Consider the following 95077-nt stretch of genomic DNA (forward strand, 5'->3'; position numbering starts at 1 on the left):
TCTCTTTGCCGGCAACAAGCATCAAATCTGCCATTTCATCTACAATCACTACAATATATGAGAATGTTTCCATTTTAATCGGAAGCTTTTCAAACAAAGGTTTGCCTGTTGTTGAATTAAAGCCAATCTGCACAACACGCTCCAATTCTATTCCACCATTCATCGCTTCTGTGATTTTTTGATTATAGTTTATAACATTGCGTACATTCAAATACGACATCATGCGATAGCGGTTTTCCATTTCTTTCACTATCCACTTAAGAGCGACTACAGCCTTTTTTGGCTCTGTTACCACTGGCGTTATTAGATGCGGTATTGCATCATATATTGAAAGCTCAAGCATTTTTGGGTCGATCATTATCATCTTACATTCATCAGGACTTAATCGATAAACGAGTGAAAGAATCATAGTGTTAATCGCAACTGATTTACCAGACCCTGTGGTTCCAGCAACGAGCAAGTGGGGCATTTTAGTTAGATCTGCAATAACTGGTTTTCCACTTATTTCTTTGCCAAGCGCAATTGGGAGATTTAAGTTTGCATTTTGGTATTCTGGGGATTCAAGCAAATCACGCAGCATTACAATTTCCCGTTCCTTGTTCGGCAACTCTATTCCCATAGCATTTTGCCCACGAATTATTGAAATACGTGCAGAGAGTGCACTCATCGAACGTGCAATGTCATCTGCAAGGCCAATTACTCTTGCAGATTTCGTACCAGCTTGTGGTTCAAGTTTGTATAAAGTCACAACCGGCCCATAGCATACACTGATAATTTTTCCTTGCACGCCAAAATCACTCAGGACTTGTTCCAGCAGAGATAAATTTTTATTGCTCTCCATTTCATTCAGCTGTTTTCTCTGCAAAGACTCCTCTGCTTTGGAAAGTAAATGAATGCTTGGAAATTCGAACTCACTGAAAATTTCTTCGGTAGCTTTTTTCTGTCTTTCTTTTGGTTGTTGTTTAGTAGTGATTTTAGTTCTATGTTTTTCTTCTACTACTAATGGTGCAATTGAATACTTAGTAGTTTTATGTGATCTGAAGAATGGAACATTTACAAATAAGCAAGCTATTTTTTTACATAAGAAGAATAGAGAGTAAATTGCTCTCTTCCAACCAACAGATCCTACAAGACCTATTAATGTTACTATCACAAATACATAAAACGGGCAGTTATTAACGAGTGCATTCCCTATTATTCCACTGTGTCTGTACCTTGCTGTGATGCCTAGCGAAAGTTGTGGTAATATAGCACATACCCCTAAATTGATTAATATTAAATAGAGAATTTTCAGCAGTATTTTTGCTGGCCTGAAGATCAACAAGTAAACTATGGTTGTAGCTATTGTAACACTAGTTAATCCAAGAAATTGAACCAATATATCAGCTAAATATGAACCTACTATTCCACCTAAATTTGTCACTTCCTCATTTGTAGCCGTGTTTAAGGAAGGATCTTTATAGTTATAGCTAAAAACTGATATATATATATATATTAAAAGGGATAGATATATTGCTGATTTTAGATATTTTTTTAACATCTACCTAAAGTAGTAAGCTACTGTATATTTTACAAAGTGAATTGTTATTAGCAATATCATTATAGATAAATCTAATCCGTTGAACGGTGGTATATATCTTCTAATAATCTTTAGTGGTGGATATGTCAATTGGTTCAAGATGTGCATTATGCTACTGACAGTTTCATTATATATGTTCACCATATTAAGTTTAACCAGCCAGTTTAGGACAACCCAACATATTAGAATGAAGCTATAAAGATCAAGTAACGTATTGAGTAGATATATGATTGGATGCATACATATCTATTACACGAAAGTTATATAAAAGACAAGTATTTAGCCTTTTCAAACTCAAAATGTTGTTTTTGCTGAACCAAAAAAAACTTCATTTTTTGAGCTGCGCAAAGCCACCTAAAGTAGAGAATGGACAAGGAAGGAGGGGTGTATAATATATATTAATGTTGATATTTATTTCTTATAAATATCATCTCTATGTCCTATCTCTGTGATAGTTACTATATGATCTAATTGATTTACTCTGTAAATTACACGATAGTCACCAACTCTTAGCCTTCTACATCCTTTTAAGTTATGATGTAGTGGTTCACCAAAATTTATTGGGTCAACTGTAAGACGTTCTTTTATAGCCTTTTGAACTCTTAGCCTTATTATCTTTGGAAGGTTTGGTAAATCTTTTTCAACAACACTCTTTAGAGACTTAACCTTGTAACGCTCTAATCCCACTTAATATCTTCAAAATCAACTGTTTCTGCACCTTCAACATCACGCTCATCAGAAATTTTAGATACTAAAAAATCCTCCATTTCAAGCTCAACTGCTTCTCTAAATAGTTTTCCTGCTAATTCTTGAACGGGCTGTTTAGTAAATTCAGATAATTCAGCAAGATGCTTTAAAGTTTCTTCGCTAAGAGCTATGTTAATGCCTGAATTTGCCATATGTTTTACCAAAGTCCACTAATAATTATACAACATTTTTTTTAATTTTTCAATAAAGAAAGGAGTGGTGTATAAAAATATATTTAATGTTTCAGTAGGTCCAATATTGCCTGCTTGTAAATATTGTCCCTGTGTCCTATTGAAACAATAATTACTATACGTTTTACAGTATTTACACGGTAGACAATACGATAATCATCAGCAACTTTTATTCTTCTATGTTCCTTTAATCTCTTGCGTAGCAACACACCGTTACCAATAGGATCAGTCTCAAGATACTCTTTTATTGCATCTTTAATACTTGGCTTTACATCTTCCGGCAAGGAAGGCAAATTTCTTTTAAGAACATGCTTTAGATATTTAATGGTGTATTGCTTATTTCCAGATGTCTTCACTATCCTCTACTTCTTCTGCATCATCAGAATTTAACTCCCTAATAATTTTGGAAAATGCAATATCTTCCGCTTCAAGTTCGATTGCTTCCTTGACTAGCTTTTCTGTTAATTTTTGAACAGACTGCTTGGTGGCTCTAGCTAGTTCAACAAGATGCTGCGAAGTTTCTGGGTTGAAAGTTACACTAACTTTTGAATTTACCATAAGTTTTACCAAAGTCTACTACTATAGCTATTTTACAACATTTTTTTTAATTTTTCAATAAAGGAAGGAAGGAGGGCTGTATAAAAATATATTTAATGTTTATCAAGTAGCCTTCTCATAAATGGTGTCTCTATGTCCTGCTGTAGCAACAAATACCTTATGTTTTGCAATATTTACAGTATAAATAATTCGATAATCACTCACCCTTATTCTTCTATACCCTTTTAGCCTGCCACGTAATGGTTTACCAAATTTAATTGGATCAGTTGTAAGCCGCTCGTTTATCGCTTTTGTAATCCTTGATCTTATTGTTTTTGGAAGATTTAGAAAATCTCTTTCAGTAAAGTTTTTTGAGTAGACAATATCGTATTTCAGTTTATGTCCTCTCCCTTTCAGATAGTACTGTATTCCAGTCTACATCCTCACATTCCTTAATAGTTTTATATAACGCAATATCTTCTACTTCGCACTCGATTCCTTCGATGACTAACCTTTTTGCTAGTTCTTGAACGGATTCCTTGGTGATTTCAGCTAACTTAGTAAGGTTATGTGAAGTTTTTGGGTCAAAAGTTATACTAATTCCTGAATCTGTCATATGTTTTACCAAAGTCTACTAATAATTATACAACATTTTTCTGAATTTTTCAATAAAGGAAGTTGATGATATGTAAGAAAAATTTTGCCACCTGCGTTAATAAATAATTAAAGATTTAGCATATTTATCTACCCTCTATTCTATTACTTAAGTTAGACCACTTTTTTCTATTAATATTTTTTGTTTATAAAGATGAGCAGTTACTCATCACGCAGTTGATCTATGGATATAATACTACCGTTTGATAGTTTTTCAGTACATTTTTCACTTTTGTATTCTTTATCAGAGTCGATACTGATTTTGTCAAATATTAAAACATCTCCTGAAATTTTATCACGAAACTCACTAATAGCAAAAAACGGTATAGTAATTCGCTCTTGTTTTCCTTGAAAACTCAAACTGACGCTAAATTTATCCTCAGAAACTTTTAAATCATAGAATTGATGCTGTAATATAATAAGCATTTGAGTAGGGTATGACTTTTTCAAACGATCTGGCATGGTCACACCATTAAAATATGTGAAAAATAATATTTCTAAGTGAGGGATAAAACCATTACCTGATATAACATCTAAAGTCTTTTTGATAACTTGAAACTTAGCAGAATTAAGCAGTTTTTTGTAATCTGTTTGCTCCATATAACTTTCACATACGTAAATTTTGGGGGAACTTCTGTTACCCGGCGTTCCCTAAACCGTGCTTTAGTAATAAACCGGTTGTGCTAAATTAAGCAGCAACACGATATTCTTCAGCAGCAAAATTATCGTTTGCATTTAAATTATGAACTCTTAGCGGTGGTGTCTAACCGAGCAAAGCTACCATCTTTACTATGCATGTCGATCCTTAATCGCCCCCGTATAATTAAAAAACATGGTGGAGGCGCCGAGTACTGCCCTCGGGTCCAATACACCTATTACAAGGTAATTTTATTGCTATAGTACACAAAATGTACATAGCTATTATATAGCAACATTAAATAAATGTCAAGATATTATGACCTTAAGTTGATTTATTGCTAAAACAAAATTAATATTTCCAGTAAAAAATTCTGTGCTCTTAACCTGACACATATGGCTTTTTGAATACTCCCAATGAAAATATTTATAAATAAATATTTACTCTTCTTTTTTATTATTTTTAGATTTTTCTTGATCAACCATTTCTCCACCGATCTCTTTTATTTTTAGTATCAACGACTCTGGTACATATATGTCAATTACTTCTTCTGCTGTCACAAATAGAGTCTGATAAGAGTGTGAATTTATTATCCAATTAGGCAATATGTCTTCTGCTTCTATTTTAGACTCTCCCTCTTTTTTGTCATATACTGTGTAGCAATATAAGTGCACAGCAAAAAATAATACATAAGAGAGCAATATTCCTTTAAGCACTCCGAGAAAGATTCCAGTAACTCTATCGATAAACCCCAATCTTATGGGCGATAATATGTACATTAGCCAGTTATTTATTATCATCAATATAATATTAAGTATAATAAATACAGAGATTGTAGAAAGTATGTTTAATGTAACTTTAGAATCAAAATATTTACTATAATTTAGAGTGAAAAAATCATAGTGATTAGCTGTCAGAAAAACTGATAAAAATAGAAACATTAGTGCGCATAGCTCTTTTATGAAGCCTCTAGTTACCGAGATTATTACACATAGAACAACAATGAAGATAATTAGACTATCGAAAAGCATATTTTATATCTATATGGTTTTCAAGATATAATAGTTATAAATAACGAGGTTGTAAAATTAATTGTATTTATGCTGCATCAGTTGATCTAAATACCTAGCGATCATGTCAATTTCTAAATTCAGATAATCATTTACTTTGTTGTACTGAAAAGTTGTATTTTCCCATGTGTAGGGAATTATATTTACTGTAAATTCCTGATTAATAACTGAGTTCACTGTGAGAGAAACCCCATCTAGTGTAACGGAGCCTTTTTTTGCAACAAATTTAATTAATTCTTGTGAGCACGATAGCTCGATTTCATGAGAATCTAAATTTCGCTCAATTGTTAAAATTTTTACTATCCCGTTAACATGACCCTGAACTAGGTGGCCATCGATCTTATCACTTAATCTCATTGCTTGTTCTAGGTTTATTTTTTCCCCTATTTTCCACGTATTTAAGTTAGAAACCTTCATAGTTTCTTGAGATGCTTGGACTGTAAATATATCGCTCATTATATCAACAACAGTTAAACACACACCAGAGCAAGCTATTGAATCTCCTTTATTTATAGAGGATAAATTTTGTGTCTTGATATGGAAAATTTGATCAGAGTTGGAGTGAGTGGTAGTATCAGTTATAGTCCCGATATCCGTGATAATTCCTTTAAACATATGGTGAAAATAAATAATTTTACCATGAAAGATCTCTTAGGACAACTTGTTTACATTTTGGGTAAGTTTAAATGCGAGAAGGAGATTTGTTCTGTTCAATAGATTCTATAGAATATTCAGAATATATAAAGCGAGCTAAATTCAAAATACACAGCGCGATTAATATTGGCAACCCTATGTTCAATGCTAACCCAATACTTTCCCTTTTTTCTGGTGGCACTAATCCTTTTAACATTGACACTTTTCCTAATGGAAAATGCCATAAGCAAAGTGTTGATGCAGATGCTACTATTATAAATAGACAAAAATAAGCCTTTTTTGAGGAAAATACAGTTTTTAACGGTGATTTGAGTGTAATGTTAGTAGGTGGTAGAGTTTTAGCTTCATTTGTTGCTGGTGAAAGATCTTTAATTGGTAAAGGGTTTGTAGATTTATGAGGAGTATTTTCATGTTGTGGAGAAGGTTGTTGTATATAAACACCTGAAACTAATTTAAGCAATTGCTCTTTTTTTCTATATACTTGTTTTTGTAAATATTCTTTACCTAAAAGTGAGTTACTAAGAGGTTGTGGCCTTTCGAGTATCTGTAATACTTCTGATATTTCGCCTGGCTCTAATATTGCATGTAATTGTTTATCTTGAAAGTAAACAATATTGAATACTGAGCTGAAAATATTGCAAAATGTTTCTGGATCTTGATTTTTGTATCCACTCATCACTTCAATAAATATTTTATCGAGTTTTTTCCCCCTGTGCTCAATTTGGTTATCTATCATAGCTACTCTAGCATCATTTCGTGCTTGTTTTATGGTAGATTGTTTTTCTTCTTCTGGTAGTTCTTGAGATTGCTTTTTCGATTTTTTTCTATTAGCTTTAAAATACTCTGTGTGCGAAGTAGTTTGACCTACATTCTGTTCTGCTTCTTGAGGTATTGGATTTTCTATACTACCCCCTGTCATCCGAGTAGCTTGACTACTTGGATCCATGTTTCTTTTTTCCTGGTCAAGCGCTGGAATGACACCAAATAGTATATTGTTGCTCTGTATAGAAAATTTTGGCAATTGTTGGGAAAAGAATTGTGACGTATTAAAAAGATTGGGCAGACAGAAAAAAGATCTAAACCAGAAAACGTTTTCATGCATTACAGCAACTGCTATCGAAGCGCGTGTAACTTGTTTTCCATTATTTGTTACATCGAAGCCAAATGAGCCTGTAACTGGTACGATTTGTCTATTTTGTGCATTTTTTTGGTTAGCTTCACTCTGTTCTTTTTTGTCTTCATTTTCAGTTTTTTCTGCATGTTGTAGCTTTTCATTTAGAAATAACTCGATTTGGTGCAAGTTGTCCAGGTTAATGTTTTCAACGTCTGTTTGTAGCGTTATCGTTGTGCCCTGCAGAAGGATTTGAGGCGGAGCATTATTTACGAATTCTTCTACAGTTTTATAACTGTTAGTTTTACAGTAGTTATTATATAGTTCACTGCTTTCTTTGGGCACTTTTATGTTTGCTGTAAAATTTTTTTCCCGGGAAAGGCAGATTTTGAAAAAATTAATTAAAGAGTTTATTCTAAATAGTCTTATATTAAAGGTGTCTTTATCTGTTGCTGTTAGCTCAAATGAAAATTCTTGTATATTACTTTCAATACTTCTCGAGCGAATAGTACTGATCTTAATTGTTTCGCTAGAAAATGCTTTACTTATGTTTCTGGATTTTTCCTTAAAGAGCTTAGGTAAATCCTCTATTTTATACTTATTCTTAGTTTCAGTATTACTGTTGTGCATAGTTGATACAGCAAATTCATCAACGCAAAGGTAAATAAAAAAGATTAATCAGTCAATAAATTAATAATCAGAATAGGGCAATTTTTCGGATTGTTGATGATATTTAAAATTTCACTATAATGAAAGTTTAAGCCAGCGTTTTTAAGATGAATAAAGAGTTATTAGATGACATACTTTCACTTGAAGATAAAGCAGTTTCCGAAATTGAGAATGCTTCTTTTTTGCAAGATTTAGAAAAAGTTAGACTATTATATTTGGGAAAAAAGGGTGTAGTTAGAGCGTATTTTGATAACTTAAAAAAGATAGAAAATGCAGAGAAAAAGCGTGATTTAGGCGCAGTTATTAACGCTTTACGTGATAAGATAGATCATCTTATCATGAATAGGGAAAATGTGCTAAAAACAGAAGAAGTTAACTTTAAATTGCAGAACGAGGCAGTTGATATTACGTTGCCTGTTAGACCAGAAAAAATGGGCAAGGTCCATCCACTCAGTAAGGTTATAAATGAAGTAAAGCTTATTTTTGCACATATGGGTTTTAAAGCAGTTGATGGCCCTGATATTGAAGATGAATTTCATGTATTTGATGCACTGAATACTCCAAGTCATCATCCTGCGCGAGAGGAGCAAGATACCTTCTACTTAAAGAATAAAATAAACGATAAAAGAATGGTACTGCGCACTCACACTTCATCTGTACAGATTAGAACCATGGAAAAAACAAAAAAATTCCCAATTAAAATAGTAGCCCCTGGTAGGGTATACAGAAATGACTTTGATGCAACTCATACTCCTATGTTTCACCAGATAGAAGGGTTATATGTCGATGAAAACGTCAATATGGGCCAGTTAAAATTTACTATTCATCACTTCCTTAATAAGTTTTTTGGAGATAAAGGGCTGAAGATACGTTTTCGTAATAGTTTTTTTCCTTTTACTGAACCCTCTGCGGAAGTGGACATAAGTTATAAAGGTAGTAAATGGATAGAAGTGCTTGGATGTGGTATGGTGCATCCAAATGTCTTTCAAAATGTTGGAATAGACCATACTAAATACAACGGTTTTGCGTTTGGCATTGGTATAGAAAGGCTTGCGATGCTAAAATATCAAATCAGCGACCTAAGAAGCTTTTACGATAACAAAATCAGTTGGCTTGATCATTATGGTTTTCATTTTTCATCTTTAAGATAAGTGATAAATAAAGCTCATACTTTTATCATACTTGCTGCCGGGCATGGCAGGCGGATGAATTCAGATTTGCCTAAGGTTCTGCACGAAATAGGCAATTTTTCCATGCTTCAGCATGTCATTTACAATGCAAAACAGTTAAATCCTGAAAATATTGCTGTTGTAGTTGATCAGCCTTTAATTGAAAGACTAAAGTGCTTTGAGGATATACAGTTAATTACACAAGAATCAACACTCGGCACGGGAGATGCAGTCAAAACTGCGATGAGAAACCTGAAAGAATTGCCAGATTCGAACATAGTTGTTGTGCAGTATGGAGATACTCCGCTCATAAAAAGCAGCACAATAACTAAAATGGTTAGTTATTTAGAAGGCAAGACTCTAGTTTGCCTAGGTTTTAGGGCAAGCAATAAAGAATATGGTAGGTTAATCATTGAGAATGGTTCCTTAAGAGAAATCGTAGAAGCAAAGAGTGATAAAAATAATCATGAAGAGTTTCTTGCCAATGCTGGAATAATGGTTGCATGTGCAAAGAATTTACGTGAATTGGTGGAGAAAATAGAGTGCAATAGCTCAACTCATGAATATTACTTGACCGATATAGTTTCCATTGCAGTGAAGAGTAATTTAAATGTCGGTTACGTTATTACGGGTGGAGAAGAAGCAACGGGAATAAATAACAGAAATGACCTTATAAAAGCTGAATTTTACTTTCAAGAAAATAAAAGAAAAATTTTTACCGACGCCGGAGTAACGCTTGTTGCGCCGGAAACTGTTTTCTTTTCTCTTGATACGCAAATTGCCAGAGATTCAGTTATTTACCCATATGTTTTTTTCGGCCCTGGAGTACAAATAGAGTCTAGTGCAAGAATACTGTCATTTTCGCATTTGGAGAACTGCTTAATTAAAGGTGGTGCTGAGGTCGGTCCATTTACCAGAATACGCGGAAACACAACAATTGGTAATAAGGCAAAAATAGGAAATTTTGTGGAAGTGAAAACAAGTGAAGTTGGTCAAAACACTAGAATAAAACACTTAAGTTATATAGGAAATGCTAAAGTAGGGCAGGAGAGTAATATAGGAGCAGGCACTATTGTTTGTAATTATGATGGGAAAAATAAACATGAAACGAATATAGGGAGCAATTGCTTTGTTGGCGCCAATAGCTCACTAATTGCGCCGCTTAATATTCATGATGAATCTGTAATTGCAGCAGGTAGTGTTATAGTTGAGGATGTACCAGAAAAAAGCCTTGCAATAGCAAGAGAAAAGCAAGTAACTAAGAGAATAAAGTAGTCTAATTTAATTATGTTGTTGTGTCATTTTTAATATTAGACTTCTTGCATAACCATATAACAAACTTTTATTGGGAATAGAAACAAAAAAACTTCCTTGACAAACTCCGCCAGCCCCCTTATCATAACAGTGAAGCTATTGTATTTGCTTTCGCCAATCTGCAGATTAAAAGGTAAGGATTACTTAATGTATCGGCGTCTTATGTTCAATTTTTTGCAGTATATAGATACTGTATGTCTTTACAAAACTTCATCTACATCTAGATTTTTATCTAAATAAGCTGAACGCGCTTATAAAGCGTTACAAGACATCAAAAAATGCCAATACTCGACAGAGATAGTAAAAGACTAGCTAACTCGGGGATTCTTTGTCTTTTTTTCTACTTGGTAAATTTCTTAAACATTTGCAGCGTAGGTTAGTTGCAATTAAAAGCAGCTGAATTTCGCTTGTCAAGCGTTTAAAACATAAAAAACGCCAATATTTTAAAGCGGACAATAACCACGGGGCTTCTTTTGCCTTTTTTTTCGCTTGGTAAATTTCTTAATATTTATAGCAACATGAATTGGGCAGGAAGGTGTCATTCCAGTGCTCCTTTTTTTGTCACCCGAGCCCCTATGATGTCATTCCAGTGCCTCTATGATGTCATTCCAGTGCTTGACACTGGGATCCAGTTTTCCATATAATCTCATCGAAAATATTGTAACCACTTTCTATGCTAGTTTGCTTGCTCACAAGCAAACTTTCCTGGATCCCAGTGTCTGGGCACTGGGATGACAGAAGAAGGAGGCGCTGCCGTCTTGGATGAAAAGGCTGGATTCCAGTGTCAGCTACTTTCATGACATCATCATAAGGTAAACCAGTGTCAGCTACTCGGATGACAGGAGAAGGGGCTACTTGCATGACGGTGTCGGTAAACTTAGAGCTATAATAACTATTTGCCTTTTTTCTGCTTAGGTTATGCAAGAAGTCTACTGTCTGAGAAAAGGTAGATAAAAGATGAAAACAGATAGAAGTATTTAAGTAGCTCAAAAAGAACGTTAAGTCGTGCTTTTTATTTATATTGACAGTATATATGACATCGTTTACGATTAAAGTTAATAACAATAATTTATATTTATCATGTTTGCAGTAATTGAGACTGGTGGAAAGCAATATTTAGTAAAAGAAGGCAGTATAATAAAGGTAGAGAAGTTAGAAGCTGAAGAAAAAAAAGAGGTGGAAATCAATAAGGTGATTTGTATTTCAAATAATGGCTTATCTTATTCATCTAATGCTACTGTTAAAGCTGAAGTATTGGAGCAGTGTAGAGGAGAAAAAATTATAATCTTTAAGAAGAAAAGAAGAAAAAATTACCGTAGGAAAACTGGTCATAGGCAGTATATAACTGTTCTTCGTATCAATGAAATTAATCTTCAAAAGTAAGAGGTAAAATATGGCAACTAAAAAATCAGGTGGTAGTTCCTGTAATGGTAGAGATTCAGCAGGTCGTAGGTTAGGAATAAAGAAGAATGGGAAGGTTATTCCTGGTAACATAATTGTGCGCCAAAGAGGCACAAAATTCCATCCTGGAAAGAATGTTGGTATAGGTAAAGATCATACGATTTTTGCTAAAATAGAAGGCTGGGTCAGCTTTAGAAGGTCAGCAAATAAAAAGACTTTTATTGATATCGTGCCTACAGATAATATGAAAGCTTCAGCTTGAATAAATCATGGGTCTGTAGCTCAGGTGGTTAGAGCGCACGCCTGATAAGCGTGAGGTCGGAGGTTCAACTCTTCCCAGACCCACCATTTAGTAGTTACTAACTGTGTTTTCTATAGCGGTTTTGATATTGTATAAGCAAAAACATGAGTTTATATAAAAATTTAGTAACCAGTGAATCAGTGGCGGCTGGTCATCCAGATAAAGTAGCAGATCAAATTTCAGATGCAATACTTGATGAGTACCTTTTTACTGATCCTTTTGCGCGAGCTGCAATAGAGACTTTAGTCACCAAAGATAACGTTATTATAGCTGGGGAAGTGTTTGGGCCTAACATCAAAAATAGCAGGATTGAAAGTATTGTACGGAATACAATAAAAGATATTGGTTACAAGCACGATGGGTTCCACTGGAGAAAAGTGAAAGTAAATATATTGCTGCATGAGCAATCAAATGACATTGCAATAGGGTTGGATCAAGGTGCTGGAGATCAGGGCATAATGTATGGCTATGCAACAACAGAGACAGAAAACCTTATGCCGGCACCCATTTTTTATGCACACTCGACTCTGAAAAATATCATGAGCGCAGTTAAAGAAGCAAAACTTGGTCCAGATGCAAAGTCACAAATCACTTTGGCATATGAGAATAACCTCCCGGTACGTGCTGAAAGTATTATTGTCTCAATACAGCACCCTGAGGATTTGGATCAATCAAAAGTAAAAGAAATAATTTACCCTTACATAGTTTCATCTTTACCTGAAGGATGGATGTGTCCTGAGGAAAATCTCTTAGTCAATCCAACTGGTAGATTTGTTATTGGTGGACCGGTTAGTGATTGTGGATTAACCGGACGAAAAATTATGGTTGATACTTATGGAGGTTATATTCCACACGGTGGAGGAGCGTTTTCCGGAAAAGATGCAACCAAAGTTGATAGATCTGCGGCTTATATGGCAAGATATCTTGCTAAAAATATTGTCTTTGCAGGTTTGGCTGAACGTTGTCTTGTGCAGCTTTCTTATGCAATTGGTGTATCAAAACCTACTTCATTCTATATTGATACATTTGGTGCGAATAAGGTAGAGGAAAGAGTAATTAAAAAGTTTATCGAGAATAATATAGATTTATCAACAAAAGGCATAATCAAGCATTTATCGCTTAATCATCCTATATATAAACGTACAGCCTGTTATGGACATTTTGGTAAACAGTCGGAAAGGGACGGTGGATTTTCTTGGGAAAACATGGACTTATCTGCTGATCTTTGTAGAGAATTCAATATAGAAGGTAATAGTAAAATTTCTTTAGATTGCTAAAATTTTTGATTTACAGCCCCATATTTATATACTAGCTTATTGTTAAAGCATAGCACGCTTTTTCATAATAATTATACCACATTAGTAATAATTTTTATATTCAATTTTTATTGTGAGGCTTATAAAGTGTATAACGAAATAGAAGGAGAACTGTACAACGTAATTGTAAAAGAGTTTTCTGATCTTATTGATAAAATAAAAGAACACCCTTTTAATGTTGAATTGATAAATAATACATTAGATTATGAAAAATTCAAATTCTACCTTCAGCAGGATTTTCTGTATTGTATAGATTGCGCTCGTGCTTTTTTAATTGTTGCAGCTAGAGTTGATGATATTGAAATGATGAGTAGTTTAATCAATTTGGCACAAGGAGCATTTTATGTTCGAGAACAGTATAAAAAATATTTTGAAGATTGTGATCTATCTGATGATCACAAAAAGTCAAGAGCTTGTTCTGCCTTTACTGACTTTTTCATGAGTGCCGCATATCACAATTCTGTTAATGAAGCTTTAGTAGCATCTTATTCTTGCTTTAACATATACCAAATCGTTATACGCCATATGGTAAATGAGATAACAACTAAAGGGGTTAAAAATAACAAATACAAAGAGTGGATCAACATTTATAGTAGCGAAACAGTAAATGCTGTAATTGATGAGGTTACTGATATTACAAATAAGCTATATAAAAAAGCTAGTGACTGTGAAAAAAAGAGGATGTATGAGTTTTTTAAGAAAGGGCTGGAATTAGAAATAATGTTTTGGGATGAGGCATATTACTCTAATATATCTAGCAAAGAATATTAGCAGCGGATTATTTACGTTAACTTGATCTTTTATCGGTAACTACAGTGTTCAGTGGCATAATTAGGAGCTGTTACGGGTCAAATCTTTTAAAGGATATAATTGAGCATCCTTTTAATGTTGAGTTAGCGAATAACACCCTAAATATAGAGAACTTCAAATTCTATGCTCAACAAAAGACGTTGTTCTTAGGTGATTATATTCGTACCACCTTAATTACTGCATCCAAAATGGAAGATTATAGTAGTATTATCTCGCTTGCTGAAGTAGCCCAAAGAGTAGTGACTGTTAATAGAATGCTATATGACTACTACTTTACTATGTACGGTATAAGTCGCGAAAAGAAATCTCTTGAGTGTTTTAATTTCACTAATTTTCTTTTATCCATCTCGCATAGTAATACCTATGAGGCTATGACGGTTTTGTATTCTTGCATGTTTATATACGAGACTGTCGTTGATAGCATGAAAAATAGATTCAAGAAAAATAATAGATATAGGGATTGGTTTAATTTTTGTTACAGTGATTCAGTAAAGTCTGGATGCATTATTTTGGAAAATATTGTTGATGGATATTGCAGCAGAGCAAGAGAAAACGAAAAGAGCAGAATGCTTGAGTTGTTTAGAATAACTGCACAATTTGTGTTAGATTTTTTGAACGGTGCATATAATTTTTCAAGATTCAATCAATTTCCTAAGGAACATTGACAATTTTAAGCTAATTTGTATCCTTAATAAGTATTTTTTAAAATGCTATGAAAAGTAAAGAACATGATTTTCATTTAGTGGATCCAAGCCCTTGGCCAATTGCTGTATCAGCAGCAATTCTTATTCTTGCACTTGGATTAGTTGGCGCGCTTCATAAACAAATTGTCGGAATGTTTTGTTTAGTTTTGGGAATCTCCGCAGTATCAGGGGTGCTGTTTTATTGGTGGAGAGATGTAATAAGGGAGGCCATTTATGACAAATGTCACACTGCCATTGTAAAACATGGACTCAAATTTGCAATGTACTTATTTATTCTCTCGGAGGTCGTATTTTTTATAGTGTTCTTTTGTTCATTCTTTAAAGCCTGGCTTGATCCAGTTTTTTTATTTGAGGCGTTTTCTCCTGCAAAAAAAGTTGAATGGCCCCCTGAGGGAATTTTGCCGCCTGATCCGTGGTCACTACCATTCATGAATACGTTAATATTATTGCTTTCTGGTACAACAATTACTTGGGCAAATCACTCTTTACTCGAAAACGATAAAAAGAGCATGATTAAAATGCTGTCCATAACTATATTGCTTGGGGTTTTTTTTATAATAGTGCAAGCAATAGAGTATCATGAAGCGAGTTTTTCTCTACAAGAAACAGGAGAAAAGCTTATTTATACATCCAATTTTTATATGATTACCGGTTTTCACTGCGCACACGTTATAATAGGAATAATATTTTTATCAGTGTGTTTATTTAGAGCACGGAAAGGCCAATTTACACTTCAGGACCATTTGTGCTTTGAGTTTGCCTCCTGGTATTGGCACTTTGTAGATGTAGTCTGGATATTTTTATTTTTGTTTGTCTATTGGTTAAGCGTTTATTAAGTGGTTAAAATAATAGGTCTAGATCCAGGAATAAGCAAGACTGGGTGGGCCATTATCAGCCTGAACGAAAAAAATAATATTGAATTTTTGGGCGGCGGTACCATATCAACTGATGGTAAATTGGGTACAGGTGAACGCCTACATACAATTTTTGAACAATTAAAGAAAGTAATTTCCCTATACTCTCCGAATGAAGCTGCGGTGGAGAAAATTTTTGTTAATAAAAATCCTAAATCTTCACTAACTTTAGGATATGCAAGAGGGGTTGTAATTTTAGCGTTAAAAATAACAAAGCTAACTATGAATGAATATGATGCAAACTATGTAAAAAAAAGCATTACCGGAAATGGCCATGCTGATAAGGATCAGATGATATTTATGGTGAAGCAAATAGTTAAAAATTTGAGTATAAAATGCCACCATGCTGCTGACGCTCTTGCTGTAGCAATTTGTCATGCTTATACGAAAGGTTCTTGTTTTGTTGAGTAACTTTTATATGGGATTCAGTTTGAAGATTTCCAGATCTGGAAAAACTATTTGATTGTATTTATCTTGTCTAACGTTCGTTGCAAAATAATACATGCGGAGATTTTATCATCTATTTTTTTCGATTTTGTGATTGATATTCCAGTAATTTTTAGTGTATGAGTTGCGATAGATGTTGAGAAGCTTTCGTCTTGTAAGTATATATTTACTTTATATTTTTTTATTATTTTATTTGCGAATTGGATTATAGTTTTACACCATTTAGTTTCTTGCTCGTCCATTTTTAATGGTAGTCCTATTACCATTGATCCAGATTCATTTTCTTTGAATATTCTATGCAGATAACCTAAATCTTTGCTCATATTTTTCCTGTAATATATACTATGAGCTGTGGCTATAAGCTGTGTTTTATCACTGAATGCTATGCCTATTTGCTTTTCTCCCATGTCAAGGCACATTATGCGCTTATCTTTTGGAATAGACTTTAGAAACTCATCTGGATTTCTATGTAGCATCTATTAGACTTCCTTTAAAGTGACCTTACCAAAAAAGTGGAGAGAAAGTTAAGAAAATTTTTTACAAAAAGAATAATGAATCAAATTGCTCAGGAATGCAATAGACTTCTTGCATAACCCAAACTAAGTAGAAAAAAGGTATCATCTAAGTAGCTGACACTGGTTTCCATCCAAAAGGGCAGTGCCCCTATGATGTCATTCCAGTGCTTGACACTGGAATCCAGACTTTAATTGTTATACTTGTAAATAAGTCTGGAACGTTCATCTCAAAATGTAGTATTTTTGTTGAAATAGCTCAACTGGATTCCAGCGTCACGCGCTGGAATGACACCTTTGTGTTTGCATAGCTGTACGAACATTGTGATTTGAGAGCAATCTCCACAAGGGAGGATGTCATTCCAGTGCCCAGACACTGGAATCCAGGAAAAAGAATGGTGTCATCCAAGTAGCTGACACTGGGATCCAGAAGACTTAATTTCAACCAAATAATAAAGGCTGGATCCCAGTGCTTGGCACTGGAATGACAGCAATCCTACGTCATACCGCGATTCATTCGCGGTATCTCGGCCGCTAACAAGTAGCGGGATGACGGTTATCGTTTAGCTACAAACATTAAGAAATTTACCAAACGAAAAAAAAGGCAAAAGAAGCCCCGTGGTTGGCTAATTACTTACATTATACTTTCAAGTATGGCGTTTTTTTATTCTAAACACTTAATAACCGCGATTCAGTTGCTTTTAAACCGCAACTAATCTAAATTATAAACGTTAAGAAATTTACTAAACAGAAAAAAAGGCAAAAGAAACCCTAGGGTAGCTAGTTATTCACTATCCATTTTTTAAGTTGGCGTTTTTTTATGTTTTAAACGCTTTATAAGCGCGTTTCAGCTTATGTAGGTAGAAGTTTTATAAAGACATAAGGTGCACATAGTGCAAAAAATTAAACATGAGACGCCAGATACGTGAGTTTTTTTGTCATTTAATCTGTACAGAGAAGATAAATAAATAGCTTCAATTTTATGATAAGAGGGCTGGCGAAGCTTGTCAAGTAATCTTTTGCATTTAACCCGTTTCTATGGGTAAAACAATCTGCATACCACTTAGCTAACATGAGTTTTGTTTTGACTTTTTGTGCTAATTTTGCAGAATATTAAGATTATCATTTAAATAAAATACATGACGAAAGAGGATTGGGAAGCGGTAATTGGGCTTGAGGTGCATGCTCAAGTTTCTTCTAATACGAAGCTATTTTCTAGCTCATCAACGGAATTTGGTGCTGAGCATAACACTCAAGTTTCTCTAGTTGATGCGGCAATGCCAGGTACGCTGCCAATACTAAATTATTACTGCATAGAGCAAGCAATACGCACTGGTCTTGCACTTTCTGCAGAAATTAATAAGTATTCTTACTTTGATCGGAAAAATTATTTTTATCCTGATTTACCGCAAGGTTACCAGATAACTCAGTTTTTTGAGCCAATAGTTAAAAACGGTAGAGTATTTATCAACGACAATGAAAAAGAAATAAGAATTGCGAGAATTCATTTAGAGCAAGATGCAGGAAAGAGCGTTCATGAGGAAAGCAAAACTTATGTAGATTTAAATCGTGCAGGGGTTGCTTTAATGGAAATTGTTTCAGAACCAGATCTCCGTTCATCTGCGGAAGCTGCAGAATGCATGAAAAAATTGAGGCAGATTTTGCGTTACATTGGTTCGTGTGATGGTGATATGGAAAAGGGATCACTTCGTTGTGATGCAAATGTTTCTGTCCGCCTAAAAGGCAGTAGCGCACTTGGCACTCGTTGTGAGATAAAAAATCTGAACTCGATACGTTATATTGTGCAAGCTATAGACTATGAAATACAAAGACAAATTGAAATTTTAGAAAGTGGGGAAGAAATAAGTCAAGATACCTTATTGTTTGATGTTGCTTCGGGAAAAACAAAAGTGATGCGAAACAAAGAAGATGCAAGCGACTATAGATACTTCCCTGAGCCTGATTTATTACCTGTTGAGGTAAGCCAGGATAAAATCGATTCTATTAAATCATCTTTGCCTGAGTTGCCAGATCAAAAAAAGCTGCGATACATTGAGGAATTGGGTATCAACGAATACGATGCAAACGTCATTACTTCCGATAAGGCGATTGCTGATTACTTTGAGGAATTGATAAAAAAACATGATTCAAAGCTCGCGGTCACCTGGTTAACTGTAGAGCTTTTCGGTCGTTTAAATAAAGCAAATATTGATATTGTGAGCTCCCCAATCAAAGCAAATGCTTTGTCCGAACTCTTAGATTTTATCGTTGATGGAACAATCTCTGCTAAACTTGGCAAGCAGGTATTCGATAGTATGTTTGAAACTGGCAAACCTGCATCTCTCATCATAGAAGAGCAGGACCTAAAGCAAATAACCGATAGAGGTCAAATATCGGAAATTATCGACACAATCATCAATAGCAACCAAGATAAAGTTCAAGAATACAAAAGCGGTAAAACAAGATTATACGGATTCTTTGTCGGCGAAGTTATGAAACTTACCAAAGGAAAAGCCAGCCCTGATGTGGTGAATTCAATTTTGAGTAAGAGATTAAGTAATTAGTCACATTTTTTTATTTACATAACAGCACATCTCGTAGATATTCTCAGATTTACGCTACGATATCTGTATATCATGACATATAACTTTTTTACCATTTGTTGGTACTATTTTTAAAATTATGTGAGGTTGAGGATGCCTGAAACTTATCCTACTGGAGGGGCGAAAAACTTTATTCATGGTATTGACTATCAAAAATTGTGGCTAATGCTGTTTTTTAGACGTGCAGTGAATAGAAAGTACTTTTTCCGCTTAGCCACGGAAATGAGTTCAGCTGCAGGTTTTGACGATATTGTTTTCCGGTATGAGCAAAATGGGACAACAGTATGTATGCTTATACAAGTTAAACATAAACAAGATGGCAGCAAGAAGATCTGTGTAGGCGACTTATTGACAAAAAGTGGTGAACTTAACTTAGTAAAACATTTTGCTGCCTTTTTAGAAATTCAAGGTAATGAAGAATTCAAGGATAAAATAAAGGATTTTTTTATTGTTATAAATGTTGATTTTGACTATGAAAGTCTAGCAAGCAAGGGAATTACAGTCGAAAAAATAGAAACACAGGATGAGTTTCTGAATATAGGCGATAGTGCAAAATATAAGCTTAGAGACTTACGTAATAATATTGCTCAATACTTAAAGCAAAGGATGAGTGCTGAAGATAGGGAAGTAAGCGATGAAGAAATAAAAGGCTTTTTAAATGAGCTAGTGTTTGTAGTGAATTTGCCTAGTGATGTTGAGCTAGAAAAGTTAATCAGAAATGAGATAAATGATGACTTGGCCAGAAGGTTCAAATACTTTGGTGATAATGACTCCGTTCTCAATGCCCTTTCCACAATGATATCAAATTGGATGAAGGATAAAAGAGGGCGTTTTCTCACACCAGAAGAAGGAAAAGAATTTTTCCAAAAAGTGGAGCTATGGGCCAGCACTCTATGTGGGATAGAACGAGGGGTAAAGAAAGGGAATAAAGGAATTGATAAAATAGCAAAACAACAGCGTAAGGATAGTAAAACACTGAATGAAATACATGCAGCTGTAACAGCGCAAAATAACAAGCAGAGGCCCCATAAGAAACCTTATGGTCCTCGTGACAAAAAATCGAAAGCGAGAGAAGAAGGAGATATAGAAGAATTAGATGAATTTGATGAAATAGAAGCTTTAGAATTTGTTAAAAGGGCTTTGAATATAGAAAACAATTTACAGAATAAGGAAATAAAAAAGCTGGCACAGGAACTACAATATTCCCAATTGGCTTTAAAACTAGCGGTTACATATATTAGTGAAGAAAATATTGTATTTAGTCATAGGGGTAGAAAAAGGATTAGAGTTGGTGGCTATCTGAAAAAGTGTGAAAAGATAGCAGAGAAGCTACTTGACTTTAAGTCCGAATATAAAAGTGATCGTTATGCTAAGGCAACTTTCATAACTTGGAAAATTACAATTGATGCTATAGTGCAAAAAAAATTTGGGCCGGAAGCATTGAGCATTCTCGAGATAATGGCCTATTTTTCTCCTAATGAGATTTATATAGAAGAAATCTTTTCACAGCAAGTAGCTAATGATAAAGAAGCGTTGTGGAATGCTGTTGAGTTACTTAATCGATATTCAATGATTAAATTAAGGAAAGGAGTAGTAAATATTTACAGACTAGTGCAAAAGGTGACTAGATTAAAATTACAAGAGAAAGGCCGAGAAGAAGAGGTCTTAAGGAAAGCTCTAGAATTGATAAACAGTTATGATGTATTAATAGATAATTCTATTGTTGCATCTGTTTGGGGATATGTGAGTAAGTATGGTGAGTTAATTGACGAATTTTACTTTAATCCTATTTATGGTAGATGGAAATATACGCCGTTGCATTCACTTGCCGAAAGTGGCAGTTATGAGGCAGTTAGGTGCGTATTAACACATATGGAAGAAAAACACCCAGATAAATTTAATTGTGTTGTTAATGCTAGGGATGGATCTGACAGCACTCCATTGTGTTCAGCTGTTGAGAGTGGAGGATTGGACATAGTGCAATATTTTATCAATAAGGGTGCAGACGTCAATGCTAAGAGCAGATATGGTATCACTCCGTTACATCAGGCTGTTTATGATGGAAGGGTTGATATAGTAGAATACCTTATAGGCAAAGGGGCGGACATTAACGCTAAAGATGAAAGTGGCTTCACTGCGTTACACTGGGCTACTATGATGTATAGGGTTGACGTGGCTAAGGTACTATTAAAACATAATGCAGATGTTAATGCTAAGGATAAAGATGGCGATACTTCGCTACATCTTGCTACTAAGATGGGTAGGGTTGCCGTAGCTAAGGTACTATTAGAACATAATGTAGATGTTAATGTTAAGAACGAACAAAATAGAATTTCGCTGCACTATGTTGCTAGAAGTGGAAGTATAGAAACGATAGAATGCCTCATTGAAAAAGGTGCCGATGTTAACGCTAAAGATGAAAATGGCAACACTCCGCTACACTTTGCTGCTATTATGGGAAATTTTGACACGGCTAGAGTGCTACTAAAACACAATGCAGATGTTGATACTAAGAATAATAGGGGAATGACAGCATTGCATTATGCCACTGATTTTGATCACCAAGAACTTGTGGAGTTACTTTCAGCTCGTGATACAAATTCTATTGACGATGGGATGTGTATGGTTGCTTTAGCTAAGACACTATTGAAACACACCACAAATGTTAGTGTTAAGAACGAATGCAATAAAACTCCACTGCACCATGCTGCTAAAATTGGAAGTGAAAAATTAACAAAATACTTCATTAAAGAAGGGGATGATGTTAACGCTAAAGATGAAAATGGCAACACTCCGCTACACTTTGCTGCTATTATGGGAAATTTTGACACGGCTAGAGTGCTACTAAAACGCAAAGCAGATGTTAATGCTAAGAATAATAGGGGAATGACAGCATTACATTATGCCACTGATTTTGATCATAGGGATCTTGTGGAATGGCTTTTAGCTCATGGTGCATCCATCCTGTGACTACTGAAATTTTGCATTTAATTTATAGCTCCGCTTCTATCAGGGCATAGGATGACAGAAGTGGGCTTTAATGGCTGTAGTACTATAGCTGTTATACTCCAAAAGTAAGTATTAGATATAATAAATAGAAGAAATTAGATAGAATGATTAAAGGGGCAAGGATATAAAGGTTTAACTTAAAATAACCTGATAAAATTTGAATCACACTTCCAAGTGCTGGCACCCATGAAAGTAATGCAACTGCACAAATCAGTAGATTTCTTACGATTTTTGGTGTTTTATGCTCGTTCTCTAGTTTGTGGTATGATTTTCGTATAGAGATTGTTATTCTACCTAAGTACCAGTTAACTATTCCACCAAGGCTTGATCCTAGTACTCCAAAAAATAACATAAGTAGTGGAGTGTGATACGACCTGAAATAAAGCATGGTATTGAACACAAAACCTTGATGTATGGGTAAGACTAATGATGATACTAGACTATCTGTGAATAACAGAAAGTAATTTTCCATATGAGTTTACCAGGTTGTTGTACCATCTTCATTGTCAGAAATTGTAATCCCCATTTGTTTCAACTGATTTCTTATTTTGTCTGCAGTATCGTAATTTTTATTTTTTTTTGCAATTTTTCTTAAGTCTATCAACCTTTCTATTTCTTGATGATTTACATCCACAGCAAACCACTTTTCATAACTTGACTCAAGAAGACCAATAAATCTGGCACTTTTAACAAAACTCTCAGTTAATTTAAGCTTCTCATTTTCATTACTCGTTTTATTAATTTTTGTAGCCATTTCATGTAATATAGCTAGAGCTTCAGGAATGTTTAAGTCGTTTTTTAAAGCGTCTATAAAATCTTTAGAAATCTCTGCGTTACTTTCATCAATATTCGTTATATCTAAACCACGTAATAACCGATAAAATTTGTTTAAGGTTTCCTGTGCATCAGAAATAACGTTTTCTGTCCAATCAAGTGGTTTTCTGTAGTGAGTTTTGAGCAGTGCATAGCGTATTACTTCACCCTTTATTCCACTATCTAGCAAATCTCTTACTTTGACTATATTAAATAAGGACTTGCTCATTTTTTCTTCATTTACTGTAAGAAAGCCGTTATGTATCCAGTATTTTGCAAACATTGATCCAGCAAATGCAGACTTACTCTGTGCAATTTCATTTTCATGGTGAGGAAATTGTAAATCTATGCCGCCACCATGAATATCAAAATCTTTGCCAAGGTAAGCATATGACATTGCTGAGCATTCTATATGCCATCCAGGCCTGCCCTCTCCCCATGGGCTATCCCAATAACTTGAAAGTTTGTAGTCAATATCACTTGCAGGCTTCCACAGCACAAAATCTCCCGGGTGCTTTTTATTTTCATTAACTTCAACTCTGCTACCTGGAACCAATTCATCAGTTTTTTTTCCTGATAAAGCACCATATTCATGGTAAGATTCTATATTAAAATACACGTGTTTGTCAGATTCATAAGCGTGGCCCGATTGCAGCAAATGTTCAATTAATTCTATAATATAATTTATGTTTTTCGTTGCTTTTGGCTCGTGTGTTGGCTCTGCACAATTTATGCTTCTCATATCTTCATGAAAAGCCTTGGTGTAATATGTGCTGATACTTTCTATGTTGCTATTTTTTTCACTTGCTGCATTAATTATCTTATCATCAATGTCGGTTATGTTACGCACATAGGTAACTTTGCCATAACAAAACTTAAGTAGCTGAAATAACACATCATACACAACAACAGACCGTGCATTGCCTATATGTGCTGTGTCATATACTGTTGGTCCGCAAACATACATTTTCACATGATCTTTATCGATTGGTGTAAAAAGTTCCTTTTTTTTTGTTAAGGTATTGTAAAGCCTAACCATATACGAAGCTTTTGAGAAAAGAAAATGCTCCAATGATAAGTTGTGGCCCTTTGACTACTACAACAAGAGTAAGCAATAGCCCACACAATGATATTAAAACTCCCAATATGGATAGAAACCCATCTTTACTCATAATACCAAGTGAAATAAGAGTCGTACCAATTGCAGGAATAAAGTTAGTAAGAGGTAGTGGAAGAGCTATTGATAACGCACAAAGCAGCATTATAAAAGCTAAAATTTTTTCACCGGGCCCATAGAAAATAAAAGACATTCTTGGTCTCATGAACTTTTCTATTTTTTTTAATGCTGGAGAAGTTTTTTCCACCACAAGAGCTAGTGTTGAACGCTGAAAAGATCTTCTTTCTAGCCAACTGGGCATCCAAGGAGAATCAAATCCAAATAAAAGCTGCAGTGAGAATAAGATTAAAGGTATAGAAAGAATAGTTGTATAACCAGGTGGAACCGGTATAGGCACCGATAGCGGCAAGGAGAAGATGATTATTAAAATACCGAAACCGCGCTCATGCAAAGCTGTTTTAATGTCAAACAAAGTTACTTTGTCGCTATGATTGTTATTGGTGTCTGCAACCTCTTTTAGAATATCAGAAGCTAATTTATCACTTTTAGTCAACTTATCATTTTTTGACACGAAAAACCTTTGATAAAAATAATTCTTAACACAATTATTGTTTTATTTCAATATGCATTATTCATTTTGCGCTAGTAATTCGTTCTTTTGTTAAAGTGTTGTAAAGCTTTTAAGAAGAGAAAGTGCTCCGGTTATAAGTTGTGGTCCTTTGACTATTACAACAAGAGTAAGCAACAACGCGCACAATGATACTAAAACTCCCAATATGGATAGAAACCCGTCTTTACTCATAATGCTAAGTGAAATAAGAGTTGTGCCAATTGCAGGAAGGAAGTGAGTAAAAGGTAATGGAAGAGCTATTATTATTGCACAAAGCAACATCATAAAAGCCAGAATCTTCTCACCAGGCCCATAGAAAATGAAAGACAGTCTTGGCTTCATGAATTTTTCTATTTTTTCTAATACAGGGGAAGTTTTCTCTACCACAAGAGCTAGTGTTGAACGCTGAAAAGATCTTCTTTCTAGCCAACTGGGCATCCAAGGAGAATCAAATCCAAATAGAAGCTGCAGTGAGAATAAGATTAAAGGTATAGAAAGAATAGTTGTATAACCAGGTGGAACCGGTATAGGCACCGATAGCGGCAAGGAGAAGATGATTATTAAAATACCAAAACCGCGCTCATGCAAAGCTGTTTTAATGTCAAACAAAGTTACTTTATTGCTATCATTGTTATTGGTATCTGCAACCTCTTTTAGAATATCAGAAGCTAGTTTTTTATCTTTAGTTAGTTTCTCACTTTTTTGCACAATTATCCTTTAATAAAATATTCCTCTTAAGCTAACATAGTTGTTGCTGTATTTCAATATTTGTTATTTATTTCATACCAACACTTCATCTCTTTCATTCTTTAACCTGACTAAGTTTTTAAACAGATGACATGCACTAAGGTGCATGTCACGAAGTATGAGGACGCTAACGATCTGGTTCATTAGACGATAATTTTTCTGAGTCCTTAAGCTCCTGTTTAAGGTTTTTGATGCCTTTTCCTAAATCACCCATAACTTGCGGTAATCTGCCTGCACCAAACAGAACTAAAATTATTATTAAGACTAGAAACAATTGCCATGGTCCTAAACTCATTTTCACCTCCATTTAAAATATTGACCTTTAAATATTAAAACTTGACTGAAGTCAAGTAACACATAGATTATATCACCTTTATTTAATTATAAATCAAGGTTTTTTAATTATTTTATAACAATCCCAAACTAGATTATTTTCTTGCAGCGAATAAGTGGAAACTTTTCGCTTAACTGTAGAGTAGAAGAGAGCTCACTAAAAAACTTTGCTAGCGTATCATCTTTAGGCTTATGGTATATATCGCTAGAAACTCCTGATTGAATAATTTTACCATTTTTCATTACGTAGATAAAATCTGCAACTTTCAATGCTTCTTGCGGGTCATGAGTTACCATTAGCACAGGGATATTTTTACTTCTAAAAAGGGACAATATATGTTGTCTTATTCGGCACTTGAGCAGTATATCTAAATTAGAAAATGGTTCATCTAACAACACAACATCAGGGTTTTGTGCCATCACTCTTGCTATTGCAACTAATTGTTGCTGTCCTCCAGATAAGGCGTTAGGGTACATATTTTCATATTTTTCTATATTGAGTAACTTCAAGATTTCCAATGCAATTAGGTGCTTTTCTCTCTTGGAAGAGCTGCGGATAGCAAAGGTTATATTTTCTACTACTGTTTTATGAGGAAATAATGCAGAATGCTGAAAAATCAATCCGATATTTCTATGCTCTATAGCGACTGATGCCTTATTACTTGCAACTAACCTATCATTTATAAAAATAGTTCCAGATTTTGGATTTTCTATCCCCGCAATTAATTTCAAAATTGTTGACTTGCCACAGCCAGAATGCCCCAATAAACATGCAACATTTCCTTTCTTTACTTTAATGTTTATATTGCTTAAAGCAAAGTCGTTTTGATTGTTATAGAAATAACCAATATTGTTAACTAGCATTAATCTTACTTAAACCATGTTATTAAATATAATAGCATTATACTCAAGAAGTACAGAAATGTTTTTTGTCGTCATAAATTGGTTATGCAAGAAATCTAGAAAAGAAAGGATTTTTTGCTATAACTTTACATGAATGGTAGGAAACACGGGACTATAGCTCAGCAGGATAGAGCGTTGGACTCCTAATCCGAAGGTCGTGCGTTCGAATCGCACTAGTCCCACCACATTGCTTCACAAATTTTATGGAGATTTTTTTTCACAAATACGCACACCTTTTTTTGCGGTTTTAAGATATAAATTCCCTAATAATAAAACGGGTTTTGTGTCATTCCAGTACTCCTCTCTTATAATTTACGTGTTTAAGAATAACTTCTGCTAAACCTTTACTAATTCCAGGTATGTTTTGAATTTCAGCCAGAGAAGCTTTGCTTATATTTTTCACTGAACCAAAATAAGACATCAACGCTTTTTTTCTTTTGTTGCCAATGCCGGGTATTTTGCTTAATTGTGAAACTATAAACTGTTTATCGCGTTTTTTTCTATGTGAAGTTATCGCAAAACGGTGGGCTTCATTACGCAGCGATTGTAAGTAAAGCATGACTTTGCTGTCATTTGCCAGACTGCATTCTTCCCTGCCCAGCATATAAAATCTTTCATTTCCTGCGTTACGATCAGGACCTTTTGCCATACAAGCAAAAGGAACGTTTATATTCAATACTTCCAGTACATTCTGTACTATGGAAACATGTCCTGGTCCACCATCAATCAGTAAAAAATCAGGTATTATGCCTTTTATATTGCCGGAGAAACGTCTGGTTAGCACTTCCCTCATCATTTTATAGTCATCGCCTGAAAATTTTTCCTTTATAGTAAATTTTCTGTACTCACTTTTTAAAAAACCCTCCTGCCCTGCAACAACCATTACACCAATTTGTTGGTTTCCAAATATATGGCTATTGTCATAAACCTCAATACGCTTTGGAATGTTTGGTAACAAGAAGATTTTGCTAAGCTCTTCAAGCTTTTCTAGGTTATTTCTATAATCGATAAGCTTCTGCTCTAAGCTATGCTGAGAGTTATCATAAACAAATTTCAATAAATCACGCTCTTTTTTATTCTTTGCACGCAGAACTTTTACTGGCTTTTGAGCAACCTTATATAGTGCTTGTTCTATAATTTCCTTATCCACAATAGAATCTGGAACGTAAATTTGTATTGGAGGTATGTTAGCTGAATTATAAAAATTGACCAAAAAGGTGGATAAAATTTCATCATTTGAGTGATCACCACAGTTCTCGGCAAAGTAAGGAGTGCTGCCGTAGTTGTCTTTATTTCTAAACGATAACACACTAATACATGCTAGATCCTCTTCACGTACAATACTGAAGAAATCTGCATCTTTTTCAAAAGAAAAATCCGTGTGCTGTATTTGAATTTGCTCAAGAAACTTTACCCGATCTCTATATATAGCAGCAAGCTCATAGTTTTCTTCACTGCTGCACTTTCTCATTGTGAAAAGTAACTGTTCTTTCACTTCCTTATTTCTTCCAAGCAATGTATTTCGTGCCTGTTTTACTGATTGGCAGTAGTCGTCTTTTGTGATTTTATCTACGCATGGTGCTGAGCAGCGCTTAATTTGATATTCAATACATGGTCTTTTTGTTGAGGAAAAGTATTGATCTGAACATACTCTTAGGAGAAAAGCTTTTTGCAATGACAATATAGTTTGCTTAACAGCAGCGGCAGATGTAAAGGGACCATAATAATGAAACTCATTCTTCTTAAATTTGCCTCTATATTTTGCTATTCTTGGATAATCGTGCTTGGAAATTGTTATATAAGGATAAAATTTTCCATCCTTGAGCACAATATTATAAAGTGGTTTCAATGATTTTATTAGCTGTGCTTCAAGAAGCAGTGCTTCGATTTCATTCTCAGTGATGAATATTTCAACCTTAATAACCTGTAAGAGCATAACTCTAATTCGTTCAGAAAGGTTTTCGAATTGAAGGTAGTCGGATAATCTCGACTTTAAGTTTTTTGCTTTTCCAACATATAAAACTTTATTCTTATCTCCGACCATCTTATACACGCCACAGGACTGTGGAGATGATTTGATTTGTTCTTTATATTGCCTGAGCATTTATCCATTGCTTAACCTGTATGAGGTTAAAATCTGCTACTAAATGAAAGATGGAAACTACATTTTCAAGCAAAGATAATCTGTTTCTTCTCAGCTTATCAGAATCACAGTTAATCTTTACACTGTCCATAAACTGATTGATAAACGGAGCAAAACCAGCAAGTTCATCAAGTGCTACATTAAAGTGGTTATTTTTTATCGCTTGTTTTATGTTTTTACAAGCAGTTATAGCACAATTTGATAGCGCAATTTCTTCACTTTCAATCAAAAACCTCTTACCGTAAGATGCACTATAAGTAGTGCCATCACTTTTTCTTACTTTGCTCATCATGTTACTGACTCTTTTGTAAGTGCTTAGAATCTGTTCACCTTCTGGCATACTAAGATAACGATCCAATATAACAGTTTGCTTTTCTGCTGTCAGCAGATCATTAATATCGATTTTATATAGTATTGAATCTACAACATCTTGCCTTATATCTCTATTTTTTAAAATAACCTTGAATCTTTCTAAGCAAAATCTCAATACTAGTTCTGAAATTTGTTTTCTATTCGGCTTATCAACTGACGTTGTATTTTTATTAAATAGAAGTCTTGAATATAAAGATACTGACTTGTCTATCAGTAGCCTAATTGGAATATGCAAATTATTTTCAAGTATTGTCCTAATTATACCAATTGTCATTCTCCGCAAACCAAACTGATCATACGAACCAGAGATTTTCTCACCTGCTGCAATTAAACCAACTAAGCTATCCACTTTGTCTGCAATTGACACAGCAATTGCAGAAGGAGATTTAGGACACTCTTGCTCTGGCCCGATTGGCTTATAATGCTCAGTTATAGCTTCCACTATTTCTCTATCTTCTTGAAAATAAGAAGCATAATATCCACCCATTACTCCTTGTAATTCTGGAAACTCTCTTACTATCGATGTTGCCAAATCAGCTTTTGCCAAATATGCAGCGCGTTCAACTTTTATCAGCGAAGCATGTGGAATAAATATAGCTATATACTTTGACAGAGCCGTAATACGCTTCACCTTTTCCCCCACGCTGCCAAGTGAAGCATGAAATAATATCAAACCTAATTTTTTGACATAATAATCTAGATTTTCCTTTTTATCTTGAGATATTAAAAATTGGGCATCAGCAAGACGTGCTTCTAATATTCTTTCGTGTCCTTTAACAACTTCACCATTGTTGACGTTGACAACAGTGACAAAGTGTGAAATTCTCTTTCCATTACTTAAAGCAAGGTATTTTTGTTGTGTATTAACTATACTAAGTATTACTTCCTTCGGTAATCCAAATGACTTTTCTTGATTCACTTCACCAAACAGTACGATTGGCCACTCTATAAGCCCTGTCAATTCATTTAGTAAATAATCATTTTTCTCAAGTTGTAAATTCTGCTCTTTTGTGAATTTATTAATCTGATCTAGTATAAATTGCTTTCTTTTGTCCATTTGGAGAATTACACTGTTTTTTTCTAGCAATTCAAAATAGTCTTTAGGTGCTTTAACAGTTAACGCTGTACCACTTGAGAGAAATCGATGGCCATATGTTGTGTTAGATGCTGTGATCCCTGCAAAAGACACAGGTATTATTTCGTCATTTAAAATGCATAAAATGTTTTTAATTGGCCTAACCCACCTTTCTTTTCCTTTGCCCCATCTCATACTTTTTGGCCAAGAGAAACTTTTTAATATTTCTCCTAGTTGATTTTTGAGGAATTCTCTGATGTTAAATGAGCAGCTTTCTCTTTTAATGAAGTAAAAATCCTCATTATTTACTTTTCGAACGAGCAAATCTTCTTCATTTTTCTGATATTTTCTTAAAAAACCTTCGATAGCACTTTTTGGTGCGTTAATGTTTGGTCCCTTAACTTCGTTATTGGAATCCTTTAGCTCCAAAGCATTTATGTTGTCGACAAATAGGGTAATGCGACGTGCCGTTATAAAAACCTCCATTGATGTAAATTTTACATTATTTTTGTTAAAAACATTGGCAATACAGCTCTTAACTTGAGTTGCAGCTACATTCTGCATTCTCGGTGGTATTTCTTCTGAAAGGCACTCAAATAATAACTGCAACGACATACGCTATTTACTCATGTACAATTCACAACATTTTTTTGTCAGCTCTCTAACTCTACCAATATAAGCTGTACGTTCATTCACACCAAGCACACCTCTTGCATCAAGCAGATTAAGTAGGTGACTAGTTTTAATACATTGGTCATAAGCTGCCATTGGTAGCTCCTTTTCAATAAGGAACTTACACAATTTTTCCGTATCTTCGAATTGCTGCTGTACCACTTTAGTATCATAATAGTCTAACGCTAGATAAGAAAATTCATATTCTCTTTGTTTAAAAATATCTCCGTAAGTTACACCGTTATCGTTCCAAGTTATATCGTAAACATTATCTACACCTTGTATGCACATTGCTAAACGTTCCAACCCATATGCCGCCTCACCAGGAATCATCTTGCAGTCAATCCCTCCAACTTGCTGTATATAAGTAAGCTGTGTTACTTCCATTCCATTGCATGTAACTTCCCATCCAAGTCCTGATGCTCCAACGCTCGGATTTTCCCAATCATCTTCAACAAACTTAATATCATATTTTTCTGTAGATATGCCAAGAACTTTTAAGCTATCTAAATAGACGTCTTGTAAATTATTACCAGATGGCTTTATTATAACTTGATATTGGTGATGTTGATACAAACGATTAGGATTATCACTATAGCGCCCATCTGCTGGCCTAATTACTGGTTGTAGATATGCAATTTTTGCCGGTTTTGTATCAATTGCAGACATAATTGTTGCAGGATGTAATGTGCCAGCACCAACTTCAGATGTGTATGAGTGAAGTATAACACATCCTTCACTAGCCCAAAAATCTTGTAACTCTTTTATTATACTTTGTAAGTTCACACAAATTGCACACTTTTTATACTAAATATATAAATAAATAAGTACTATTCAATACCTATTTTTTTAACAGTATCATGTAAATAATCACCTAAAACTGCTGAACTTTCCCTCACATACTGAATTATGCTTTTATTTAGGACAATTGCATCATGCATAGTTAAATCGCAGAATATAAATGCTGTTAAATACAGTAAAATCACCGCATAAAATGTGTGAAAAATCCCCTCAAATGTAATTGACATTGCATTATTATAGCTGAGCTGTATTGAACTTATTGGCCATGGTTTTATCACTTCTACGACATTAAAAAATACGTAAGGTATCATAAGAAAAAAGAAAAAGTGCATAAAATCATTAAACCAAAATGGGCATTGAAACATCTGCTTACATATACTCCCATAGAGTTTACTTACAGCATAATAAATCGACATCATTGCTGGCATTGAAAGTGCTACAGTCAGTACTTGCCCTGACGCTATTTGTATTACTATTTCTTCACCACTGTTTGCTGAAGGGTCTTGAGCATGAAAAATAAATATTCCAATTAATTGCATTACTAACATAACTATTGCCAATTTTGTAAAAACAGCAGCTACAACTATTCCTGAGTCTGGCATTTTATATAGTAAGTATTCGCCTCCATATGTAAGAATTAATATAACATCGACAATAAATAATATTAAAAAAGAAGACCAATAGTTCTGCCAACTTGGTAAATATCCTATTCCTAAAAGAGAGCTTACTGTTTTGGCAGGAAAAACCTTACCTAGCATCTTTCCCAAAAATTTAAAAAAAATCCCCATGTTCTAAGTAACACTTGGTTTATATTATTTATAATACTGTATTGTAACGGACTTATCAACAACTTAAAACATGTATTGGAAAACTTTAAGTAATATGCAGCAACAGTAGAAGAACGTGCGCCAAAAATTTAATAATTTTATAGGGCTTATGCACTTAAATTTTTTGCAATATCAAGTGCAGCGTAAGTGAATATTGCACTTGCACCCGCACGTTTGAAACCAATCAAAGATTCATAAATCATCTTGTCATAATCCAGCCAGCTATTATTTGCAGCAGCTTTTATCATTGCGTACTCACCGCTTACTTGGTAAGCAAAAATCGGAAAATTAAACTTATCACTTGCTGTTTTGATAATATCCAAATATGGCATACCTGGTTTAATCATAATAAAATCTGCACCTTCATTTATATCCATTTCAATTTCGCACATTGCTTCGCGCGCATTTTTATAATCCATTTGATAACCACTTTTGTCTATAGAATGTGATAGCCCACATGAACCAACGACTTGCCTGAATGGAGCATAGAAGCTAGAGCAGTATTTCACTGCATAAGATAATATTAATACGTCTTGAAAGTTGTTATCATCTAATGATTTTCTGATTCTTCCTATTCTACCATCCATCATATCAGAAGGAGCAACTATATCACATCCTGCTTTCGCTAAAGCAAACGCTTGCTTACACAGCACTGATATAGTTTCATCGTTTTCTACATCCATCTGATTATCTTTTAAAATGCCGTCATGGCCGTGAATAGTGTATGGATCCAATGCAACGTCTGCAATAATACCAATTTCAGGTACCTTTAATTTTACAGCACGGATTGCTTTGCAGATTAAGTTGTCAGAATTATATGCTCCCTCAGCGTTTTCAGATTTTAGTTTACTATCAACTACAGGAAAAATTGCAACAGCATTAATTCCTAAATCTTTAGCTTCCTTAACTATAGACACTAATCCATCTATTGAATAACACTTTACGCCTGGTAAGCCAGAAATTGGTTCAGTTGTTTCTTCTCTGTTATGAACAAACAGAGGAAGAACCAGATCATTTACTGATAAACTATTTTCACTTGTTAAATTGCGAACCCATTTGCTCGAGCGCCTGCGCCTTAATCTTGTATTTGGAAAATTAAACATTGGATCCAGGTAAATTCCCAGTAAAGAGCAACACTCCTGAAATGAGTACCACCCAAAGCACCGATATTGGCAGAAACACTTTCCAACCAAGGCGCATTAGCTGATCATATCGATAACGAGGTATTGTTGCTCTAATCCAAATAAATACGAATAAAAGTATAATTATCTTCAAAACGAACCAAATTAAACCTGGAATTTTATAAAGCAAACCAAGTTCTAACGGAGGATACCATCCCCCCAGAAAGAATATTGTCATCATAGCACTTGCTAAAATCATATTTGCATATTCTCCAAGAAAAAAGAGGGCAAAAGGCATGGATGAATATTCAACGTTATATCCAGAGACAAGCTCTGCTTCAGCTTCTGGTAAATCAAATGGGTGACGATTAGTTTCTGCAAGCAAAGAAATAAAAAATATTATTCCTATAGGCATTAGTAGTAAATCAACCCAAAATGGCATATTGTGTTTCGCTACCACCATCTCTCCAAGATTTAATGTTCCAGTGGTAATAACGACTGTAGCAACTATTAAGCCTATTGAAACTTCATACGAAATCATCTGAGCAGCCGACCGTATAGCGCCAAGAAATGCATAATTAGAATTGCTTGACCAGCCTGCAATAATCACGCCGTATACTCCCAGCGACGATATAGCTAGCACATAAAGCACTCCAACATTAATATTTGCTATAACCTTAGGAATAACTACTTGCTGGCCATTTTCTACAATTACTTCAGCACCAAACGGTATAACTGCCCAGGCAATTAATGCCAAGATAAAGGTAAGCATTGGAGCCATAATGAACAGTATGGTGCTCGCTCTAAATGGTATTATCGGCTCCTTAATCAGGAGCTTAATAGCATCTGCAAATGGCTGCAATAGCCCAAAAGGTCCAACTACACTTGGGCCGTGCCTCAGTTGAATTGCAGCAAGGACCTTACGCTCAAAGTATGTCAAATATGCAACTGAAAGTAGTAGCGGTACTAAAATAAATAAAATATTAACTAGCGTGTTCATAAAAAGCTTTAGTACAATCTGCCATTATTTTTGAAGCGCGACTTATTGAATCCGTCATATAAAAATTACACTCCTTTAAAGTAAAAGGTGTATTACTTAAGCTTATTTCACCGCTGCTGATTGGTACCCATGTGTTTTTTACCACTTGATCAGCATTTCTAAACTGTGGACCGATAGTATCTAATTTTTTTCTCACGTCAAATAAACTATCATATGGTAAGGAAAGATCCAAATATTGCGAGAGATTTTTAATAATTAACCAATCCTCCTTTGCTTCACCTGGAGGAAATACAGCTAAATTTGTTCTTTGCACTCGACCTTCAGTGTTTACATAAGTTGCATATTTTTCTGTATATGCAGCACCAGGCAAGATAACATCTGCCACATGTGCACCCTTATCACCGTGATGACCTTGATAAATTACAAATGTATTTTCTAATTTTGATGTATCAATTTCATCTGCACCAAGAAGATAAACCACTTCTATTTCACCACTTTCTGCATGTTCCAATATTTGATTAATATCCCTTTCGCCTTTTTTAGGAACAAACCCAGTATCTAGCCCACCAACTCTTGCTGCAGCTTTATGCAGCATATTAAAGCCATTCCAGTCATCTCTGACCATGTTAAATTTTTCTGCAATTTTGCCAGCTAGAACTAGAACTGATTCAGAATCGTCTCTTACTAATGCATCTTGACCGATAATCAGCATAGGGCTCTGAGCAGCACTCAGCAGCTCACAGAACTTATGATTTCCATTTGCTATTTCACTCAAAATATCAGGATTATCGCCCAATTTCTCAACATGATACAAATATTCAATGTTAGGACCAACACTTGCAACAGGAAAGTTGCCCTGTAAATATCTCTTTCTCAATCTTACGTTAATAATCGGTGCTTCTATCCTTGGATTTGTATTTATAAGCAGACATAAATCTGCATTTTCTATACCTTCAATAGTGGTATTGAACACATACGATCCACGATTACTTGGTATAAGCTTTGCACCATCTTGCCTACAGTCTATATTCCCCGAGCCGAGCTTCTGCATCACTTCTTTGAGTAGAAGCATAGACTCACAATCTGCTAAATCACCTGCAATTGCAGCTATTTTATTTGATTTTGTATTCTTTAATTTCTTTGCAGCAACAGTTAATGCTTCATTCCAATCAACTGGGGCTAATTTACCATCTTTTTTTATATAAGGTCGATCAAGACGCTGAACTTTTAGTCCATCATAGGCAAAGCGGGTTTTATCTGATATCCATTCTTCATTTACCTCTTCGCTCAGCCTTGGTAATATCCTCATAACCTCCGGGCCACGATAATCAACTCTAATTGCGCTACCCACAGCATCTAGCACATCTATAGTCTCACAATGTGATAGCTCCCATGGACGCGCTGTAAAGGAGTAAGGCTTTGAAGTTAAAGCCCCTACCGGGCAGAGATCTATGATATTTCCAGATAATTCAGAACTAATATGCCTTTTTATGTAAGTGCTAATCTCTACATTTTCTCCCCTTCCGATTCCTCCAAGTTCATTTGTACCTGCAACATCAGACAAAAATCTAACACACCGAGTGCAATGAATGCATCGATTCATCGCAGTCTCAATCAGTGGTCCGAAGTGTTTTTTTGGCACAGCCCTCTTATGCTCATCAAGTCTGCTGGTTCCTTTCCCATAAGCCATCGTGATATCTTGCAAATCGCATTCACCACCTTGATCGCAAATTGGGCAATCAAGCGGGTGGTTAATTAGCAAAAACTCAAGCACACCTTCACGTGCTTTTTTAACCTTAGGGGTATCAGTGTGAATAACCATCCCTTCTGCAACTGGCATTGCACAAGAGGCTACTGGTTTTGGAGGTCCACCCTCCACTTCAACCAAACACATTCTGCAATTACCAGCAATTGCTAAACGCTCATGATAACAAAAACGTGGAATTTCAACGCCCACGACTTCACAAGCTTGAATTATAGTGAGCCCATGCTCTACTTCACATTCCTTAGAATTAATAGTAACTTTAACCACAACTATTATACAGCTTCCCACTTTATAGGATTGCCGCTTACCTCATCTTCAACCAGATTGCCGTTGTCATATTGAGCAGACATATAATTCATGCGCGAATCACGATCTATATATCTAACAGGTTTTACCGGTTTATCTTTATACATTTTTTGCTCAGCTTTCTTACGCTGAGTAGGGTTATTTTTACTAGCTGTCTTTGCTTTCCCACCTGCTGCCATATAAACTCCTAAAAACTTTTCATTCTATTTTAACACTTAAGTATATAGCGTCAATATTTAATAACTTTAAAATTTCAATAGATCTCTTATTATAATCATTTTACAATCATTGTTTAAATAAAAAGTTACCCCTTGATGCCATTCCAGCGCATGACGCACAGCTGTACGAACATTGCAATTTGCAGGCAATTTGCGTGGCAGATTCAAGTAGCTGACACTGGTTTCCATCCAAAACAGCAGTAGCTCTTTTGGTGTCATTTCAGTGCTTGACACTGAAATCCAGGATTTTGATTGGATACTGAGTTGGTAAGCATAAAAGTATAGCTAACGCGAGCTCTACGTCATACCGCGATTTATTCGCGGTATCTCAAAGCATAGATCCCGCTAACAAGCAGCGGGATGACGATTGTCGTTTAGCTATAAACATTAAGAAATTTACCAAACGGAAAAAAAGGCAAAAGAAGCCCTGGGGTTATTATCCGCTTTAAAATATTGGCGTTTTTTATGTTTTAAACGCTTGACAAGCGAAATTCAGCTGCTTTTAATTGCAACTAACTTACACTGCAAATGTTTAAGAAATTTACTAAGCAGAAAAAAAGACAAAGAATCCCCGAGTTAGCTAGTCTTTTACTATCTCTGTCGAGTATTGGCATTTTTTGATGTCTTGTAACGCTTTATAAGCGCGTTCAGCTTATTTAGATAAAAATCTAGATGTAGATGAAGTTTTGTAAAGACATACAGTATCTATATACTGCAAAAAATTGAACATAAGACGCCGATACATTAAGTAATCCTTACCTTTTAATCTGCAGATTGGCGAAAGCAAATACAATAGCTTCAGTTTCATGATAGGGGGGCTGGCGGAGTTTGTCAAGGAAGTTTTTTCGTTTCTAACGATTGTTAACATGCTGCAAAAAACTATGCAAGAGGTCTACCACTTTATTAGGTATTTGTGCAGTTATTGGTGTTATCAAGATACTCCCTAATCTTCTTCAAGTCCTCCCAGGCTAAACGTTTTTGTGCCGGTTGGCGAAGTAGGTAAGCTGGATGAAATATAGCGGCTGTGGTGATTGAATTGGACAAATATTGGTTAGTGTACGTATGAAATCTGCCACGCAAATTCGATATAGTTTTTGTGCTGTCAAGAAGGCTATAACATGCGATTCCCCCGACCAAAATTAAAATTTGTGGTGAAACTAGTGCAACGTGTTTTTCGACAAATGGTCTGCACATATCAAGCTCTAGGTCGGTTGGCTTTCTATTGCCAGGTGGACGCCAAAATACAGTATTGCTTATGTATACCTTAGTGCGATCAAGATTGATTGCATTTAACATTTTATCGAGCAACATTCCACTTGCACCACAAAATGGTATGCCTTGAAGGTCTTCATTTGCTCCTGGAGCTTCACCAACGAGCATAATTTTTGCATTTGGATTACCATCGGAAAAGACAGTATTAGTTGCAGTTTTTTTTATCTCACAACCTTCAAATGATTCAACTGCACTTCTTAGTTCATCCACACTATTACATTTGCTTGCAAGTTTCCTTGCTTCAATTATCCAATCACTTGGAAACATGTCTTTTCCATCTTTAGTGTCATCCCAGCGCATATCTGCATCTTTCTTCTTGGTCCCAGTTTGGATAACAGAGGGTTGTACACTCTCTTTGCTCTCCAATTTTTTTTCCTCTTCACCCTCCATTAGTGTGCAATCAACGCCCACTTCATGGTAAAATTTTAATAATTCTAGGTCTTTATTGCTCATAATGCTTTTTAACCTTTTGTGCTTTTTTCATGGCCATATCATACTTTAATTTAGATAAATGTCTAATATATAATATGCCGTTTAAGTGATCTAATTCATGCTGAATACACCTTGCAAGCCAACCACTAGCTTTTAGCGTCTGTTCTTCGTTATTTAAGTCTCTGTATTTCACAGTTAAATACTTTGGACGCTTAATTTCATAGCTTTGCTCTGGAATTGAAAGGCACCCTTCCTTGAGAGTCACTTGTTCATCAGATAATTCCGTAATTTCTGGATTAATCATGCAAAACTTGCCAGTTGATTCATATCCTGCTGGCTCATTTTCAATTGTTTCTAGCTGAACATCCACAACAAAAATTCTCTTTAACACTCCAACTTGCACTGCAGCAAGGCCAAGACCTTCTGCATCATACATAGTTTCGAACATGTCGTTTACTAATTCTTTAATTTTATCGTTTATATCTGTTACTTCACTGGCACGTGTGATTAGTCTTTCATCAGGGGCAATTACAATTGGTAATATGGACATAAAAATTATAATTCTATGTTTTGCTTTTCCTTTTGTCCAGAATTTAGTGTATATTAAAATGTTGCTATATCTATAATAGAAATATAAATTATTAAAGAAAGCTACAATTTAAATGAAATTGCGTAATAAGGTTAACTAATGTACTCTGCAGTAATAGCAAAACCAAAGAGAAACGTTTTTGCTGTTTTAGACATAGGTACAACAAAGATTATTTGTCTAATCGTTAAAATAAATGGCAACTTCAGCTATAAAGTAACAGGAACGGGCTATAAGATTGCAGAAGGTGTAAACGGTGGGTCGATAACTAATGTAAAACACGCAAATTACTCCATCTCATCAACTATAGGTTTAGCTGAGCAAGTGTCAGAGGAAACTATAGACCAGATATATGTGAGCATTGCTGGATGTGGCATCTCATCTTTCAATGTACATAATGAAATTATTGCAGCTAATCATGAAATTTCTGACCGGGATATAAAACGTGTAGTTTTTCAGACGTTTGAGAAATATATTGAAGAAAATGTTATCATTCACAATATACCACTGAAATATCACTTAGATGACATGACTGACATAAAAGAAGTTGGTGGATTGTACGGAAAAAGACTATCTGCTGATGTTAATGTTGTCACTGCTTCGCGTCCAGCGCTTACCAATATTGAAAACTGTATTACCAATAATGGTGGATTAAATATGGCAGGTTGTATTGCTTCTGCATATTCTGCAGGTCTTGCCTGTCTGAGTGGAGATGAAAAAGAGCTCGGGACGGCTATTGTTGATATAGGCGGTGGGTGCACTGCAATTGGAATTTTCAAAAGAGGGAAACTTGTGTATGCAAGCAGCGTTCCAATTGGTGGTGTTCATATCACTCGAGATATTGCTTACGGGCTATGCACAAGCATAGAACGTGCAGAGTATATAAAAATACTGTATGGCAGCACTATCGTAACTTCAATAGATGAGAATGAGTACATTACAATGCAAAACAACGAAAATGATGAACCTACTCAAGTATTCAAATCTGAGCTTATTAACATCATAAGACCAAGAGTTGAAGAAATACTTGAAATGGTAAGAGAGCAATTTCAAGAGCAGAAAGATCCAATTAATAAAGTAGTGATCACAGGTGGAACTAGTCAACTCACAAGCATGAAGGAAATTGCAGGCTATATATTCAATAAGCAAGTTCGAATTGGGTGCCCTGAGTCTTGTAGCGGTCTTGATGGCGAATATGATAAAAATCCTGTATTTTCTGCTGCTATAGGCTCTATAAAGCTAATAGTTGACACTTTTTATAAAAATAATTCTGGTATTTTAGGTCAGGATGGTAAAATGAGTAAATTGTATAATTGGGTTAAATCAAAAGTTACAGTCTAGATTTCTGTTTTACCACCTTTCATACAAATGACTTGACACTAGGATCCATAGGACTTATTTTTATAATATGTAAAATTATTATGTTTATGTACTTGCGAGTAAGCGTACCAATTACAATAAGACATGGAAAATATGAACATAACTATACACTCACAAGAAGATTTTGAATTTATGCGCAAGGCTGGCAGGCTTGCTGCTGAAACTCTTGATTTCATTGCACCGTACGTAAAGGTAGGGGTGACAACTAATGAGTTAAATGATCTATGTCATGATTTTATAATTAATGCAGGTGCAATTCCAGCACCACTAAACTATAGGGGGTATCCAAAATCGATTTGCACTTCAAAAAATGCAGTTGTGTGCCATGGTGTTCCCGATAATAAACCACTTAAAGATGGAGATATTTTAAATATTGATGTCACGGTGATTTTAAATGGCTGGCATGGTGATACAAGTCGCATGTTTTGGGTTGGCAAGCCATCAATAAAAGCAAAACGCTTGTGTGACGCTACTTATCATGCATTGATGGAAGCAATCAAACAAGTTAAGCCCGGCAATAAGTTAAATGAAATAGGGCTTGCTATAGAGAAATATATTAGAGATTTTGGATATTCTATCGTACGCAGCTACTGCGGACATGGTATAGGAAAAGTCTTTCATGCTCCACCAAATGTAGTGCATTTCTATGATCAAGATGAAAATCTCGTCTTGAAGGAAGGTATGTTCTTTACAATAGAGCCAATGATTAATGCTGGAAAACATGAGACTCTGCTCAGTAAACTCGATGATTGGACAGTGACAACACGCGATCTTTCACTTTCTGCTCAATTTGAACATACGCTCGGAGTAACAAAAGATGGTGCTGAAATATTCACATTATCACCTAAAAATTGGCACTTCCCGCCTTATAATTAGATTTTTTTAAATTCTGCTATACTGCAACTATACTTGGTTTACTTTGGGTGATCTTGAAGAAAGCTAACCCTTAACTTGTGATATAGCAACTAGCCCAATTAATGCACAGAAAATCATGTAAAAACTAGCTGAAGTCTCTTGTCCTGTAACTTTGATAATTGTTGTGCATATAAATGGTGCAAGACCACCAAAAAATCCAGCAGCTATATTTCTTGACAAACCAAATCCGCTATACCGAACCTTTGTTGGAAATAATTCACACATAAATGCACTGACAGGGCCAAGCGATGCAGCTATTGGAATTATAAAAAGAATATGTGCCAGCAAGTAATTGCCACTACATAACATTGAGAAAACTGGATAACTCACTATTACAAAAGCTATAAATGCAAATTTCATAACTTTTTCTCTTCCTATCTTATCAGAAAGTATAGCAAATAATATTGTCAACCCTCCGAGCGCAATTTGATTCAGTATTTCCACTATGTGATTAAAATGAGTATTTACTGTTAATATTTTATTCGTAAGCACATTGAAAAATACCAGATATATGTAAAGAGATGAGTTTTCAACTATATCAACCCCAACTGATATCAGAAAAGGTTTTTTATAGCTATTTAATAACTCTTTTAATGGCAATTTAGATGGATTTTTCTGTCTTTTATACTCTGGGCTTTCATCAAGTATATATCTCATATATATGCTAATTAATCCCATTGCTAAACTGAAAATGAAAGGTAATCTCCACCCCCAAGATTCAAAATCAGATACTTTTTTGCATATGAGTACCGCTATCAAGCTTAATACTGAACCAAAAATTGCACTTAATACCTCAATGCTGCCAAAAAATCCTTTTTTGTTTTTAGGAGCATGTTCTATTAAAAATGGTGCATTTCCTGCTTCTCCTCCAAGAGATATACCCTGCAATAATCTTAAACACACTACCAGCATTGACGCTAGTATTCCAATGCTTTGATAACCTGGAACAAAAGCAATTAATACGGTTGATAAAGTCATTAATATAATCGAGAGCAATAAGGCAACTCTTCTGCCATGTTTATCACCAATGTGACCAAATATAGCAGCACCGACTGGTCTCATTAAGAAACCCACTGCAAACACTCCAAAAGCCTTCAATACGCTGGTTAGTTGATCATCCGATGGAAAAAACACACCACCTATTATGTTTATTAAGTGGCCAAAAAGCATGTGGTCATACCACAATAAAGTGTTACAAATCAAACTTGAAAATATTACTTTTGTTATTTGCTGCATAATTTCCCTATAGCCTGTTTGATCTTATATATAAAAAAAAATGTGAACGTTATGTGAATATTATATTAACAATATTAAACCTTAATTTTAATATTATTGCTCATATATTCCGATAAGATACCATATTTTGGCAAGAAAATCTATGTACATAAATAAAATTGATGTGAAGAGTAGAGTAGAGTAGGATATCTACACCAACTGTACTTAAATTTTTTGATATGACACACACTCCAGTTTTGTTAAAAGAGATGCTATCACTACTATCACCGCAGGATGGTGGCATATACGTGGACGCCACATTTGGAGCTGGAGGGTATAGCAAAGCAATATTGGAGTCAGCTGATTGCAAAGTATATGCAATTGATAGAGATGAAACGGTAACTAAGTTTTATGATGATTTAAGCGTTAGATATCCAGATAGAATAAAACTATTCATTGAGAAGTTTAGTAATATTAAAAGTATACTAAGCAGCGTTGAGCCATCTCCTGTCATCCCAGTACTTGATACTGGAAAAAATAACTGGTCACGCGCTGGAATGACATCAAACGGAGTGGATGGAGTGGTCTTTGACATCGGAGTTTCATCTATGCAGCTTGATAACGGAGATAGAGGGTTCTCATTTTTACATGATGGTCCACTCGATATGAGCATGGATAACTCTTCTTATATAAACGCTTCAACGTTTGTTAACGCTTTACGCGAAGAAGAAATCGCAAATACTATATATAACTACGGAGGCGAACGTCTTTCTCGCAAAATTGCAAGAGCAATAATAAATGCACGGAAGAAGAAAACTATCAAAACTACATTTGAGCTTGCGGATATTGTACGTTCCGTGGTATTTCGTGGAAAAAGCAAAATTGATCCTGCAACCAGAACATTTCAGGCAATCAGAATATGGGTAAACGATGAGCTGGGAGAACTTGAAAAGGGTATTAAAGCTGCGTCTGAGATTTTAAGTGAGAATGGCAAATTAATTGTCGTCACCTTTCATTCCTTAGAAGATCGTATAGTCAAAACTTTTTTTAAAGATTTATGTGCTACTGATTGCAAGACATTCTCTCTTCTAAATAAAAAAGTGATCGAAGCAAGTATAGAAGAAGTAAGTGCAAATCCGCGTTCACGCTCAGCAAAACTAAGAGCTATACAGAGGTTGTCGTGAGAACTTTCTGCATCATCTCAATAGTTATGTTTTTTCTTAGCATTGTAGGACTATTTAAGGTAAAATTACATGTTCAGTCATTAAATAGAGAGCTAATAAAAATAAAAAGTGAAATTAATTTAGTACAAAGTGATATAAAAGTTTTACAAGCAGAGTGGAGCTATTTGAATAATCCAAAAAGACTTGCAAGCCTTGTAAAGAAATACCTGAAAAATAACTCTTTAATACTGGCTAGCCAGGTTAAAAATCTTGACTCTTTAAATGGCCGCAGTGTGCTAGCACAACTTAAAATCCATGATCAACAGTGAGATTAAGTCTTATTTTTTACAGATGAGCACATCACAATAAAACTTACTTTGTATCCGTTCAGGATAGCGGCAAGGTAGTATAACCATAGAGTAAAAGTGAGTTTACAACAAATGGTGTCATCCCAGTGCTTGACACTGGGATCCAGCCTTTCCATAATCATCAAAAACATTGTATTTTAACGTAAAACAGCTATTTTTATGCTTACCAACTTAATAAAATTCCTGGATCCCAGTGTCTGGGCACTGGGATGACAAAGGAGAGCAGTGTCAGCTACTTGCATAACACCATTTGTTGTGCAACTTACTTTAGTATGAAATTGCTTGCGTAAGATTTTGGCAGCCTCTTAACATTTTTTGGCATTTCAATTATGTATTTAACGTTGCGTTTTTTTGCGTAGAATACTGCTTTTTCAAGAGAATCAAACTTTAATACAATCTGTTTTTTTGGATCTTTTGAGCCAACCCACCCCATTAAAGGTTCAATGTAGTAAGAGCCAGATTCAATTTTCAGGTGCCAGAAATTTGTATTACCTAAACCAGATTGTGTTGCAGTTCTTGTTGGTCTATAAATCCTAAAAACTACTTTATCGTCAATGCCCATAGTTCTTGTTAAATAAGCTTAAATATATATCTAAATAAATCCTTTCACAAACAATTAGTATGAAAGAATGAAGTTTGAAATAAATATTTTTATGTTATATTATTATTAAATTATATTAAAAGGATTAGCTGAATAGGAGTAACCGATGACGCAACAGGAAATAGTAACAATTAATGCAGAGTTACGTGATATAACAAAAACAAAAGCGATGCATTCTCTAAGGAAGAAAGGAAACATCCCTGGAATCATATATGGAAAGGGCCATGATAATGTAAATTTGACATTGTCTGCAAAGGAATTCACAAAGCAATATAAGTCAGGCTCTCTTTCTGCACATTTGATAGAGCTGAATATTTCGGGCAAAAAGGAATATGCTCTTGTTCGCGATATCCAATTGCATGTAGTAAAGGATACTGTGCAACATGTTGATTTTCAGTTTGTTGATAAAGGCAGTGAAATTAAAATAGACATACCTCTATCATTTGTGAATGAAAGTAAAGCTCCAGGAATCAAATTAGGTGGAGTGCTTAATGTTTTGTGTCGTTCTATTGCTGTTAAATGCTCTCCTGATAAAATACCTCAGGTTATTGAAGTTGATTTATCCGGTAAAATGATTGGCCAGTCTATACATATTAATGATGTAAAATTACCAGAAGGTGTTAAGTTTGTAGCTCATGAAGAAGAAAATTTTACCATTGTTACAATTTCTGCTGCCGATAGTGACGTTGAAGAACCTCAAGCAGAAACAGAGGAATAGTGCACCTGATAGTTGGGCTTGGTAACCCTGGTGGTCAATATGAGTTAACTTATCATAATATCGGCTTCATCGTAGTTGATACAATTTGCAAATATTGGAATTTCCAGTCGTTCTCTAAAAAAGCCGATTATCTAATAACCTCTGGCATAATTAATGATAATAAAATCATGTTAATAAAGCCTTATTCATTTATGAATAATTCAGGCATCCCTGTTGCAAAAATACGAAACTTTTACAAATTATCGCTAGATAATATCGTTGTCATACATGATGACGCTGATTTGGAACTTGGAAGAATAAAAGTAAAGAAAGGTGGTAGTTCTGCTGGACATAATGGACTTAAATCCATAGATAGTTTTATTGGCAACGATTATTGGCGCTTGAGATTTGGAGTGGGTAGACCTGAAGATCAAAGAAGCTTAGCAGATTATGTGTTATCAAAATTTGAAAATTTTGATAATGTTACTCCCTTAGTGGAAAAAATAGCAAAAAATATACACTTAATGCTGCAAGGAGATAATACAGCTTTTATCAATTTGATTGTATAATATTACGAAACACAGGGAGTGTATGGTCCCAGAGTGTGATGGTGTGGATTTAGTATGAACAATTCAGGAGATTTTGTCCACTGTAAAGATATAAACTCAAAAGGTGTAAGACCCTTAAGAGTTTTGAGTCTTTTAGCATAATTGTAGGCCATAACAAAGTCATAAAGATGCTCTTTGAGTTGCTGGTGAGACTGATAGTAATACTTCTTAACAGTGGCATTCTTTAAAGTTTTGTTCATACGCTCAACTTGCCCATTTGTCCAAGGATGGCTAACTTTTGTTAGACGGTGTTCAATGTCATTTTCTTCACAAGCTCTATCAAATATATGTTGAAAAGCGTATTTATGGCGTTTTTGGTTGGTAAATTGTACACTGTTATCTGTCAAAATAGTGTGGATTTTATATGGTAAAATTTTAATCAAATTACGTAGAAACTCAGCAGCTATAGGTTTTGTAGCACTTTTATGCAACTCAACATACGTAAATTTGGATGTTCTATCTATTGCAACAAACAAATATAACTTTCCTTCTTCTGTTCTGACTTCTGCAATATCAATATGGAAATAGCCTATAGGATATTGTTTGAATTTCTTTTTTGGTTTAACTTCGCCATCAACATCTGGTAGTCTGCTAATGCTGTGCCTCTGTAAGCAACGATGTAGACTAGAGCGAGTCAAGTGTGGGATTGAGGTTTGCAAAGCGTAGAGACAATCATCTAATGGCAATAGAGTATGCTTACGAAATGCAACAATTACAGCCTCCTCTTCTAAAGTTAAAACAGTTGATCTTGCATGCTTCGGACCCATATCAGCGTCTTTGGCAAAAGACCGTTTTCTCCATTTAATGATAGTTTTTGGATTAAGGTTATAGTACCTGGAGAGTTTTGCTATGCTCTCTTTACTATTTTGTATTGCTCTACGAATTGTCTCTGTTGTTTTGGCGCACCCATGTAATATTTGTCCCATAATTCCTCCTTTGATGGTATTGTTTTCTCATATTTTATCATACCATCACACTCTGGGACCATACATCCCCCCCTCCCCCCCTAGTTCCTATATCAAACCTTTCTTTACTAGATTATATAGTCAATATAAAAAGCCATATAAAATTGCTTCCACTGCTGCCATGAGGAAATTGCTTATTCTTGCTAACTCTTTAGTCAGAGATGACAGGGTTTTTACTGAGGAATATAACTCTCTGTCTGTTTCTATCTAAGAGCCAGTATAGCTGTGGATAAGCACGTTTATACAGATAAAAGTACTTATCCACAGCTACATCAATTTTTCTATTGACTTTTAACACAACTGCTAAACAGATACATTCGTCATCCCGCTACGTGTTAGCGGCCAAGATACCGCGGCGGTATGACGTGGGAAACCTGACTTGCATTAGCTATAAAATAGTGATTTATATAAATCCCATAGCATGCCGAATGAAGCGTTTTTTGAGGAAATTTGAATTTTCAACTGCAATCAAGCCAAGATTTCTTAGTGCTTTAGCGCAGAATATTCTGTTGGAAAACATCCTATTTAATCCATCAGTTGCAAGCGCCATTGTAAAATTATCAAAGTATCTGTTACGTGAAATTTTCTTTAATAAATAACTACTGCCAACATCAGTACCAGCCGCTTTTGCAGCAACTACGTGCTTTATAACACTTTCTACATCTCTAATTCCAAGATTAAGCCCTTGACCTGCAACTGGATGAATTGAATGTGCTGCATCGCCGATAAGCAAAACTCTACCCTTATATAACTTTTTTGCGAAAGCAAAACTTAAAGGATAAAGTTTTCTTTCACCCTCTAATTTTATCTCTCCTAAATAAGAACCAAATCTTTTTTTAAGCTCTATAATAAATTCTTCTTCAGACAGATCCATTAGCATTTTTGAAATTTCAGATTTTTCTGTCCAAACTATCGAAGAAGTATAGCCACCCTTCATCGGTAGAATTGCAAATGGACCGCCAGGGAAAAAACGCTCCACAGCTAAGTTTTGGTGATGCAGTTCATGCTTTACATTAAATACTATGCTACTTTGTTTATAGTCAAATTTCACTGTCGGTATAGAAAATAACTCTGGTAATTTAGAGTTTTTGCCTTCAGCACAGATAAGTAGCGATGATATTAATTCCTGGTTATTATCAAGAATCACTTCCACATATCCTGAATCACAAGCAATTGTTTTATAGGAATGTGGAGAGTATATATTCAGTTTATTTAGAAAATTATTGTTGATTGCATTCCATATAGTAGCATTGTTGATAACATAACCCATTGGCTCTTCGCTAACCATTTTATGATTGTAATGCACAGTAACCGCATCTAATATGCATATATCAAGTATTGGCTCAGCTTCACTTTCCACAAACTGCCAAATCCCTAACTTTTCCAATATTTTTTTCGAGCCTTGAGAAATAGCAAATGCTCGATTATCATCTACTACACGTGGTAGACTATTTTTTTCAATCACAGCTACAGACACAGAGTCACAACTGAGGCCAATGGCAGTAATAAGACCAAGTAACCCACCACCTGAAATGATTACATCATAATTCATTTTATTTACGCTAATTGTAAAATTATATTTTATCTGTTTTGAAAATAGTTTAAACAAACTTTATATATAAATTAAATTTTTTAGATCCCAGTGTCAGCTACTTGGATGACATCTAAAGACACTCCACCTTGTCATTCCAGCACGTAACGAACAACTGTACGAACATTTTGCGAAGGCAGTGTGTTAAATGCTATGGCCGGTTTTGCCTCAAACATAAAGGTGTCATCCCAGTGCTTGACACTGGGATGGCTTTGTTGCATCGCTACTTATGAAAGGCTAACTATAATTAGGATTATAAGCAACTTATTGAAAATCTTGTTTTTTTGCAATCAATCTGATCAAATTTAAGAATAGTAATTTGTTATTTATATTAATAAATTTAATTCTATTGAAAATAGCTAAAGCATTGAAATTCTTGAATTTTAGCCAGATTAGTGAGTGGTAGTGAAATTTCTTTTACTCAAATTTAGGTATTCACTGACCGTTCTTGTTATAAATACCAGAATAATAAGCTACTGATATTCTCCACCTTTTTTATCTTTAATCCATCATAGCTAGCGATGCAACAAAGCCCACTGGGATCCATTCTTCTTTTTTTCTGGATTCCAGCGTCACGCGCTGGAATGACAAAAGCTGCTAATTTTTCATGTAAATAATGGTTATGCAAGCAGTCTATTTTGTAACTAACAAAAGAGGACTTTGATTCGCATGTTTCTCACGCTTATTCTATTGTTTAACTATACTTTGAGCAATGTCTTCATAAATCTCTGCCAAATCCTCACTTAACATTAAAGGATTTCCGCAATCAGAAGCATGGCATATTTGTGGATCTAGAGGAACTCTGCCTAGAAGTTTGATGCCCAGCTCCTCAGACATTTTTTTTGCACCGTCTTTTCCAAATATGTATATTTTTGAGCCGCTTTGAATGAAATAACTCATATTTTCTACAATGCCAATAACCGGTACGCTGAGCTTTGTAAACATATCATAAATTTTGCGAGCATCGATTAAAGAGAGCTCCTGTGGAGTTGAAACTATTATCGCCCCAGTTAAGTTAAAATTTTCCATAAGACTTAAATGCACATCGCCAGTTCCAGGTGGTGTATCAATTATCAAATACTCTATATCGGACCATTTTGTTCCCATTAGCAGACTATAAAGTGCTTTTGTAATCATAGGTCCGCGCCATATTGCTGCACGATCTTTATCGATAAAATAGCCAATTGAAATAGTATGCAGTCCATACTTTTCTATAGGCATTGCTTTACTATCCTGTATTTCTGGCTTTAATTTTTCAGCGCCAAGCATTTTAGGAATTGAAGGACCATATATATCTGCATCAACCAGCGCAACTTTGTGTTTTAACTTTGCTAATGAGAGAGCAAGATTTAGCGCAACTGTGGACTTGCCCACACCGCCTTTACCAGAGGCCACAACGATTATATTTTTCACTCCTTCGATATGTAATTTAGCTTTTTGTTGCCCAGTTTGTTTTTGACAAGTAGCAACCACGGTCACTTTTGTCACCCCCGGTATAGCTTTAACAGCTTGCTCACAATTTCTTCTTAATTCTTCATTTGCTTGCGTGTTACCGGCAACTTCAAGCACAAAACCAACATCTTGACCTTTAATAATAATTGAGGATATTATGCCAAGAGCGATCACATCTTTACCGCTTTTTTGCTCTATGACTTTTTTTAAGTTCTCTCTTACAATTTTTTCGTTGATCATTAGCCTTTTAGGTGATTTCTTCCTGAAGTCGTTTAATCTCAGCTTGAGGAAGGCCGGTTGTCTGAGAGATAATATCAATAGAGATGTCAGCCTTAAGTAGGTTTTTTGCTACTTCAATCTTTCCTTCAATCTTTCCCTCATCAAGTTTTTTAGCGAGGATGCCTTCTTCTTTCCGCAGATCCATTATTCTTTCTTCATATGCTACTAAATCTTTTTCATTCCAGCTAAACCTGTCTAATTCATCGTAGGCTAACTTTATTATTGGTGCTTTTTCTGCTATTTTCCTTAAGTCTTCTTCCGTAGTTTCATCTGCATATTGTTGTCTAAGTGAAGAAGGTCGCCCCTCCTCACTCGACTTCAAAACCGTACGTGAGACTTTGCGCCTCATACGGCTTCTCTCCAATTTGGAGCTTTTCATGCACACCTCCTGTGTAATTCATCGTGACAATGTCCATGTAACAAAGATAAGTTTTTGATCATGTTGTTTCGTCTATTCCGGTCTTTGTGATGTATTTCTATTGTATCATCACTTTTAAACCATAGTCTACAATTATCACATTTACTTTGTTGTAACTTCAATAGTTTTATTACTCTTAATGGCTTATCTGGTATTTTTCTCAGACGTTTACCCCAATAAACCCAATCACCATCATATGGAGATCTGGTTTTTTGCACTTTGATATGTCGTTTAATAACATGATCGCTGTGTATAATAAGATGTATCTTGTTACTTGTCATAAAACGCCAGTTATCGTTATCATACTTTTTAAAGTATTTTCTTTTTATCCAGCATTTCCCTTTGTTTGGGTGCCTAAAGACTGACCTTACCCAGAAAAAGTGGAGAGAAAGAAAAGAGTTTTTTTGGGTAAAATAAAATTTTGGAGGATTAGAAATGGTAAGAGAATATACAGCAGAATTCAAATTGGAAGCTGTTAAACTGGCAAATGAACAAAGAAAGGCAGGTCAAACAATTACAAAAATAGCAAAGGATTTAGGAATAAAGGGTGGTTTATTAGGAAAATGGATGAAGAAATATAACGAAAAAAAGTCAGCGGCAAATGCATTTCCAGATGTAGCACCTTATGACAAAGAGAGGTTTGATTTACAAAGCAAGAGTAACAAGGGAAAGAGACATTTAAAAAAAAGCCCTGGCCAGTCAAAAAGAGTAAAATATTTTTTTATATAGTAACTGCTATAAAGTACAGGAATTATGTAGGATTTTCTGCTAGTGGCTACTATAAGTGGACCACAAGAAAAATAAGCAGTAGAGAATCAGCAAATAAAGAGCTACTCGCAGCTATTCAAAAAATATATCAAGTTTCTAAATGTAGATATGGAGCTCCTAAAATTCATGCTGAATTGAAGGCTTTGGGTAAAAGTTGCAATTTGAAAACGGTGCAAAGTATTATGCAGAAAAATGACATCAGGGCTATACTGAAAAGAAAGTTTAAAATTAAAAAACAACAAACAGATAATAGAGCTGTAGCTCCCAATATACTAGATCAAAACTTTATTGTTGATCAACCAAATAAAGTATGGGATTACTTACATCAAAACCAAGGAGGGATGGCTATATTTGGCAGCAATAATTCTCACGTATGGTAGTTAATGAGTAGTGCAATAAATAAACAATTGGTTATGAACTCTTTATTAATGGCCATTAATAGGCGTAAACCTGTTAAAAATCTACTGCTGCACAGTGACCAAGGTTCACAATATACTGCGCAAGGGTATCAATATCTCTTAGCTGTAAAGAATATAGATGAGTAATAAAGGCTGTTGTTACGACAATTCTGTTGCAGAAAGCTTCTTTAGCTCATTGAAAAGAGAAATACTTATTGATACTTCACAACACTCTGCTCAACAAACTAGAACTGCAATATTTGAATACATAGAAATTTTTTATAACAAACAACGTCACTATTAACTATTGCATTCCAGAACAATTTGATGCATCATTCTTTTTGTAAAAAACATTCCACACTTTCTCTCCACTTTTTCTGGGTAAGGTCACTGACTCAATACCCAGTCAATATCCTTTCCACCAGTTCTTTTACTGCCGGTACGTAGCCATTCTCATAAAATGGATCTTGCTTAAATTTGTACACATTGTGCCCGGAAAACATGAGTTCGTTCTCAATATCACCATCGTGTATAACGTTTTGCAGTGTTTTTTGTATGCAAAAACTACGCGGATCTGGCTTTCGTCCTGTTGAATGGTCACCATGATCTTTCCAATTGCTAAACAAACAATGACTTAAGCATCCCATACAATTGATTTGATCTTGTCTTATCTCTGCAAACCTGCCTGGCGTCACAAAAATAACAGTTGTATCTGGAGTTTTCATTGCTTCTGTATACCCTGCTTTAGTCCATGTATTTGCCAGTTCTTTGTCTTTTGCAGTAAGGTAGATCTTTCTACCTCTGCTACCCATTGCAAATTCATTATTAAATTCTTCGCTAGCATTTTCTGAAAACTTTATTTGACGTGAATTCCGTTCCTGCAACTCACGTATGAAGTTATTTTTTACTGCAGATGAGTAAAACCCTGTTGGACTGAATTTATTTAAAAATACATCACCTTCTTCTAAAGTGAGTAGCTTCTTTTTCCACTCTGCAGAAATTGGGCTTTCTTTCGTCAAAAGTGGACGAGTGCCAAACTGAAAAGCTATTGGTCCAATTTGCAGATTGTCAAACCAATGTTCCCAATCTTTCAAATGCCACACTCCTCCTGCCATAACAATTGGTGTTTCTGAAAGACCGATCTCGTTCATGAAAGATCTAAGCTCTGCAACTCTTTCAAATGGAGCCTGTGGTAGCTCTGGGTCTTCACTGTTACTCAGTCCATTGTGCCCTCCAGCAAGCCATGGATCTTCATACACTACTCCACCAAGCAAATAGGAAGATATTTTTTGGTAAGTACGTTTCCATAATGCTTTAAAAGCACGCACTGATGAGATAATAGGGTAATAATAAACCTGATATTTAGCTGCAATTTCCCCAAGCCTATAAGGCATACCAGCACCGCAGGTAATACCATGAATCAAACCTTTCGCTCCTTCTAATATGCCATGAAGCACGCGTTCTGCTGCTCCCATCTCCCAAAGTACATTCATGTGTATTCTTCCATGACCTTTTGATATTTCATTTGCTATTCTTGCCTGACTAATTCCAGCTTCAATACTATACTCAATCAATTCACTATGCTTTTCATTTCTTGTTTTGCCTTTATAAATTAGTGGCACTAACTCGCCATTATCATCAATAAGCTTAGCATTTGCACCAGAAAATGTACCCACAGCATCTGCTGCAGCAAATGCTCCGCTTGATCTTCCATCACTAACTGCAATGCCTTTGCCGCCCTCGATGATTGGCCACACTTCCTTTCCTGAAATTACTATCTTTTTTATCTTATTTTTCAAAACTTCCTCGCAATCTTTCACTCTATTTTACTTAATTACTAAAAAAATGATAGCTGTTTATTTTTTCTTGTATCATTAAAGCTTCTATAGCTACTCATGCTGTTGTAGTTTGAGAGCAGTTCCCATCGGAAGGGTGTCATTCCAGTGCTTGACACTGGAATCCAGTTTTTGATCAAAAATGTTGCTATAGTGCACAATCAATTTTCCTGGATCCCAGTGTCTGGGCACTGGGATGACACCATAGGGGGCTACTTGGATGACAGGGGAGGGAGGCTGCTGGGATCCTGACAACCGTCATCCCGCTGCTTGTTAGCGGGATCTAGAGATACCGCGGCGGTATGACGTAGAGCTACGTGTTTAGGTTTAATGAATCCACTATATCTTTTACTTGAGAAAAAACATACTCTTTGCTTACACTGGTATCGATAATAAAGTCACTCATCTTCCTTTTCTCCTCAATAGATAACTGAACATCGGAGATTAGATTAAGCTTTTCTTTATCTATGTTGCGTTCGTTAAGTCTTTGAGCTTGCACAACGCTATCTGCATGAACAAAAACAATAAGGTCGCAATATAAATAAAATTTTGTTTCTAATAGAAGTGGCACATCTAAAACTAAAAGTTTTCTATCGATCTTTTTTTCCTTGGCAATAAAAAATTCTAATTCACGCAGCACAGCAGAGTGAACCAAAGATTGAAATTGTTTCCAATTTTCATCGTAGGCTAAGAAATATTTAGACAGTACTGTTCTATCTATTTCACCATTTACTACCACTCCAGGAAAATTTTTCTCTGCATAACTTATTATGCTTTTATCCACTTTATAAAGTTGGTGTACAACAGAATCAGCATCAAATACAACAGCACCAAACTCTTGAAAGCAATTAGCTACAAAGCTCTTTCCTACCCCAATTCCGCCTGTTAGACTTATAATCATATAACAAAATACATTCGACTTCTTTTGAAACTATAGCTAAGGTTTCTCTATATATATTAACTAGATTTTCTAGATCCCAGTGTCAAGCACATAACTATACGAACATTGCAATTTGTAGGTGGTGTCATCCCAGTCTGGAATCCAGCTTTTATGTTGTATAGTGCACAATCAATTTTCCTGGATCGAAGTAGTCTGGGCTACTTGGATGACACCCTACTTAACCGTCATACCGCCGCGGTATCTCTTAGCCACTAACACGTAGTGGGATGACGATTGTCGATAAATCTAAGTTACTTTAGCAACAGTTATTCTCCACTAAATTACTCTGAATTTTGGTTATATTATTTGCGGATTTCACTGCTGAAATCTCAAATTTTGAGCTTGTGTTCAAAAATGATTCAACTGACCTGCCAAAAAAATCATATCTCCATCCCTTGAATAATTTATCTGTCTGTCCAGATATTGACCCGGTTAACTCATCTTTTGAAGAAACTAATTTCCTTGATATGTTACTTTCTTTACATTTACTATCTAAAATAATTGAGAGTATATCAAGTACAGATTTGTCATAATTACTCGATAAGGTGTTGTTTTGCTGCATCCAATTTCTCTCATTTTCATTAAAAATATTCACAAACTCTAGTAAATCCGCATCTTTTATATTTTTTGTATTCCTCTTGAGATCATCTAAAATCTCATCAACATGCTCTACATTTTTTTCAATAAAATCAGCTATTACAGCATTATTGATTATTTTATTACGGTTCATATTATAGCGCTGTGCTAAGGTTTCTTGCCACTCACTAACTGCTTTAACAGTTAGTATCAATCTTGGATTTACTTCATAATTAAATTTAATCCTCTTCCATGCATCTTTTGGGCTATGTAAATACTTATTTATATCAACTATTGATTCCATCTCTTCTTGAAACCAACCCATCCTATTATTTTCTTCAAGTTTATTGCACAATATTTGGTATAGGTCATATAGGTGTACCACGTCGTTTACTGCATAATCTAACTGATCTTCGGACAACGGACGCCTTAACCAATCTGAATTTTTAGCTTTAATTTTATCCAGTGCTATTCCTTGATATTGCTCCACTACTTTTGAGTAACCAATAAAGTCATGATAATAATGACAAAACATAGCAGCAACTTGGGTATCAAAAATGGGAGTGGGAATACATTTAAACACAGTGAGTAAGGATTCTATATCCTGCCGGCAGCTATGAAACACTTTGGTTATCCCCTGATTTAGCATTATTTTCTTAATGAATGATAAATCAATTTCTGGCACTAATGCGTCTACAATAAAACTCTTCTCTCCGTAAGAAATTTGAATTAACGATAATTTTGGGTAGTAGATTAAATTATTTCTAATGAACTCCGTGTCAACTGCTATAAATTTTGGCTTTTTTGCTATCAACCCCTCACATATGTCCTCCAGCTCCGACGTTGTATTAATTAACATATGTTTTTTATTCAGTGGTTCTATTTTACTACTTATATTAAATTTTGCAATTAGAGTCACTACGAAATTAGTAATGGAGCTTGCTAGTTACTTATAATATTATAAAGTGTTTGTTATGTAGTGGTGAAGTGTTATGGTAGATTTTATAGACCTTTTTCAAGGAAGTAAAGATTTTACGATGTGCATGCACAACGGTTCAGGGGATGCAATATATAATCGATGTATATCTGCTGTAAGAATGGACCCGCCATGTATGCATGGTGAATCTATTCAAGGTTTGTTTGAAAGTTCGTTTGAACAAGGTGTTGTGACTGTTAGAGTGAACTTAGACTTAGAAACTTTAAATGTAGTGGTATATAAATCTCCTCCAACTTCTGATAAGCTTGACGCATTTTCACTAGCATATCAAATAGACAGATATCACATAGATGAGAATACTATAGTTTTTGATGAGAAAGTAAATACAATAAAATTTGATATATCAAATCCTTTAAAACATAAATTTATTACATTTGAGATTTTTAAAAGATAAATTATAATTCTGGTTCATTTATAAAAGGCTAGACTTAACGTGCCAGGCAGGAATTAACTGAAAGAAAAATTGAAGTAGCAAGAATTGATCTAGTTTGATATTACTAATATAGTAAATCTCTGGATATATAATAAGAACTAGATTCCAGCGTCACGCGCTGGAATGACAGGGCTATAGGTATCATCCAAGTAGCCTCTTTCTTGTCATCCCAGTGTCCTGACACTGGTTTCCATCCAAAAGGGTGTCATTCCAGTCTGGAATCCAGATTGGACACTGAATTGGTGAGTGTAAAATTCTACGTCATACCGCCGCGGCGCTAACAAGAGATCCCGCTAACAAGCAGCGGGATGAAGGTTGTCAGGCTAGCTGTCATCCGAGTAGCCTCCTTTTTTTGTCATCCCAGTGCCCAGACACTGGGATGACACCCTTTTGGATGGAAACCAGTGTCAGGACACTGGTTTCCATCCAAAAGGGTGTCATTCCAGTCTGGAATCCAGATTGGACACTGAATTGGTGAGTGTAAAATTCTACGTCATACCGCCGCGGCGCTAACAAGAGATCCCGCTAACAAGCAGCGGGATGAAGGTTGTCAGGCTAGCTGTCATCCGAGTAGCCTCCTTTTTTTGTCATCCCAGTGCCCAGACACTGGGATGACACCCTACTAGCGGAAGTTACTCTCAAATGTTTGTTCATGTTAGCCACAAACATTAAGAAATTTACCAAATGAAAAAAAAGGCAAAAGAAGCCCTGGGGTTATTATCCGCTTTAAAATATTGGCGTTTTTTATGTTTTAAACGCTTGACAAGCGAAATTCAGCTGCTTTTAATTGCAACTAACTTACGCTGCAAATGTTTAAGAAATTTACTAAGCAGAAAAAAAGACAAAGAATCCCCGAGTTAGCTAGTCTTTTACTATCTCTGTCGAGTATTGGCATTTTTTGATGTCTTGTAACGCTTTATAAGCGCGTTCAGCTTATTTAGATAAAAATCTAGATGTAGATGAAGTTTTGTAAAGACATACAGTATCTATATACTGCAAAAAATTGAACATAAGACGCCGATACATTAAGTAATCCTTACCTTTTAATCTGCAGATTGGCGAAAGCAAATACAATAGCTTCACTATCATGATAAGGGCGCTGGCGAAGGGTGTCAAGTAAGTTTTTCGTTTCTATAGCTACTACCACGATTGTATAGGTAATTCTTCACTTATAATAATGATTCAAGCCTTCAGCTCCTCAAACACTTCACTTGCTCTATTTAAAACAGAATCAGGAAAACCAGCAAGTTTTGCTACATGTATTCCATATGACTCATCTGCAATGCCTTCAATTACTTCATGTAGAAAGATAACCTCTCCGTTCCACTCTCTTATTTTTACACAAAAACATTTCACGTTCTTCAAGTATTTGCTTACTTTAGTTAATTCATGATAATGAGTTGCAAAAATGGCGCGGCACTTATTTACATTGTGAATATGTTCAATCACCGCCTGTGCAATAGATAATCCATCATACACCCCTGTGCCCCTACCAATTTCATCAAGTATCACCAAGGAACGGTCCGTTGCCTGATTTACTATCGTTGCTGTTTCGATCATCTCTACCATGAAGGTAGAATAACCAGCTGTTATATTATCCGTTGCGCCAACCCTGCTGAATATCTTGTCAATCACTCCAATATGTGCACTCTCTGCTGGCACAAATGACCCCATGTGAGCTAAAATTGCAATGAGAGCGTTTTGCCTCAAGAAAGTGCTTTTTCCAGCCATATTAGGACCAGTAATTAGATGTATACCAGCTAAATTGATGCTATTTGCAATGAATTTATCGTTAACTTCAACCACTGGATGTCTTCCGCTACAGATATTGAACTCTTTGCTGTCATCAATAATGGGTTTTACGTAATTATTTTGCACTGCAAGCTCTGCAAATGCGGTTCTAATATCAAGTTTTGCCAAAGCATTTGCAGCAAGAGCAATTTTTTCAGATTCTTTAGCGACTTCACTACACAGTTCACTAAAAATTTTCATTTCTAAGCCGATTGCAGCATCACGTGCCGTAAGAATTTTATTTTCTAATTCTTTCAACTCATTAGTAGTGTAGCGCATGCTATTTGCTAAGCTTTGTCTATGAATAAATATATCCGAAGTTATTTTGTGATTTGCCGACACTTCAACGTAATAACCAAGTATGTTGTTGTGTAATATTTTGAGTGCGGCAATGCCAGTTAGGTCGCGATAAGATTCACGGAGTTTGGTTATTAGTTTATTACTATTATTTAATATGTAGGATAACTCAGATAATTCTGAGTTGTATTTTGAGTGAATAAATCCTCCTTCTTTCACGGAACTGAGGTTATTATCGAGTATAGCACTATTTAACAGTTCAAATAGGTCTTTATGATTGCCAAGGCTTTTATGTATTGTGCTTAGTTCACTCTCGTCTGATTTTACTGTCATTCCAGCGCGTGACGCTGGCTGGATCTCAATTTGGATGACATATTGTTGTGGGAGAGATCCATTTTCACCTGATTCAAATTTACATAAGAACTCAGACAATTCTAAAGTCTTTCCTAGGCCTATTTTCAATAGGTTCATATCCTTTGGTGAACCACGCCCTAGTATTAAGCGCGATAAAGACCTCTCAATATCCGGAATGTTAGATAATATCTCTCGTATTTTTCTGCGTGGCTCATGATTATTTACAAAAAATTGAGCGGTGCTGAGCCTCAAATTGATTGCCTTGGAGCAAGCAAGTGGTGAAGCGAGCATTTGCTTGAGCAGGCGTCCACCAGAGGCTGTAACTGTGTGATCAATAACTGAAATTAGTGAACCTTTCTTTTCACCAAATTGAGTTGAAAATAACTCAAGATTTCTCCTTGCTGAAGCATCAATAAGCATGAAATTTTGTTGCTTATAGGTTTTTGGGAATTCAAGCCTTGGAATGGAGCCCCTTTGTGTTACTCTGACATATTCAAGCAGTGCACCGCACGCCATGATCTCTACTTTGCTGAAATTTCCTATACTCCCAAGTTCCCTGATTTTATAAAACTCGCATAACGTTCTGTGAGATTTACTATACTCAAAAAAACTCTGGGCGTGTTGTGTAATTGATATTTTATAGTTTTTTAAAATCGATCTAATTTTTTCGTCCTCAGTGAGTTTTTCAGAAATTAATAATTCTCTTGGTGATATACGCAACAAATCACTATCTAGAGCTTTCAAACTCGTTAAAGTGTGAAAAAATTTTCCCGTCGATAATTCAAGCCAACTAATAGCATATTCGTCATTTTGTTCAACTATGGACGCGAGATAATTATTGCTTTTATCCTCCAGTAGTGAATCTTCTATAATTGTACCTGGAGTTACAACTCGCACTACATCACGTTTTACTATGGATTTATAGCCCCTCTTTTTTGCTTCATCAGCAGTTTCTAATTGGTCACAGATTGCTACTTTGAATCCTAAATCTATTAGCTTGTGTAGGTAAGATTCACTACTGTGTGCTGGCACTCCACACATTGGTATTTCTTGCCCACACGAATTACCTCTCTTAGTGAGCACTATATTCAGCAATTTCGCAGCTTTAATAGCATCATCGAAAAACAATTCATAAAAATCTCCTAGCCTATAAAATAGCAGATGATCTTTGTATTGAGCTTTTAGGTTCAAATACTGCTCCATCACAGGGGTGTTTTTTTCTTTTACGAAGCTCATAATATTTTTTAATATATTGTATTGATAAACGTTATTATAGATTATATTGCACATGTGAATAACATAAATTTTAAATAGGTGTATAGAGGGGAAAATTTAAAACAATTAAATTTCTTGGATCCAAGTAGTCAGGACACTTGGATGACATAAAGAGTAGGAGTATTTGATGACAAAAAAACAAAAAACGCAGTTGTCATTCCAGCGCGTGACGCTGGAATCCAGAATATCCTAATTACAAGGTTTATTATTTAGTTTGAAAAATACTATAGCTTTTTCTATGTAAGTTGTTGCCCTTCTTTATCATTTTTACCATTTGCAGCACCAACAGATATTTCAGAGCTAACAGAGCTAACAGTGCTAATAGTTTTTTCTATCGCTTTAGCCTGTTCATAGTCTTGACTCAAAAAATACATGGCCAGCCCAACAGCTATACTAGCAACAAGAGAAGATGCTATCATTACACCTAGTATCATACCACCAGAAAGACTTACTGCAACATACACACCAGCTCCAAGTACAACACCAAGAAAACCACCAATCATTATGCCAGGCACTAAACTGCCTATCATAGCGCTTTCTTTTTTCGTATGAGCTTGTTTTTTCATACTTTTAATAAGCACTTCTTTTGTTTTTCCTTGAGCTAAATCTGAAGGAATTTTATTATCCGCGTTTTGTATCAAAGGATTTGCACTATATGTAACAAGAAGGGTGGTTATTTCTTCAGTTTTATTACCTATAACTGCATGATGTAGTAATGTATTTCCCTCTTCATCTTTAAAGTTTATATGAGTACGAAATTCTTCATCTAGATTTCTTATTGGGTTGTTTTTTGCATATATCCCAGATTGTATTGCTCTATCTAAGCATTGTATCACTTGTTCTAGTGATTGCTCGCCAGGATTTTGTATAAAATGAAGCAGAATTTCGTGTACTATCGCTTCCTTTGTAGTTTTTGGGCATCGTAAAGCGTAATTAAATGTCTGTGTAGTAATAACTTCTTCTTTTCTTTTTTTAAGAACAACCCTTAAATCTTCAATCGCCTTTTCACCATCTTTTATTCCAAGAATTATTGAATCCAAATTATTTATCATGCTATCCTCCTTGGTTTGATTGCATTACTCATTAATAAATAATATAATAAATCCTGCTAAAAGTCAAGCAATTAATTAATAAGTTAATATAATCCTCCAAAAGGAGCTCCTTACTTTTTGTTCAGCATGTCCATTGGATCAGACTCTTTAAGCTTGCTGTTTGCTGAATTTATTCATCACAATAGCTACAATGTGCTATCGAAGTTCTCTGTAATCTTAGTTGGTTCTTCTAGAATATTCAAAATATCAGTTGCACAATAAACCCGATCTCTCTTTCCTTGAGAAGTTTGTGAAACGATGCCTAAATCTTCAAGCTTTACGATTGCTCTTTGGGCTGTTGTAAATACGACACCTAAGTTTTCAACCACTTTCCTTATAGTAAAGTAAGGGTTTAAAGACTATTAACTAAATCATTGTCCCATTCAAATTTTGGTGGCAAGGGGCTTGGTATAAATGCCTGATAACCAGCGAATACTTTGCCTGATGGTGATCCTTTAATATACATTCATTCAACCGAGCACACTATTTTTATAGTATATATTATTTTCAAATAAAGTCAAAAATGAAAATAAGGCTTTATCTTATTTGCGTGCATGAAAATAAGAAACTCTCTTATTATTGATTTTGCTCAAAAACGAAAATAGAAGAAGCTGCTGAACTTTATATATCCTGTTTTTCTGGAGAACTGCTATAAAACTTCTGAGTGAAGTCACTTAATTTTTACACATCTATTGTAGAGTAAGAAGAACCGAATTTGAAACAAAAATGCTAACTGATGCTTGGACTTTACTGACACTTACACTACTTGAAACTATACTTAGTGTAGACAATTTAATCTTTATTTCTCTAGCAATAGATAAGGTACCAAATGCGCTGAGAGAAAGAGTGCGCCTTATGGGCCTTGGATTAGCACTATTAATGCGTTTTGTAATACTATTTTTTACATCATCTATATTATCAATGCAAAAACCTATATTTCACACTGCATCAGCAAGGGATTTACTTATGATCGCAGGGGGATTATTCCTTATTGTTAAGAGCTCTATGGAGTTACGGGATGACATCTTTGTATGTAAGAAAAATAAAAAGAAAGCAAACGTTAAATCAAAATTTTTTTTAGTTGTGCTACAAATTATATTAATAGATTTAGTTTTTTCGGTTGATTCGATATTAACTGCTATAGCACTAACTTATAACATGGTAATAATTGCTACAGCATTTACATTTTCCATGCTAGCAATGCTGTTTTTATCAAGTTATACCGCCCAGTTAATCAAATCTAACCCAGGGTTAAAAATAATCGCCATTTTATTTGTTTTACTTGTCGGTGTGTACCTCATACTTCATGGATTTCATATAGAATTACCAAAAGGATATTTGTATTCTTCATTTATGTTTGCACTGCTTGTGGAAATTATAAGCAAAATAAAGAAAATTAACCGTCATACCGCGATTCATTCGCGGTATCTCTAGATCCAGCTAACAAGCAGCGGGATCTTTTTGATTTACTCCCACTCAATAGTTGCGGGTGGTTTAGAAGTGATATCATAAACAACTCTATTTACTCCGGGAACATTATTAACAATTATACTGCCGACATTGCGTAAAAAATCCCAAAATACTAGCAAGTGTTGATCCTTATCTTCAAATGGAAATGCATCGGCTGTCATACCATCAGATGATGTTACAGCCCTTAAAGCACAAACATATCCATACGTACGACCATCTCCCATAACGCCTACAGTTTTTATTGGTAATAATACAGCAAAAGCTTGCCATATCTTATCATATAGATCGTAATTTTTCATCGTATTAATATATATTTCATCTACTTCTTGCAATATTTGCACCTTTTCTTTATCGACTTCACTTATAATCCTCACTGCAAGTCCGGGTCCAGGAAATGGATGTTGAAATATTATCTCGTCTGAAAGCCCAATTTCTTTTCCAAGTAGCCTTACCTCATCTTTAAAGAGGTAACGTAAAGGCTCCACTAACTTCAGATTCATCTTTTCTGGCAACCCACCAACATTATGGTGAGACTTAATTGTACTAGTGTTGTCTGAGGCATGCCCTGACTCAACTACATCAGAGTAGATGGTACCTTGCATCAAAAAATCCACATCACCTATTTTTTTTGCTTCTTCTTCAAACACTTCAATAAAAGTGTTACCGATAATTTTTCGCTTTTCTTCTGGATCAGTTATTCCCTTCAACCTACTCAAAAATAAATTTGATTTATCAACGTAATTTATCGGAATCTCTTTCAACATAGCGATGGTTTGGTTCTTGCGTAACAACCCAGTATCGATAAAAATACAGTTCAATTGTTTTCCTATAGCTTTATGTGTGAGAGCCGCTGCAACGCTTGAATCAACCCCACCACTTACTGCAGCGATTACTTTTTTCTCTCCTACTACATTTTTGATTTTTTCCTTTTGCTCCTCAATAAACGACTTCATTGTCCAGTCTCTTTTGCAATTTGCAATATCCAAGAAGTTAGAGAGCAATTTACTGCCATTTGTTGTGGGCTTAACCTCAGGATGGAACTGAGTACAGTAAATCTTCCGCTGTTCGTTGACAATCATTGCAATTGTTTGATTTATCACACCTGATGCGATAACAGTAAATCCCTGTGGTATAGTATCAACACTGTCCGCATGGTTCATTAATACATCCACTTCAGAATTAACATCCCAGGTATCCTTTACAATGGGGGATTCTTTTAGTATCTTGATTTTAGTTCTACCAAACTCCTGTTTGAAACTCTCTTTTACTTTTGCTCCAAAATAATGACAAATGAGTTGCTGTCCATAGCATATTCCAAGTATAGGAACGTTTGTTGCCTCATTAAGTTTTATAATTTCATGTACTACTCTACTTGTTTCAGAACAATCATCATTTACAGATTGTGGTCCTCCAGAGAGAATAAACCCATTGAATTTTGATATTGTTTCAAAACTGATGTTGCTTGGAAATATCTCACAATAAACACCCATTCCTCTTACTTGTCTTGCGATAAGCTGTGTAAACTGTGAACCAAAATCAATAATGGCAATTGCTGACAATTTGCTCCTCCATATTATTTAAAATGATATCTGATAATAAAGAAAATAATGGAGTAAGTAAACCAAGACCTGTTTAAAAGCTTTAACGCGTGGTACAAGTTAGCTATATAGCTAATTTTCCTACACCATACCGCTGCGGCGCTAACTAGTAGCGGAATGACAGCAATCTACGTCATACCGCCGCAGTATCTCAGCCGCTAACAAGTAGCGGGATTATCTTCATGCTGCCACGAACCGTCATACCACCGCGAACCGTCATACCGCGATTCATTCGCGGTATCTCAGCCGCTAACAAGAGATCCCGCTAACAAGCAGCGGGATGACGAGGTGTAAACTTTATCGTCATGCCACCGCGAACCGTCATACCGCGATTCATTCGCGGTATCTCGGCAATAGATCCCGCTAACAAGTAGCGGGATGACGATTGTCGTTTAGCCATAAATGTTTAAGAAATTTACCAAATGAAAAAAAAGGCAAAAGAAGCCCCGTAGTTGGCTAATTACTTACATTATACTTTCAAGTATGGCGTTTTTTTATTCTAAACGCTTAATAACCGCGACTCAGCTGCTTTTAAATGCAACTAACCTTAGCTATAAATGTTTAAGAAATTTACTAAACAGAAAAAAAGGCAAAAGAAACCCTAGGGTAGCTAGTTATTCACTATCCATTTTTTAAGTTGGCGTTTTTTTATGTTTTAAACGCTTTATAAGCGCGTTTCAGCTTATGTAGGTAGAAGTTTGATAAAGACATAAGGTGCACATAGTGCAAAAAATTAAACATGAGACGCCAGATACGTGAGTTTTTTTGTCATTTAATCTGTACAGAGAAGATAAATAAATAGCTTCAATTTTATGATAAGAGGGCTGGCGGAGTTTGTCAAGAAAGTTTTTTCGTTTCTATTCCCAATAAAAGTGCGTTATATGGTTATGCAAGAAGTCTATTTACCCATTTGCTTAACTTTCTCTCTACTTTTTCTGAGTAAGGCCGCTATTGGCATGACAGACATTCATCGTAGTCAATATCTGTTTTTTGTTGCAATATTTCACTTTTTTTGAATATGTCATGCGAGACCTTATCGGCTCTCTGCATTGATTGTGATCTGCAGTAATATAAGCTCTTCAATCCTTTTTTCCAAGCAAGCATGTGTATTTTGTGCAAGTAACGTTTATGTACGTTGGCAGGTAAGAACAGATTTACTGATTGAGATTGACAAATATACGAAGTTCTATCACTTGCATGTTCTATAATCCATCTTTGGTCAAGCTCGTACGCTGTTTTAAATGTCAATTTTTCATGCTCACTAAGAAAATCTAAATGCTGAACGGAACCCTCGTTTGTTGAAATTGAAGACCATATTTTATCATTGTCTTGATTTTTTTCTGCTAATAGTTTTTGCAAGAATTTATTTCGCACTACAAATGAGCCTGTAAGTGTCTTTTGTATGAATACGTTTGCTGCGTATGGTTCTATTCCAGGGGAGGTATTACCTGCAATAATGGAGATCGAGGCAGTAGGAGCAATAGCGAGTTTGTGTGTAAACCTTTCCATTAGATCAACTTCTTTGGCATCAGAACATGCTCCCTTTTCTTCTGCTAATTTTTTAGAAACTATATCTGCTTGCTCGCGTAAATACTTAAATATTTTTTTATTCCATTGTTGTGCTGTTACTGATTCAAAAGGAACCATTTTGCTTTGTAAAAATGAGTGAAAGCCCATCACACCAAGACCAATACTGCGTTCTCTGGCTGCAGAATATTTTGCTCGCTGCATTTCATTCGGTGCTTTATTTATGAAATCTTCCAATACATTATCAAGAAAGCGCATTATATCTTCTATGAAGAGTTTATTGTCTTTCCATTCTTCGTAGTACTCAAGGTTTACGGATGATAGACAACACACAGCAGTGCGTGACTTATTCAGGTGATCATAACCTGTGGTTAAAGTTATTTCACTGCATAGATTTGACATCTTGATGTCTAAGTTGAGCTTTTTGTAAGATTCTGGCTTATTGTTATTTGTTGCATCAAGGAAAATAATGTAAGGTTCTCCAGTTTCAACTCTTGCTGTTAATATTTTGATCCATATATCCCGCGCTTTTACAGTTGAAATAACCTTATTGTTGTGAGGGCTTATTAAATTCCATTCTTGATCATTCTCAACAGCCTGCATAAATTTATCTGTTACTATTACAGCATGATGTATATTTAACGCTTTGCGATTTGGGTCACCGCCTGTTGGCTTGCGTAAATCTAGAAACTCTTCTATCTCCGGATGAGATACAGGAAGGTAGACTGCTGAACTTCCTCGCCTTAGGGATCCCTGACTAATTGCAAGCGTTAGAGCATTTTGCACTACAATAAATGGAACAATTCCTGATGTTTTGCCGCTACCCTTTACGCTTTCGCCTATTGAGCGTAAATTTCCCCAATAACTACCTATGCCTCCTCCACGTGCAGCAAGCCAAACATTTTCGTTCCATAGATCAACTATTCCCTGCAAGCTGTCTTCGGTTTCATTAAGAAAGCAAGAGATAGGTAACCCTCTCTTAGTGCCACCATTGCTGAGTATTGGTGTTGAAGGCATGAACCACAAGTTGCTCATGTAGTCATAAAGACGCTGCGCATGTTCTTTATTATCAGAATAGTAATTAGCAATACGTGCAAAGAGGTCTTGATAACTTTCATTTTCTATTAAATACCTGTCTGATAGAACTGCTTTTCCAAAGTCGGTTAATTTGCTGTCCTTTGCGTAATTAATGGTAATGTTATTCATAAAGTTCCTTTTATTCTTTTATTATATATAGATACTTAAAAGTCATTTTGAGCGATTTTTAAGTTAGGTTTTTCGGATTTTCTTGTTGATGCTGTAATGCAAACAAGATACCGTCAACCTGACTGCCATATATTTTACAGTAACTCATATAACTTATTTGCATATTTATTTCTTTTGCAACATGTTGAACATAACTTTCTGAGTGACGAAAATAGTCTCCTTTATTTACAAAGTCAATACCTTCACCTTCCTTTCTTCTTATTAAACATACAATAACTCCTTTTTTGCTCGTAGATCTTTTTGCTAATTCCAACTCTTCTTGAAAGTCATGTAGATAATGTAGCACTTCAGCAAAGATAATTACATCATACTGCTGGTTTTTCTCTTGTTTAAGAAACTCTTTCATTTCCATATGTATTAATTCATTGTAAACAGGCTTACCTTTTATAAAGCATCCTCTTGCGATATTTAGCATTCTACTTGAAATGTCAATTCCTGTTATATGGTTTCCAATACTATTTATTTTCAAGAAATGACCACATATTCCAGTTCCACAACCAAGGTCGAGTATATTGAGCTCAGAAGTGGAGTTGTTGAAGATTTTTGTAATTATCATGTGTACAAGTTCATGCCCTCTATATTGTTTGGCAATCAACCAATGCTCAACAAAATATTCACCTGTGTAATCAAAATATTGTCTTATGAGGTTTTTTGGCAATTCTGTAATAGGCGCTGAGTTTGTCATTTTTTTTATATAGTAAGACGCCTCCTCGTGGTCATTATCTAATTTTAGTGCCCTTGTTAAATAATTATAAGCTTTGTTAGTATTCCCTACCGCAAAATGACACCTTCCGATGTTATACCAGACTATAGGTAAACGGGGGTAAAATATGCTAATTAACCAAAATCGTAACTTTGCATCTGATATGCTACCTTTATAAAAGTGATATAAACCGATTTTAATGTTGGTGTTTAACAGGTTCTTAGATTTTTTAAGAAGCACTGTCATTTCTTTATGAAGAGTATTATATTTATTCACAATGAAGTGTTTTACTTTCTTAATATTTAATACGCCAATGAGCTTAGACATACAATTTAAAGCAACGTTTTTTATAAAAGAGAGATTACTTTTCATACGTTAGAAATACTCCGAATGTTTATTATCATTTTTAGGCAATTGATTTTAACACATTTTATCTTACAAAATATCTTTTTTATTAATTTTTACTGTATATATAAGTTTACCACATATTTCTCAGATTATACTGTTTAGGATTGCTAGTATATTGTTGTTGATAATATAAGTAAATGTTTTGTGCAAAAAGGCGTTGACATATTATTTATTAGGTTATAACATATAAAAGATTAATTTAGTTTTTAGATGTTTGACAAGTTTTATGGTAGAGATTAATTTAATCTCAATTCAATTTTAATAATATTTAACTCTGCATATTCTGCATATAGTCGGATAAATAAATTATTAAGAGCACTTGATGGATGCCTTGGCGTTAAGAGGCGATGAAGGACGTGGCAGGCTGCGATAAGCTGTGGGGAATTGTCAACAAATTTTGATCCGCAGATTTCCGAATGGGGAAACCCAACTAGTTTAGCTAGTTATTACGTACTAAGTATGTAAAGCAAACTTGGTGAACTGAAATATCTAAGTAGCCAAAGGAAAAGAAATCAACCGAGATTCTGTTAGTAGTGACGAGCGAAAGCGGAAAAGGCTAGTGATTTAAGAATAAGAATTAGAATACTCTGGAAATAGTAACCATAGAAGGTGATAGTCCTGTATAAGTAGAAAGTTTTTAAATCCTTGAGTAGAGCGGGGCACGTGAAATCCTGTTTGAATATGGGGGGACCATCCTCCAAGCCTAAATACTCCTTAACGACCGATAGTGAACAAGTACCGTGAGGGAAAGGTGAAAAGAACCCCGGGAGGGGAGTGAAATAGAATCTGAAATCAAGTGCTTACAAACAGTTGGAGCTCTATATCAATTTATTGATATTTAGAGTGACAGCGTACCTTTTGCATAATGGGTCAGCGAGTTAATCTATGAAGCAAGCTTAAGCCGTTAGGTGTAGGCGTAGCGAAAGCAAGTCTGAATAGGGCGTTTTAGTTTTATGGATTAGACCCGAAACCAAGTGATCTAGTCATGACCAGATTGAAGGTGTGGTAAAACACACTGGAGGATCGAACCAGTTAATGTTGCAACATTATTGGATGAGTTGTGATTAGGGGTGAAAGGCCAATCAAACTTGGAAATAGCTGGTTCTCCGCGAAATCTATTTAGGTAGAGCGTTGTATGTATGTTGTTGGGGGTAGAGCACTGGATAGACTAGGGGGATTCACCGTCTTACCAAATCTAACTAAACTCCGAATACCAACAATTAATTATACAGCAGGCACACTACGGGTGCTAAGTCCGTGGTGAAGAGGGAAACAACCCAGATCACTATCTAAGGTCCCAAAATTACAGCTAAGTGGGGAAGGAAGTAGAAAAACCATTACAGCTAGGAGGTTGGCTTGGAAGCAGCCATCCTTTAAAGAAAGCGTAACAGCTCACTTGTCTAAATAAGTTTTTCTGCGCCGAAAATGTACCGGGGCTAAAGCTGTATACCGAAGATGTGAGTGCTTATTGATTTCGATCAATAGGCGCGGTAGCGGAGCGTTCCGTAAGTCTGTGAAGGTGGTTTGTGAAAACTGCTGGAGATATCGGAAGTGAGAATGCTGACATAAGTAGCGTAAAAGAGTGTGAAAAACACTCTCACCAAAAATCTAAGGGTTCCTACGTTAAGTTAATCTGCGTAGGGTTAGTCGGTTCCTAAGGCGAGTCCGTAAAGGAGTAGTCGATGGCAATTAGGTTAATATTCCTAAACCTCTTAAGTGTGACGGGTTTCGTATTTGTATAGATCTTATTGGATTGATCTATGCTTAAAAGAAGCTCCAGGAAATAGCACTTATATTTATGAGGCCGTACCGCAAACCGACACTGGTGGATGAGTAGACTATACTAAGGTGTTGAAAGAATGATGTTGAAGGAACTCGGCAAATTATACCTGTAACTTCGGAAGAAGGGTAACCTGCTTTTAGGCAACTATGAGTAGGTGGCACAAAATAGGGAGTAGCGACTGTTTACTAAAAACACAGGACTCTGCAAACACGTAAGTGGAAGTATAGGGTCTGACGCCTGCCCGGTGCTGGAAGGTTAATAGGAAGGGTGCAAGCTCCGAATTGAAGCCCCAGTAAACGGCGGCCGTAACACTGACGGTCCTAAGGTAGCGAAATTCCTTGTCGGGTAAGTTCCGACCCGCACGAATGGCGTAACGATTTCTCCACTGTCTCCAACATCACTTCAGCGAAATTGAATTCCCCGTGCAGATGCGGGGTACCCGCGGTTAGACGAAGAGACCCCGTGCACCTTTACTATAGCTTTACATTGCTATTAAAAGTGTGATGTGCAGGATAGGTGGGAGACTTTGAAGTTATGGCGCTAGCTATAATGGAGTCAACCTTGAGATACCACCCTTTACACTTTTGATATCTAACTATGTTTCATTATCTGGAACTAGGACATTGTATGGTGGGTAGTTTGACTGGGGCGGTCGCCTCCTAAAAAGTAACGGAGGCGTGCGAAGGTAAGCTAGAGCTGGTCGGAAATCAGCTTGATAGTATAATGGCATAAGCTTGCCTGACTGCGAGGCTGACAAGCCAAGCAGAGACGAAAGTCGGTCATAGTGATCCGGTGATTCTGTATGGAAGGGTCATCGCTCAACGGATAAAAGGTACGCCGGGGATAACAGGCTGATGGTGTTCGAGCGTTCATAGCGACGACACCGTTTGGCACCTCGATGTCGACTCATCACATCCTGGGGCTGAAGAAGGTCCCAAGGGTTCGGCTGTTCGCCGATTAAAGTGATACGTGAGTTGGGTTTAGAACGTCGTGAGACAGTTCGGTTTCTATCTGCCGTGGGTGAAGGAAATTTGAGAAGGTCTGACTCTAGTACGAGAGGACCGAGATGGATATACCTCTGGTGTACCAGCTGTTATGCCAATAGCATCGCTGGGTGGCTATGTATAGATGGGATAATTGCTGAAAGCATATAAGCAAGAAACCCTCTTCAAAAAGATTTCCCAATTAAGGCCGTGGAAGACTACCACGTTGATAGGCTAGATGTGGAAGCATGGTAACATGTGAAGCTAACTAGTACTAATAGCCTGATTGATTTATTTGCTTTCTATATGTGTGTATGCAGTGTTAAATATTAAGTTAAAATTGTTAAGTTAGAAATTTTTGTTGACTTGGTGGCTATAGCAAAAATGAACCACCCGATCTCATCTCGAACTCGGAAGTGAAACTTTTTAGCGCTGATGGTACTTGAAAAGGGAGAGTAGGTCGCCGCCAAGTTTATAAAAATTTCTTTGTTAATTAGACAGTAGGTATACTTATATTTTAACTTTCTTGTTTTGTTACTATTCTTTAAGTTTTTACTTTAACTACGATATCTTTTTTTTCTTATATGTTCTTGGTCATTTTCTACATTATTTAGCATTGTTCCTACTTCCCCTAATTGATTCCCTTTTGAAGGAGAATTACTAATTTCTGGTAATATTACATTACCTCCTACTTTTTTAAATAATTCTTCTTGTTGGCGAAATGCTGACCTCCAATCTGTTCCTGTTCCTTTAGGAAGAAATAAGAATTGATACATCTGACCAAAGCCTGTGTTATTTACCTCTTTTATATGCTCTACCATTCACCACACCCATTAACTATTTTTAAAAATTTTACCTATATTATCATAAAAAATATAGTTGTAAATACCTTAATTGAGATTTTTTTTATTTTATCTTCTTTAAGCAAATAGTTAGATCTTTTTGTAAATTTTTATAACTTGCTTGCATAATGTTTCTATGAGTTAGTATTATGTAGTAGTGCCCTATATTACTTATATTTAAAATGCTAATTTTAGCAAGCATTCGTAGTTGCCTTTTTATTTTATTTCTTTTTGCTGCTTTTCCGGTTTTTTTACTGATAGCCAGACCTACTCTAATAGTATGAATGTACTTTTCAGGTTCTCTTTCTTTTATAGCGTACAGTGATATATAAAGCCCACGATAAAAAAGACTGTTGAGTGCTAACTTATTTTTGAAAGCAGAAGAAAAATCTTTTTTTTTATACTTACTATGCGCATAATTTGTTACACCCTAATGAACGGCGCCTATTAAGGATTTTTCTTCCAGCTCTTGTTGCCATACGTGAACGAAATCCGTGTCTGCGCTTTCTTATCAAATTTTTTGGTTGAAATGTTCTCTTCATTGTTTTTATATTAATATAATTATTTATTTTAAATTGTTTTACTTTATTGTCAAATAATGGTGAACTTGTATGACATTTTCGTAGAATAAAATTTGATGCATGGAAGAATGAATTCGGTGATAGTCATACCTGTCTTACTAATCCTTTTATTTTGTTTTAGTAGGTTTCAAGAAGTAAATAAGGTTAAATCTTATCTATATCTTAGTTGTGTATGGATGCTAACTTGGTTGTTAGTATTCTATAATAATTGTTTTGTAACTTTTATTTCTATAGCGTTACTTTTTTTCATGCTTGCTTTTATCTTTAAAAATAAAAGAAATAAGATAATAAAACTTTCGTTATTTGTGGCTTTGGCCATATCATTTTTTATCACTTTATTTATAATGCTGTCTATTTTTATTCAATCCATTAGTTTTTTTAATAAAGTAGCTATTTCAGAATTCTTGTTTTGCTTGAAATGGGGCCACAATGTAGTCACTATCAATGAAGAGAAGATAGGATGTTTTGGTATAGCGCCGCTTTTAGTTGGTACATTACTTATAACTATTATAGCAATGTTAGTTGTCGTTCCGCTTGGTTTATTTTCTGCAATATATATTAGTGAATATGCGAGTGAGAAAGTGCGTTATATTGTTAATACAACTTTGCAAGTTTTGTCTGCTATTCCTACGGTTGTATATGGATATTTCGCGGTTGTGTTTTTGTCTTTCTTTATAAAGCAGGTAGCAAATTTTTTTGGTTTAAGTATACACTCAGAAAGTGCCTTAGTTGCCGGTTTATCGATTGGGATAATGATTCTTCCTTTTATTATTTCTTTACTCGAAGATGCCATAAGATCTGTTCCAAAAAGCTTGCGTTATGGCTTCATGGCACTTGGTGCAACTCCAGCGGAAACTATATGGCATATAACAATACCTTATGCAATGCCTACAATTTTAAGTGCAATTTTATTGTCAATTTCAAGAGTGATAGGTGAAACAATGATTGTGCTAATGGCTGTGGGAATCAACGCAAATTTGACTTTTAACCCTCTTAATTCAGTTACTACCATTACCGTGCAGATCGCTACATTACTTACCGGAGATCAGGATTTCAATAGTGTACAAACTCTTGCTGCTTATGCGCTTAGTTTAGTATTGTTTATTATTACTTGGCTATTAAATGCATTTGCATTGTTTGTAATGAAGCGTAACTAGTAAGCGTTTTAATGTTGCAAAATTTCTATTAATAATATAAAATTTATTTTCTTTAGAAGTTCTTTTATGGAATTATAGTGTTAGGTGATAAAAATAAAGAGATGAATATAGGTAGAGCGATTAAGGTAACTCAAGCAGTTGTTGATATAAAATTTGAAGGTGAATTGCCTAAAATATTTAATGCTTTAAAAAGCAAACTAAAATATAAGGATAAGGAGCTGGTTTTAGAAGTTTCGCAGCATATAGGTGACAATATAGTTCGTTGTATTGCTATGGATAGCACAGATGGCATGTCAAGGGGGGATGAATTTGTTGATACAGGTGCACCAATATCGGTGCCAATTGGGCGTTCAACTTTAGGAAGGATTTTTAATGTTGTTGGAGAGCTTATAGATGAGTGTGGTCCACTGAAGGGAAAGTATAACTTAGAGCCTATACACAGAGCACCTCCAAGTTTTACTGAACAGAGAATACAGGAAGAAGTTTTAGTTACGGGAATAAAAGTTATAGATCTTCTTGCACCTTATCTTAAAGGAGGAAAAATTGGCTTATTTGGTGGAGCCGGTGTTGGTAAAACAGTCCTAATAATGGAATTAATTAATAATATAGCAAAAGCTCATAAAGGATTTTCTGTGTTTGCCGGGGTAGGGGAGAGAACGCGTGAAGGTAACGATCTTTATCACGAGATGATCACTTCAAATGTAATAAATATAAATGAGCATGAAAAATCTCAAGCTGTTTTGGTTTATGGTCAGATGAATGAGCCTCCTGGAGCAAGGGCTAGAGTTGCTTTAACAGCACTTACTATGGCAGAGTATTTTCGTGACCGTGAAAACCAAGATGTTCTATTTTTTGTGGATAATATCTTTAGATTTACACAAGCTGGTTCTGAAATTTCTGCTTTACTTGGAAGAATACCGTCAGCTGTTGGTTATCAGCCAACCCTTGCAACTGATATGGGTGCAATGCAAGAAAGAATAGCTTCAACAACTTCTGGCTCTATTACTTCTGTGCAAGCTATATATGTTCCTGCGGACGATTTGACTGATCCAGCCCCAGCAACTACATTCTCTCACCTTGATGCAACCACAGTGTTGTCAAGGCAAATAGCTGAAATGGGAATATACCCTGCTGTTGATCCACTTGATTCAACTTCTCAGTCTTTATCTGCTGAAATCATTGGTGAAGAACATTATAATGTAGCTTCTGAGGTGAAACGTATATTGCAAACTTATAAATCACTGCAAGATATTATCGCAATACTTGGTATGGATGAGCTATCTGATGAAGATAAAATTATTGTTGATAGGGCTCGTAAGATTCAGAAATTTCTTTCTCAACCTTTTCACGTTGCAGAAATATTTACTGGCATGCCTGGTAAATTTGTTTCACTTTCTGATACTGTTTCCAGTTTTAAAGGGATTGTTGAAGGCAAATATGATCACTTACCAGAGGCTGCTTTTTATATGGTGGGGAATATAGATGAAGCAATAAAAAAGGCTGAATTAATACAAGCTGAAGCTAAATAAAAGTTAAAGATTATGAATACTTTTAAAGTGCAATTTTTCTCTCCTGATGATCAAATTTCATTCAGTGGAGTGGTTTCTCTTTCAGTAACTGGGCTCGAAGGGGAGCTTATGATTTTAGCTCACCATGCTCCTTACTTAATTTATTTATTGCCTGGTATGATTACTGTTAAAATGAGTAACCAAACAGAAAAGAAGGTTGTAATTGATAGTGGCGTATTAGAAGTTGCAAATAATAATTGTAGCATTATAACAAGTCAAATTCAGGTTTTTGATCGTGCAATTCATGATGAGAAATCGTTTAAAAATAAGAGAATTAGTATATATTTAAGTTATCTTGATGAGAAGTTTCTTTCTTAGTTATTTTAGGCAAAAAGTCAATTATCATTCAAGTGGCTATAAGATTTTTGCTCAGGGGGCTCTTTTTTGTCATTCCAGAAACCCCGGGGTGTCATCCCAGTGTCGGAGTACTTTAGGTGTATGATCCCAGAGTGTGATGGTATGGGACCATACACCTAATCAAATAAAAATTAAAGAAGGAGAGTTGGTTGTAACGGTTGGAGATAACGACTTTGTTTTACCTGGAATTTACGTTGGATAAACTACAAAAAATAACAGGTAAAAATCAACGTAAATTTAAGATAAATCGATTTTATTAGTATTATCAAATCAAAATCTGTTTTTAATTAATCAATAATACTTTTTTACATATTTTTATCCCCTTTCATGGATTTTTTAATTTTATAGATGATATCTAATATTATTAGAAGCATTGTAAAATATCTTATGAGAAAAGTTATAAAATATATTAGCATTATTGGTATTGCATGTTTAGTATTGTTATTTTTTATATCTAATGTGGAAACACGCGTAAAAACACAGGAAGAACAATTATTCCTAGCTGTAGAAGATGGTAATGCACAAGAAGTAAAACTATTACTCAAAAATGGTGCAGACCCAAATTGACCTTACCCAGAAAAAGTAGAGAGAAAGTTAAGACGTTTTTATCATGAGAATAAATTGTGCAGGAATGCAATAGTTAATAGTAGAATGTCTACGTTATTTGTTACAAAAGATTTCTATGTATTCAAATATGGCAGTTCTGGTTTGTTGAGCGAGAAGTATCAATAAGCAGCTCCCTTTTAAGTGAACTTTTCTGCAACAGAGTTATCGTAACAACAGCCCTTATGGCTCATGCTGGAAATGATGTTTTTTGTATTCAATAGAAATTGGTAATTTTGAGAGGTATACTGTGACCCTTGATCGCTATGTAACAGCAGATTTTTATCGGGTTTGCGTTTATCAACGGCCATCAATAAAGAATCTATAACTAATTATCATGTTACTCATTAACCACCATGCGTGAATATAGGTCAATTATTGCCGCCAACAACCTTCTTTAGTTTTGATGTAGGTAATCCCAAACTTTATTTGGCTGATCAGTAGTAAAATTTTGATCCAATGTGTTCGGAGCCACAACTCGGTTGCTTATTTGCTGTTTTTTATTTTTGAACCTTCGTCTAAGCTTGGTTTTAATGCCATTTTCTTGCATAACACTTTGTACTGTTTTAATTTTTGCCTAAAGCTTTTAATTCAGCGTGAATTTTAGGGGCTCCATATCTGCATTTAGAAGCTTGATGTATTTTTTGAATATCTGCTAGAAGCCCTTCTTTTGCTAATTCTTTACTGCTTTTTTCCTTAGCAACCCATACCACCAGTACAAAACCCTACATAGTTCCTGTGTTTTATAGCAATTTCTATATAAAAGAATACTTTACTCTTTTTCTTTGCCCAGGGCTTTTTTTAAGATGTCTCTTTCTCTTATTAGCTCTTTTTTTAGATCAAATCTTTCTTTGTCATAAGGAGCCTTTGCCTGGAAATGCGTATGCTCCAGACATTTTTCCATCATATTTTCTTACTTAACATACTACCATCTATACCTAGATCTTTTGCTATTTTTGTACTTGCTTGACCTGTTTCTTTAACCAGCTTAACAGCTTCTAATTTGAATTCTGCTGTATATTCTCTTCTATTTGTCATATTTTGAAAAAACGTTTTATTTTACTCCAAAAACGTCTTAACTTTCTCTCTACTTTTTCTGGGTAAGGTCAATTTACCGCCGCGGCGCTAACTAGTAGCGGGATGACGGGTTACCAAATTGTAGAAGTTGCTTTAGCTATAAATTCAAGTTTTATCAATGTCTTGTGTTGTTACCCAAATAATGGTTGTGCAAGCGCTTAATTTTTTGATCAAAAAGGAACAAGTTTAGTAAAAAATAATGATATTATTAGTGGAACATAAAACAGTCCCACTGCAGTACTGATTAGAAGCAACAGAGTAGCTTTATCTGGTTGATAATTCAAAATATTAGCAAGTATTATACTGGACCCAGAAACTGGAATAATAGCCAGCAACATCAGTGCTTTATATATGCTCTCATCGTATATACCTATAACATGCTTGTCTAAAAGGACAATTCCTAAAACAAACAGTGGCCAGAATACGTACTTTGCTGTAATAGTGATCAAAGCAAGCTTCCAATCTACTTTAAAGCTTGCAATATTCGCAATGCTCACTCCAAGTAGCACCATTCCTAATGTGACAAATGTACTTCTAATGTTCATCATAACATCTGTTAAAAAAGTAGGTATTTGTATATCGTATATACTTAAAAAGAAGCCCAGAACCATCGCATAAAGCGAAGGAAGTTTGAACAACTTTAATATGCATTCTTTTGCGGTATAAATACCATTTGCAGCTATGTAAAATCCTAAGCTGTTTTCAAATAGCGCCATTCCTATATAACAAACAACATATACAGATACTGAATCTTCATCAAATAAAGCCATGGCAATCGGCAGGCCAAAATAACCCATACTTGTGCTACCCGAGCTAAATGCTAATATGTTTCTCGTGTTATCCTTAAATAAAAAAGAAGAAAGATAATACACTGATAAGGACATAGTGCTACCTATAAACCATATCAAAATCGGCAGAGAAATTACTTTTAAATTAACTTCTGTATGAGAAACTCCATATAAAATCACTATTGGATTAGCTATATAAAAGAGTATTTGAGATATAGTGTTTCTATCAATTTTAAGACATTTTCCTGCTAAATAACCAATAAATATCGTAATATAAATAGGTAATATTTTTAGGAAAAGAGTAAAGAACATACTAGCCTATTGTGATACTTTTGACTGATAAAGTAATATTAGATCTTAAGGTATTGTAAAAGTAAACAAAATTTATTTTCCAATTTATCCAGCTCATAGTTAATTAAATTAGTGCCAAAATTTGTTTTTACATAGGACTTAAGAATGACATTTTTATGATAAAATTATGTTAAGTTTCTATAAAGCTTCTTGCATATTTTTAAATAATGACATATTTACTAAAAATTAAACTGCTTGTAGTAATTTAGACGAACTGTTGAAAAAACGCTCATCTTGCATGGTTCTCAGGAATTCTTGCCTTAATCATTAAAATCGTACCATTGCTTTCCCTAATTTTTTTAAAGCCAACTTTTTCATAAACACGGATTGCACGAACATTTGCTGTATCTGGGTCAACAAAAGCATTTTCAGAAACTTTAAAGACAAATTCGTTTAAAAATATATTCAAAGCTTGTGGACCAATGCCTTTGCCCACATAATCCAGCTCTCCGATATACCAGTCTATGGCAGCACAGCTTTCTGGAAGCTCAGAAGTATCGTAGCCCTGCTCAGGTGGAAAATCATGTTTGTTATAGTATTGAATATAACCAATATCAACTCCATCACAATTAATAATGAATGCATGCATTGGTTTTTCAATAATTTGTATCTTAAGTTTCAAACGCTTTGATATAATTGCTATATTTTTTCTCAATTAACTCTGGTGTCCAATTTATATCCGCATCCCACCACCTCTTTACGTGAGGTGTTTCTAACCATTTTAATAACAGTAAAAAATGTTCTTCTTTCAACGCTTTAAATGTGATATTTTTATTCATTAATTGAAAATCTCAAATGTTACTACCATTTCTGTTAATCCTGTCTCTAATTGCCAAGTTCATTGAGATTGACATTTCCGTACCTAGTTTTCCTGATATGGTGCGCTATTTTAACGTATCAGAAGGAACAATTCAATTAACTATTGCTTATAATTTTTTAGGCTTTTGCATAGGAGGGTTGTTTTTCGGTCCATTGTCTGAATGCTACGGCAGAAGGAGAATTATGATCATAGGTAACACTTTGTTATTAATCGGCGCTGTTGGTTGTGTTTTTGCACCGTCGATTTTTTGGCTTTTAATCTCTCGCTTTGTTCAGGGCATTGGTGTCAGCACATCTGTAGTTGTGTTTGCAATCGTTGCAGACAGCTATAAAGGTGACGAAGCGGTGAAATTTATTGGAATCATGAATTCTGTTCTTACAGTTGTCATGGCAATTGCGCCAGTGTTAGGCAGTTTCATCAATGAAATTGTAGGATGGCGTGGTAATTATGCAACTGTTGCAATACTTTGTTTGATCTCTTGGGTTTTGCTGCTTTTAGCGTTACCAGAAACAAAAAAGGACCGCGATATTTTCAGTTTGAAAAAAACGATGAAAGATTACAGAAAACTACTATCTAATCCGAGGTTTGTTACGTTGTCTTTGATGTCAAGCCTCTTTTCTGCTGCTTATATGTCATTCATCACTTGTGGACCTTTTCTGTATATGAAGACTTTTGGTTTATCTAGCACTATTTATGCACTACATCAAGGTGCAATAGTTGGGTGCTTCTCACTCATCAGTCTATTTGCTGGCAAAATCTTGCAGAAACTTGGAGCAATAAAGTGTGTAATTTCTGGTACGAGCGTGGGTGCTATTGGGTCTCTATTGCTTGTAATATTCAGTATAATTGTACCCCACTCTTTCTACTTAGTAACACTGTCTATGATTATTTTTTCTATCGGTTGTGCAATTTGCCAGCCAGTGATTTTTAATGCATCAATAAATGTTTTCCCCGAAATTAAAGGCACAGCTTCTTCTGCAGTTTCATTCATTAGAGCTTTTATCATGACTATTTTTATCGGCTTAACAAGCTACGTTTACAATGGTCAAACAATTAGTGTAGCTGTTCTTGTTCTATCCGCGGTAGTACTAGAACTTATTTTTACTGTCTATCTATTGCGTTTAAAAGATCCTATGTAATTAATAAAGATATTCCATTGTAGGCTGCTAACTTTCCCCGGCCAATCTTTCTGCTTCATTACGTGAGATTAGTGCCTCAATAAATTCATCTAGTTCACCTTCTTTTATAATCTGCTCTAGCCGATGTGAAGTTAGATTAATTCTGTGGTCTGTTATTCTTGATTGTGGAAAATTATATGTTCTTATGCGCTCGGAACGATCCCCAGAGCCAATCTGACTTTTCCTCATTGTTGACCTTTCCATTTCTTTTTTTTGTCTTTCAATTTCGTATAGCCTTGCCCTCAATACTTTGAGCGCTTTAGCTTTATTTTTGTGCTGCGATTTTTCATCTTGCTGTATCACAACTATCCCTGTTGGCAAGTGGGTGACCCTTACTGCGCTGTCAGTTGTATTCACTGATTGCCCTCCAGGACCACTGGATCTATAAACATCTATTCGTAAGTCTTTTTCTTCTATTTTAAAGTCAACTTCTTCTACTTCAGGTAATATCGCAACAGTAGCGGCAGAGGTATGCAACCTTCCTGAGGATTCAGTTTCTGGCACTCTCTGTACTCTGTGCACCCCTGATTCAAATTTCAACCTTGCAAAAACTTCTGTTCCATTAATGAGTGCAGAAGCTTCCTTATAGCCACCTATACCTGTATTAGAAATGCTTATTGGCTCGAACTTCCAATTTCTTCTTTCTGCATATTTTTGATACATACGAAATAACATTGCTGCAAATAATGCTGCTTCTTCTCCGCCTGTACCTGCTCTAATTTCTAATATTGCATTTCTTGAGTCATCTTCATCTTTGGGCAGTAATGCTAACTTTAATTTTGCTTTTATTTTTGGTAATAATACCTTCTGCTTTTCGAAAAATTCTTCTTTTGCTAACTCTTTTATATCACCTTCGCTGTTTTCATCTTTCATTATTTCTTCTAAGTCTGAAATTTCCTCTTTCAGCGTGTTATATTCATCAATTATCTTGATTATTGGCCTGAGCTCAGAGTATTCCTTTGAAAGGGTAATGAATTCTTTTTGACTTAAATTGGTAGGATTTTCCAAATTCCTCTCTATATCATTAAATTTTTTCTTTAAGTCTTGTAAATTATTTTCCATATCCATATAGCACAGATCTAGCTAAGTAATATATACTGAAATAAAAAATTTCTTATATCAAGCAATAACACTATAATATACCTACTACCTTCTAGTTGAATATAATGGCAAAACAGATAACATCAAACTGCAATTTCATATTTGGAGCTTCGGACATAAAAACATTACCAGATGAATCGGCTCCAGAGATTGCGTTTGCTGGTAGATCAAATGTAGGAAAATCCAGTCTGATTAACTTACTGATAAACAGCAAAAAAGCTGCCAGAGTTTCCTCTAAACCTGGATGCACTAGACAAATAAATTTTTACTCTATGTACAATGATAAGTTCAGGCTTGTTGACCTGCCAGGGTATGGTTATTCTCATGCAGGTAAGGAGGAAATTATACAATATTTAAACTTAATTGAGTATTATCTAATTCAAAGAAGAAATCTAAGAAGAGTGTTTGTGTTGATAGATAGCAAGGTAGGATTAAAAGAAATAGACAAAGACTTCATTTATTGGTTAATATATAATAACATTAACTTTAACATTGTGCTAACAAAAATAGATAAAGTAAGTCAAAAAAGCTTAGGTGCTGTTATAGAAGATATTCAAAAATGGATTAATAATGAGAATGTGTCAATTCATCAAATGAGCATCCGTGTTAAGCATAAAATAACCAAGGTAAGAGATGAGTTTTTCAAGTTTACAAGATAAAAAAATGAAGAGTAGTGAATTTTTAAAGGGTGAGGTATCATTTGAACAAAAAGCAGAAATATTACTTGAAGTGCTATCTAACATACCTAGCTTTGTAGGCGAGACTTTTGTCATTAAATGCGGTGGTACAATAATCTTAGATGAAACACTATTTAATACTTTTGTGCATAATGTTGTCTTGTTGAAGCAGCTTGGTATAAATCCGGTAATAATTCATGACGGAGAATATGAAATTAACTCGGTGTTAAAAATGCTGGGTATGGACAGTAAGTTTGTGAATGGTATCAGACTTACAGACAAAGACACTATGAAAATCATTGAAATTGCACTGTGTGGCTCAGTTAATAAAAAAATTGTTCAGCATATAAATTCTGCTGGTGGTTCAGCTATTGGATTATGTGGAAAAGATGGTCACTTAATTAAAGCCGAAAAAATAACCGCTACGCTTAGAGAAGATAGATCAAATAATATCGAAAAGATATTAGACATGGGGTTCATCGGTAGACCAACTGAAATCAATCCTGATATATTATTTTTTATTGAAGAATCAGATTTTATACCAGTTATTGCACCAATTGGTCATGGAAAAGATGGGGAAACATATCATATTGATGCCGATAGCACTGCAAGCGCAATTGCAATTGCAGTTTCTGCATCTAAAATGATAATCTTGAGTGACACAGATGAAGAAATAGATAAAATTGGTGGCAGGAAGATATCTGTTAAAAATTTAAATGCATCGATTGATTGTGGGAAAATTAAAGGGGAAAAATTTATTGAAAGGCTTATGGCATACGTTAAAATGGCGGAGGAATGTGCTGGAGTTGTTCACATAGTTGATGGTAGAATACCTAACATTATGCTTGATTTATTTACTGAGAATAATTCAAGCATATCGATTGTGAGTGATTTATAGCTATACTGCTTACAACTACACGAATACCAAGAGGGTGTCATTCAAGTAGCTGACACTGGAATGACAGCAATCTACGTCATACCGCGATTCATTCGCGGTATCTCTAGATCCCGCTAACAAGTAGCGGGATGACGGTTGTCAGGGTGTCATCCCAGCGCCCTTATGATGTCATCCCAGTGCCCAGACACTGGGATCCAGAAGACTTAATTTCAACCAAGTGGCTGCATAATAAGGACTAGATTCCAGACTGGAATGACATCATAGAGGCACTGGGATGACAAAAAAAGGAGCACTGAACTTGTCAAGGAATTTTATGGCCTAGCGTCACGCGCTGGAATGACATCATTTACATTTATCACTTTTGCAGATACAATTTACATGCTATAATTGAGTCTTCATAGATGGTAAATTGGAGTGCAAAGAAGTAAAATTAAAGTAGAAATAAAAAGATTATCACACGGAGAAGACTTGTCTCTTCCATGTTATGCAACTACGCAGAGTGCTGGCATGGATCTTTATGCTGCATTGAATGATTCTGCTGTTTTAAATCCACTTGAAAGATTACTTGTTCCAACTGGAATTGTGATTGCAATACCAAACGGTTTTGAGGGGCAAATCCGCCCACGTTCTGGTCTTGCTGCAAAACATGGAATCACTGTCTTAAATTCTCCGGGTACTATAGACTCTGATTATCGAGGTGAAGTTAAAATTTGTCTAATTAATCTAAGTAATCAGCCATACGAAATAAAAAGAGGAGATAGAATCGCACAAATCCTTATTTCTCCTGTATCTCAGGTAATTTGGGATGACAGAGAAGAATTCTGCGCAGAAGAAACCGGTCGCAATGCAGGGGGCTTTGGCTCAAGCGGCAGGTAGCTTACGAAAAAGCTTGACTATGACAGTTCTTTTATACACAATTTAAGCATATTAATATTTTATTAAATGAAGTCGTTTATGCTAACTTTCAAAAATCATTGTGGCCAGCTCCACAAAGCAAACACTGTATTTGTTGCATTTACTGCTATATACGTTATAGGTGGATTAGCAATACTTTCAACACCGCTTTGGAGGCCTTCAACTTGCAAGCTAGCAGCTTTTGCAGCTACACCACTTGGAATGGGCGTTTTAGCATTTGTTGCTGCTGCGCTGACTTATTTAGCAAATTGCACAACAGATAATGTCATTCCAGTGCTCCCTTTCTTGTCATCCAAGTAGCTGACACTGGGATCTGGTAGACAATGTTCATACGTATCCGTTCAGCGGAGTGGCAGAATAAGGTAGACAAGGTGATCTAAAAAGATAATCATAGAGCAAAAGTGAGGTAATGTGGTAAACCTTTTAGAACTTTGCAAAAATTTACAGCAAAAAATAGAAAAGTTAGAAGCAAAAATAGAAAGGCTGGAAAGAGAGAATGAAAGTTTAAAAGCAGAGAACAAGGCTTTAAAGATAGAGAACGCTGAATTAAAGGAGAGGCTTGGTTTAAACTCAAGAAATTCATCTCTACCAAGCTCTAGAGAGTTGTACAAAATAAAAAAGGGCAAGCCAAAGAGCGACAGAAACGTCGGTGGTCAGGTTGGTCATAAAGGAAGTTTTCGCGCCAAAATGGATGCAGATGAGGTGATAAAAGTAAAGTTGTCATCTACTTGCGAATGCGGAGGAGAGATTGCAATATGTGGGAAACCTTACATTCATCAAAAAGTTGATCTTCCGGAAATCAAGCCTTATGTAGTAGAATATCAATTAGAGCATGGCCGTTGCCGGAGATGCGGGAAAAGAAGAAGTAGTAAGTTACCAGAAGGTGTTACGTCAGATACATTTGGACCAAGGGTTAAGTCAATAATTGCGGCGTTCAGCGGGTTTTACAAAAATTCAAAACGCGAAATAGCGAGTGTCGTAAATGATATCTTCAATTTGAACATAAGCGTCGGTAGCATATCAAATAGTGAACATAGAGTTGCTTCAAAATGCAAAAAAATGTATGAGCAGATCGAACAAGAGATAAGTAGGAGTAAAGTTCTACATATTGATGAAACGAGCCATTATAACAAAGGTAAACTCGCTTGGTGTTGGATGTTTGCAAGCAATACGGCAAGTTTTGTAAAATTTACAGAGTCAAGAGGAATGAAAGTTTTACAAAGTAGTAAATTCTGCAATCGCAATAGCTTAGTAGTAACCGACAGGTACGCAGCATACAACTACTTTGCCGATAAAAACAGGCAAATCTGCTGGGCACATTTATCAAGAGATTTTGAAAGGTTAGCGCATAGTTGGAATATTAAAGTCAAAGTTCTGGGCTGTTACTTAAGAAACGTAGCCACTGAATTATTTGCACTGAAAAAAGCTTTACTAAAAAGTGAAATAGATGTTTTAAGATTTGCCAGACGCGCAAGAAAATTGCGAAAGCGTACACGATGTTACTTGAAGCCGTTTACCTGAAGCAATTGGAGCTTCTCGAGTTGCGAAAAATATTTTGAAATCTGAAAGAATGATGTGGAATTTTTTAGATGACTCAGAAAATATTCCATTGACAAATAATCACGCTGAACAACAGATACGACACTATGTCGTTTACCGTAAAAACTCATATTTTACACAATCACAGCAAGGAAACACATTCCTCGAACGGATAATTTCATTATACTTAACATGGAAACAAAAGGGGCTAAACCCTTTCCAAAATCTCCTATCTATTGTTTCTTAAACCACTCTGCTGAACGGATACACCCCTAGTATATTTATACTATAGCTGACCCAAGCAACACGTCATACCGCGATTCATTCCACAACTGTACGAACATTACAATATGGCACATAGTAAACGATGTCATGAAAGTAGCTGACACTGGAATGACACCCTTTTGGATGGAAACCAGTGTCACGCACTGGCATGACACCCATTTGTTCCTATAGTTGTCTTTTCTCGTCTACCTTATTTTGCCACTCTGCTGAACAGATACAATTTACAACCACCCCCCCTACCCTTTTTAGTTGTTCAGCAAATATAGAGAGGTTAAAGGGAGTGGTATTACTTAAACAACTAAATAAAAAACCAGGTAGATCATTCTGAAATTCTTGCATTTTTGTCCACAATTTTGTTAAACAACTTCTCTTTTGGTCATATCGAACCAAATTTCTTTTTCACGCCACCTTTTAAGCCACTTTCGTTAGTTTTTGTCATAATGCGATCAAACACTCCCAATAACCTCTTTAATAGGTTTGGAGTTAGCGAAGAGATAAGATCAACAGATACGTTATTGTTTTTGTCATCACCACTTGCTTTATAGTCTATTGAAACGATTCCCCTACTTTTCCCACCAGTAAGAAGTTTTCCAATTATAGGAATTTTTAACAAAGATTTATTAATTGAATATGCTGGTATTACTTGTCCTGCAACCTGGAATTTATAATCTTTAATATCGAGCTTACCACCAGTGCTAATACCTAACTCCGCCCCTTCAAGCCAAGATTCTTCAATTTCAATAGTGCCATCTTTGTATGAGAAAGGTGCATTACATTTATAAAAGTATACACCTTCGTTCTTTATGGCATTTACGATACCAGGCAATGAAGACATCGACAATAAAGTAGTAAGTAGTGGAGCATCTTTGATGTAGAAATTGCTAATGGATAACGTACCATAATGTTCTCCACTTTCTCTCTGAGGAGAGATATAAAAAGACAATTTGCCGTTTTTAATTGATTTACTAATGCCTAAAGAACGCGAAAGTATACCTGCATTATCCGCATATATTTCGAGCCCTATTCCACTGTATTCCGCTAGTATGTTGCTGCTATCTTCTAGAAACTGTCCTGTAAATTGACTTCCATTGCAATTACCTTTAGTACAGGTTACATTCAGCTTAGCATTTTTGATAACGATGCCTTCTTTCATGATTACATTGTCAACATTCATACTAATCTCTATATCTTTGTTTAACCCATTACTGTTTTTACCAAGCAAGCCTAAAATATCACTTAAGTTAATTTCCTCACCATGAACAGTTATAACATTTCTCTCCTTACCTGATTCAATTTCTATACTAAAATCATTATCAGGCAATTTAAAGCTACTAGAATTTAAATATAAATTTCCATTTTCTACTCTTCCGCTGAATTTTATATCTAGGTCATTTCCTACAACATCTAATTTGTCTATTAACAATTCACCTACTCCTTTTAACCTTGTAGAAAACAAAATTTTATTGTGATCTTCAAAACGATTTTTCCATCCTAAATAACTTGAACGTGATTCAAGCTCTGATAAATCCATATTACCATTAACATGCCCCGTCTTATCTTGATTTATTACCGATTCTATATTTGTATTGACATAGCCACTATCAAAATTAAATATTTGGGCAGGTAAATCTCCGGTCAAATTCCAGGCAAAACTTTCATTCCTATTGCTACTTTTCAGGTCAAATAATAGCTGTGTGTTATTCACCATACCACTACCATTTAAATCTATAAAGTCACTGCCAAAACTAAGCTTAATATCATATTTACCAAGACTTGCATTATAGACGGCCAAATTGTCAATTTCGGAATGAAAATTGGCCGAAAAATCTACTTTTTTGTCATCAGCATTTAGATTAAAAATGCGAAAATTAAATACGGATTTTGCCATTCCACTTACTTTATCCCTTTCAACCTTCACCACATCATCCAGCTTAAATTTTATAGGCTCATATAAACCATAAGCATCACTTACAGCTTGGCCATTAATGGTTAGAACTGAATTTTCCTTATCGAGAGATTTCATTTCAATATCACCACCATTAATAGTGAAATTCTGAAACTTAGCGCTATTTACAGTAATTTCAAGATCGTTATTCTTGATGATCAAATCACCCTTTAATTCCTTTACTTGCTCAAAATCTTCATCAAACTTTACGCTACCGTTTTCTATATCAGCAACAATTACAATGTCTGACAGATCGCCATCAACCAATTTGCCATTGAAACTTACAATGGTATTTAAAACATCCCCATCAATATTATCACAATACCAGCTTTTAAATTTACTATTTACTACACTATCTGGTATATAAGTACATAAATCCTTTGCAGCAAACTTACTAATATTAATTCTAAGCAAAGCATGACTTGTACCAAAGTTCATTTTGCCTATTAAAGAGAGATACGTGCCATTTAACTTAAAATGAAAGTTTTTTACACTAATAATTCCATCACTATATGTTAAATTTATATTTACATTAGTTAAGGCCAAATTTTTGTTCAAATAATTTTCTGTATTCAATACGTATATATTTCCATCTACAATTTCATCCTTTTTATTAATTTTCACTGAGAAGCTTCCTTTGAATCCTATATTTTTGTCCAAATTGTAGCTTTTAACTAATGTAGAAAACTTGCTCAATAGTCCCAATTTTAGATCATAAAATGTCCCGTACACATTTAACAAATTGTTGCGATTTTTTATCGTAATTGATAAATCATCCAACAATCCCTTTCCATCTTTTGTATTCACATGAATATCTAAAACATTAAAATCTTCCCCCTTCCCTATATACAATTTATCAATAAAAAATTCATCTTCCGTGCCTTTATTAATAGCGATGTTAGTAAATTCAATTTTTGAATCCGCATTTAAGTCAAAAAAAAATTCCCTTATTGTTTTTACTGAGTTTTGCAGATTAAAATTTACTGCTTTAAAGTCAGCTTCTTTCTGATTGATACATACATGCACATTATCAGCCGAAACCTGAGAGAGATTTGTGCTAGCTTTAAATAAGGAACTTAACTTAAAATGTACAAAAAGCTCAGGAACTTTTATAGTAAAATTAGGGTTTGCTATTGCCAAATCTGTAATGACTAAATACGCATCTTTGCCATCTTTCTGCCAAACAACTGAGGTATTCTCCATATTAACGCTTGAGCCAACAAATGTTTTTGATATTTTATGTTTAACATAAAAATTAATATAATTAATATTGATTTCTAAAGGACTCTCACCCTTAAAAAAGACAAATAAGCAGAATACGAACAATAGAACTATGGAAAGTGATATAGTGATTTTTTTAAGCATTGATTATTGCTTTTCTTGCTAAACTATCAGCCTCCTCATTATACTTATCGCCACTGTGTGCTTTAACCCACTTCCAATCAATTTCGTGTTGTGAAGCAACGTTGTCTAACTCTTTCCACAATTCCATATTTTTTACTGATTTTTTATTACTTGTTTTCCAGCCATTCATTTTCCACTTATTTATCCACTCTGTTATGCCATGTTTAACATAAAGACTATCCGTATATAAATTAATATTACAAGAAAATTTCAATACTTTCAGCCCATTGATCACCGCTGTTAACTCCATTTTATTGTTTGTGGTATTTTCTTCTCTACCATAAATGTCTTTTCTATAATCTTGAAATAATATGATAGCTGCCCATCCTCCCGCTCCAGGATTACCAGAACACGCCCCATCCGTATATATTGTCACTTCCTTTTTGCTCATCTTTAACTGTAATGAATTAATAAAGTATATAGTTGCTTTTATGAAAGCACAATTTCTAAAGGTAGTTTAAGCTGCACCTTTAAATTTTATTATAGAAACAAAAAAAAGTGTGACAACGAGCATTACCAAAAGGAAAAGTAAAAAATAGTTTTTATGCTTCTGCCGTTCTTTCATAACTAAAATAAATCAATAGAACAAAAAATAATACTGGCGAATAGGGAAAATAGATAAGAAATTGAATAAGAAAACATTTTTTTCTGTGAGCTGTGGTTCTTGAATCTGAGAATTGATATAGCGTACCAAATAAAGATGCAACCTGCAAAAATTGCCATGCTTAGATAAAGTAAAGCCTTTTTCAAGAATAGAGCTGGAAGCAAGCTAGTTAGCACCAGCAAAACACTATAAATTAATATATATTTTCTTGTTTTTTCCGGACCATAAACAATATTGAACATAGGAATCGATGCTCTTGCATAGTCTTCAGACTTATTTAAAGATAGGGCCCAAAAGTGTGGTGGAGTCCACATAAAAATTACTAAAAATAAAATGAAACTTTCCCAACTGACAGAATTAGTCACAGCTGCCCAGCCAATCATTGGAGGAAAAGCACCTGCTGCACCACCGATAACGATATTCTGCGGAGTGCGCCTTTTTAGCCAAATTGTATATACGAAAACGTAAAATAATATGCTAACTGCAAGCAAAGCAGCAGAAATATAGTTTACTGCTATTGCCATGATAAATACTGACAATATTCCAAGAGTTATACCAAGTTCAAGCGCGCTTTCTGCAGAAACTCTACCTGAGGGTATAGGGCGGTTTTTTGTCCTTTCCATGAGCAGATCTATGTCTTTGTCATACCACATATTTATAGCACCTGCAGATCCTGAGCCAAGAGCAACACATATAAGAGATATTAGTGCTAGAAAAGGGTGCATACTACCTGGTGCAGTAACCATACCAGCAACTGCAGTAAATACCACAAGATACATTATCCTTGGCTTCAGCAAACGCCAAAAATCCAGTATTGTTGATTCAACATTTAGCAAAACACTTGTGTACATTCTATTTTACCACTGGTGGCTTTTCGAAAGTATGAAAAGGCGGTGGTGAAGATACCGTCCATTCCAAGGTGTCACCTTCCCAAGGATTATCTCCAGCTTTCTTGCCCCATTTAAAGAGATGTATAACTATAAACACAAAAAACATAACTGAAACAAAGGACATATACGAACCAATTGAGGATATATAATTCCAAGGGATAAACGCATCAGGATAATCAGGTATACGCCTTGGCATACCAGCTAATCCTAAGAAATGTTGAGGTAAAAAAGTGATATTGGTGCTAATAAAAGTAAGCCAAAAGTGGATTTGACCTAAGCGCTCATTATATTGTTTACCCGACATTTTACCAATCCAATAATAAAAGCCAGCAAAAGCTCCAAATAATGCAGCAAGTGACATGACATAATGGAAGTGAGCAACAACATAATAGGTGTCGTGCAGGAGCTTATCTATTCCACCATGAGAAAGAATTATTCCCGTTATGCCACCGCCAACAAACATAAAAATAAAACCTAGTGCAAATAGCATAGGGGTCTTAAACTCAATTGCTCCACCCCACATAGTTGCAATCCAGCTAAAGACTTTTACACCAGTTATAACACCGATAAAAATTGTGGTAGTGCTAAAAAATGCAGCAGCGTCAGCACTAAGCCCAACAGTGAACATATGATGAGCCCAAACCATAAAGCCAAATACTGCTATACCTATCATTGCATAAACCATCCCTATGTAACCAAATACAGGTCTGTGAGAAAAAGTTGATACAACCTGACTTATGATGCCAAATGCAGGAAAAATAATTACGTAAACTTCTGGATGACCAAAAAACCAAAATAAATGTTGAAATAACACAGGGTCACCACCACCTGCAGGATCAAAAAAGGAAGTACCAATATTGCGATCAGTAAGAAGCATAGTTATAGCACCGGCAAGCACCGGTAAGGCAACAATCAACATAAATGCTGTTAGCAAGACAGACCAAACAAATAGTGGCATCTTAGTCAACGACATGCCTTTCGCACGCATGTTAAATATAGTAACTATAAAGTTGATCGCCCCAACAATTGACGACATACCAGCAACATGAAGTGCAAGTATAGCAATGTCAACTCCTGCACTTGGATGGGACATTACCTGTGATAAAGGTGGATATAAAGTCCAACCTGTACCTGGACCTTCACCAATAAACACTGAGAGAATGAGCAAAATAAAAGATGACACTAATAACCAAAAACTTAAATTATTCATACGAGGAAATGCCATATCTGGTGCGCCAATCATGAGAGGTACAAACCAGTTACCAAATCCTCCCATGAGGGCTGGCATTATCATAAAAAACACCATTATCAACGCATGCCCTGTAACCATTACGTTATATAATTGATAGTTATTGTTAAGTATATTAATGTGCATTAGCTGAGTGCGAATAATCACCGATAATAATCCACCAATAATTCCAGCTAATATGGAAAAAATAATGTACAGTGTCCCTATGTCTTTATGATTAGTGGAAAACAACCAACGCTTTATGCCCCTTGGTACGTCACTCATATCTATACTCCAAATTTAACTCACTAATTTTCTATTTTCAATCCACTTATTAAAATCTTCTTTGCTTACTGCTTCAACAACAATTGGCATAAATCCATGGCCTTGACCACACAATTCATAGCACTGCCCGTAATAAACACCAGACTTTTTGATATTAAACCACGCCTCATTCAGCCTACCTGGTATCGCATCAATTTTTACACCAAAAGCCGGTACTCCCCAGCTGTGTATCACATCTCCTGCTGTAACTTGTAAACGAACATTAGTATTAATGGGTAAAACGATGTTGTTATCAACAGAGAATAGCTTTAAATCTCCTTCGATAAAGTCTTCTTTTCCCTTAATATAACTATCAAATGACACACCTTGATATTCTGGATATTGGTAACTCCAATACCATTGATGGCCAATAACTTTCAGTGTTATATCAGCTTTCGGTATTTCTTCCTGTAGCTTCAGTAATTTAGCGTTTTCAAAGGCTAATATTCCAACAATGATAGTTGGTATAACAAACCAAATAATTTCTAAAGGAACACTATGGGTAGTTTTACTTATGTTTGTTACTTTGCTTTTACGAAAGCGAAACGCTATATAAGCAAGCAGCGCCCACACAAAAAGCATTATTGTAACCATCACAAGCATCACAAACGAATGTGACCTAACTACAGCCTCCATTACTTCAGTTGCAGGAGCAGGAAATCCAAATTGCCAGGAAGTAGGAGCAGAGGCAACAGGTATATTTGAGTAAAATATTATCAATAGTGCAAATAACTTCACCATATCTTTTGTTTGTTTGCTATAAAACTAAGTGATATACTGTATAATAGTATATATAAACTTACTATGCAAATAGAGATTAGTGATGGTTAATAATTTTTTAGCATTCAACAAGTATAATAGTACAATACTAATTGAGGAAAAAAGCATTTACATAAATCTATTGTAAGTAAAAATATTATAATATTTTAAATTAAGTATTTACTTTAAGTAAATTCTATAATAAGTTTAATAGTGTCTGTTACTGCTAATAACCCTCTAGCCTCACACCTAAAAGCAGTAACAGACACTATTAAACTTTATGACAAGTTTATAATCTGTAAGATCAAAGTCTTACAAGTTTCTTTATTTCATTATACATTGCAGTTTGTTAATTAACTTTTAATGCCTATGGTGGCATTTACAGCTTGGACCAAAGGTTTATGTATTATAGAAAATAATTATAAAAAAAACACACTATTTGTATACCATACAAACTTTTTTTATTCTGCATAGCTGAGTTACTAGATTCTGTAAACGAAATCTTTAGAGAAGCCAAATGGGCAAAGTTTCATGAAGGTCTTTGGCATCTCTTAGCATAGATCCCTTACTTAACCATCATACCGCGATTCATTCGCAGTATCTCAAAGCATAGATCCCGCTAACACGTAGCGGGATGACGATTGTCGTTTAGCCATAAACATTAAGAAATTTACCAAATAAAAAAAAAGGCAAAAGAAGCCCTGGGGTTATTATCCGCTTTAAAATATTGGCGTTTTTTATGTTTTAAACGCTTGACAAGCGAAATTCAGCTGCTTTTAATTGCAACTAACCTACGCTGCAAATGTTTAAGAAATTTACTAAGCAGAAAAAAAGACAAAGAATCCCCGAGTTAGCTAGTCTTTTACTATCTCTGTCGAGTATTGGCATTTTTTGATGTCTTGTAACGCTTTATAAGCGCGTTTCGGCTTATATAGGTAAAAACCCAGAAATTTTTAAAGACATGCGATGCACGTAGTGCGAAAAATTAAACATGAGACGCCAAATACCCTAAGTTTGACTCGCGACATAATGTTGAACATTTTTTTTTGCATTTCCAGAGCAAGTTCTTGAAACCTAAACATTATATGTACATCATCATGATCAATTCTAATGCATCTAACTAATGCTATGATGACCTTACCCAGAAAAAGTGGAGAGAAAGTTTGGAATGTTTTTCACAAAGAGAATGATGCATCAAATTGTTCTGGAATGCAATAGTTAATAGTGACGTTGTTTGTTATAAAAAATTTCTATATATTCAAATATAGCAGTTTTGATATGCTGTTTAGAGTGCCGAGAGGTGTCTATTGGTAACTCCCTTTTTAGAGAACTGAAGAAGCTTTCCACAACAGAATTGTCGTAACAACAACCTTTATGACTCATCTATGTTTTTTATGGATAAGAGATATTGATAACCTTGCGAAGTATATTGTGAACCTTGATCACTATGTAATAGTAGATTTTTGGCAGGTTTACGCTTGTTAACGGCCATTAATAAAGAGTCCATAACCAATTGTTTATTTATTGAACTGCTCATTGACCAGCCAACTACCATGCGTGAATATAGATCGATTATTGT

The 95077-nt window shown here is 35.1% G+C and carries 93 protein-coding genes, 2 tRNA genes, 2 rRNA genes, 1 other RNA gene and 7 pseudogenes (1 of these 105 running past the window's edge); 39 read left to right on the plus strand and 66 right to left on the minus strand.

Annotated elements, in window-relative coordinates:
• The 13 genes from INQ25_RS03800 to INQ25_RS03860 form a co-directional block, all read right to left on the minus strand.
• Nucleotides 1-1540, minus strand: partial view of an FtsK/SpoIIIE family DNA translocase gene (locus INQ25_RS03800; protein WP_213863094.1) — the 5' portion only. It extends 575 nt beyond the left edge of the window; only the first 1540 of its 2115 coding nucleotides appear in the window; its start codon is at nucleotides 1538-1540; its stop codon lies beyond the left edge, outside the window.
• Complete coding sequence (locus INQ25_RS03805) at nucleotides 1541-1819, minus strand: YggT family protein (protein WP_006279515.1); 279 nt, start codon at nucleotides 1817-1819, stop codon at nucleotides 1541-1543. It lies immediately after the preceding gene.
• Nucleotides 1820-1990: 171 nt separating this feature from the next.
• Nucleotides 1991-2266: a type II toxin-antitoxin system RelE family toxin gene (locus INQ25_RS03810; protein WP_007550684.1), complete on the minus strand. Its 276-nt coding sequence runs from the start codon at nucleotides 2264-2266 to the stop codon at nucleotides 1991-1993.
• Nucleotides 2257-2478, minus strand: coding sequence for a hypothetical protein (locus INQ25_RS03815; RefSeq protein ID WP_006279415.1), 222 nt, complete (start codon nucleotides 2476-2478; stop codon nucleotides 2257-2259). Before INQ25_RS03815 ends, INQ25_RS03810 begins: the two co-directional genes overlap by 10 nt.
• 83 nt (nucleotides 2479-2561) lie before the next feature.
• Nucleotides 2562-2873, minus strand: a complete 312-nt coding sequence (locus tag INQ25_RS03820) for a type II toxin-antitoxin system RelE family toxin (RefSeq protein ID WP_010962380.1) — start codon at nucleotides 2871-2873, stop codon at nucleotides 2562-2564.
• Complete coding sequence (locus tag INQ25_RS03825; RefSeq protein ID WP_095742622.1) at nucleotides 2854-3075, minus strand: hypothetical protein; 222 nt, start codon at nucleotides 3073-3075, stop codon at nucleotides 2854-2856. The genes INQ25_RS03820 and INQ25_RS03825 overlap by 20 nt, the downstream gene beginning before the upstream one ends.
• A gap of 102 nt (nucleotides 3076-3177) precedes the next feature.
• Nucleotides 3178-3483: a type II toxin-antitoxin system RelE family toxin gene (locus tag INQ25_RS03830; RefSeq protein WP_310732675.1), complete on the minus strand. Its 306-nt coding sequence runs from the start codon at nucleotides 3481-3483 to the stop codon at nucleotides 3178-3180.
• Complete coding sequence (locus INQ25_RS03835) at nucleotides 3452-3670, minus strand: hypothetical protein (protein WP_006279413.1); 219 nt, start codon at nucleotides 3668-3670, stop codon at nucleotides 3452-3454. Before INQ25_RS03835 ends, INQ25_RS03830 begins: the two co-directional genes overlap by 32 nt.
• Before the next feature lie 200 nt (nucleotides 3671-3870).
• Nucleotides 3871-4308 carry a ClpXP protease specificity-enhancing factor SspB gene (locus INQ25_RS03840; RefSeq protein ID WP_006279412.1) on the minus strand — a complete coding sequence of 146 codons (438 nt, stop codon included), beginning with the start codon at nucleotides 4306-4308 and terminating at the stop codon, nucleotides 3871-3873.
• A gap of 23 nt (nucleotides 4309-4331) precedes the next feature.
• Nucleotides 4332-4661, minus strand: a transfer-messenger RNA (tmRNA) gene (ssrA, locus tag INQ25_RS03845).
• A gap of 124 nt (nucleotides 4662-4785) precedes the next feature.
• Entirely contained in the window at nucleotides 4786-5376 is a 591-nt protein-coding gene (locus tag INQ25_RS03850; protein ID WP_213863095.1) for a CvpA family protein, read from the minus strand.
• A 57-nt stretch (nucleotides 5377-5433) separates the two neighbouring features.
• Complete coding sequence (locus tag INQ25_RS03855) at nucleotides 5434-6030, minus strand: riboflavin synthase (RefSeq protein WP_213863096.1); 597 nt, start codon at nucleotides 6028-6030, stop codon at nucleotides 5434-5436.
• A 67-nt stretch (nucleotides 6031-6097) separates the two neighbouring features.
• Nucleotides 6098-7810: a hypothetical protein gene (locus tag INQ25_RS03860; protein WP_213863097.1), complete on the minus strand. Its 1713-nt coding sequence runs from the start codon at nucleotides 7808-7810 to the stop codon at nucleotides 6098-6100.
• Between the two features lie 146 nt (nucleotides 7811-7956).
• On the opposite strand from INQ25_RS03860, the gene pheS reads away from it, so the two are divergent.
• The 3 genes from pheS to INQ25_RS06875 all read left to right on the plus strand — a co-directional run bounded on the left by pheS (nucleotide 7957) and on the right by INQ25_RS06875 (nucleotide 10976).
• Entirely contained in the window at nucleotides 7957-9000 is a 1044-nt protein-coding gene (gene pheS, locus INQ25_RS03865) for a phenylalanine--tRNA ligase subunit alpha (RefSeq protein WP_213863098.1), read from the plus strand.
• Complete coding sequence (glmU, locus tag INQ25_RS03870; RefSeq protein ID WP_213863099.1) at nucleotides 9001-10293, plus strand: bifunctional UDP-N-acetylglucosamine diphosphorylase/glucosamine-1-phosphate N-acetyltransferase GlmU; 1293 nt, start codon at nucleotides 9001-9003, stop codon at nucleotides 10291-10293.
• A 557-nt stretch (nucleotides 10294-10850) separates the two neighbouring features.
• A complete protein-coding gene (locus INQ25_RS06875; protein WP_281410244.1) occupies nucleotides 10851-10976 on the plus strand; it encodes a hypothetical protein in 126 nt (41 codons plus the stop codon).
• Here INQ25_RS06875 and INQ25_RS06880 read toward each other — a convergent pair.
• A complete protein-coding gene (locus tag INQ25_RS06880) occupies nucleotides 10936-11193 on the minus strand; it encodes a hypothetical protein (RefSeq protein ID WP_213863100.1) in 258 nt (85 codons plus the stop codon). The two genes, INQ25_RS06875 and INQ25_RS06880, sit on opposite strands and share 41 nt — an antisense overlap.
• Before the next feature lie 219 nt (nucleotides 11194-11412).
• Between INQ25_RS06880 and rplU the strand changes: the two genes are divergently transcribed.
• The 8 genes from rplU to ruvC all read left to right on the plus strand — a co-directional run bounded on the left by rplU (nucleotide 11413) and on the right by ruvC (nucleotide 16189).
• Nucleotides 11413-11715, plus strand: coding sequence for a 50S ribosomal protein L21 (rplU, locus tag INQ25_RS03880; RefSeq protein ID WP_182366585.1), 303 nt, complete (start codon nucleotides 11413-11415; stop codon nucleotides 11713-11715).
• 10 nt (nucleotides 11716-11725) lie between these two features.
• A complete protein-coding gene (rpmA, locus tag INQ25_RS03885; RefSeq protein ID WP_006279564.1) occupies nucleotides 11726-11995 on the plus strand; it encodes a 50S ribosomal protein L27 in 270 nt (89 codons plus the stop codon).
• A gap of 9 nt (nucleotides 11996-12004) precedes the next feature.
• Nucleotides 12005-12081 (plus strand) — tRNA-Ile (locus INQ25_RS03890).
• A 57-nt stretch (nucleotides 12082-12138) separates the two neighbouring features.
• Complete coding sequence (gene metK / locus INQ25_RS03895; RefSeq protein ID WP_213863101.1) at nucleotides 12139-13311, plus strand: methionine adenosyltransferase; 1173 nt, start codon at nucleotides 12139-12141, stop codon at nucleotides 13309-13311.
• Nucleotides 13312-13437: 126 nt separating this feature from the next.
• Complete coding sequence (locus tag INQ25_RS03900) at nucleotides 13438-14121, plus strand: TenA family protein (RefSeq protein WP_038249063.1); 684 nt, start codon at nucleotides 13438-13440, stop codon at nucleotides 14119-14121.
• Nucleotides 14122-14165: 44 nt separating this feature from the next.
• A complete protein-coding gene (locus tag INQ25_RS03905) occupies nucleotides 14166-14825 on the plus strand; it encodes a TenA family protein (RefSeq protein WP_010962391.1) in 660 nt (219 codons plus the stop codon).
• 47 nt (nucleotides 14826-14872) lie between these two features.
• Nucleotides 14873-15700 (plus strand): cytochrome c oxidase subunit 3, encoded by an 828-nt coding sequence (locus INQ25_RS03910; RefSeq protein WP_213863102.1) that lies wholly within the window; start codon nucleotides 14873-14875, stop codon nucleotides 15698-15700.
• Complete coding sequence (gene ruvC / locus INQ25_RS03915; protein ID WP_015588791.1) at nucleotides 15701-16189, plus strand: crossover junction endodeoxyribonuclease RuvC; 489 nt, start codon at nucleotides 15701-15703, stop codon at nucleotides 16187-16189. It begins immediately after the preceding gene.
• Nucleotides 16190-16233: 44 nt separating this feature from the next.
• On the opposite strand, the gene ruvX is transcribed toward ruvC, so the two are convergent.
• Together ruvX and INQ25_RS03925 are read right to left on the minus strand one after the other, a co-directional pair.
• A complete protein-coding gene (gene ruvX / locus INQ25_RS03920) occupies nucleotides 16234-16701 on the minus strand; it encodes a Holliday junction resolvase RuvX (RefSeq protein WP_213863103.1) in 468 nt (155 codons plus the stop codon).
• Nucleotides 16702-16996: 295 nt separating this feature from the next.
• Nucleotides 16997-17182, minus strand: a complete 186-nt coding sequence (locus INQ25_RS03925) for a hypothetical protein (protein ID WP_138264918.1) — start codon at nucleotides 17180-17182, stop codon at nucleotides 16997-16999.
• 694 nt (nucleotides 17183-17876) lie between these two features.
• Here INQ25_RS03925 and gatB point away from each other — a divergent pair.
• Nucleotides 17877-19301, plus strand: coding sequence for an Asp-tRNA(Asn)/Glu-tRNA(Gln) amidotransferase subunit GatB (gene gatB / locus INQ25_RS03930; RefSeq protein WP_213863104.1), 1425 nt, complete (start codon nucleotides 17877-17879; stop codon nucleotides 19299-19301).
• A 132-nt stretch (nucleotides 19302-19433) separates the two neighbouring features.
• On the plus strand, nucleotides 19434-22310 hold the full coding sequence (locus INQ25_RS03935; protein WP_213863105.1) for an ankyrin repeat domain-containing protein: 2877 nt from the start codon (nucleotides 19434-19436) through the stop codon (nucleotides 22308-22310).
• A 91-nt stretch (nucleotides 22311-22401) separates the two neighbouring features.
• Here INQ25_RS03935 and INQ25_RS03940 read toward each other — a convergent pair whose 3' ends face one another.
• The 6 genes from INQ25_RS03940 to INQ25_RS03965 form a co-directional block, all read right to left on the minus strand.
• A complete protein-coding gene (locus tag INQ25_RS03940; RefSeq protein WP_077188498.1) occupies nucleotides 22402-22821 on the minus strand; it encodes a YqaA family protein in 420 nt (139 codons plus the stop codon).
• 6 nt (nucleotides 22822-22827) lie between these two features.
• Nucleotides 22828-24201 carry a cysteine--tRNA ligase gene (gene cysS, locus INQ25_RS03945; RefSeq protein WP_213863106.1) on the minus strand — a complete coding sequence of 458 codons (1374 nt, stop codon included), beginning with the start codon at nucleotides 24199-24201 and terminating at the stop codon, nucleotides 22828-22830.
• Nucleotides 24194-24850, minus strand: a complete 657-nt coding sequence (locus INQ25_RS03950) for an exopolysaccharide biosynthesis protein (RefSeq protein WP_213863107.1) — start codon at nucleotides 24848-24850, stop codon at nucleotides 24194-24196. Before INQ25_RS03950 ends, cysS begins: the two co-directional genes overlap by 8 nt.
• Before the next feature lie 90 nt (nucleotides 24851-24940).
• On the minus strand, nucleotides 24941-25597 hold the full coding sequence (locus INQ25_RS03955; protein ID WP_010962397.1) for an exopolysaccharide biosynthesis protein: 657 nt from the start codon (nucleotides 25595-25597) through the stop codon (nucleotides 24941-24943).
• 166 nt (nucleotides 25598-25763) lie between these two features.
• Nucleotides 25764-25931, minus strand: a complete 168-nt coding sequence (gene tatA / locus INQ25_RS03960) for a twin-arginine translocase TatA (RefSeq protein WP_006013840.1) — start codon at nucleotides 25929-25931, stop codon at nucleotides 25764-25766.
• A 128-nt stretch (nucleotides 25932-26059) separates the two neighbouring features.
• The gene (locus tag INQ25_RS03965) at nucleotides 26060-26833 is read right to left on the minus strand and encodes an ABC transporter ATP-binding protein (RefSeq protein ID WP_006280146.1); all 774 of its coding nucleotides are present in this window, start codon (nucleotides 26831-26833) and stop codon (nucleotides 26060-26062) included.
• Between the two features lie 147 nt (nucleotides 26834-26980).
• On the opposite strand from INQ25_RS03965, the gene INQ25_RS03970 reads away from it, so the two are divergent.
• Nucleotides 26981-27057 (plus strand) — tRNA-Arg (locus INQ25_RS03970).
• A 101-nt stretch (nucleotides 27058-27158) separates the two neighbouring features.
• Here the strand turns inward: INQ25_RS03970 and uvrC are convergent.
• The 11 genes from uvrC to def form a co-directional block, all read right to left on the minus strand.
• Nucleotides 27159-28976 (minus strand): excinuclease ABC subunit UvrC, encoded by a 1818-nt coding sequence (uvrC, locus tag INQ25_RS03975; protein ID WP_213863108.1) that lies wholly within the window; start codon nucleotides 28974-28976, stop codon nucleotides 27159-27161.
• Nucleotides 28960-31077: a glycine--tRNA ligase subunit beta gene (gene glyS, locus INQ25_RS03980; protein WP_213863109.1), complete on the minus strand. Its 2118-nt coding sequence runs from the start codon at nucleotides 31075-31077 to the stop codon at nucleotides 28960-28962. The genes uvrC and glyS overlap by 17 nt, the downstream gene beginning before the upstream one ends.
• Nucleotides 31078-31080: 3 nt before the next feature.
• Complete coding sequence (locus INQ25_RS03985) at nucleotides 31081-31920, minus strand: glycine--tRNA ligase subunit alpha (RefSeq protein WP_213863110.1); 840 nt, start codon at nucleotides 31918-31920, stop codon at nucleotides 31081-31083.
• 44 nt (nucleotides 31921-31964) lie between these two features.
• Complete coding sequence (locus INQ25_RS03990) at nucleotides 31965-32723, minus strand: phosphatidylglycerophosphatase (protein ID WP_213863111.1); 759 nt, start codon at nucleotides 32721-32723, stop codon at nucleotides 31965-31967.
• Nucleotides 32724-32869: 146 nt separating this feature from the next.
• Nucleotides 32870-33865 (minus strand): porphobilinogen synthase, encoded by a 996-nt coding sequence (gene hemB, locus INQ25_RS03995; RefSeq protein ID WP_213863112.1) that lies wholly within the window; start codon nucleotides 33863-33865, stop codon nucleotides 32870-32872.
• Nucleotides 33858-34883: an NADH-quinone oxidoreductase subunit NuoH gene (nuoH, locus tag INQ25_RS04000; protein ID WP_213863113.1), complete on the minus strand. Its 1026-nt coding sequence runs from the start codon at nucleotides 34881-34883 to the stop codon at nucleotides 33858-33860. The genes hemB and nuoH overlap by 8 nt, the downstream gene beginning before the upstream one ends.
• Nucleotides 34867-36915, minus strand: a complete 2049-nt coding sequence (gene nuoG / locus INQ25_RS04005; protein ID WP_213863144.1) for an NADH-quinone oxidoreductase subunit NuoG — start codon at nucleotides 36913-36915, stop codon at nucleotides 34867-34869. Before nuoG ends, nuoH begins: the two co-directional genes overlap by 17 nt.
• A gap of 5 nt (nucleotides 36916-36920) precedes the next feature.
• Nucleotides 36921-37133 carry a hypothetical protein gene (locus INQ25_RS04010; RefSeq protein WP_006279675.1) on the minus strand — a complete coding sequence of 71 codons (213 nt, stop codon included), beginning with the start codon at nucleotides 37131-37133 and terminating at the stop codon, nucleotides 36921-36923.
• Nucleotides 37134-37199: 66 nt separating this feature from the next.
• A complete protein-coding gene (locus INQ25_RS04015; RefSeq protein ID WP_049973611.1) occupies nucleotides 37200-37406 on the minus strand; it encodes a hypothetical protein in 207 nt (68 codons plus the stop codon).
• Between the two features lie 669 nt (nucleotides 37407-38075).
• On the minus strand, nucleotides 38076-38897 hold the full coding sequence (locus INQ25_RS04020; protein ID WP_213863114.1) for a uracil-DNA glycosylase: 822 nt from the start codon (nucleotides 38895-38897) through the stop codon (nucleotides 38076-38078).
• Nucleotides 38887-39426 carry a peptide deformylase gene (def, locus tag INQ25_RS04025; RefSeq protein WP_213863115.1) on the minus strand — a complete coding sequence of 180 codons (540 nt, stop codon included), beginning with the start codon at nucleotides 39424-39426 and terminating at the stop codon, nucleotides 38887-38889. The genes INQ25_RS04020 and def overlap by 11 nt, the downstream gene beginning before the upstream one ends.
• A gap of 138 nt (nucleotides 39427-39564) precedes the next feature.
• Here def and ftsA point away from each other — a divergent pair, with 138 nt between their 5' ends.
• Both ftsA and map read left to right on the plus strand, forming a co-directional pair.
• Nucleotides 39565-40803, plus strand: coding sequence for a cell division protein FtsA (gene ftsA / locus INQ25_RS04030; RefSeq protein ID WP_213863116.1), 1239 nt, complete (start codon nucleotides 39565-39567; stop codon nucleotides 40801-40803).
• 132 nt (nucleotides 40804-40935) lie between these two features.
• A complete protein-coding gene (gene map, locus INQ25_RS04035) occupies nucleotides 40936-41718 on the plus strand; it encodes a type I methionyl aminopeptidase (RefSeq protein WP_006279681.1) in 783 nt (260 codons plus the stop codon).
• 63 nt (nucleotides 41719-41781) lie between these two features.
• Here the strand turns inward: map and INQ25_RS04040 are convergent, their stop codons facing one another.
• Nucleotides 41782-42993 carry an MFS transporter gene (locus tag INQ25_RS04040; protein WP_213863117.1) on the minus strand — a complete coding sequence of 404 codons (1212 nt, stop codon included), beginning with the start codon at nucleotides 42991-42993 and terminating at the stop codon, nucleotides 41782-41784.
• A gap of 218 nt (nucleotides 42994-43211) precedes the next feature.
• Here INQ25_RS04040 and rsmH point away from each other — a divergent pair, with 218 nt between their 5' ends.
• Nucleotides 43212-44156, plus strand: a complete 945-nt coding sequence (rsmH, locus tag INQ25_RS04045; RefSeq protein WP_213863118.1) for a 16S rRNA (cytosine(1402)-N(4))-methyltransferase RsmH — start codon at nucleotides 43212-43214, stop codon at nucleotides 44154-44156.
• Nucleotides 44153-44464, plus strand: a complete 312-nt coding sequence (ftsL, locus tag INQ25_RS04050; RefSeq protein ID WP_007548286.1) for a cell division protein FtsL — start codon at nucleotides 44153-44155, stop codon at nucleotides 44462-44464. Before rsmH ends, ftsL begins: the two co-directional genes overlap by 4 nt.
• Before the next feature lie 301 nt (nucleotides 44465-44765).
• On the opposite strand, the gene INQ25_RS04055 is transcribed toward ftsL, so the two are convergent.
• Complete coding sequence (locus INQ25_RS04055) at nucleotides 44766-45065, minus strand: NADH dehydrogenase ubiquinone Fe-S protein 4 (RefSeq protein WP_065094969.1); 300 nt, start codon at nucleotides 45063-45065, stop codon at nucleotides 44766-44768.
• A 145-nt stretch (nucleotides 45066-45210) separates the two neighbouring features.
• Between INQ25_RS04055 and INQ25_RS04060 the strand changes: the two genes are divergently transcribed.
• Both INQ25_RS04060 and pth read left to right on the plus strand, forming a co-directional pair.
• Nucleotides 45211-45822: a 50S ribosomal protein L25/general stress protein Ctc gene (locus INQ25_RS04060; RefSeq protein WP_010962412.1), complete on the plus strand. Its 612-nt coding sequence runs from the start codon at nucleotides 45211-45213 to the stop codon at nucleotides 45820-45822.
• On the plus strand, nucleotides 45822-46370 hold the full coding sequence (pth, locus tag INQ25_RS04065) for an aminoacyl-tRNA hydrolase (RefSeq protein ID WP_213863119.1): 549 nt from the start codon (nucleotides 45822-45824) through the stop codon (nucleotides 46368-46370). The genes INQ25_RS04060 and pth overlap by 1 nt, the downstream gene beginning before the upstream one ends.
• A gap of 2 nt (nucleotides 46371-46372) precedes the next feature.
• On the opposite strand, the gene INQ25_RS04070 is transcribed toward pth, so the two are convergent.
• Together INQ25_RS04070 and ubiH are read right to left on the minus strand one after the other, a co-directional pair.
• Nucleotides 46373-47335 (minus strand): IS481-like element ISWpi4 family transposase, encoded by a 963-nt coding sequence (locus tag INQ25_RS04070; RefSeq protein WP_012673056.1) that lies wholly within the window; start codon nucleotides 47333-47335, stop codon nucleotides 46373-46375.
• Between the two features lie 442 nt (nucleotides 47336-47777).
• Nucleotides 47778-48926: a 2-octaprenyl-6-methoxyphenyl hydroxylase gene (ubiH, locus tag INQ25_RS04075; protein WP_213863120.1), complete on the minus strand. Its 1149-nt coding sequence runs from the start codon at nucleotides 48924-48926 to the stop codon at nucleotides 47778-47780.
• 180 nt (nucleotides 48927-49106) lie between these two features.
• Here ubiH and INQ25_RS04080 point away from each other — a divergent pair, with 180 nt between their 5' ends.
• Entirely contained in the window at nucleotides 49107-49274 is a 168-nt protein-coding gene (locus INQ25_RS04080) for a hypothetical protein (RefSeq protein WP_160142642.1), read from the plus strand.
• 142 nt (nucleotides 49275-49416) lie between these two features.
• Here INQ25_RS04080 and INQ25_RS04085 read toward each other — a convergent pair whose 3' ends face one another.
• The 4 genes and pseudogenes from INQ25_RS04085 to INQ25_RS04100 form a co-directional block, all read right to left on the minus strand.
• On the minus strand, nucleotides 49417-49593 hold the full coding sequence (locus INQ25_RS04085) for a hypothetical protein (protein ID WP_007548294.1): 177 nt from the start codon (nucleotides 49591-49593) through the stop codon (nucleotides 49417-49419).
• A gap of 59 nt (nucleotides 49594-49652) precedes the next feature.
• The gene (locus INQ25_RS04090; RefSeq protein WP_007548295.1) at nucleotides 49653-50657 is read right to left on the minus strand and encodes an Mrp/NBP35 family ATP-binding protein; all 1005 of its coding nucleotides are present in this window, start codon (nucleotides 50655-50657) and stop codon (nucleotides 49653-49655) included.
• Nucleotides 50658-50664: 7 nt separating this feature from the next.
• Nucleotides 50665-50976, minus strand: a pseudogene (locus INQ25_RS04095) (nuclease/transposase family protein); the annotation flags it as partial.
• Between the two features lie 95 nt (nucleotides 50977-51071).
• The gene (locus tag INQ25_RS04100) at nucleotides 51072-51395 is read right to left on the minus strand and encodes an HNH endonuclease (protein ID WP_010082233.1); all 324 of its coding nucleotides are present in this window, start codon (nucleotides 51393-51395) and stop codon (nucleotides 51072-51074) included.
• Between the two features lie 154 nt (nucleotides 51396-51549).
• On the opposite strand from INQ25_RS04100, the pseudogene INQ25_RS06980 reads away from it, so the two are divergent.
• Nucleotides 51550-52627: pseudogene (locus INQ25_RS06980) on the plus strand (IS3 family transposase).
• Between the two features lie 48 nt (nucleotides 52628-52675).
• Here INQ25_RS06980 and INQ25_RS04125 read toward each other — a convergent pair.
• The gene (locus INQ25_RS04125; protein WP_213863121.1) at nucleotides 52676-54079 is read right to left on the minus strand and encodes an NAD(P)H-dependent flavin oxidoreductase; all 1404 of its coding nucleotides are present in this window, start codon (nucleotides 54077-54079) and stop codon (nucleotides 52676-52678) included.
• Between the two features lie 144 nt (nucleotides 54080-54223).
• Here INQ25_RS04125 and INQ25_RS04130 point away from each other — a divergent pair, with 144 nt between their 5' ends.
• Complete coding sequence (locus INQ25_RS04130) at nucleotides 54224-54367, plus strand: hypothetical protein (protein WP_179947529.1); 144 nt, start codon at nucleotides 54224-54226, stop codon at nucleotides 54365-54367.
• 61 nt (nucleotides 54368-54428) lie between these two features.
• Here the strand turns inward: INQ25_RS04130 and coaE are convergent, their stop codons facing one another.
• The gene (coaE, locus tag INQ25_RS04135) at nucleotides 54429-55016 is read right to left on the minus strand and encodes a dephospho-CoA kinase (protein WP_006280338.1); all 588 of its coding nucleotides are present in this window, start codon (nucleotides 55014-55016) and stop codon (nucleotides 54429-54431) included.
• Nucleotides 55017-55137: 121 nt separating this feature from the next.
• On the opposite strand from coaE, the gene INQ25_RS04140 reads away from it, so the two are divergent.
• Nucleotides 55138-55278: a hypothetical protein gene (locus tag INQ25_RS04140; RefSeq protein ID WP_213863122.1), complete on the plus strand. Its 141-nt coding sequence runs from the start codon at nucleotides 55138-55140 to the stop codon at nucleotides 55276-55278.
• Nucleotides 55279-55311: 33 nt separating this feature from the next.
• Here INQ25_RS04140 and INQ25_RS04145 read toward each other — a convergent pair whose 3' ends face one another.
• A complete protein-coding gene (locus tag INQ25_RS04145) occupies nucleotides 55312-56490 on the minus strand; it encodes a ribonuclease D (protein WP_006279667.1) in 1179 nt (392 codons plus the stop codon).
• A gap of 133 nt (nucleotides 56491-56623) precedes the next feature.
• Between INQ25_RS04145 and INQ25_RS04150 the strand changes: the two genes are divergently transcribed.
• Together INQ25_RS04150 and INQ25_RS06640 are read left to right on the plus strand one after the other, a co-directional pair.
• Nucleotides 56624-57022 carry a hypothetical protein gene (locus tag INQ25_RS04150; RefSeq protein ID WP_007548550.1) on the plus strand — a complete coding sequence of 133 codons (399 nt, stop codon included), beginning with the start codon at nucleotides 56624-56626 and terminating at the stop codon, nucleotides 57020-57022.
• A 391-nt stretch (nucleotides 57023-57413) separates the two neighbouring features.
• Nucleotides 57414-57539 (plus strand): hypothetical protein, encoded by a 126-nt coding sequence (locus INQ25_RS06640; RefSeq protein WP_281410245.1) that lies wholly within the window; start codon nucleotides 57414-57416, stop codon nucleotides 57537-57539.
• A 704-nt stretch (nucleotides 57540-58243) separates the two neighbouring features.
• Here INQ25_RS06640 and mutS read toward each other — a convergent pair.
• The 3 genes from mutS to INQ25_RS04165 form a co-directional block, all read right to left on the minus strand.
• A complete protein-coding gene (gene mutS, locus INQ25_RS04155) occupies nucleotides 58244-60739 on the minus strand; it encodes a DNA mismatch repair protein MutS (protein WP_213863123.1) in 2496 nt (831 codons plus the stop codon).
• A 275-nt stretch (nucleotides 60740-61014) separates the two neighbouring features.
• The gene (locus tag INQ25_RS04160) at nucleotides 61015-61830 is read right to left on the minus strand and encodes an ankyrin repeat domain-containing protein (RefSeq protein WP_213863124.1); all 816 of its coding nucleotides are present in this window, start codon (nucleotides 61828-61830) and stop codon (nucleotides 61015-61017) included.
• Between the two features lie 185 nt (nucleotides 61831-62015).
• Nucleotides 62016-62198 (minus strand): hypothetical protein, encoded by a 183-nt coding sequence (locus INQ25_RS04165; protein ID WP_006279522.1) that lies wholly within the window; start codon nucleotides 62196-62198, stop codon nucleotides 62016-62018.
• Nucleotides 62199-62595: 397 nt separating this feature from the next.
• On the opposite strand from INQ25_RS04165, the gene INQ25_RS04170 reads away from it, so the two are divergent.
• A complete protein-coding gene (locus tag INQ25_RS04170) occupies nucleotides 62596-63303 on the plus strand; it encodes a TerC family protein (protein ID WP_010082284.1) in 708 nt (235 codons plus the stop codon).
• Between the two features lie 32 nt (nucleotides 63304-63335).
• Here INQ25_RS04170 and guaA read toward each other — a convergent pair whose 3' ends face one another.
• The 4 genes from guaA to INQ25_RS04185 all read right to left on the minus strand — a co-directional run bounded on the left by guaA (nucleotide 63336) and on the right by INQ25_RS04185 (nucleotide 68805).
• Nucleotides 63336-64898: a glutamine-hydrolyzing GMP synthase gene (guaA, locus tag INQ25_RS04175; protein ID WP_151807741.1), complete on the minus strand. Its 1563-nt coding sequence runs from the start codon at nucleotides 64896-64898 to the stop codon at nucleotides 63336-63338.
• A 304-nt stretch (nucleotides 64899-65202) separates the two neighbouring features.
• Complete coding sequence (locus tag INQ25_RS06645; RefSeq protein WP_281410246.1) at nucleotides 65203-65337, minus strand: hypothetical protein; 135 nt, start codon at nucleotides 65335-65337, stop codon at nucleotides 65203-65205.
• 548 nt (nucleotides 65338-65885) lie between these two features.
• Complete coding sequence (locus tag INQ25_RS04180) at nucleotides 65886-67670, minus strand: ribonucleoside-diphosphate reductase subunit alpha (RefSeq protein ID WP_006280151.1); 1785 nt, start codon at nucleotides 67668-67670, stop codon at nucleotides 65886-65888.
• Nucleotides 67671-67728: 58 nt separating this feature from the next.
• Entirely contained in the window at nucleotides 67729-68805 is a 1077-nt protein-coding gene (locus INQ25_RS04185) for a methyltransferase domain-containing protein (protein WP_213863125.1), read from the minus strand.
• A 335-nt stretch (nucleotides 68806-69140) separates the two neighbouring features.
• Here INQ25_RS04185 and INQ25_RS04190 point away from each other — a divergent pair.
• Both INQ25_RS04190 and rrf read left to right on the plus strand, forming a co-directional pair.
• Nucleotides 69141-71906 (plus strand): 23S ribosomal RNA (locus INQ25_RS04190).
• Between the two features lie 66 nt (nucleotides 71907-71972).
• Nucleotides 71973-72079, plus strand: a 5S ribosomal RNA gene (gene rrf / locus INQ25_RS04195).
• Nucleotides 72080-72164: 85 nt separating this feature from the next.
• On the opposite strand, the gene INQ25_RS04200 is transcribed toward rrf, so the two are convergent.
• From INQ25_RS04200 to rpmH, 3 genes and pseudogenes are all read right to left on the minus strand, one after another.
• Complete coding sequence (locus INQ25_RS04200; RefSeq protein WP_077188558.1) at nucleotides 72165-72428, minus strand: hypothetical protein; 264 nt, start codon at nucleotides 72426-72428, stop codon at nucleotides 72165-72167.
• Between the two features lie 85 nt (nucleotides 72429-72513).
• Nucleotides 72514-72837, minus strand: a pseudogene (gene rnpA / locus INQ25_RS06475) (ribonuclease P protein component); the annotation flags it as partial.
• A 19-nt stretch (nucleotides 72838-72856) separates the two neighbouring features.
• On the minus strand, nucleotides 72857-72991 hold the full coding sequence (gene rpmH, locus INQ25_RS04210; RefSeq protein WP_006279898.1) for a 50S ribosomal protein L34: 135 nt from the start codon (nucleotides 72989-72991) through the stop codon (nucleotides 72857-72859).
• 107 nt (nucleotides 72992-73098) lie between these two features.
• On the opposite strand from rpmH, the gene pstC reads away from it, so the two are divergent.
• From pstC to INQ25_RS04230, 4 genes are all read left to right on the plus strand, one after another.
• The gene (gene pstC / locus INQ25_RS04215; protein WP_038199744.1) at nucleotides 73099-74187 is read left to right on the plus strand and encodes a phosphate ABC transporter permease subunit PstC; all 1089 of its coding nucleotides are present in this window, start codon (nucleotides 73099-73101) and stop codon (nucleotides 74185-74187) included.
• A 101-nt stretch (nucleotides 74188-74288) separates the two neighbouring features.
• The gene (atpD, locus tag INQ25_RS04220; protein ID WP_010962432.1) at nucleotides 74289-75716 is read left to right on the plus strand and encodes a F0F1 ATP synthase subunit beta; all 1428 of its coding nucleotides are present in this window, start codon (nucleotides 74289-74291) and stop codon (nucleotides 75714-75716) included.
• A 12-nt stretch (nucleotides 75717-75728) separates the two neighbouring features.
• Nucleotides 75729-76073 (plus strand): F0F1 ATP synthase subunit epsilon, encoded by a 345-nt coding sequence (locus tag INQ25_RS04225; protein ID WP_006279902.1) that lies wholly within the window; start codon nucleotides 75729-75731, stop codon nucleotides 76071-76073.
• A 426-nt stretch (nucleotides 76074-76499) separates the two neighbouring features.
• Nucleotides 76500-76679 carry an ankyrin repeat domain-containing protein gene (locus INQ25_RS04230; RefSeq protein ID WP_223823054.1) on the plus strand — a complete coding sequence of 60 codons (180 nt, stop codon included), beginning with the start codon at nucleotides 76500-76502 and terminating at the stop codon, nucleotides 76677-76679.
• Between the two features lie 93 nt (nucleotides 76680-76772).
• Here INQ25_RS04230 and INQ25_RS06985 read toward each other — a convergent pair.
• From INQ25_RS06985 to INQ25_RS04255, 3 genes and pseudogenes are all read right to left on the minus strand, one after another.
• Nucleotides 76773-77753: pseudogene (locus INQ25_RS06985) on the minus strand (IS3 family transposase).
• 209 nt (nucleotides 77754-77962) lie between these two features.
• Nucleotides 77963-78892: an AEC family transporter gene (locus INQ25_RS04250; RefSeq protein WP_213863126.1), complete on the minus strand. Its 930-nt coding sequence runs from the start codon at nucleotides 78890-78892 to the stop codon at nucleotides 77963-77965.
• Between the two features lie 268 nt (nucleotides 78893-79160).
• A pseudogene (locus INQ25_RS04255) lies at nucleotides 79161-79710 on the minus strand (GNAT family N-acetyltransferase).
• A 16-nt stretch (nucleotides 79711-79726) separates the two neighbouring features.
• Here INQ25_RS04255 and INQ25_RS04260 point away from each other — a divergent pair.
• Nucleotides 79727-80890: a multidrug effflux MFS transporter gene (locus INQ25_RS04260; RefSeq protein WP_213863127.1), complete on the plus strand. Its 1164-nt coding sequence runs from the start codon at nucleotides 79727-79729 to the stop codon at nucleotides 80888-80890.
• A 27-nt stretch (nucleotides 80891-80917) separates the two neighbouring features.
• Here the strand turns inward: INQ25_RS04260 and prfA are convergent, their stop codons facing one another.
• Nucleotides 80918-81997 (minus strand): peptide chain release factor 1, encoded by a 1080-nt coding sequence (gene prfA, locus INQ25_RS04265; protein ID WP_015588867.1) that lies wholly within the window; start codon nucleotides 81995-81997, stop codon nucleotides 80918-80920.
• A 98-nt stretch (nucleotides 81998-82095) separates the two neighbouring features.
• On the opposite strand from prfA, the gene yihA reads away from it, so the two are divergent.
• The 5 genes and pseudogenes from yihA to tnpC all read left to right on the plus strand — a co-directional run bounded on the left by yihA (nucleotide 82096) and on the right by tnpC (nucleotide 86306).
• Nucleotides 82096-82689, plus strand: a complete 594-nt coding sequence (gene yihA, locus INQ25_RS04270; RefSeq protein WP_015588868.1) for a ribosome biogenesis GTP-binding protein YihA/YsxC — start codon at nucleotides 82096-82098, stop codon at nucleotides 82687-82689.
• Nucleotides 82690-82693: 4 nt separating this feature from the next.
• A complete protein-coding gene (gene argB, locus INQ25_RS04275; protein WP_213863145.1) occupies nucleotides 82694-83605 on the plus strand; it encodes an acetylglutamate kinase in 912 nt (303 codons plus the stop codon).
• Between the two features lie 414 nt (nucleotides 83606-84019).
• Nucleotides 84020-84481 carry a dUTP diphosphatase gene (gene dut / locus INQ25_RS04280; RefSeq protein ID WP_006279458.1) on the plus strand — a complete coding sequence of 154 codons (462 nt, stop codon included), beginning with the start codon at nucleotides 84020-84022 and terminating at the stop codon, nucleotides 84479-84481.
• Between the two features lie 78 nt (nucleotides 84482-84559).
• On the plus strand, nucleotides 84560-84820 hold the full coding sequence (locus INQ25_RS04285) for a hypothetical protein (RefSeq protein ID WP_246484087.1): 261 nt from the start codon (nucleotides 84560-84562) through the stop codon (nucleotides 84818-84820).
• A 111-nt stretch (nucleotides 84821-84931) separates the two neighbouring features.
• Nucleotides 84932-86306, plus strand: a pseudogene (gene tnpC, locus INQ25_RS04290) (IS66 family transposase).
• Between the two features lie 74 nt (nucleotides 86307-86380).
• Here the strand turns inward: tnpC and INQ25_RS06655 are convergent.
• The 8 genes and pseudogenes from INQ25_RS06655 to INQ25_RS06990 form a co-directional block, all read right to left on the minus strand.
• Complete coding sequence (locus INQ25_RS06655) at nucleotides 86381-86503, minus strand: hypothetical protein (protein WP_255703183.1); 123 nt, start codon at nucleotides 86501-86503, stop codon at nucleotides 86381-86383.
• Between the two features lie 6 nt (nucleotides 86504-86509).
• Nucleotides 86510-86683, minus strand: a complete 174-nt coding sequence (locus tag INQ25_RS04295; RefSeq protein ID WP_213863128.1) for a hypothetical protein — start codon at nucleotides 86681-86683, stop codon at nucleotides 86510-86512.
• A 37-nt stretch (nucleotides 86684-86720) separates the two neighbouring features.
• Nucleotides 86721-89654: a YhdP family protein gene (locus tag INQ25_RS04300; RefSeq protein ID WP_213863129.1), complete on the minus strand. Its 2934-nt coding sequence runs from the start codon at nucleotides 89652-89654 to the stop codon at nucleotides 86721-86723.
• Nucleotides 89647-90084 (minus strand): ribonuclease HI, encoded by a 438-nt coding sequence (gene rnhA / locus INQ25_RS04305; RefSeq protein WP_213863130.1) that lies wholly within the window; start codon nucleotides 90082-90084, stop codon nucleotides 89647-89649. The genes INQ25_RS04300 and rnhA overlap by 8 nt, the downstream gene beginning before the upstream one ends.
• 176 nt (nucleotides 90085-90260) lie before the next feature.
• Complete coding sequence (locus INQ25_RS04310) at nucleotides 90261-91148, minus strand: heme o synthase (RefSeq protein WP_213863131.1); 888 nt, start codon at nucleotides 91146-91148, stop codon at nucleotides 90261-90263.
• A 1-nt stretch (nucleotide 91149) separates the two neighbouring features.
• A complete protein-coding gene (gene ctaD / locus INQ25_RS04315; RefSeq protein ID WP_174515961.1) occupies nucleotides 91150-92700 on the minus strand; it encodes a cytochrome c oxidase subunit I in 1551 nt (516 codons plus the stop codon).
• Between the two features lie 15 nt (nucleotides 92701-92715).
• Nucleotides 92716-93480 (minus strand): cytochrome c oxidase subunit II, encoded by a 765-nt coding sequence (gene coxB, locus INQ25_RS04320; RefSeq protein WP_213863132.1) that lies wholly within the window; start codon nucleotides 93478-93480, stop codon nucleotides 92716-92718.
• 1193 nt (nucleotides 93481-94673) lie between these two features.
• A pseudogene (locus tag INQ25_RS06990) lies at nucleotides 94674-95077 on the minus strand (transposase); the annotation flags it as partial.

This window comes from Wolbachia endosymbiont of Rhagoletis cerasi, assembly GCF_018454475.1.
In the GTDB taxonomy this organism is placed as follows: domain Bacteria; phylum Pseudomonadota; class Alphaproteobacteria; order Rickettsiales; family Anaplasmataceae; genus Wolbachia; species Wolbachia pipientis.

Coding starts and splice junctions, on each gene's coding strand:
- INQ25_RS03805 (WP_006279515.1), bottom strand. CDS start 1,819: ATGCATCCAATCATATATCTACTCAATACGTTACTTGATCTTTATAGC.
- INQ25_RS03815 (WP_006279415.1), bottom strand. CDS start 2,478: ATGGCAAATTCAGGCATTAACATAGCTCTTAGCGAAGAAACTTTAAAG.
- INQ25_RS03825 (WP_095742622.1), bottom strand. CDS start 3,075: ATGGTAAATTCAAAAGTTAGTGTAACTTTCAACCCAGAAACTTCGCAG.
- INQ25_RS03835 (WP_006279413.1), bottom strand. CDS start 3,670: ATGACAGATTCAGGAATTAGTATAACTTTTGACCCAAAAACTTCACAT.
- INQ25_RS03840 (WP_006279412.1), bottom strand. CDS start 4,308: ATGGAGCAAACAGATTACAAAAAACTGCTTAATTCTGCTAAGTTTCAA.
- INQ25_RS03850 (WP_213863095.1), bottom strand. CDS start 5,376: ATGCTTTTCGATAGTCTAATTATCTTCATTGTTGTTCTATGTGTAATA.
- INQ25_RS03855 (WP_213863096.1), bottom strand. CDS start 6,030: ATGTTTAAAGGAATTATCACGGATATCGGGACTATAACTGATACTACC.
- INQ25_RS03860 (WP_213863097.1), bottom strand. CDS start 7,810: ATGCACAACAGTAATACTGAAACTAAGAATAAGTATAAAATAGAGGAT.
- pheS (WP_213863098.1), top strand. CDS start 7,957: ATGAATAAAGAGTTATTAGATGACATACTTTCACTTGAAGATAAAGCA.
- INQ25_RS06875 (WP_281410244.1), top strand. CDS start 10,851: ATGAATTGGGCAGGAAGGTGTCATTCCAGTGCTCCTTTTTTTGTCACC.
- INQ25_RS06880 (WP_213863100.1), bottom strand. CDS start 11,193: ATGCAAGTAGCCCCTTCTCCTGTCATCCGAGTAGCTGACACTGGTTTA.
- rplU (WP_182366585.1), top strand. CDS start 11,413: ATGTTTGCAGTAATTGAGACTGGTGGAAAGCAATATTTAGTAAAAGAA.
- rpmA (WP_006279564.1), top strand. CDS start 11,726: ATGGCAACTAAAAAATCAGGTGGTAGTTCCTGTAATGGTAGAGATTCA.
- metK (WP_213863101.1), top strand. CDS start 12,139: ATGAGTTTATATAAAAATTTAGTAACCAGTGAATCAGTGGCGGCTGGT.
- INQ25_RS03910 (WP_213863102.1), top strand. CDS start 14,873: ATGAAAAGTAAAGAACATGATTTTCATTTAGTGGATCCAAGCCCTTGG.
- ruvX (WP_213863103.1), bottom strand. CDS start 16,701: ATGCTACATAGAAATCCAGATGAGTTTCTAAAGTCTATTCCAAAAGAT.
- gatB (WP_213863104.1), top strand. CDS start 17,877: ATGACGAAAGAGGATTGGGAAGCGGTAATTGGGCTTGAGGTGCATGCT.
- INQ25_RS03935 (WP_213863105.1), top strand. CDS start 19,434: ATGCCTGAAACTTATCCTACTGGAGGGGCGAAAAACTTTATTCATGGT.
- INQ25_RS03940 (WP_077188498.1), bottom strand. CDS start 22,821: ATGGAAAATTACTTTCTGTTATTCACAGATAGTCTAGTATCATCATTA.
- cysS (WP_213863106.1), bottom strand. CDS start 24,201: ATGGTTAGGCTTTACAATACCTTAACAAAAAAAAAGGAACTTTTTACA.
- tatA (WP_006013840.1), bottom strand. CDS start 25,931: ATGAGTTTAGGACCATGGCAATTGTTTCTAGTCTTAATAATAATTTTA.
- INQ25_RS03965 (WP_006280146.1), bottom strand. CDS start 26,833: ATGCTAGTTAACAATATTGGTTATTTCTATAACAATCAAAACGACTTT.
- uvrC (WP_213863108.1), bottom strand. CDS start 28,976: ATGCTCAGGCAATATAAAGAACAAATCAAATCATCTCCACAGTCCTGT.
- glyS (WP_213863109.1), bottom strand. CDS start 31,077: ATGTCGTTGCAGTTATTATTTGAGTGCCTTTCAGAAGAAATACCACCG.
- INQ25_RS03990 (WP_213863111.1), bottom strand. CDS start 32,723: ATGGGGATTTTTTTTAAATTTTTGGGAAAGATGCTAGGTAAGGTTTTT.
- hemB (WP_213863112.1), bottom strand. CDS start 33,865: ATGTTTAATTTTCCAAATACAAGATTAAGGCGCAGGCGCTCGAGCAAA.
- nuoH (WP_213863113.1), bottom strand. CDS start 34,883: ATGAACACGCTAGTTAATATTTTATTTATTTTAGTACCGCTACTACTT.
- INQ25_RS04010 (WP_006279675.1), bottom strand. CDS start 37,133: ATGGCAGCAGGTGGGAAAGCAAAGACAGCTAGTAAAAATAACCCTACT.
- INQ25_RS04020 (WP_213863114.1), bottom strand. CDS start 38,897: ATGAGCAATAAAGACCTAGAATTATTAAAATTTTACCATGAAGTGGGC.
- def (WP_213863115.1), bottom strand. CDS start 39,426: ATGTCCATATTACCAATTGTAATTGCCCCTGATGAAAGACTAATCACA.
- ftsA (WP_213863116.1), top strand. CDS start 39,565: ATGTACTCTGCAGTAATAGCAAAACCAAAGAGAAACGTTTTTGCTGTT.
- map (WP_006279681.1), top strand. CDS start 40,936: ATGAACATAACTATACACTCACAAGAAGATTTTGAATTTATGCGCAAG.
- INQ25_RS04040 (WP_213863117.1), bottom strand. CDS start 42,993: ATGCAGCAAATAACAAAAGTAATATTTTCAAGTTTGATTTGTAACACT.
- rsmH (WP_213863118.1), top strand. CDS start 43,212: ATGACACACACTCCAGTTTTGTTAAAAGAGATGCTATCACTACTATCA.
- INQ25_RS04055 (WP_065094969.1), bottom strand. CDS start 45,065: ATGGGCATTGACGATAAAGTAGTTTTTAGGATTTATAGACCAACAAGA.
- INQ25_RS04060 (WP_010962412.1), top strand. CDS start 45,211: ATGACGCAACAGGAAATAGTAACAATTAATGCAGAGTTACGTGATATA.
- INQ25_RS04070 (WP_012673056.1), bottom strand. CDS start 47,335: ATGGGACAAATATTACATGGGTGCGCCAAAACAACAGAGACAATTCGT.
- ubiH (WP_213863120.1), bottom strand. CDS start 48,926: ATGAATTATGATGTAATCATTTCAGGTGGTGGGTTACTTGGTCTTATT.
- INQ25_RS04090 (WP_007548295.1), bottom strand. CDS start 50,657: ATGATCAACGAAAAAATTGTAAGAGAGAACTTAAAAAAAGTCATAGAG.
- INQ25_RS04100 (WP_010082233.1), bottom strand. CDS start 51,395: ATGACAAGTAACAAGATACATCTTATTATACACAGCGATCATGTTATT.
- coaE (WP_006280338.1), bottom strand. CDS start 55,016: ATGATTATAAGTCTAACAGGCGGAATTGGGGTAGGAAAGAGCTTTGTA.
- INQ25_RS04145 (WP_006279667.1), bottom strand. CDS start 56,490: ATGTTAATTAATACAACGTCGGAGCTGGAGGACATATGTGAGGGGTTG.
- INQ25_RS04150 (WP_007548550.1), top strand. CDS start 56,624: ATGGTAGATTTTATAGACCTTTTTCAAGGAAGTAAAGATTTTACGATG.
- mutS (WP_213863123.1), bottom strand. CDS start 60,739: ATGAGCTTCGTAAAAGAAAAAAACACCCCTGTGATGGAGCAGTATTTG.
- INQ25_RS04160 (WP_213863124.1), bottom strand. CDS start 61,830: ATGATAAATAATTTGGATTCAATAATTCTTGGAATAAAAGATGGTGAA.
- INQ25_RS04170 (WP_010082284.1), top strand. CDS start 62,596: ATGCTAACTGATGCTTGGACTTTACTGACACTTACACTACTTGAAACT.
- INQ25_RS06645 (WP_281410246.1), bottom strand. CDS start 65,337: ATGGCTAAACGACAATCGTCATCCCGCTACTTGTTAGCGGGATCTATT.
- INQ25_RS04180 (WP_006280151.1), bottom strand. CDS start 67,670: ATGAATAACATTACCATTAATTACGCAAAGGACAGCAAATTAACCGAC.
- INQ25_RS04185 (WP_213863125.1), bottom strand. CDS start 68,805: ATGAAAAGTAATCTCTCTTTTATAAAAAACGTTGCTTTAAATTGTATG.
- INQ25_RS04200 (WP_077188558.1), bottom strand. CDS start 72,428: ATGGTAGAGCATATAAAAGAGGTAAATAACACAGGCTTTGGTCAGATG.
- rpmH (WP_006279898.1), bottom strand. CDS start 72,991: ATGAAGAGAACATTTCAACCAAAAAATTTGATAAGAAAGCGCAGACAC.
- pstC (WP_038199744.1), top strand. CDS start 73,099: ATGAATTCGGTGATAGTCATACCTGTCTTACTAATCCTTTTATTTTGT.
- atpD (WP_010962432.1), top strand. CDS start 74,289: ATGAATATAGGTAGAGCGATTAAGGTAACTCAAGCAGTTGTTGATATA.
- INQ25_RS04225 (WP_006279902.1), top strand. CDS start 75,729: ATGAATACTTTTAAAGTGCAATTTTTCTCTCCTGATGATCAAATTTCA.
- INQ25_RS04230 (WP_223823054.1), top strand. CDS start 76,500: ATGAGAAAAGTTATAAAATATATTAGCATTATTGGTATTGCATGTTTA.
- INQ25_RS04250 (WP_213863126.1), bottom strand. CDS start 78,892: ATGTTCTTTACTCTTTTCCTAAAAATATTACCTATTTATATTACGATA.
- INQ25_RS04260 (WP_213863127.1), top strand. CDS start 79,727: ATGTTACTACCATTTCTGTTAATCCTGTCTCTAATTGCCAAGTTCATT.
- prfA (WP_015588867.1), bottom strand. CDS start 81,997: ATGGATATGGAAAATAATTTACAAGACTTAAAGAAAAAATTTAATGAT.
- yihA (WP_015588868.1), top strand. CDS start 82,096: ATGGCAAAACAGATAACATCAAACTGCAATTTCATATTTGGAGCTTCG.
- argB (WP_213863145.1), top strand. CDS start 82,694: ATGAAGAGTAGTGAATTTTTAAAGGGTGAGGTATCATTTGAACAAAAA.
- INQ25_RS04285 (WP_246484087.1), top strand. CDS start 84,560: ATGCTAACTTTCAAAAATCATTGTGGCCAGCTCCACAAAGCAAACACT.
- INQ25_RS06655 (WP_255703183.1), bottom strand. CDS start 86,503: ATGGGTGTCATGCCAGTGCGTGACACTGGTTTCCATCCAAAAGGGTGT.
- INQ25_RS04295 (WP_213863128.1), bottom strand. CDS start 86,683: ATGCAAGAATTTCAGAATGATCTACCTGGTTTTTTATTTAGTTGTTTA.
- INQ25_RS04300 (WP_213863129.1), bottom strand. CDS start 89,654: ATGCTTAAAAAAATCACTATATCACTTTCCATAGTTCTATTGTTCGTA.
- rnhA (WP_213863130.1), bottom strand. CDS start 90,084: ATGAGCAAAAAGGAAGTGACAATATATACGGATGGGGCGTGTTCTGGT.
- INQ25_RS04310 (WP_213863131.1), bottom strand. CDS start 91,148: ATGTACACAAGTGTTTTGCTAAATGTTGAATCAACAATACTGGATTTT.
- ctaD (WP_174515961.1), bottom strand. CDS start 92,700: ATGAGTGACGTACCAAGGGGCATAAAGCGTTGGTTGTTTTCCACTAAT.
- coxB (WP_213863132.1), bottom strand. CDS start 93,480: ATGGTGAAGTTATTTGCACTATTGATAATATTTTACTCAAATATACCT.